82 protein-coding genes, 1 rRNA gene, 1 other RNA gene and 2 pseudogenes are annotated in these 100,911 nt (G+C 73.0%); 35 read left to right on the forward strand and 51 right to left on the reverse strand.

The genetic code is table 11. From position 1 onward, the window contains the following. From ABZ945_RS22290 to ABZ945_RS22315, 6 genes are all read right to left on the reverse strand, one after another. Nucleotides 1-693 (reverse strand): zf-HC2 domain-containing protein (locus tag ABZ945_RS22290; protein WP_361272204.1); only part of this gene is annotated, 693 nt, incomplete at its 3' end. Further along, nucleotides 690-1,283: a sigma-70 family RNA polymerase sigma factor gene (locus ABZ945_RS22295; protein ID WP_361272207.1), complete on the reverse strand. Its 594-nt coding sequence runs from the start codon at nucleotides 1,281-1,283 to the stop codon at nucleotides 690-692. The genes ABZ945_RS22295 and ABZ945_RS22290, both read right to left, overlap by 4 nt. Nucleotides 1,284-1,815: 532 nt before the next feature. Then, on the reverse strand, nucleotides 1,816-3,084 hold the full coding sequence (locus ABZ945_RS22300) for an acyltransferase (protein ID WP_361272403.1): 1,269 nt from the start codon (nucleotides 3,082-3,084) through the stop codon (nucleotides 1,816-1,818). Nucleotides 3,085-3,650: 566 nt separating this feature from the next. Beyond that, complete coding sequence (locus ABZ945_RS22305; protein ID WP_361272209.1) at nucleotides 3,651-5,834, reverse strand: glycosyltransferase; 2,184 nt, start codon at nucleotides 5,832-5,834, stop codon at nucleotides 3,651-3,653. Beyond that, nucleotides 5,835-7,001: a hypothetical protein gene (locus ABZ945_RS22310; RefSeq protein WP_361272211.1), complete on the reverse strand. Its 1,167-nt coding sequence runs from the start codon at nucleotides 6,999-7,001 to the stop codon at nucleotides 5,835-5,837. Between the two features lie 159 nt (nucleotides 7,002-7,160). Then, on the reverse strand, nucleotides 7,161-8,126 hold the full coding sequence (locus tag ABZ945_RS22315) for a LysR family transcriptional regulator (RefSeq protein WP_361272214.1): 966 nt from the start codon (nucleotides 8,124-8,126) through the stop codon (nucleotides 7,161-7,163). Between the two features lie 85 nt (nucleotides 8,127-8,211). Between ABZ945_RS22315 and ABZ945_RS22320 the strand changes: the two genes are divergently transcribed. Then, nucleotides 8,212-9,669 (forward strand): MFS transporter, encoded by a 1,458-nt coding sequence (locus ABZ945_RS22320; protein ID WP_361272216.1) that lies wholly within the window; start codon nucleotides 8,212-8,214, stop codon nucleotides 9,667-9,669. Here ABZ945_RS22320 and ABZ945_RS22325 read toward each other — a convergent pair. Together ABZ945_RS22325 and ABZ945_RS22330 are read right to left on the reverse strand one after the other, a co-directional pair. Continuing rightward, complete coding sequence (locus tag ABZ945_RS22325; protein WP_361272219.1) at nucleotides 9,608-10,111, reverse strand: VOC family protein; 504 nt, start codon at nucleotides 10,109-10,111, stop codon at nucleotides 9,608-9,610. The genes ABZ945_RS22320 and ABZ945_RS22325 overlap by 62 nt on opposite strands. A 117-nt stretch (nucleotides 10,112-10,228) precedes the next feature. Next, nucleotides 10,229-10,855, reverse strand: a complete 627-nt coding sequence (locus ABZ945_RS22330; RefSeq protein WP_361272222.1) for a hypothetical protein — start codon at nucleotides 10,853-10,855, stop codon at nucleotides 10,229-10,231. A gap of 246 nt (nucleotides 10,856-11,101) precedes the next feature. Here ABZ945_RS22330 and ABZ945_RS22335 point away from each other — a divergent pair, with 246 nt between their 5' ends. Beyond that, the gene (locus tag ABZ945_RS22335) at nucleotides 11,102-11,917 is read left to right on the forward strand and encodes an alpha/beta fold hydrolase (protein WP_361272224.1); all 816 of its coding nucleotides are present in this window, start codon (nucleotides 11,102-11,104) and stop codon (nucleotides 11,915-11,917) included. Nucleotides 11,918-12,241: 324 nt separating this feature from the next. On the opposite strand, the gene ssrA is transcribed toward ABZ945_RS22335, so the two are convergent. The 5 genes from ssrA to ftsE form a co-directional block, all read right to left on the reverse strand. Continuing rightward, nucleotides 12,242-12,611: a transfer-messenger RNA gene (ssrA, locus tag ABZ945_RS22340) on the reverse strand. 116 nt (nucleotides 12,612-12,727) lie between these two features. Next, a complete protein-coding gene (gene smpB, locus ABZ945_RS22345) occupies nucleotides 12,728-13,213 on the reverse strand; it encodes an SsrA-binding protein SmpB (RefSeq protein WP_361272227.1) in 486 nt (161 codons plus the stop codon). 18 nt (nucleotides 13,214-13,231) lie between these two features. Then, nucleotides 13,232-14,416 carry a S41 family peptidase gene (locus ABZ945_RS22350; protein ID WP_361272230.1) on the reverse strand — a complete coding sequence of 395 codons (1,185 nt, stop codon included), beginning with the start codon at nucleotides 14,414-14,416 and terminating at the stop codon, nucleotides 13,232-13,234. A 67-nt stretch (nucleotides 14,417-14,483) separates the two neighbouring features. Continuing rightward, nucleotides 14,484-15,425 carry a permease-like cell division protein FtsX gene (gene ftsX / locus ABZ945_RS22355; RefSeq protein ID WP_361272233.1) on the reverse strand — a complete coding sequence of 314 codons (942 nt, stop codon included), beginning with the start codon at nucleotides 15,423-15,425 and terminating at the stop codon, nucleotides 14,484-14,486. A gap of 21 nt (nucleotides 15,426-15,446) precedes the next feature. Beyond that, nucleotides 15,447-16,136 (reverse strand): cell division ATP-binding protein FtsE, encoded by a 690-nt coding sequence (ftsE, locus tag ABZ945_RS22360; RefSeq protein WP_105868830.1) that lies wholly within the window; start codon nucleotides 16,134-16,136, stop codon nucleotides 15,447-15,449. A gap of 302 nt (nucleotides 16,137-16,438) precedes the next feature. Between ftsE and ABZ945_RS22365 the strand changes: the two genes are divergently transcribed. Further along, nucleotides 16,439-16,630: a hypothetical protein gene (locus tag ABZ945_RS22365; RefSeq protein WP_361272237.1), complete on the forward strand. Its 192-nt coding sequence runs from the start codon at nucleotides 16,439-16,441 to the stop codon at nucleotides 16,628-16,630. 111 nt (nucleotides 16,631-16,741) lie between these two features. Here ABZ945_RS22365 and ABZ945_RS22370 read toward each other — a convergent pair whose 3' ends face one another. The 4 genes from ABZ945_RS22370 to ABZ945_RS22385 form a co-directional block, all read right to left on the reverse strand. Further along, entirely contained in the window at nucleotides 16,742-17,725 is a 984-nt protein-coding gene (locus ABZ945_RS22370) for a hypothetical protein (RefSeq protein ID WP_361272240.1), read from the reverse strand. Nucleotides 17,726-18,104: 379 nt separating this feature from the next. After that, nucleotides 18,105-19,211 carry a peptide chain release factor 2 gene (prfB, locus tag ABZ945_RS22375; RefSeq protein WP_361272243.1) on the reverse strand — a complete coding sequence of 369 codons (1,107 nt, stop codon included), beginning with the start codon at nucleotides 19,209-19,211 and terminating at the stop codon, nucleotides 18,105-18,107. A gap of 139 nt (nucleotides 19,212-19,350) precedes the next feature. Beyond that, entirely contained in the window at nucleotides 19,351-20,586 is a 1,236-nt protein-coding gene (locus ABZ945_RS22380) for a serine/threonine-protein kinase (protein WP_361272245.1), read from the reverse strand. Nucleotides 20,587-20,785: 199 nt separating this feature from the next. Continuing rightward, a complete protein-coding gene (locus ABZ945_RS22385) occupies nucleotides 20,786-22,543 on the reverse strand; it encodes a serine/threonine-protein kinase (RefSeq protein ID WP_361272247.1) in 1,758 nt (585 codons plus the stop codon). Nucleotides 22,544-23,073: 530 nt separating this feature from the next. On the opposite strand from ABZ945_RS22385, the gene ABZ945_RS22390 reads away from it, so the two are divergent. Together ABZ945_RS22390 and ABZ945_RS22395 are read left to right on the forward strand one after the other, a co-directional pair. Further along, nucleotides 23,074-26,235: an FHA domain-containing protein gene (locus ABZ945_RS22390; RefSeq protein ID WP_361272250.1), complete on the forward strand. Its 3,162-nt coding sequence runs from the start codon at nucleotides 23,074-23,076 to the stop codon at nucleotides 26,233-26,235. A 504-nt stretch (nucleotides 26,236-26,739) separates the two neighbouring features. Then, on the forward strand, nucleotides 26,740-27,609 hold the full coding sequence (locus tag ABZ945_RS22395) for an LLM class flavin-dependent oxidoreductase (protein ID WP_361272404.1): 870 nt from the start codon (nucleotides 26,740-26,742) through the stop codon (nucleotides 27,607-27,609). Nucleotides 27,610-27,623: 14 nt separating this feature from the next. Here ABZ945_RS22395 and ABZ945_RS22400 read toward each other — a convergent pair whose 3' ends face one another. Beyond that, nucleotides 27,624-28,085, reverse strand: a complete 462-nt coding sequence (locus tag ABZ945_RS22400) for a hypothetical protein (RefSeq protein ID WP_361272253.1) — start codon at nucleotides 28,083-28,085, stop codon at nucleotides 27,624-27,626. A gap of 193 nt (nucleotides 28,086-28,278) precedes the next feature. On the opposite strand from ABZ945_RS22400, the gene ABZ945_RS22405 reads away from it, so the two are divergent. From ABZ945_RS22405 to ABZ945_RS22420, 4 genes are all read left to right on the forward strand, one after another. Beyond that, nucleotides 28,279-29,673 (forward strand): ABC transporter substrate-binding protein, encoded by a 1,395-nt coding sequence (locus ABZ945_RS22405; RefSeq protein WP_361272255.1) that lies wholly within the window; start codon nucleotides 28,279-28,281, stop codon nucleotides 29,671-29,673. Nucleotides 29,674-29,677: 4 nt separating this feature from the next. Further along, nucleotides 29,678-31,132, forward strand: coding sequence for a sugar ABC transporter permease (locus ABZ945_RS22410; protein WP_361272258.1), 1,455 nt, complete (start codon nucleotides 29,678-29,680; stop codon nucleotides 31,130-31,132). Further along, nucleotides 31,129-32,040 (forward strand): carbohydrate ABC transporter permease, encoded by a 912-nt coding sequence (locus ABZ945_RS22415; RefSeq protein ID WP_361272260.1) that lies wholly within the window; start codon nucleotides 31,129-31,131, stop codon nucleotides 32,038-32,040. Before ABZ945_RS22410 ends, ABZ945_RS22415 begins: the two co-directional genes overlap by 4 nt. A 160-nt stretch (nucleotides 32,041-32,200) precedes the next feature. Next, on the forward strand, nucleotides 32,201-34,501 hold the full coding sequence (locus tag ABZ945_RS22420; protein WP_361272263.1) for a bifunctional glycosyltransferase family 2 protein/CDP-glycerol:glycerophosphate glycerophosphotransferase: 2,301 nt from the start codon (nucleotides 32,201-32,203) through the stop codon (nucleotides 34,499-34,501). A gap of 65 nt (nucleotides 34,502-34,566) precedes the next feature. Here the strand turns inward: ABZ945_RS22420 and ABZ945_RS22425 are convergent, their stop codons facing one another. From ABZ945_RS22425 to ABZ945_RS22445, 5 genes are all read right to left on the reverse strand, one after another. Next, complete coding sequence (locus ABZ945_RS22425) at nucleotides 34,567-36,243, reverse strand: glycosyltransferase family 2 protein (RefSeq protein ID WP_361272266.1); 1,677 nt, start codon at nucleotides 36,241-36,243, stop codon at nucleotides 34,567-34,569. After that, a complete protein-coding gene (locus ABZ945_RS22430) occupies nucleotides 36,240-38,495 on the reverse strand; it encodes a CDP-glycerol glycerophosphotransferase family protein (RefSeq protein ID WP_361272269.1) in 2,256 nt (751 codons plus the stop codon). The genes ABZ945_RS22425 and ABZ945_RS22430 overlap by 4 nt, the downstream gene beginning before the upstream one ends. Nucleotides 38,496-38,585: 90 nt before the next feature. Continuing rightward, nucleotides 38,586-38,960 (reverse strand): EamA family transporter, encoded by a 375-nt coding sequence (locus ABZ945_RS22435; protein WP_361272271.1) that lies wholly within the window; start codon nucleotides 38,958-38,960, stop codon nucleotides 38,586-38,588. 130 nt (nucleotides 38,961-39,090) lie between these two features. Further along, on the reverse strand, nucleotides 39,091-40,584 hold the full coding sequence (locus ABZ945_RS22440; protein ID WP_361272407.1) for a bifunctional glycosyltransferase/class I SAM-dependent methyltransferase: 1,494 nt from the start codon (nucleotides 40,582-40,584) through the stop codon (nucleotides 39,091-39,093). Between the two features lie 170 nt (nucleotides 40,585-40,754). After that, the gene (locus tag ABZ945_RS22445; protein WP_361272273.1) at nucleotides 40,755-42,110 is read right to left on the reverse strand and encodes a glycosyltransferase family 39 protein; all 1,356 of its coding nucleotides are present in this window, start codon (nucleotides 42,108-42,110) and stop codon (nucleotides 40,755-40,757) included. A gap of 193 nt (nucleotides 42,111-42,303) precedes the next feature. Here ABZ945_RS22445 and ABZ945_RS22450 point away from each other — a divergent pair, with 193 nt between their 5' ends. Genes ABZ945_RS22450 through rfbD form a run of 3 tightly spaced genes read left to right on the forward strand, consistent with a single transcriptional unit; the run spans nucleotide 42,304 to nucleotide 45,280 of the window. Continuing rightward, a complete protein-coding gene (locus tag ABZ945_RS22450; protein WP_361272276.1) occupies nucleotides 42,304-43,371 on the forward strand; it encodes a glucose-1-phosphate thymidylyltransferase in 1,068 nt (355 codons plus the stop codon). Then, entirely contained in the window at nucleotides 43,368-44,375 is a 1,008-nt protein-coding gene (gene rfbB, locus ABZ945_RS22455; protein ID WP_361272279.1) for a dTDP-glucose 4,6-dehydratase, read from the forward strand. The genes ABZ945_RS22450 and rfbB overlap by 4 nt, the downstream gene beginning before the upstream one ends. Continuing rightward, a complete protein-coding gene (gene rfbD / locus ABZ945_RS22460) occupies nucleotides 44,372-45,280 on the forward strand; it encodes a dTDP-4-dehydrorhamnose reductase (RefSeq protein WP_361272282.1) in 909 nt (302 codons plus the stop codon). The genes rfbB and rfbD overlap by 4 nt, the downstream gene beginning before the upstream one ends. Here rfbD and ABZ945_RS22465 read toward each other — a convergent pair. Further along, on the reverse strand, nucleotides 45,244-46,503 hold the full coding sequence (locus tag ABZ945_RS22465; protein ID WP_361272285.1) for an FAD-dependent monooxygenase: 1,260 nt from the start codon (nucleotides 46,501-46,503) through the stop codon (nucleotides 45,244-45,246). The two genes, rfbD and ABZ945_RS22465, sit on opposite strands and share 37 nt — an antisense overlap. 148 nt (nucleotides 46,504-46,651) lie before the next feature. Here ABZ945_RS22465 and ABZ945_RS22470 point away from each other — a divergent pair, with 148 nt between their 5' ends. Further along, complete coding sequence (locus tag ABZ945_RS22470) at nucleotides 46,652-47,146, forward strand: MarR family transcriptional regulator (protein WP_361272288.1); 495 nt, start codon at nucleotides 46,652-46,654, stop codon at nucleotides 47,144-47,146. Here ABZ945_RS22470 and ABZ945_RS22475 read toward each other — a convergent pair. Genes ABZ945_RS22475 through ABZ945_RS22485 form a run of 3 tightly spaced genes read right to left on the reverse strand, consistent with a single transcriptional unit; the run spans nucleotide 47,143 to nucleotide 48,532 of the window. Continuing rightward, nucleotides 47,143-47,439, reverse strand: coding sequence for a DUF397 domain-containing protein (locus tag ABZ945_RS22475; RefSeq protein WP_361272291.1), 297 nt, complete (start codon nucleotides 47,437-47,439; stop codon nucleotides 47,143-47,145). The two genes, ABZ945_RS22470 and ABZ945_RS22475, sit on opposite strands and share 4 nt — an antisense overlap. Then, nucleotides 47,436-47,681 carry a DUF397 domain-containing protein gene (locus tag ABZ945_RS22480; protein ID WP_361272294.1) on the reverse strand — a complete coding sequence of 82 codons (246 nt, stop codon included), beginning with the start codon at nucleotides 47,679-47,681 and terminating at the stop codon, nucleotides 47,436-47,438. The genes ABZ945_RS22475 and ABZ945_RS22480 overlap by 4 nt, the downstream gene beginning before the upstream one ends. After that, entirely contained in the window at nucleotides 47,678-48,532 is an 855-nt protein-coding gene (locus ABZ945_RS22485; RefSeq protein ID WP_361272297.1) for a Scr1 family TA system antitoxin-like transcriptional regulator, read from the reverse strand. The genes ABZ945_RS22480 and ABZ945_RS22485 overlap by 4 nt, the downstream gene beginning before the upstream one ends. Nucleotides 48,533-48,705: 173 nt before the next feature. Between ABZ945_RS22485 and ABZ945_RS22490 the strand changes: the two genes are divergently transcribed. After that, nucleotides 48,706-49,149 (forward strand): ATP-binding protein, encoded by a 444-nt coding sequence (locus ABZ945_RS22490; protein ID WP_361272300.1) that lies wholly within the window; start codon nucleotides 48,706-48,708, stop codon nucleotides 49,147-49,149. A 113-nt stretch (nucleotides 49,150-49,262) separates the two neighbouring features. Here the strand turns inward: ABZ945_RS22490 and ABZ945_RS22495 are convergent. Together ABZ945_RS22495 and ABZ945_RS22500 are read right to left on the reverse strand one after the other, a co-directional pair. Next, nucleotides 49,263-49,367 (reverse strand): annotated as a pseudogene (locus ABZ945_RS22495) (GNAT family N-acetyltransferase); the annotation flags it as partial. Between the two features lie 37 nt (nucleotides 49,368-49,404). Next, a complete protein-coding gene (locus ABZ945_RS22500; RefSeq protein WP_361272303.1) occupies nucleotides 49,405-50,751 on the reverse strand; it encodes a tetratricopeptide repeat protein in 1,347 nt (448 codons plus the stop codon). Nucleotides 50,752-50,962: 211 nt separating this feature from the next. Here ABZ945_RS22500 and ABZ945_RS22505 point away from each other — a divergent pair, with 211 nt between their 5' ends. The 4 genes from ABZ945_RS22505 (at nucleotide 50,963) to ABZ945_RS22520 (ending at nucleotide 54,061) form a co-directional block, all read left to right on the forward strand. Further along, the gene (locus tag ABZ945_RS22505; protein ID WP_361272306.1) at nucleotides 50,963-51,097 is read left to right on the forward strand and encodes an albusnodin family lasso peptide; all 135 of its coding nucleotides are present in this window, start codon (nucleotides 50,963-50,965) and stop codon (nucleotides 51,095-51,097) included. 77 nt (nucleotides 51,098-51,174) lie between these two features. Further along, complete coding sequence (locus ABZ945_RS22510; RefSeq protein WP_361272309.1) at nucleotides 51,175-52,878, forward strand: albusnodin/ikarugamycin family macrolactam cyclase; 1,704 nt, start codon at nucleotides 51,175-51,177, stop codon at nucleotides 52,876-52,878. Beyond that, nucleotides 52,875-53,498 carry a lasso peptide biosynthesis B2 protein gene (locus ABZ945_RS22515; protein WP_361272311.1) on the forward strand — a complete coding sequence of 208 codons (624 nt, stop codon included), beginning with the start codon at nucleotides 52,875-52,877 and terminating at the stop codon, nucleotides 53,496-53,498. Before ABZ945_RS22510 ends, ABZ945_RS22515 begins: the two co-directional genes overlap by 4 nt. Continuing rightward, nucleotides 53,495-54,061: a GNAT family protein gene (locus ABZ945_RS22520; protein ID WP_361272314.1), complete on the forward strand. Its 567-nt coding sequence runs from the start codon at nucleotides 53,495-53,497 to the stop codon at nucleotides 54,059-54,061. Before ABZ945_RS22515 ends, ABZ945_RS22520 begins: the two co-directional genes overlap by 4 nt. A gap of 43 nt (nucleotides 54,062-54,104) precedes the next feature. Here the strand turns inward: ABZ945_RS22520 and ABZ945_RS22525 are convergent, their stop codons facing one another. From ABZ945_RS22525 to ABZ945_RS22535, 3 genes are all read right to left on the reverse strand, one after another. Beyond that, complete coding sequence (locus tag ABZ945_RS22525; protein ID WP_361272316.1) at nucleotides 54,105-54,446, reverse strand: VOC family protein; 342 nt, start codon at nucleotides 54,444-54,446, stop codon at nucleotides 54,105-54,107. Between the two features lie 38 nt (nucleotides 54,447-54,484). Next, nucleotides 54,485-55,093, reverse strand: a complete 609-nt coding sequence (locus ABZ945_RS22530; RefSeq protein ID WP_361272319.1) for a GNAT family protein — start codon at nucleotides 55,091-55,093, stop codon at nucleotides 54,485-54,487. 79 nt (nucleotides 55,094-55,172) lie between these two features. Continuing rightward, entirely contained in the window at nucleotides 55,173-55,640 is a 468-nt protein-coding gene (locus tag ABZ945_RS22535) for a hypothetical protein (protein ID WP_361272322.1), read from the reverse strand. Between the two features lie 120 nt (nucleotides 55,641-55,760). Between ABZ945_RS22535 and ABZ945_RS22540 the strand changes: the two genes are divergently transcribed. After that, nucleotides 55,761-56,825, forward strand: a complete 1,065-nt coding sequence (locus ABZ945_RS22540) for a YihY/virulence factor BrkB family protein (protein WP_361272325.1) — start codon at nucleotides 55,761-55,763, stop codon at nucleotides 56,823-56,825. 58 nt (nucleotides 56,826-56,883) lie between these two features. Here the strand turns inward: ABZ945_RS22540 and ABZ945_RS22545 are convergent, their stop codons facing one another. Next, nucleotides 56,884-57,780 carry an NADP-dependent oxidoreductase gene (locus ABZ945_RS22545; RefSeq protein ID WP_361272410.1) on the reverse strand — a complete coding sequence of 299 codons (897 nt, stop codon included), beginning with the start codon at nucleotides 57,778-57,780 and terminating at the stop codon, nucleotides 56,884-56,886. 88 nt (nucleotides 57,781-57,868) lie between these two features. On the opposite strand from ABZ945_RS22545, the gene ABZ945_RS22550 reads away from it, so the two are divergent. Then, nucleotides 57,869-58,453, forward strand: coding sequence for a helix-turn-helix domain-containing protein (locus ABZ945_RS22550; protein ID WP_361272327.1), 585 nt, complete (start codon nucleotides 57,869-57,871; stop codon nucleotides 58,451-58,453). Nucleotides 58,454-58,745: 292 nt separating this feature from the next. On the opposite strand, the gene ABZ945_RS22555 is transcribed toward ABZ945_RS22550, so the two are convergent. The 5 genes from ABZ945_RS22555 to ABZ945_RS22575 form a co-directional block, all read right to left on the reverse strand. Beyond that, a complete protein-coding gene (locus ABZ945_RS22555; protein ID WP_361272330.1) occupies nucleotides 58,746-59,495 on the reverse strand; it encodes a hypothetical protein in 750 nt (249 codons plus the stop codon). Nucleotides 59,496-59,765: 270 nt separating this feature from the next. Next, nucleotides 59,766-60,020 (reverse strand): hypothetical protein, encoded by a 255-nt coding sequence (locus ABZ945_RS22560; RefSeq protein ID WP_361272332.1) that lies wholly within the window; start codon nucleotides 60,018-60,020, stop codon nucleotides 59,766-59,768. A 132-nt stretch (nucleotides 60,021-60,152) separates the two neighbouring features. Next, nucleotides 60,153-61,481, reverse strand: a complete 1,329-nt coding sequence (locus ABZ945_RS22565) for a PQQ-binding-like beta-propeller repeat protein (RefSeq protein WP_361272335.1) — start codon at nucleotides 61,479-61,481, stop codon at nucleotides 60,153-60,155. A gap of 204 nt (nucleotides 61,482-61,685) precedes the next feature. Continuing rightward, a complete protein-coding gene (gene rfbC / locus ABZ945_RS22570; protein ID WP_361272338.1) occupies nucleotides 61,686-62,363 on the reverse strand; it encodes a dTDP-4-dehydrorhamnose 3,5-epimerase in 678 nt (225 codons plus the stop codon). A 97-nt stretch (nucleotides 62,364-62,460) separates the two neighbouring features. Beyond that, nucleotides 62,461-63,096: a TetR/AcrR family transcriptional regulator gene (locus ABZ945_RS22575; RefSeq protein WP_361272341.1), complete on the reverse strand. Its 636-nt coding sequence runs from the start codon at nucleotides 63,094-63,096 to the stop codon at nucleotides 62,461-62,463. Nucleotides 63,097-63,254: 158 nt separating this feature from the next. Between ABZ945_RS22575 and ABZ945_RS22580 the strand changes: the two genes are divergently transcribed. From ABZ945_RS22580 to ABZ945_RS22590, 3 genes are all read left to right on the forward strand, one after another. After that, the gene (locus ABZ945_RS22580) at nucleotides 63,255-64,190 is read left to right on the forward strand and encodes an ABC transporter permease (protein WP_361272343.1); all 936 of its coding nucleotides are present in this window, start codon (nucleotides 63,255-63,257) and stop codon (nucleotides 64,188-64,190) included. Further along, complete coding sequence (locus ABZ945_RS22585; RefSeq protein ID WP_361272346.1) at nucleotides 64,183-64,986, forward strand: ABC transporter ATP-binding protein; 804 nt, start codon at nucleotides 64,183-64,185, stop codon at nucleotides 64,984-64,986. The genes ABZ945_RS22580 and ABZ945_RS22585 overlap by 8 nt, the downstream gene beginning before the upstream one ends. Before the next feature lie 76 nt (nucleotides 64,987-65,062). Further along, entirely contained in the window at nucleotides 65,063-66,505 is a 1,443-nt protein-coding gene (locus tag ABZ945_RS22590) for a glycosyltransferase 87 family protein (RefSeq protein WP_361272349.1), read from the forward strand. Between the two features lie 106 nt (nucleotides 66,506-66,611). Here ABZ945_RS22590 and ABZ945_RS22595 read toward each other — a convergent pair whose 3' ends face one another. Continuing rightward, nucleotides 66,612-71,543 (reverse strand): NAD-glutamate dehydrogenase, encoded by a 4,932-nt coding sequence (locus tag ABZ945_RS22595; protein WP_361272352.1) that lies wholly within the window; start codon nucleotides 71,541-71,543, stop codon nucleotides 66,612-66,614. Nucleotides 71,544-72,000: 457 nt separating this feature from the next. Between ABZ945_RS22595 and ABZ945_RS22600 the strand changes: the two genes are divergently transcribed. After that, nucleotides 72,001-72,582, forward strand: a complete 582-nt coding sequence (locus tag ABZ945_RS22600; RefSeq protein WP_361272354.1) for a DJ-1/PfpI family protein — start codon at nucleotides 72,001-72,003, stop codon at nucleotides 72,580-72,582. Between the two features lie 40 nt (nucleotides 72,583-72,622). Here the strand turns inward: ABZ945_RS22600 and ABZ945_RS22605 are convergent, their stop codons facing one another. Both ABZ945_RS22605 and ABZ945_RS22610 read right to left on the reverse strand, forming a co-directional pair. After that, on the reverse strand, nucleotides 72,623-73,306 hold the full coding sequence (locus tag ABZ945_RS22605; protein ID WP_361272357.1) for an HAD family hydrolase: 684 nt from the start codon (nucleotides 73,304-73,306) through the stop codon (nucleotides 72,623-72,625). A gap of 58 nt (nucleotides 73,307-73,364) precedes the next feature. Beyond that, nucleotides 73,365-73,877, reverse strand: a complete 513-nt coding sequence (locus ABZ945_RS22610) for a hypothetical protein (protein ID WP_361272359.1) — start codon at nucleotides 73,875-73,877, stop codon at nucleotides 73,365-73,367. A 274-nt stretch (nucleotides 73,878-74,151) separates the two neighbouring features. Between ABZ945_RS22610 and ABZ945_RS22615 the strand changes: the two genes are divergently transcribed. After that, nucleotides 74,152-74,619: an Rv3235 family protein gene (locus tag ABZ945_RS22615; protein ID WP_361272362.1), complete on the forward strand. Its 468-nt coding sequence runs from the start codon at nucleotides 74,152-74,154 to the stop codon at nucleotides 74,617-74,619. 807 nt (nucleotides 74,620-75,426) lie between these two features. Continuing rightward, the gene (locus ABZ945_RS22620; protein ID WP_361272364.1) at nucleotides 75,427-76,410 is read left to right on the forward strand and encodes a LysR family transcriptional regulator; all 984 of its coding nucleotides are present in this window, start codon (nucleotides 75,427-75,429) and stop codon (nucleotides 76,408-76,410) included. 33 nt (nucleotides 76,411-76,443) lie between these two features. Here ABZ945_RS22620 and ABZ945_RS22625 read toward each other — a convergent pair whose 3' ends face one another. Then, on the reverse strand, nucleotides 76,444-77,448 hold the full coding sequence (locus ABZ945_RS22625; RefSeq protein WP_361272367.1) for a LysR family transcriptional regulator: 1,005 nt from the start codon (nucleotides 77,446-77,448) through the stop codon (nucleotides 76,444-76,446). Nucleotides 77,449-77,572: 124 nt separating this feature from the next. Here ABZ945_RS22625 and ABZ945_RS22630 point away from each other — a divergent pair, with 124 nt between their 5' ends. Next, complete coding sequence (locus ABZ945_RS22630) at nucleotides 77,573-78,373, forward strand: serine protease (RefSeq protein WP_361272369.1); 801 nt, start codon at nucleotides 77,573-77,575, stop codon at nucleotides 78,371-78,373. 512 nt (nucleotides 78,374-78,885) lie between these two features. Next, nucleotides 78,886-79,635, forward strand: a complete 750-nt coding sequence (locus tag ABZ945_RS22635; protein ID WP_361272412.1) for a dienelactone hydrolase family protein — start codon at nucleotides 78,886-78,888, stop codon at nucleotides 79,633-79,635. 148 nt (nucleotides 79,636-79,783) lie between these two features. On the opposite strand, the gene secA is transcribed toward ABZ945_RS22635, so the two are convergent. After that, on the reverse strand, nucleotides 79,784-82,606 hold the full coding sequence (gene secA / locus ABZ945_RS22640) for a preprotein translocase subunit SecA (RefSeq protein WP_361272373.1): 2,823 nt from the start codon (nucleotides 82,604-82,606) through the stop codon (nucleotides 79,784-79,786). 1,076 nt (nucleotides 82,607-83,682) lie between these two features. Here secA and ABZ945_RS22645 point away from each other — a divergent pair. Continuing rightward, the gene (locus ABZ945_RS22645; RefSeq protein ID WP_361272376.1) at nucleotides 83,683-84,282 is read left to right on the forward strand and encodes a GNAT family protein; all 600 of its coding nucleotides are present in this window, start codon (nucleotides 83,683-83,685) and stop codon (nucleotides 84,280-84,282) included. Between the two features lie 95 nt (nucleotides 84,283-84,377). Beyond that, a complete protein-coding gene (locus ABZ945_RS22650) occupies nucleotides 84,378-85,547 on the forward strand; it encodes a crosslink repair DNA glycosylase YcaQ family protein (RefSeq protein WP_361272378.1) in 1,170 nt (389 codons plus the stop codon). A 72-nt stretch (nucleotides 85,548-85,619) separates the two neighbouring features. Here ABZ945_RS22650 and ABZ945_RS22655 read toward each other — a convergent pair. From ABZ945_RS22655 to mtnA, 7 genes and pseudogenes are all read right to left on the reverse strand, one after another. Continuing rightward, a pseudogene (locus tag ABZ945_RS22655) lies at nucleotides 85,620-86,288 on the reverse strand (response regulator transcription factor); the annotation flags it as partial. A gap of 407 nt (nucleotides 86,289-86,695) precedes the next feature. After that, complete coding sequence (raiA, locus tag ABZ945_RS22660) at nucleotides 86,696-87,385, reverse strand: ribosome-associated translation inhibitor RaiA (RefSeq protein ID WP_361272381.1); 690 nt, start codon at nucleotides 87,383-87,385, stop codon at nucleotides 86,696-86,698. A gap of 296 nt (nucleotides 87,386-87,681) precedes the next feature. Next, entirely contained in the window at nucleotides 87,682-88,575 is an 894-nt protein-coding gene (locus ABZ945_RS22665) for a ComF family protein (protein WP_361272383.1), read from the reverse strand. A gap of 81 nt (nucleotides 88,576-88,656) precedes the next feature. Continuing rightward, a complete protein-coding gene (locus ABZ945_RS22670) occupies nucleotides 88,657-90,435 on the reverse strand; it encodes an LpqB family beta-propeller domain-containing protein (RefSeq protein ID WP_361272415.1) in 1,779 nt (592 codons plus the stop codon). Nucleotides 90,436-90,571: 136 nt separating this feature from the next. After that, on the reverse strand, nucleotides 90,572-92,617 hold the full coding sequence (gene mtrB, locus ABZ945_RS22675; protein WP_361272385.1) for an MtrAB system histidine kinase MtrB: 2,046 nt from the start codon (nucleotides 92,615-92,617) through the stop codon (nucleotides 90,572-90,574). Nucleotides 92,618-93,068: 451 nt separating this feature from the next. Continuing rightward, nucleotides 93,069-93,758 carry a two-component system response regulator MtrA gene (gene mtrA, locus ABZ945_RS22680; RefSeq protein ID WP_219852863.1) on the reverse strand — a complete coding sequence of 230 codons (690 nt, stop codon included), beginning with the start codon at nucleotides 93,756-93,758 and terminating at the stop codon, nucleotides 93,069-93,071. A gap of 4 nt (nucleotides 93,759-93,762) precedes the next feature. Continuing rightward, nucleotides 93,763-94,914: an S-methyl-5-thioribose-1-phosphate isomerase gene (gene mtnA / locus ABZ945_RS22685; protein WP_361272388.1), complete on the reverse strand. Its 1,152-nt coding sequence runs from the start codon at nucleotides 94,912-94,914 to the stop codon at nucleotides 93,763-93,765. A 611-nt stretch (nucleotides 94,915-95,525) separates the two neighbouring features. On the opposite strand from mtnA, the gene ABZ945_RS22690 reads away from it, so the two are divergent. The 5 genes from ABZ945_RS22690 to ABZ945_RS22710 are packed head-to-tail and all read left to right on the forward strand — an operon-like array spanning nucleotide 95,526 to nucleotide 100,683. After that, a complete protein-coding gene (locus ABZ945_RS22690) occupies nucleotides 95,526-96,497 on the forward strand; it encodes a hypothetical protein (protein WP_361272391.1) in 972 nt (323 codons plus the stop codon). 4 nt (nucleotides 96,498-96,501) lie between these two features. Then, nucleotides 96,502-97,194 carry a DUF4129 domain-containing protein gene (locus tag ABZ945_RS22695; RefSeq protein ID WP_361272393.1) on the forward strand — a complete coding sequence of 231 codons (693 nt, stop codon included), beginning with the start codon at nucleotides 96,502-96,504 and terminating at the stop codon, nucleotides 97,192-97,194. Next, entirely contained in the window at nucleotides 97,191-98,384 is a 1,194-nt protein-coding gene (locus ABZ945_RS22700; protein WP_361272396.1) for a DUF4350 domain-containing protein, read from the forward strand. The genes ABZ945_RS22695 and ABZ945_RS22700 overlap by 4 nt, the downstream gene beginning before the upstream one ends. Beyond that, nucleotides 98,381-99,364, forward strand: coding sequence for a MoxR family ATPase (locus tag ABZ945_RS22705; RefSeq protein ID WP_361272398.1), 984 nt, complete (start codon nucleotides 98,381-98,383; stop codon nucleotides 99,362-99,364). The genes ABZ945_RS22700 and ABZ945_RS22705 overlap by 4 nt, the downstream gene beginning before the upstream one ends. Nucleotides 99,365-99,372: 8 nt before the next feature. Next, entirely contained in the window at nucleotides 99,373-100,683 is a 1,311-nt protein-coding gene (locus ABZ945_RS22710; protein ID WP_361272401.1) for a DUF58 domain-containing protein, read from the forward strand. Nucleotides 100,684-100,816: 133 nt separating this feature from the next. On the opposite strand, the gene rrf is transcribed toward ABZ945_RS22710, so the two are convergent. Beyond that, nucleotides 100,817-100,911, reverse strand: a 5S ribosomal RNA gene (gene rrf / locus ABZ945_RS22715); the annotation flags it as partial.

Here is a 100,911-nt window from a genome sequence, read left to right on the forward strand (position 1 = left end):
CACGGTGGCGGCGACCTTGCTGCCCGGGTCGGTGCCGGTCAGCTTCTCCTCCATATGGTGGAAGAAGGCGTCCTCGGCGGGGCTGGTGGGGTGCGGGTCGGCCGCCTGCGTGGTGCGGGCGTCCTGGCCCGCGTCACCGCCGTCGGTGGCGGCGATGGCGGCGACCGGGCCGCCGATGATCAGCGCGGCGGCGGCCGCGACCAGCAGCCGGGTACGGCGACGGCGCTGGGCGCGCTTGCGGGACACCTCGTCCACCAGCCGGCCCAGCATCGGCCCGTCCGCCTCCCCTGGCGCGCCGGAGCGCGGCCCGGGCACCGGGGCGCCCCGCCGGGCGTGTCCGGGCCCGGACAGCGCGGAGGGCCCGTGGTGCGACGGGCCCGGAAAGGCGAGCGGCGGTTCCCCCCGCCGGGGTACGGAGTCCCCATACGGGGAGTCCCCGTACGCGATGTCCGGCGGGTCGCTCCACAGCGGACCGCCGGTCCCGGGCGGGGCCAGCGGCCGGTCGGCCGGGCCGGGTGGTTCGGCGAGCAGCGCGAGCATGGGCGCCAGCCCGGAGAACTCCTCCAGGTGCGCGGCGCACACCGGGCAGCCGGCGAGGTGCGCCTCGAAGGCGGTGGCCTCGGCATCGTCGAGAATGCCGAGCGCGTAGGCGCCGACGGCGTCGTGCACCGACTCGTTCTCGTACGTCGTCATGCCGAGATCCCCCTCTCCTCCAGTGCGAGCTTCATGGAGCGCAGCGCGTAGAACACGCGGGACCGCACGGTCCCGCTGGGTATGCCGAGTTTCTCGGCCGCCTCGTTGACCGTACGCCCCTTGAAATACGTCTCGACCAAGACTTCCCGATGGGCCGGGGTCAAATCGTCGAGCGCGTCAGAGAGCGTCATCAGCCACAACGCCTTGTCGATCTCGTCCTCCGCGGGCATGACCTCAAGCGGCGACGGATCGACCTCCTGCGGCCGGGCCTGCCGGCTGCGGTGGCCGTCGATGACGATGCGCCGGGCGACCGTCACCAGCCAGGGTCGGACAGAGCCGGTCGCTTGGTTCAGCGAACCGGCGTTCTTCCAGGCACGGATGAGCGTCTCCTGCACCACGTCCTCGGCCCGCTGGCGGTCGCCGGCGACGAGGCGGAGTACATAGGCGAGCAGGGGGCCGGCGTGTTCACGGTAGAGCGCCCGCATCAACTCCTCGTCCGGGACTTCGGGTTTGGTGCGTGGCGCCGCCGCGCGGTGCCGGGCCCGATGCGTCCCCCGACGGTCATCGGCCACGGCGGCATCCTTGCGCACCTGGAACCTCCCGGTCGAGACCCTGATCTGAGTCGTTGTCCTCCATCACTACGCGGCCCCGGGCCCGGTCCACTCAACGCCGACAGGATTTTTCTCGGAAACTTTCACAAGTGCCCGTATGTGCACGGTCGGTGACGGGAGTGACGGGTGATTCGCCTGCGCTTGCCGCCAGTTGACCCCTTGGAGCCATACGCGGGGTAACGGCCGTAGGGGCGGAGATGGGCCCGTACGGGCCCTACGGCGGCCCGACACGGGGCCCGGGGCGGGCCGAGAGGGGCGGAGGCGGCGGTCCGCCGGGAACCGCACGCCCCCTTCGCGCCCGCGCCCGCACCCGCACCTCGCGCCGTCCAGAATGCGTGCATGGCGACTTCGGCGTATCCCCTGCCGCGTCGAGGTGGTCGGCTGGGCGCCGGGCGCTACGGGTACGCACCGAGGGGGCCTCCCGGCATCTGCCGGGAGGCCCCCTCGGGCGGTGGGCGCGATGGCCCTCGGTGGTGCGTGAGCGAGCCTTGGCGGCGGGCCGGCGCGGGTGCTAGCCGGTCATGGCGGCGGGCTTCTTCTTGGCGCCGTTGGGCCACAGCCGCGGTTTGCGCTTGGCGGCGACGTCCTCCAGCCAGCCCACCGAGACGATCGCGGCGGCGAGCAGCGGGAAGACCAGCAGCAGCATCAGCACCGGGTACGCGGCGGAGATCTGCGCTTCGTAGGCCTCGATGCCGGGGATGTCCCAGACCACGTCGATGATCGGGACGGTCAGCATGATCAGCAGGTTGTGCCAGAGGTAGATGGTCACGGCCCGGTTGTTGGCGAGGGTGACCAGGCTGTCCCAGCCCGCCAGCTTCCCCGGCAGGGTCTGCCAGGACGGCGAGTACTGGAGCAGGATCACGCAGAAGCCGAACGACCAAGCGGCCTGGGCCATCGGGATGTCGTTGAGGTCCCAGCCGTCCGGGCCGAGGTGCCCGGACGCCCACCACAGCCCGAAGGCCATGATCAGCGCCGACACCGAGACCGTGACGTACTTCGGCACCTTCGCGAACAGCCCCTCGTGGTGGGCGAAGCCCAGCACCCAGCAGGAGCCGTAGACGGCGAAGTCGGTGAGGGCCAGCCCGGTCTCACCGGGGATCTTCACCAGTCCGGTGCCGATGACCGCGGTCAGCGCGAGCGGGGCGAAGAGCGTGGCCCACGGCAGCCGGCGGAACGCCCACAGCAGCAGCGGGGAGGCGATCACGAACCACAGATAGGCCCGGATGTACCAGAGCGGTCCGGCGGCCTGCGCGGCCCAGCTCTGCTCCAGCATCCCGGACTGGCTGCCGCTCTGCCACGGGTAGGGCGGGGCGCCGATCGGGAAGAGGTAGGAGGTCAGCCTGAGGAACCACCAGATCCCCTCCTCCTTCACCGGCTTCCAGCCCAGGTAGAACATCACCGGCAGCACCGCCGCGCCGAACGCCCACATGGGCGGCAGCAGTCGGCGGATACGCCCCCGGATGACCTCCCAGGCCGGCCGGGACAGCGAACGCGCCATCAGCGAGCCGGCGAGCGCGAACATCACGCCCATGGACGGGAAGAGGATGGTCAGCCAGGCCCAGCCGAAGATGTGGTAGACGATCACGCGCAGCAGCGCGACGGCCCGCAGCACATCGAGGTAGCGGTCCCGGCCCGGCTTCTTCCTCGCCGCCGGCTCGGGCTCGGGCGCGGGCACGGGCTCCGGCCCGGACGCGGCCGCGGAGGGGGCCGGTTCGTCCCGGGTGTCCGCCGGGGATCCGGCGCCGACCGGGACGGTGGGCAGCGCGGCGGTGGCGCCCATGGCGTGGTCCGCCGCCGGCGCCTCCAGCCCGCTCGCCGAGCGCTGCGCGGGCACCGGTACGGGTACGGGCACGGGCCCCTGGCCGCGTACCGGGGGCTGGGCCGGGGCGTAGGGGTCCGCGGGGCGGGCGGGCTCCACCGACCGCCGGGACCCGAACGCGTCGAAGGCGTCGAAGGACGCGCCGGGGTTCCCGTACGACTCGGGGCGGCCGCCTACCGGTCCGGGCGCCGGGTGGCCCTGCCCGTACCCGCCCCCGTAACCGTCGTTCGCGTATCCGCTGCCGTGGCCCTCGTTCCCGTAACCGTCGTTCCCGTAGCCGTGACCGCCCGGCCCAGCCTGTCCGGGAACGGCCCCAGGCTGTCCGGTGCCGCTCCCGGCCTGCGGCCGCCCACCCGCGAACGGGTCGTAGGAGACCGACGGGTCATAGGAAGCCGACGGGTCATAGGAAGCCGACGGGTCATAGGAGGCCGACGGCTCGTAGGAGGCCTGCGGCTCGAAGGGGGCCGCGGGCTCGAAGGGGTCGCGGGGGCGGGCGGGGCCGGGGCCCTCCGGCGGGGTGGGGTAGCTCATGCCACCGGCCTCCGGTCCTCGCCCGAGCGGCGCTGGCTCGGGATGGAGCCGGGCGCCTCCACCACACCGGTGCGGCGCAGCTTCTGCCAGCGCAGCCGACCGCCGGTGAGGGCGGTGATCCAGGACTGGAGCAGCACCACGTACATCAGCTGCCGGTACAGCAGCTGCTGGAGCGGCAGGGATATCAGATGGGTCATGCGTTCCTTGTCGAGCCGGAAGGCGTACGCCGCGCAGACCGCCTGGATGGCGAGCACGCCCAGCCAGGCGACCACGGTCTGCCCGGTCGGGCCGAAGACCAGCCCGTACAGCAGGAAGACGTCGATCAGCGGGGCGAGCAGCGGGAACAGCACCATGAACAGCGAGACCAGCGGCAGGCCGACCCGGCCGAAGCGGCCGGAGGGGCCGCGCTCGACCAGCGCCCGCCGGTGCTTCCAGATCGCCTGCATGGTGCCGTACGACCAGCGGTAGCGCTGCGACCAGAGCTGCTGGACGCTCTCCGGCGCCTCGGTCCAGGCGCGGGCGCGCTCGGCGTAGACCACGCGCCAGCCGTCGCGGTGCATGGCCATGGTGATGTCGGTGTCCTCGGCGAGGGTGTCCTCGCTCATGCCGCCGACCCGCTCCAGCGCCTCGCGGCGGAACGCGCCGACCGCGCCGGGGATGGTCGGCATGCAGCCGAGCACGTCGTACATCCGGCGGTCCAGGTTGAAGCCCATCACGTACTCGATGTGCTGCCAGGCGCCGATCAGCGAGTCGCGGTTGCCGACCTTGGCGTTGCCGGCCACGGCGCCGACCCGCGGGTCGCCGAAGGGCTGGACCAGCTCGCGGACGGTGGACGGCTCGAAGACCGTGTCGCCGTCCATCATCACGATGATGTCGTGGCGGGCGTTGCGGATGCCGTTGTTCAGCGCCTCCGGCTTGCCGGAGTTGACCTGGCGCACCACCCGCACGTTCGGCAGCCACATCGACTCCACGATGTCGGCGGTGCCGTCGGAGGAGCCGTCGTCGATGACGACGACCTCGATCGGGTGGTCGCTGGCCATCAGCGAGCGCACCGTGTTCTCGATGCACTCCTTCTCGTTGTACGCCGGGACCAGCACGGTGACCGGTTCGGTGACCGGGGCGCCCCAGTGGAAGCCCCTGCGGCGGACCTTGCGGGCGTGCGCGAAGGAGAGCAGCAGCATCAGGCCGAAGCGGACGAAGACCAGCACGCCGATGATGGCGAGGCCGCCGACCAGGACGGTGGTGACGTTCTCGGAGACGGCGACCGCCCCGGTCCACGCCTTGCCCTTCCACAGCTCCGGTCCGGTGACCGGGGTGTGGGCGCTGGGCGCGCCGAGGGCGTCGGTGAGGGTGGTGAACTCGTAGCCGCGCTTCTGCATGTCCGGCAGGAACCGGTCGAGCGCGGCGACGGTCTGCGAGCGGTCACCGCCGGAGTCGTGCATCAGCACGATGGAGCCCTCGGTGCCCTGGGGCGTGGCGCGCTTGATGATCGCCTCGACGCCGGGGCGCTTCCAGTCCTCGGAGTCGGTGTTGTTGAAGGCGGTGATGTAGCCGCGGCTGCCGATGTACTGGGTGACCGGCCAGGCCTCGTTGTCGAGGGCGTCGGAGAACGAGGAGTACGGCGGGCGGAACAGCGAGGTGCGCACCCCGGCCGCGCCGGTGATGGCGAGCTGGTTCTGCGACAGCTCCCAGTCGATGCGGTCCTTGGACTGGAAGGAGAGGTCGGGGTGGTTGAAGGTGTGCAGGCCCAGCTCGTGGCCCTCGTCCACCATCCGCTTGACCAGGTCCGGGTAGCGCGAGGCCATGGTCCCGGTGACGAAGAAGACGCCGTGGGCGTCGTACTCCTTGAGCTTGTCCAGCACCCGGGGCGTCCAGACCGGGTCGGGTCCGTCGTCGAAGGTGATGACCAGCTTCTGGTCGGGGACGCTCAGCGCCTTGGGCTCCGCGCCGCGGGCGTCGATGACCGGGCCGCCCTCCAGGATGTGCTGGGGCACCTTGTCGGTGGGCGCGGGGGTGCGCACCCGGTGGTCGGCGAGGATCTCGCTGTGCACATAGCCGCGCAGCATGAGCATCGCCATGAGCGCCACCAGGAACAGGGAGGGAAGCAGATAGCGCATGGGCAGCCTGCGCCGGCGGACACGCCGCTGTTTCTGGGCGCGCCGCCTGCCGGAGGATGTCATTTACGGTGTGCCTTCCGCGGCCATCTGCTGGCCGCCGCTCTCTTCGACCGGCGGGTCGGCGGGGTCTTCGGTGGGTGGGGTGACGGTGGGCTCGTCCGTCGGCTCGGTGGTCGGCGGCTCCTCGGTGACCGAGGGCTTGCCCGTGGAGGGCTTGGAGGGGACGGTGCCACCGCCGGAGGGCCGCTCGTCGGAGGGCCGGGTGTCGGGCCGGTCGGGCCGCTGCGGCCGGGTCTCGTCCTCGCGGCCGGGGGTGGTGGTCCCGGCGTCGGCGGAGGTGCCGGGCCGCGGATCGGCGGGGGTGCCGCCCTGCACGTCCGCGCTGCCGGAGGGGCTGGGGTTCGCCGCGCCCCCGGGGTCGGCGGAGGTGGTGGCGCCGGGTTCGGCGTCGACGGCCTCGGTGACGGGTGCGCTGCCGCTGGGCGCGGGCTCGACCTTGGAGGTCTCGTTCTTCTTCTCGGCGGCCGGGCCGGGGATGAGCAGCCAGGGGGCGGCCGAGTTGCCGCCGATGACGGAGACGACGAGCGTCACGGCGTAGACGGCGCAGGCCGCGGCCAGCACCCAGCCGAGGCGGCGGAACTTCTTGCTGCGGCGCCCGCTCTCGTCCACGAAGACGGGGCCGTCGGGGGCGGCGTCGGAGTCGGCGCCGGGTATGTCCACCGGGTCGGGTATGGCGGATATGCCCGCTCCGCCGGATATCGGATCACCCACGGCACCGACCGGCGGCAGCACCGTGGTCACCTCGGCGAGGTCCTCGCCGTCCACCGCGGCACCGACCGCCGGCAGCACCGTCGTCTGCCCGCCCGCACCGCCGACCGGCGGCAGCACGGTCGTCTGGTCCGCCGCGCCGTACGGGGCTTCCGCCCACTGGCCGTGACCGTGGCCATGGTCGGCGTACCCGGCGGCACCGGGGCCGTACGCGTCGCCGCCCTGATATCCGGAGTAGGCGAAGTCGTCCAGCTGCTGGGGCAGGGTGCCCTGGTGTACGGAGTGATCGAACGGGTAGGAGGCGTCCGGGCCCGGGTAGCCGTAGCCGCCCGCCGTGCCGGTGGCCGAAAGCCCACCGTGCTGTGCGGCGCCTTGGTATGTACCATCTGACGAGGTCTCACCGTACGTCTCGTACGACTCACCCGTGTGCCCGTTCCAGGCAGGTTCTTGCCACTTGTCCACTGTGTACGCACATCCCCCATTGAGCCGGAGCTGGGCGCACATGGACTGGCTGGAATCGTGGCGCCGGACCGGTCCCCACCCGTCCCTACGCCACCACTGTTTCTGCTGCACCCGAGACCTATGAATGTAGCGCACGACTACCAAGGACATGGGTTTGGTTCAGTCTTTGCCAGTCATGTGCCAAAGGTCACTCTCCGGCAGCCAGGTCCCCTCCGCCCTGCGCAACCACCCTCCCTCGGCCGCCAACTCGGCGGCCGCCGCCCGCAATGCGTCCAGCGCGGGATGGCGCAGACCCCGGCGCCACACCAGCGAGACCGGTGACAGCGGCACCGGCCGCACCAGCGGGCGGAGCACACACCCTTCCATGGCCGGAAAGTCGACCACGGCCAGTACCGGGCGGCGGCTCTTGGCCATGATCCGCCGGAACTCCTCCGCGCCCACCGCCACCGGGGCGGGCGGCGCCACCGCGATCGAGCGCCCGGCGAACAGCCGCGCCGCCAGATCGGTCCACTCCAGGGTCGCCGGGTTGCCCGCCCCCGCGTAGACCGTCTCCCCCGCCAGCGCGTCCAGCTCCACCTCGTCCCGCGCGGCCAGCGGATGGTCCGCGGGCAGCAGCACCGCCATCGGCTCGTACCGCACCGGCTGCGCCCGGAGCCCGGCCCGCGCCCGCTCCGGCAGCCCGGCGAACCGCCCGAAGGCCGCGTCGATCCGCCCGGCCGCCAGTTGGGCCGCCGCGCCGGTCAGCCCGCTGCCGTAGCGGGCCATCAGCTCGCAGCCCGGGGCCAGTTCGCGGGCCCGGGCCAGCACCCGGCCGGAGACCAGCCCATCGGTGTTGACGTCCACCAGCAGCGGCCGGGCGGCGTCGGTGAAGGCCGCGTCCAGCCCCTCGTACGCGGCGAGCACCGCCCGCGCGTGCGGCAGCAGCCGCTCCCCGTCGGCGGTCAGCGCCACCTGGCGGGTGGAGCGGCTGAACAGCTCCGCCCCCAGCTCCCGCTCCAGCCGGCGGATGTCCCGGCTCAGCGCCTGCTGCGCGGTGAACAGCCGGGCGGCGGCGCGGGTGAAGTGCAGCTCCTCCGCCACGGCGAGGAACCCGCGCAGCAGTCGAGGCGGCAGATCGGCGACCATGGCCCCAGAACTTACAACACAGACGCGTCAATCACCTTCGACAAGGTGTTGGACCCCCACCACCCTCCCCGCCGAAGCTCACCCCATGCCCTCCCCCTCTCCTTCCCCCTCCCCCTCTGGTTCCCCCTCCCCCACCCCCTTCCATCTCGCCCTCTCCCCCGAGTCCCCGTTCCTGGGCCCGCGCCGCCCTGCCTCCCCCGTCGTGACCCCGCGCACCGGCCCCCCGCCCCACCGCGCCCCCCGCTCCCCTTCTCCGCGCAGCTCCTCCTACCGGCGGCTCTTCGACACCCCCGGGGCACGGGCCTTCACCCTGGCCAACCTCCCCGCCCGGCTGACCGCCGGGATGTTCAGCGTCAGCGCGGTGATCATGATCGCCGGGGCCTACGGCTCCTACGCCCTGGCCGGGGCGGTCACCGCCACCGGGCTGACCGCCACCGCGCTGGTGGCCCCCTTCACCGCCCGGCTCGCCGACCGCTACGGCCAGAGCCGGGTCGCCGTCCCCGCCACCGCCCTCGCCGTCCTCGGCTCCCTCACCCTGCTGCTCTGCGTCCACTTCCGAGCGCCCGCCTGGACCCTGTTCGCCGCGTACGCCGCGACCGCCACCGTGCCCAATCTGGGCGGGATGGCCCGGGCTCGCTGGGCCCATCTGTACCGGGACGACCCGGCGGCCCGGCACACCGCCAACGCCTTCGAGCAGGCCGTGGACGAGCTGTGCTTCATGCTCGGCCCGGTGGCCGCCGCCTTCCTCTGCGCGGCCCTCTTCCCCGAGGCCGGCACCCTCACCGGCGCCGCGCTGCTGCTCACCGGCACCCTGCTGTTCGCCGCCCAGCGCACCACCGAGCCCCCGGCGACCCGCCCGGCCACCCACTCCCACACCCCCCTCCGATCCCCCGGCATGCCCGCCCTCCTCACCGTCTTCCTCGCCACCGGCGCGGTCTTCGGTTCCCTGGAGGTGGTCACCCTGGCGTACGCCGAGGGCCCGGCGGGCGGCGTGGTGCTGGCGCTCCAGGCGGCCGGCTCCTGCCTGGCGGGGCTGGTCTACGGCCGGTCCCGGCGCGGCGGCGGTCTCACCGGCTGCCTCGCCGCGATGACCGCCCTGATGTGCCTGCCTGCGCTCACCGTGCTGGCAACCGGCTCACTGCCGGTGCTGGCCGCCGCCCTGCTGGTGGCGGGCGCGGCCACCGCGCCGACCATGGTGACCGGGATGACCCTGGTCCAGAAGCGGACCCCGTCCGGGCAGCTCAACGAGGGTATGACCCTCGCGGTGACCGCCCTGCTCGGCGGCATCGCGGCGGGCGCGGCCGGCGGCGGCTGGCTGGTCGAGCACCTGGGCGCCACCACCGCTTACGCCACCCCGGCCGGTGCCGCCGCCCTGGCCCTGCTCCTCTCCCTCCGCACCCAAGGTGTCCGGCGGCCCGGAGGCGGACCCGTCCGGCCCGGGAGCGGGCCCGGCAGGCCCAGAGGAGCGGCCCTCCAGCCCCTCACCCCTCCGCGGCCAGCCTCCCGCCCAGCTCCTCGTCCGCCACATCCTCCTGGTGTGTGAGGAACACCCACTGATGGCCCGAGGGGTCGCGCAGGATGACGGTCCGGTCGCCGTGGAAGGTGTCCGTCGGCGGCTGGAGGATCTCCGCCCCGGCCTCCTCGGCCCGCGCCGCCAGCGCGTCCACATCGTCCACGAAGACATGCAGCGCCACCGAAGTCCCACCCAGCGCCGAAGGCGCCCGGAACGCCCCACCCCCGCCCTCTCCCCCGTCTCCCCCGTCCTCCCCATCGGAATCACCCAGCATCAGCACCGAGGGCCCGATGCTGATCTCGGCGTGCAGCACCCCGCCGCCCGGGGCGTCCACCCGTACGTCCTCCCGAGCGCCGAACGCCCGCTGGTAGAAGTCGATCGCCGCCGCGGCGTCCGCCACCCGGATGTTCGGCACCACCGCGTACCGGTACCGGTCCGGGGTCTCGCCGCCCTTCTCCGCACCCTCACTCATCCCAGGCCTCCCCTCGTCAGGCGCCGGGGCGGACCCCCCGCGCTCCACCACCCAACGTAGGAGCCCGCCCCCACCCGAGGTCAAGGGCGCCTGGAGCCACCGGCATTGGGGCGCCCGCTACCGCAGCGCCGCCGACCGCGCCTGACCTCGGACGTACTCCGGGTACCACTTGGTGAACTTGATGGCGAGGACCAGCAGGATGATCGGGATGACCCAGTTGAACCAGTCGCCCAGGCCACTCGTATGCAGGGCGATCAGTCCCAGGACGGCGGTGACCAGGAAGACGGCCGCCCACACGGCGGTCAGCACCTGGTTGGTGCGGTGGAAGGCCGGGGTGTTCCACAGCTCCCGGGGCACCGACTCGCGCGCGTACTGCTCGGTGAAGGGCATGGTGGCCAGCGAGGCGAAGGCGACCACCGCCAGCACGCCGTTGGACAGCACCTGGGCGTAGGTCTCCAGCCAGATCAGGTCCTGGCGGTCCAGGACGAACCCGAGGATCCAGATCACTCCGAAGAAGAGGATGGCGGCCACGTTGAGCAGCTTGGCCGTCCCGTGCCGGAGGTCGGGCAGGCTGAGCACCACCGAGGCGACCAGCGCGGTGAAGGCGGCCAGCTTCCAGGTGCTGGGCCCGGCGATCACATCGAAGATGATCCAGGGCGCGAAGCTGAGGATGACCCCGCCGCCGTGCAGGGGCGAGGGCCGCGTACCCGTTTCGCTGCCGGTCCGTTCATGGAGATGAGCCATCGATACCTCCGCGGAAGGGGCGCCCCGTACGACACCACTCCGTACTCATCGTGCGAGCCCCACCCCCCGCCCGCATCTCGAACGGCCCCAGGCAACCGCCCCGGGCACGCCTGTGCGGGTCGCTCTGACGGAGACGGGCGCACCATCGGCCGACAAGCGCGGCGCCGGCAGATCCCAGCCCAGCATGTCCGAAGCCCATTGACGCATCTTGTTGGGACGCATTTCCGCTCACTACGCTTGGTCAACATGGCGACTGACAGCGTGACGGTACGGACCCTCGACGGGCTGCGCCTGGCGGGCACCCTCGAACGTCCCCAGGTGCGGACCCAGCGCGCCGTGCTCCTGGTGCACGGCGGCGGCGTCACCCGCGAAGAGGGCGGCTTCTTCACGCGGCTCGCCGCCGGTCTTGCCAAGGCGGACATTGCCAGTCTGCGCTTTGACCTCCGGGGCCACGGCGAGAGCGAAGGCCGGCAGGAGGAACTGACGCTCTCCATGATCCTCAACGATATCCGCGTCATGCTGGCGTGCCTGCGGCAGGAAACGGGAGCCCAGCAGCTCACCCTCCTCGGAGCGAGCTTCGGCGGCGGCGTCTGCGCCTACTACGCGGCCAGGCAGCCGGAAGAGATCTCGCGGCTGGTGCTGTTCAATCCGCAGCTCGACTACAAGCGCCGGACCATCGACAACCGGCCGTACTGGGAGAACGACCACCTCTCCGATGAGGCCGCCGCCGAGCTGACCGCCCAGGGCTACTTGCGGCACACGCCCACCCTCAAGCACGGGCGCGCCATCTACAACGAGGTCTTCTGGCTCCGGCCGCACGAAGCACTCAGCGAAGTGAAGGCACCCACCCTCATCGTCCACGGCACCGCTGACACGCTGGTGCCGTTCGATTCGTCCACTGAGGCTGTGCCACGCTTCACCGCTCCGGTACGACTCGTCCCCGTCGACGGCTCGCAGCACGGTTTTGCCGTCCACGACGATCCGCAGTACCAAGACCCCAAAACCCAGGAGTACCAAGCGTTCGTCATCCGCGCCACCGCGGACTGGCTCACCGAACGCTAAGCCCGCAAGGCGTCGCGCAGCTCACGCGGACCGGGGCGGGTGGCCCATCCGCCGTGAAGGCCCGCGTCGGCGAGTGACCTCGCCCCCGAGGACGCCCCAGGCCCCACAACGACGAACGCCCACCCCGACGAACCCCCGGCTCAAAACCACGAACGCCCACCCCGAAGAACCCCCGGGACCGCCAACCACGAACGCCCACCCCGACGAGCCCCCGGGGGGGTGCGGGTGGGGCGAAGCCCCCCCGCCAAGCGCGGACGAAGTCCGCGCACAACGCGACGAGGCGACCCGGCCCGCGCTGTTCGCGGGCACAGATCGCCTGTCGCCGAGTGGAGATGGCGGGAATCGAACCCGCGTCCAACGGTGCGGAATCAGGGCTTCTCCGTGTGCAGTCCGCTTCGATTTTCTCAGCCCCGGAGATCACGCGGACAAGTCTCCGACGGGCTCAGTCACTGTTTGTTTTTCCGCTACACCCCGTGACCGGGTCTAGCGGTGGAGTTCCCTAGTCGATGCCAGGATCCGGGTCGGGAACATCCCCGGGCTGACACTTCGCAAGTCGCTACTTAGGCAGCGAGGGCGAAGGAATCGCGCTTGGTGTTGGCGATTATTGGTTTCGGCGCGTGGTTTACGAGATCATTGCCGCTTCCTCGACACGCTTCCCCTGCTTCGACATCCGCTGTCGAAACCGATCATCCCCATGTTGATTTTTCAATCCGTGCCCCTGCTGTGAGGGGCAGGAGCCATCGTACGTGACCAACGGGTGATGGTGCCAGCGCATTCCCGACCGGCGCGGGCGCCGGTGCCGGCGGGTGCTCAGGCGCGCTGGCGGCGGCGGGCGGCGGAGACGGCGCGGTCGGTCTCGCGGCGGTCCTGCTTCTCGCGCAGGGTCTGCCGCTTGTCGAACTCCTTCTTGCCCTTGGCCAGCGCGATCTCGACCTTGGCCCGGCCGTCCTTGAAGTACAGGGCCAGCGGGACGATGGTGTGGCCGGTCTCCTGGGACTTGGACTCCAGCTTGTCGATCTCCGCGCGGTGCATCAGCAGCTTGCGCTTGCGGCGGGCGCTGTGGTTGGTCCAGGTGCCCTGGGCGTACTCGGGGACGTGCACGTTGTGCAGCCAGGCCTCGTTGCCGTCGATCTGGACGAAGCCGTCCGCCAGCGAGGCCCGCCCCTGACGGAGCGACTTCACCTCCGTGCCGGTGAGCACGAGGCCGCACTCGTAGGTGTCCAGGATGTGGTAGTCGTGCCGCGCCTTCTTGTTCTGCGCGACCAGCTTGCGTCCGGTGTCCTTCGCCTTTGCCATAGTGCCGTCATTTTCGCACTACGACCCGGTGCCCAGGCCACTCAATACCTGGCGGGCCCGCTCCTCCGCGCCGCTCCCGTCCGCCGCCAGGTCGGGGGTGATGCCCCGGCCGTCCACGGCGGCCCCGGACGGGGTGCGGTAGTGGCCGACGGTGGTCTCGGCGACCGAGCCGTCCGGCAGGGCGCTCGGCATCTGCACCGAGCCCTTGCCGTACGTACGGCTGCCCACGGTGACCGCCCGGCCGCGGTCCTTCAGGGCCCCGGCCAGCAGCTCGGCCGCGCTCATCGTGCCGCCGTCGAGCAGGACCGCCAGCGGGCGGGCGGTGTCACCGCCGGGTTGGGCGGTGAGGCTGCGCTGGGTGCCCTCCACGTCGTACGTGGCGACCAGTCCGCCGTCCAGGAAGGCGGAGGCCGCGGTGACCGCCTCGGCGACCAGTCCCCCGCCGTTGCCCCGCAGGTCCAGCAGCACCCCGGCGCCGGGCGGGGCGGCCCGGACCGCCTCGCGCACCCGCTCGCCGCTGCCCTTGGTGAACGCCGCCACCCTGATCCGTACCGTCCCGTCGGCGGGCCGGCGGACGGTGACGTCCTCCGCCGCCAGGGTGGTGCGGCGCAGGGCCTGGGTCCAGGCGCGGGCGCCGCGCTGGACGGCGAGGCTGACCTCCGTACCGGGCCGGTCCCCCTCGCCTCGCAGCAGGGCCACCGCCTCGGCGGCCGGCCGGTCCTCCACGGGCCGGCCGTCCACCGCGCGCAGCCGGTCGCCGGGGCGCAGTCCGGCGCGGTCGGCGGGGCCGCCCGCGCGGACCTTGGCCACCTCGATCCGGCCGTCGGCGGCGCGCCGCACGGAGAGCCCGACTCCGGTGTACCGGCCGTCCAGGGCGCGGGCGAACTCGGCGTACTCGCCCCGGTCGTAGACCGCGCCCCAGCGGTCACCGCTGCGGCTGACGACCTCCTCGGCGGCCTGGGCGCCGGACTTGCCCTCGGCGACCGCCTCGGCGGCCGCCCGGGCCAGCTCGGCGCGGTCCACCCGGGCGGGGGCGGCCCCGTGGCCATGGGCCGCGGGGGTGGGACGGTGCAGGCCCTCGTCCTGCTGCGGCAGGCAGTCGATGGCCGCCGCGGTGGCGACCACGGTGGCGAACAGCACGGTCAGAGCCGCCCCGCGGCTGCGAGGACCGCGGGGCCGCAGACAGAACTCGGGGCCCGGCATGGCGCCCACTCTAGGACAAGCCCATGGCGGAGGGCGGCCGTTGGCGAGGAGGCGCCAGGGGCGCTCGTCACACCTTCAGGTACTTGCGCAACGCGATGAGCGCCGCCAGGGACGGCATCAGCAGGCCGATGACCAGCACCAGCGGCAGCACCGCGACGACCGCGTCCCAGCCGATGAAGTTGACCACCGGCATCGTCTCGGCGAGTCGCAGCCCGCCGTCGATCAGAAAGTACCGCCCCATCAGCAGCAGTCCGCAGGCCACCACACCGCCCAGCAGACCGGCGACGGCGGCCTCCATGATGAACGGCATCTGGATGTAGAAGCTGGACGCGCCGACCAGCCGCATGATCCCGGTCTCCCGGCGGCGGCTGAACGCCGACACCCGCACGGTGTTGACGATCAGCAGCAGCGCGATCACCAGCATCAGCGCCATCACGCAGAGCGCCGCCACGTTCATCCCGCGCATCATCTGGAAGAGCGTCTCCAGCTCCTCGCGCTGGTCCTGCACCGAGTGCACCCCGGCCCGGCCCGCGAAGGCGGTCGAGATCACCTGGTACTTCTCCGGGTCCTTCAGCTTGATGCGGTAGGACTCCTGCATCTGGTCCGGGGTGATGATGCTGGCGATCGCGCTGTCCCCGTACAGCTCCTTGTAGTGCTTGTACGCCTCGTCCGAGGTCTCGAAGTAGACCTTGTCGACGATGGCCGTCAGCTCGTCGAGGTCGGACTTGATCTCCTTCTTCTGCGCCGCGGTGACCGCGCCCTTGGCACAGGCGGGGGTCGCCGGGGCGCCCGCCGCCCCGCCCCCCGCGTCGTTCTTGTTGCAGAGGTAGACGGTGACGTTGACCTTGTCGTACCAGAAGTCCTTCATCGCGCTGACCTGCTGGCGCATCAGCAGCGCACCGCCGAACAGGGCGAGCGAGAGGGCCACGGAGACGATGACGGCGAAGGTCATCGTGAGGTTGCGACGGAGGCCGACACCGATCTCCGACAGTACGAACTGGGCGCGCATCGCGTGCGTTTCAGCCTTTCCTCAGTGCTGGTAGCCGTAGACGCCGCGTGCCTGGTCGCGGACGAGGCGGCCCTTCTCCAGCTCGATGACGCGCTTGCGCATCTGGTCGACGATGTTCTGGTCGTGGGTGGCCATCACCACGGTGGTGCCGGTGCGGTTGATCCGGTCCAGCAGCTTCATGATGCCGACCGAGGTCTGCGGGTCGAGGTTGCCGGTCGGCTCGTCCGCGATCAGCAGCATCGGCCGGTTGACGAACGCCCGGGCGATGGCGACGCGCTGCTGCTCACCACCGGACAGCTCGCCGGGCATCCGGTCCTCCTTGCCGCCGAGCCCGACCAGGTCCAGCACCTGCGGGACGGCCTTGCGGATCTCGCCGCGCGGCTTGCCGATGACCTCCTGGGCGAACGCCACGTTCTGCGCCACGGTCTTGTTGGGCAGCAGGCGGAAGTCCTGGAAGACGGTGCCGAGCTGGCGCCGCATCTGCGGCACCTTCCAGTTGGAGAGCCGGGCGAGGTCCTTGCCGAGGACGTGCACCATGCCGTGGCTGGCGCGCTCCTCCCGCAGGATCAGCCGGAGGAAGGTGGACTTGCCGGAGCCCGAGGAGCCCACCAGGAAGACGAACTCGCCCTTCTCGATCTCCAGGGAGACATCCCGGAGTGCGGGGCGGTTCTGCTTCGGGTAGCTCTTGGAGACGTTGTCGAATCGGATCACGAATGCACCACGGTCGGCAGGGAGTAGGTGAGCGTGACCATACGCGAACCCGGCCCGGCCGCGCAGTCGCCGTCCTGGCTTGCCCTTTATGTCCGTACGGGGTAGGGCGGCGAGGCCTTGTGGAGCCCTGTTCGGCCTCGGGCGGGATTTCCGGGGGCCCGCGCCTAATTCCGGCGGACCTGGCACAGTGGAAGGGGGAACGGTCCCGTCCCCCCGAGCGTTGTACGCCGGAGAACTGTGTGCAGTCCGCGTCGGTGCACGGTCCGCTTCCGCGGTGCCGCCGCGCGGGAGGAGGAGAGCGCATGACCTTTGACCGACTGGTGTGCGCCAACTGCGCGGCCCCCGTCAGTGAGGGCCGCTGCCCGGTGTGCCGGGCCAACCGGGAGCGCCTCCAGCAGGACGGCCCGTTCGGCGGAATCAGCCCGGCGGCGCTGCTGGCGGTACTGATCGTGCTGGTGGCGGCGGTCGCCCTGCTCGCCCACCAGGCGGCGTAGCCCGGAGGCCGCCGAGCCGCGACGAGGCCTGAGGACATGGCAGAGGGCCTGAGCGGGCCGTAGGAGCCCGCTCAGGCCCTCTGTGCTGCCGGTGGGTGCCGTCCGACCAGGTCAGGCGGCGGTGCGGCCGCCGGCGACCAGTCGCGGCAGCATCCGGAAGCCGATGCCGCCGACGATCATCGTCGCGGCGCCGATCAGCAGGAACGAGGTCTCGGCGGCGCCGGTCTCGGCGAGCTCGCCCTGAGCCGTGGGCGCGCCCACGGCCTTGGCGTCGCCACCGATCTCGGCAAGCTCCTCCTTGGCCTCACCCTGCTGCACCGGCTGCGAGCCGACGGAGTCGGTGTCGGTGCCGCCGCCGGTGGTGCCGGACCCGCCGGTGGTGCCGGACCCACCAGTGGTGCCGGACCCGCCGTCGGTGCCGGACCCGCCGTCGGTGCCGGTGGAGCCCGTGGTGCCGGTCGAGCCGCTCTGACCACCGTCGGAGCCGGTGGAACCGGTGGAACCGGTGGAGCCCGTGGTGCCGGTCGAGCCGCTCTGACCGCCGTCGGAGCCGGTGGAGCCCGTGCTGCCGGTGGAACCGGTCGAGCCCGTGCTGCCCGTGGTCCCCGTCGTACCCGTGGTCCCGGTCGTACCGGTGGTCCCCGTGGTGCCGGTGGTGCCGGTCGTACCCGTGGTCCCGGTCGTACCGGTAGTGCCCGTGGTCCCGGTCGTGGACGGGTCACCGGTGGTGCTCGTACCGGTGGTGCCGGTGGTGCCCGTGGTGCCGGTCGTGGCAGGGTCGCCGGTGGTCCCGGTCGTACCCGTGGTACCCGTCGTGGCGGGGTCACCGGTGGTGCTCGTACCGGTCGTGCCGGGGTCGCCCGTGGTGGTGGTACCGGCGTCCGCACCGTCGACGGTGTTGCCGCCGGCACCCGTGGTGGTCGGGCCGCCGTCCAGCTCGCCGCCGACGCCGAGGCCGGCCTCGCCCTGGACGCTGATGCCCGCGACCTCGATCCCGGCGGCGGAGGCCACACCGGCCGCCGTCAGGGACGCACCGGCCGCGATCACCGCGCCCGCGGCGATCCGCGCGACGCGGACGCGCGTCTTCTTCGTCATCTGCTGCTACCCCCAGTAGCCGAGTCATCGATGGAGCAGCGCGCCGGAGCCGGCGGACACTGGGGGTGTGGTGCTGTCGCCCCCGATCACAGCCACTCAGCATGCGCATGCCGCGCGTCAGCCTTCCCAGTTTTCCCGGGCGCGTCAAGGCGGTTAAGGGGCGAATGCCGGGAATGAGGGCCGTTGTCGGGGTGCAACGGTGCGATTGTGACGCAGGACGCCGAGCACCCCGCCACTGCGGCTCATTTCCTTGTCGACAAAGCGAGAACCCGCACGTCGGACCGCTTGCTCCCGCGAATCGCACGGACGGCGTCCCGGATACGCGGGAGGCGGGGCGGCCGGTCGATCCGGCCGCCCCGCCCGGGGCAGAGCTCCCGCCCTACTTCTCCTGCTGCTTGCGCCAGCGGATCCCGGCCTCCAGGAAGCCGTCGATCTCGCCGTCCAGCACCGACTGCGGGTTGCCGACCTCGAACTCCGTCCGCAGGTCCTTGACCATCTGGTACGGGTGGAGGACATACGAACGCATCTGGTTGCCCCAGGAGTTGCCGCCGTCGCCCTTGAGGGCGTCCATCTTGGCCTGCTCCTCCTGGCGACGCCGCTCCAGCAGCTTGGCCTGGAGCACGTTCATCGCACTGGCCTTGTTCTGGATCTGGGACCGCTCGTTCTGGCAGGAGACCACGATGCCGGTGGGGATGTGGGTGATCCGCACCGCCGAGTCGGTGGTGTTGACGCCCTGGCCGCCGGGGCCGGAGGCGCGGTAGACGTCCACCCGCAGCTCGGTCTCGTCGATCTCGACGTGGTCGGACTGCTCGACCACCGGGAGCACCTCGACGCCCGCGAAGGAGGTCTGGCGGCGGCCCTGGTTGTCGAAGGGCGAGATGCGCACCAGGCGGTGGGTGCCCTGCTCGACGGAGAGCGTGCCATAGGCGTAGGGGGCCTTGACCACGAAGGTGGTCGACTTGATGCCGGCCTCCTCCGCGAACGAGGTCTCGTAGATCTCGGTGCCGTAGTTGTGCCGCTCGGCCCAGCGCAGGTACATCCGCTGGAGCTGCTCGGCGAAGTCGGCGGCGTCCACGCCACCCGCCTCGGCGCGGATGTTGACCAGCGCCTCGCGCTCGTCGTACTCGCCGGACAGGAGGGTGCGCACCTCCATCTCGTCCAGCGCCTTGCGTACGGCCGTCAGCTCCGCCTCGGCCTCGGCGCGCGTGTCGGCGTCGTCCTCGGCCTCGGCGAGCTCGAAGAGCACCGCGAGGTCGTCGATGCGCCCGCGCAGCGCCTCCGTCTTGCGGACCTCGGCCTGGAGGTGCGAGAGCCGGCTGGTGATCTTCTGCGCCGCATCCGGGTCGTCCCACAGGGACGGGGCCGCGGCCTGCTCCTCCAGCACGGCGATGTCGGCCCTCAGCCTGTCGAGGTCCAGGACGGCCTCGATCGACCCCATGGTCGAGGAGAGGGACTTCAGCTCTTCGGATACATCGACGACTGCCACGGGACCAGCGTAACGGCTCGCGCCGACACCCCGACCGCCCCGGCCGGTCCCGCCCCTTCCGGACCCCCTGGCGGCACGGCCCGCCCCGGCCCCGATCCCGGCTGCCCCGGGGCCGCAGCCGGAGCCGGTACCGGAGGGCTCAGGGCTGGGAGGGCGCGGACTGCTTGTTGTCCGAGGGTGGGGCGCCGGGCTCGTCCCCGCCGGCGGCGAGGAAGCCGCCCACCCCGGCGGCCGCGGCCAGCGCGAGGGCGGCGATGCCGAGGGTGATCCGGCGCTTGCGGACGGCACCGGCCCGGTTGCGGGCGGAGCCGGGGCGGCGGGCGCCGGAGGGGCGGGGGGCACGGGCCGTGCCGTGCGGGCCGCCGGACAGCTCGTCCGGGGCAGGCACCCGCATCGAGGTGTGGGTGTCGCGGCCCGAGTCGATGGACGACCCGGGCACCAGCGGCACCGCGGCCCGCCGGGGCGCGTTCGGCAGGGTGGCGTACGGCTCCTCCGGGTACCCCTCCTCGGCCGGCTCGGCGTCCGGCTCGTCCACGTCCAGCGGCGGGATGCCGGCCACCAGCGGGGCCAGCTCGCGCAGCCGGGCGGCCAGCTCGGAGGCGCGCAGCCGGGAGGCGGGCGCCTTGGCGAGGCACTGCACCAGGAGCTGCCACAGCTCCTCGGGGATGCCGGGCAGCGGGACGACCGTCTCGGTGACATGGCGGCGCAGCACCGCGCCGGGGTGGCCGCCGCCGAACGGGGTGAACCCGGCGAGCAGCTCGTACAGCACGGTGGCCAGCGCGTAGATGTCCACCGCGGCGCGCGCGGGCAGTCCCTCGACGATCTCGGGGGCCAGGTAGTCCGGGGTGCCGATGATCTTGCTGGACTTGGTGCGGCCCGGGGTGTCGATCAGCTTGGCCACGCCGAAGTCGGTGAGCAGCGCGGGGTGCGCGCCGCCGGGGCCGATCGGGCCTTCCATGTCGAGCAGGATGTTCTCCGGCTTGACGTCCCGGTGGACCACTCCGGCGGCGTGCGCGGCGGCCAGGCCCTCGGCGACGTCCGCGGCGATGGCGACGGCGGCCTCGGGCGCGAGCCGGCGTTCGCGGTCCAGCCGGGTGCGCAGGTCGGTGCCGCGGACCAGGTCCATGGCGAGGGCGAGGTCGTTTCCGTCCACGATCAGGTCGCGGACGGTGACCACATGGGGGTGGTCCAGTCCGAGCAGGGCGGTGCGCTCCTGGACGAACCGCCCGACGAGCTCCTGGTCGGAGGCGAGGTCCTCGCGCAGGATTTTGATGGCGACGGGCCCCTCGGGCCCCTCGCCGAGCCATACCGTCCCCGCGCTGCCGCGGCCCAGGATCTGGTGGGCGGTGTACCGGCTGCCGATCTTCCGTGCCAAGACTGCTCCCTCAGCGGCTGGCGTTCTGCACCAAGTTACGCGGCTGGGAGCGCGATCACGCACCTCCGAGGCGAAAACACGCCCGGGAAGTCGACAAAGCGACGAAGTCGCCCATACGGCGGCACGGAACCGCGGGAAGCACGACGGCGGCCGCCGGCCCCGGTGGGGGCGGGCGGCCGCCGTCGCGAACGGGCCGGCGCTACTGCGGGCTGGACCCGCCACCCAGGCTGGAGATCCAGTCGGTGACGGTGGAGACCCCGTCGCTGATGGCCTGCCAGTAGCTCTTGCCCTGGGCGACCCAGTCCTGGAGCGGGGTGAGCTCCCAGACCAGCCAGCCGGCCACGAACAGCAGGACCAGGGTGAAGAGGCACCCCTTGAGGCAGCCCAGGCCGGGGATCCGCATCGGGTTGGCGCTGCGGCGGCGCGGCTCCCTGGGCTCCCTCGGCGGGCGGGGCTCCCGGGCCGGCGGCGCGGGCCGCTGCGGCGCCGGTGCGGGGCGCTGCTGGGGCTGCTGCTGGTACGGCTGGGGGTGCTGCGGTTGCTGCTGGTACGGCTGAGGGTGCTGCGGCTGCTGGTACTGCTGGGGCGGCGGCGGGGCGTACCGCTGCTGCGGGCGCTGAGGCTGCTGGTACTGCTGCTGCGGGCGCTGGGGCTGGGGCTGGGGCTGCTGGTAGTGCTGGGGCGGCTGCGGCGGGGCCTGCCGCTGGGGGCGGCGGCGCAGCGGGTCCTGGCTGGGGTCGAGGTACTGGACCTGGGTCTGGTCGTTGCGGTCGCGGGCCGCGCGGAGCTGGGACTGCCAGGGGTGCGGGTCCTCGGAGCCGGGTCCCGGCGGGCCGTCCGGCCGGGGCGGTACGGGGGGCATGACCGTGGTCGGGTCGGCGCCGCCGCCCTGCCCCGGGCCGCCGGACGGGCCGCTGGTGGGCAGCACGCTGGTGGCGGCGGCCGGGTCGTACGAGCCGGGGTGGCCGCCCTGGGGTCCGGCGGCGCCGCTGGGCAGCACCTGGGTGGGGTCGGCGGCGCCGGGCGTCTCGGGGACGGGCGCCGGGTCCGGGTCGGGGGCCAGCAGCGCGCCGACCCCCTCGGCGGCCTCGATCTGGGCGGGCGTGGCGTGCACCCCGATGCCGGCCGCGGCGGTACGCAGACCGCGGGCCAGGTTCTCGGCGCTGGGCCGGCGGTCGGGGTCCTTGCTGAGGCAGCGCTCGATGATCGTCCACAGCGGGCCGGGCACCGTGGAGGGGCGGCGCGGCTCCTCGCTGAGGTGGCGGTGGAGCACCTCCAGGGCGGTGCCTCCGGCGAACGGCGGACGGCCGGTGAGCAGCTCGTACAGCAGGATGCCGGCGCCGTAGATGTCCACCGCGGAGGTCTGCGGGCGGCCCTCGGCGGACTCGGGCGCCACATAGGCCGGGGTGCCGACGAACTCATGGGTGCGGGTGAGGCCCGGGGAGTCGGCGAGCCGGGCGATGCCGAAGTCGGTCAGCATCGGATGCATCTGACCGCCGCGCTCGTCGAGCAGGACGTTGGCGGGCTTGAGGTCCCGGTGGACCACCCCGTCGGCGTGGCTGGCGGCGAGCGCGTCGGCGATCTGCGCGGTGAGCAGCGCGGCGGCGACCGGGGTGAGCGGGCCGTTGTCGCGCAGATAGCGGTGCAGGTCGGGGCCGTCGACCAGGTCCATGACGAGGGCGAGCAGATCGCCCTCCACCACCAGGTCGCGGGTGCGGACGATATTGGGGTGGGTGAGCCTGAGCAGGACGGAGCGCTCCCGCAGGAAGCGCATCACCACGTCCGCGTCGTTGGCCAGCTCCTCCTTGAGGACCTTGATCGCGACGGTCTCGCCGGGCTGCCCGGGGACGGCCGCCTCGGCGCCCGCCGTCTGGTTCTGGCGGGCGCGCCAGACGGTGCCTGTGGCACCCCGCCCGAGCGGCTCCTCCAGGAGGTACTTGCTGCCTACCGGCCGCACGTCATGCGCTCCCTGCGATCGTGGTCCCTGCCTGTCCGGGTGCCCGTGGGGCCCGCCCGGGTGTCCGACCCACTGTAAGGCCGAGGGCCCGTGGGCGGTCGCTCGTCCTGCCGGGCGGACTGCCGAGCGGACAGCCGGGTGGACTGCCCCCGCGGCTCCCGGCCCCGGTTCCCGCCCGGCGGCCGTTCGAGGGGGCAGACGCGTACCGAAGGGGTGGCGGTTGCCTCCCGGCCGCGACCGCACCTCACCGCCGCCGCCCCCTCGTCGCCCACCGGGGAGCGGCGGCGAACGGACGGTCTCCGACCGCATTCCGCCAGTGACCGATCATTCAAGATCATTTTTGACCGGGTCCCGGGCGTGTTGTCAGTGGCAGGTGCGAGGATGCCCCCAGCACGCGCGCCCAGGGTCGGGAGCCCGGCCGTGTGCCGACGTGACCGGGACGACGTGTCCACGGCAGGAGGGGGACGGGGCCGCACCCCGGCCTCCCCTCCGGCGGTGGGTGCGCCGCGCAGAAGGGACCGCTGACGGCGATGCAGATCCGGCTGACCGTCCTCGCCTCGCCCCCCGGCGGCCAGGCCGCGCCGCGCGCCTGTGACGTGCTCGTCACCGCCCCGGCCGGGACCGCGCTGGCCGCCGTCGCCTCGGGGCTGGCCTCCGCCGTCTCGGGCGCCGACGCCTCGGCCGGTGTGGTGCTGTACGCCGGGGGCGAGCGGCTCGACGTCCAGCGCCGGGTGCTGGGGGAACCGCCCCTGGTGGACGGCGCGGTACTGACCCTCCAGGTCCCCGGCGAGGACCATGCCCCGCCGGACGGCGCCCCCGCCCGCCTCCATGTGGTGGCCGGGCCGGACGCGGGCGGGGTCCATCTGCTGCACGGCGGCGAGATCAGGATCGGCCGCTCCGCCGACGCGGACGTACCGCTGGACGACCCGGACGTCTCCCGGCTGCACTGCGCGGTCACCGTCGCCGAGGACGGCCGGGTCGCGGTCGCGGACCTCGGGTCCACCAACGGCACCACCCTGGACGGCGCCCCGGTCGGCCCCCGCCCGGTGCGGCTGGCGCCCGGCGCCCTGCTCCGGCTCGGCGAGTCCTCGCTGCGGCTGGCCACCGGCCCGTCCCCGGACGGTCCCCCGCTGCCCACCACCCCGGACGGCGAGGGCCGGCTCCGGGTCCACCTCCCCTCCGTACCGGAGCCGGAGCAGCCCGTACGGAGCGAAGCGGCCGGGCAGGATCCCGGCCGGCCCGGCGAGGCGGCACGGCGGCCCACCGGCCTGCCGCCGGGAGCCCCCCGTACCGGCGTCGTTCCCATCGCCGCCGGCGCGGAGCCGGTGGTACGGGTCCGAGTGCCCCACCAGTCCGGCCCCCGCCCCGACGGGGCACCCATCGCGCCGCCCGTGGATCCGCGATCCGCCATGACCCGCACCACCCCCCTGGCCCCGGTGGAGCACCCCGTGAGCGGCACCCACCGGGTGGACCCCGGCCCGGACGCCGCCCCTGCCCCCGGCACCGAGGGGGCGGAGCCCCGCAGGCGCGGGATAGGGGCCTGGGCGCGGCGGCTGGCGGGCGGCCGGGAGGAGGCGGCGGCCGGACCGGGCACCGCCCCCGAGCAGGGCACCGACCCCGGGGCCGTACCGCATCCGGCGGGCGGGCCCGGCGCGGACACCTGGCCGGACCCCGCCGCCGTACTGCTCACCGCGCTCGGCCCCGGCCCGAGGCTCTGGGAGCGGGGCCCCGGGCATCCGGAGGAGCTAGTGGTCCGGCTCGGCACGTCCGACCGCGCGGAGCTGGCCGCCGTACCCGTCACCGTGGGGCTGCGGGAGGCCGGTTCGCTCGGGCTCGCCGGGCCCCGGCCGCGGCTGCTCGGGCTGGCCCGCTCGGTGGTTGCCCAGCTCACCGCACTGCACGCGCCCGGCGGGCTGGAGCTGGTACTGGTCGCCGGGGCGGCCCGCGGCCGGGACTGGTCCTGGCTCGGCTGGTTGCCGCAGCTGCGGCCCACCCAGGGCCAGGACTGCCGGCTGCTGCTGGCGTACGACCGGGAGCAGGCGGCCGCCCGTACCGGCGAGCTGGTCCGGCGGCTGGACGACGGACCGCTCGGCCCCGGCTGGGCGAGCGCCGACCGCGCGGCCGTCGCCGAGGCCGCCGCCCGGTACGAGGGGCCGCGCACGGTCCTGGTCGTGGACGGCGATCCGGGAAGCGCGGCGCTGCGGGAGACGACCGCCCGGCTGGCCGCGGCCGGAGCGGCGGCCGGTATCCATCTGATCTGCCTGGCCGAGACCCCGGCGGCCTCCCCGGCCTCCCCGGTGGGCGCGACCTATGAGACGGCGTGCGCGGCCTCGCTGCCGTTCCGCGAGTGCGGGGCGGCGGCGCTGCTCTCCGGTGATGTGGCGACCGCGCTGCGGCTGCTGCGTACGGCCGGGGGCAGGCCCGCCGGGCATGGCGCCGTCGGCACGGTGGACGCGGTGTCGGCGGCCTGGGCGGAGCGGTTCGCCCGGGCGCTGGCGCCGCTGGGCAGCGACGAGCCGGACGGCGGCACCGGGCTGCCCGGTGGGCGGCGGGCGGCGGCCGTGGCGCTGCCCCCGTCGGCCCGGCTGCTGGACGAGCTGGGTCTGGCCCGGGCCACCCCGGCCTCGCTGATGGCCCGTTGGGCGTCCGCCCCGGACGGCACCGCGGTGCTGGGCGCCGGGCCGCGCGGGCCGGTCACCGTGGACCTCACGGTGGAGGGCCCGCATCTGCTGGTGGAGGGCCCGGCGGGCAGCGGCCGCACCGAGCTGCTGCGCGCGGTGGCGGCCTCGCTGGCGGCGGCCTCCCGCCCGGACCGGCTGGGGCTGCTGCTGGTGGACGGGGCGGGTGCCGGGCGCGGCGAGGGCCTGGCCCCCTGCACCGAGCTGCCCCATGCCACCCAGCATCTGGTCGCCTCCGACCCGGTGCGGATGCGGGAGTTCGCCCAGGCGCTGGGCGGGGAGCTGAAGCGGCGGGCGGAGCTGCTGGGCCGCCAGGAGTTCGCCGAGTGGCACCAGCAGCGGGAGCTGGCGGAGCGGATGGTGGGCCAGCGCCGCCCGGGCGGCCAGGGCGGCGGGGACCTGGACGCCCCGCCGACCGGCACCCTGCGGCTGCGCCCGGCCGCGCGCGGCGCCGAGCGGGACGTGCCGCCGCCGCTGCCCCGGCTGGTGGTGCTGGTGGACGACTACGACGCCCTGGTGGCGCCCGCGTTGGGGGCGCCCGGCCGCCCGGCCGCCGGTTCGGTGGTACGGGCGCTGGAGGCCGTGGCCCGGGACGGCCACCGCCTGGGGGTGCACCTGGTGGCGGCCTCCGCCCGCCCGGACCGGACCGCCGACACCGAGCTGGTGCGCGGGGCGCGGCTGCGGGTGGTGCTGGACGCCCCCTCGGGCAGCCCCGGCCCTGACAGCCCGGCCCCGGGGCGCGGCCGGCTGGGCCACCCGGACGGCCGGGTCACCCCGTTCCAGGGCGGCCGGGTCACCGGGCGCATCCCCCGTACGGCCACCCAGCGCCCCACCGTGGTGCCGCTGGACTGGGCCCGCATGGGCGACCCGCCCACCCGCCGCCCGGTCCGCGAACTGGGCAACGGCCCCACCGACCTGGCCCTCCTCGCCAGCGCCCTGGACCGCGCCGCCCGCTCGGTGGACGCCGCTCCTCTGCCGCCCCTGGTGCCGACCGCCCCCAGCGGCCGGGCCTGAGCACCCGCGAACGCCGACGCCGCGTCGCCGAGTGGCGAGGAGCGCTCGCCCGGGAGCGCGATGGCGCCGGCAGACCACGTCGTCGGCCGCGGGCCGGCGCCATCGCCGCCGCCAGAGGTCCGGGCGGGACGGCGCCGACCCGCCGTTCGAGCCCCCGCTCGGCACGTCGTCGACCGGCCCGTGGGCACCGCGAACGGCTACGCCCGCACCTACGGCGTGCAGCCGCTGGCCACCCTCGCCACCTGACGCCCTCCCCCCGGCCGGTCCGACCGCCCCGGTGGGGAAAGGCGTTGCCGGGCCGGGCGCGGCCGCGTTAGCCTCGCCCCACTTCGCACGCAGACGCTCTCCGGAACCACAGCCGCAGCACGGGAGCAGGGCCACGCCATCGCGCGGGACCACGGAGGGGCGGCGCCCATTCGGCATGCCCTCCCGAGGAGTCCTCCCATGAGTCCCGCGAATTCCACGAGTTCCCCGCGTCCCGCCCGTCTCCCGCACCCGCACCCCGTGAAGGTCGGCCTCGGCCTGCCCGTCGGCGACCCCGCGGCCCTGTTCGGCTGGGCGCGGCGCGCCGACGACGGGCCGTTCAGCACCCTGGGGCTGCTGGACCGGCTGGTCTTCGACAACCCGGAGCCGCTGGTCACCCTGGCCGCCCTCGCCGCCGCGACCCGCCGGGTCCGGGTGCAGACCGAGGTGCTGCTCGCCCCGCACCACACCACCGCGCTGCTCGCCAAGCAGACCGCGACGATCGACCGGCTGTCCGGCGGCCGCTTCACCCTCGGGGTGGGTGTCGGGGGCCGGGCCGACGACTGCCTGGCCGCCGGGATCGACATCCGCCGCCGGGGCCGCCGCCTGGACGAGCAGCTGACCGCGCTGCGCCGGACCTGGTCCGGTGAGCCGTACGGCGAGGGCGTCGGCCCCATCGGCCCGGCGCCGGTGACCCCCGGCGGCCCGGAGGTGCTGGTCGGCGGCTTCGCCCCGGCCGCCCTGGACTGGGTCGGCCGGTTCGCGGACGGCTTCCTCGGTGCCGCGCTGCCGCCGCGGTACCTGGACGGCCTGTTCCGCGCGGCCGAGGCGGCCTGGCAGCGGTACGGCAGGCCTGGCCGCCCCCGTCTGGTCGCCCAGGCCAATGTGGTCCTCGGTCCGGAGCGGACCGTGCGGGACGCCCGGCAGCGGCTCCGCTCCTACTACGCCTTCACCGACCGGGTCGACCACATGGTGGACGGCCTGCTCACCACGGCCCGGGCGATCCGGGAGGCGGTGGACGGCTTCGCCGCGATCGGCGCCGACGAGGTGATGCTCTACTGCTGGTCCTCGGACGCCGACCAGGTCGGGCGACTGGCCGACGCCCTCTTCCCGGCCCCACCCCGCGCCTGAGCCACGGCGAAGGGCTACCGCTCGACGCCCGCCAGCGCCGCCGCGTAGCCCTTCGCCACCTCCTGCCCGGACCGCTGCCGGATCAGCCCCTCCTTGGCCACCGCCCGCAGCCGCACCACCGTCACCCGCCGCTCCCCCACGGGCCGTACCACCACCGCCGTCAGCACCACCGGGTTCATCCCGGCGCAGCCGCCGCGGGTGACGATCCGTACCACCCACTCCTCCGCCAGGGGCATGCCCTCCATCGAGGCAACGGGCTCCAGCCGCCGCCCGGCGCCGCCGACGATCCGCTCCACCCGCCACACCGCCCGCTCCCACTCCAGCGGAAGCTCGACCTCGGTCTCATGGATGTCGTCGGGCATCAACCGGGCCACCCGGCGCGTCAGCCAGGCGCCCGCGCGGCCGCCACTGAGCGCCGCGACGGCGCCCAACTCGGCGGCCAGCAGCTCGCCCTCGTCCTCGTACGCCCGACCCATCCGGCTACCCCCGTCCCGCCCCGCCCATCCGTCCCGCCACGGTAAATCACGCCACTGACAAGGGACTTGTACGTCCGACGTCACGACCGGATCACGATGCGCCGGTTCCGGGCGGAGGCGGTATTGCGAGGCCGTTACGCCGGGCGTACACCTGGGCAACACGCAGACGGGTCCGGCAGGGACGGGGGCACCGATGGTTGCAACTCACCACATCCGCACGGCTGTTCGCTCGCGCAGGGGCGCGGTGGCGCTCGCGGTGGCCGGGGCGCTGGCCCTGGCGGGCTGCGGGGACGGCGGCGGGGGCGACGGCGGCAAGGACGGTACGGGGCCGGGGCAGAGCCCGAGCGCCCAGCGGCCGGGCGTCGAACTGCCCAAGCTGAACGGCACGTCGGTGCAGGTGGTCGCCGTGTGGACCGGGCCCGAGCAGGAGGCGTTCGGCAAGGTGCTGGCCGAGTTCGAGAAGCGGACCGGCGCCAAGGTGAGCTACGTCCCGACCCAGGACGCCATGCTCAACTACCTCGGCACCAAGATCGCGGGCGGTTCGCCGCCGGATGTGGCGATGCTCCAGCAGGTCGGCGCCCTGAAGCAGGCGGTGGAGCGCAAGTGGGCCAAGCCCGCGGGCGCCGAGGCCACGGCCCAGCTGGAGAAGAACTACGGCGAGGGCTGGCGGGAGCTGGGCGCGGTGGACGGCACCCAGTACGGGGTGTACTTCAAGGCCGCCAACAAGTCGCTGGTCTGGTACAACACCGCCGTCTTCGAGGCGGCCGGGGTATCGGAGCCGAAGACCTGGAAGGAACTGCTGTCCACGGCCGAGACGGTCTCCGCGTCCGGGGTGACCCCGGTGTCGGTGGGCGGCGCGGACGGCTGGACGCTCACCGACTGGTTCGAGAACGTCTACCTCTCCCAGGCCGGGCCGGAGAAGTACGACCAGCTGGCCGAGCACGAGATCCCCTGGACCGACCCGTCGGTGGCGAAGGCGCTCACCACGCTGGCCGAGCTGTTCGGGCGGCAGGAGCTGATCGCGGGCGGCGCGTCCGGGGCGCTCCAGACCGAGTTTCCGGCCTCGGTGACCCAGACCTTCACCGGCGGGGACACCCCCAAGGCGGCGATGGTCTTCGAGGGCGACTTCGTGGCCAGCAACATCGCCGAGACCGAGGCGAAGATCGGCGAGGACGCCAAGGCCTTCCCGTTCCCGGCGGTGGGCGCGGACGCCCCGGTGGTGACCGGCGGCGATGTGGCGGTGGCGCTGACCGCCAACCCGGCCGCACAGGCGCTGCTGACCTTCCTGGCCTCCCCGGACGCGGCCCGGATCTGGGCCTCCGAGGGCGGCTTCGTCTCCCCCAACAAGTCCCTGGACCCGGCCGCGTACCCCAACGAGGTGCAGCGGGAGATCGGCAAGGCGCTGATCGACGCGGGTGACGACTTCCGCTTCGACATGTCGGACCAGATGCCGCAGTCCTTCGGCGGGACGCCCGGCAAGGGCGAGTGGAAGGCGCTCCAGGACTTCCTGAAAAACCCCAAGGACGTCAAGGGCACCCAGGCCCGTCTGGAGGCCGACGCGGCCAAGGCGTACGGGAAGAAGGACTGACGCCATGGCGGGGTCAGACGCCCCGGCGGGGCCTGGCGGCGCGACCGGCACCGACGGGAGCACGCCCGGCACCGACGGGAGCACGCCCGGCACCAGCGGGAACGCAACCGGCACCGGCGGGAACGCCACCGGCAGCCGCCGGAGCACGACCGGCACTCGCCGAAGGGCAACCGGCAGCCGCACCGGCGTCGCCGCCGCGTTCCTGCTCCCCGCGCTGGTGCTGCTGGGCGCGCTGGTGGTGTATCCGATCGCGTTCTCCGTCTACCGGTCCTTCTTCGACGCCTCCGGCGACTCGCTCGCCGGGAGCGGCGGTTTCGGCAACTACGTGGAGATCTTCACCGACGACTCCATTCTGACCGCGGTGAAGAACAACATGATCTGGGTGGTGCTGGCCCCCACCGTGGCCACCGCGCTCGGTCTGATCTTCGCGGTGCTCACCGAACGGGTGCGCTGGGGCACCGCGTTCAAGCTGGTGGTCTTCATGCCGATGGCGATCTCCATGCTGGCCGCCGGGATCATCTTCCGGCTGGTGTACGAGCAGGACCCGGAGCGCGGGGTCGCCAACGCCGTCTGGGTCGGGGTGCACGACACCTTCAACGAGTCGGCCGGCTACCCGAAGGCCCGCCCGCTGCCGGTCCACCCGCTGAAGGCGTCCGGCGGCGGGGCGTTCACCACCAAGGAGCCGGTACAGGCCGGTACGCCGGTGAAGCTGCCGCTGGTCGGGGTGGCCCCCGCCGATATGCCGTCCGACGCCCGGCCCGCCAAGACCCCGGACGCCTCCCCGGACCGGATCACCGGCACCGCCTGGCTGGACTTCACCCGGGGCGGCGGCGGCAAGCCCAACACCGTGGACACCCAGGAGCGCGGGCTGCCCGGACTGACCGTGGAGGCGGTCAAGGACGGGAAGGTCGTGGCCACCGCCACGGCGGGCGGCGACGGGGTGTTCACCCTGCCCGCCTCCGCCGACGGGGCGCTGCTGCGGCTGCCCGCCGCCAACTTCCGCGAGCCCTACAACGGGGTGGACTGGCTCGGCCCGTCCTTCGTCACCCCCGCGATCATCGGATCGTATGTGTGGATGTGGGCCGGGTTCGCCATGGTGCTGATCGCCGCCGGACTGGCCGCGCTCCCCCGCGAACTGCTGGAGGCGGCCCGGGTGGACGGGGCGAACGAGTGGCAGGTGTTCCGCCGGGTGACCGTGCCGCTGCTGGCGCCGGTGCTCGCGGTCGTCCTGGTCACCCTGATGATCAACGTACTGAAGATCTTCGACCTGGTCTTCATCATCGCGCCGGGCTCGGTCCAGGACGACGCCAACGTCCTCGCCCTCCAGCTGTACCAGTCCTCCTTCGGCGCGGACGCCGACCTCGGGGTGGGCAGCGCCATCTCCGTCCTGCTGCTCCTGCTGGTCATCCCGGTGATGGTGGTCAACATCCGCCGTATCCGGAAGGAGGCCCGGCGATGAGCGACGCACTCGCGTCCACTCCCACCAGCGCGCAACCGAAGGCGGCGGCCAAGGCCCGTCCCTCGCTCGCCGCCCGGGTGGCGGCCGCCGCGGGAGGCGGCGCCCTACGCGTCTTCCTCCTCCTGGTGGCGCTGTTCTGGCTGATGCCGACCGTCGGACTGCTGCTGTCCTCGCTCCGCGACCCGGCCGACATCGCGGCCGGCGGCTGGTGGACGGTGTTCACCGAACCGGCCCAGATCACCGCCGGGAACTACTCCGCGCTGCTCTCCAACGACACCGTCACCGGCTCCCTCCTCTCCACCGTCCTGATCACCGTCCCCTCGACCGTGCTGGTGGTCGTGGTCGGCGCGCTGGCCGGGTACGCCTTCGCCTGGATCGACTTCCCCGGCCGCGACTGGTGGTTCCTGCTGGTGGTCGGCCTGCTGGTGGTCCCGGTGCAGGTGGCCCTGGTCCCGGTCTCGGAACTCTTCGGCGCGGTGGGGCTGTTCGAGACCACCGCGGGGGTGGTGCTGTTCCACGTCGCCTTCGGACTGCCGTTCGCGATCTTCCTGCTCCGCAACTTCTTCGCGGAGATACCGCGCGAGCTGCTGGAGGCCGCCCGGCTGGACGGCGCCGGGGAGATCCGGCTGTTCGCCCGGGTGGTGCTGCCGCTCGGCGGCCCGGCGATCGCCTCGCTCGGTATCTTCCAGTTCCTGTGGGTCTGGAACGACATGCTGATCGCGCTGATCTTCGCCGACTCCGACTCGCCCCCGATCACCGTGGCGCTCCAGCAGCAAGTGCGCCAGTTCGGCAACAACGTGGACGTCCTCGCTCCCGGTGCGTTCGTCTCCATGGTGATCCCGCTGGCGGTGTTCTTCGCCTTCCAGCGCCACTTCGTCAACGGGGTGATGGCGGGGGCGGTGAAGTAACCCCCGGCGCCGCCGGTAGGAGGAACGGCGGCGGTACGGGTACGGGGCCGGGCCACCCCGTACCCGTACCGCCACGCCCCGCTCCCCCGGATGCCGCATCACCGTCCCCCGGTTGCCGCCGTCGGCGTAACCGGCCCCGCCCGACGGGCGTTCCCGGTCCATGCCCCGGTTCAGCGTGATCGTTCCCGCGTACGAGGTCCAGGCCTATCTGCCCGAGTGCCTGGAGTCGGTGCTCAGCCAGTCGTTCGACGACCTGGAGCTGATCGCCGTCGACGACTGCTCCCCCGACGGCTGCGGCACCGTCATCGACGAGTACGCGGCCCGGGACCGCCGGGTCGTCGCCGTCCACCTCCCCGAGAACGCCGGCCTGGGCCCCGCCCGCAACGCCGGACTGGCCCGGGCCACCGGCGATTACGTCCTCTTCCTCGACGGCGACGACACCTTCGTCCCCGGGGCGCTGCGGGCCGTCGCCGAGCGGCTGGAGCAGACCGGCGACCCGGAGCTGCTGGTCTTCGACTACGCCCGGGTGTACTGGTCCGGGGAGACCGTCCGCCACGAGTTCCGGACCTACCTCCACCAGGACGGGCCCGCCCCCTTCCCGCTCACCGACCGCCCCGGGCTGCTGCGGGTGCTGATGGTGGTCTGGAACAAGGCGTACCGCCGCGACTTCCTCAGCCGCGAGGGCTTCACCTTCCCGCCGGGCTTCTACGAGGACACCCCCTGGACCTATCCGGCGCTGATGGCCGCCGGGACCATCGCCACCCTGGACCGGGTCTGCGTCCACTACCGGCAGCGCCGCACCGGCTCCATCCTGCGCACCACCAGTGTCCGCCACTTCGAGCTGTTCGACCAGTACGACCGGGTCTTCGCCTTCCTGGACTCCCGGCCCGAGCTGGCCCGTTGGCGGCCGGTGCTCTTCCGGCGGATGGCCGACCACTTCACCTCCGTCTTCACCGCCCCCGGCCGGCTGCCGCGCGGCTCCCGGGCCCGGTTCTTCCGCCGCGCCCGCGCCCACTACCGCCGCTACCGCACCCCCGGCGCCACGCCGGGCGCCACCACCCGGCTGCGGCACGCCCTGGTCCGCCTGGGCAGCCGGCGGGCCTTCACCGCCCTGGTCGCCGCCCGCACCCTGCTCAAGGCCGCCCTCCGCCACACCGCCGTCCTCGCCCACCTCACCCGTGGCGCCCTGCTCCAACTCCACTACCGCACCCAGCTGCTCCTCCCCGTCCGCCCCGACCGGGCCGTCTTCGCCGCCTCCTGGCACCGGGGGTACGCCTGCTCCCCCGCCGCCATCGAGGAACGGGTGCGCGAACTCGCCCCGCATATCCGCACCAGCTGGATCTGCGACCCGGCGCACGCCCACACCGTGCCGCCCGGCACCCGGCGGATCACCCCCGGCACCGCCGCCTACTGGACGGCACTCGCCCGCTCCCGCTACTTGATCAACAACGTCAACTTCGACCGCCGGCTGGTCAAACGGCGCGGCCAACTGCTGCTCCAGACCCAGCACGGCACCCCGCTCAAGCACATGGGCCTGGACCTGATGCACCGCCCCGCCGCCGCCCGCACCATGGACTTCACCCGGCTGCTGGCCTCGGTGGACGGCTGGGACCATCTGCTCTCCGCCAACCGGCACTCCAGCCTGGTCTGGCAGCGGGTCTACCCGGCCGCGTACCGGCTGCTGGAGTACGGCAGCCCCCGCGCCGACCTCTTCCACCGCGCCACCGCCACCGAGGTGGCGCTGCTCCGCGAGTCCCTGGGCATCCCCGAGGGCCACACCGCACTCCTCTACGCGCCCACCCACCGCGACTACGTCCACCCCCAGCCCCAGCTGCTGGACCTGGACCGGCTGCTCGCCGCGCTCGGCCCCGGCCACACCGTGCTGGCCCGCCCCCACCCCACCCACGGCACCCCGCTGACCTGGTCCGACCCCCGGATCATCGACGTCTCCGCCCACCCCTCCGTCGAACGCCTCTGCCTCGCCTCCGACGCCCTCCTCACCGACTACTCCTCGCTGATGTTCGACTACGCCGCCCTGGACCGGCCGATCGTGCTGCACCTCCCCGACGACCAGGCCTACCGGGCGGCCCGCGGCACCTACCTCGACATCACCGCCTGCCCACCCGGCGCGGTCGCGCACGACGAGGACGAGCTGATCGCCCTCCTCACCTCCGACCGCTGGCGGGACACCCGCGCGGCACGCCTCCGCGCCGCCTTCCGGGCCCGCTTCTGCCCCCACGACGACGGCCGGGCCGCCGAACGGGTGGTCCGCCACCTCTTCCTCGGCGAACCCGCCGAGGCCCTGGCCCCCGTCACCCCCCTGGACGCCCGCCACCCCGCCCCGGCCCTGGGCGGCGCCGGAAAGCCCCTCGGGACGGAGCCGGCCGAAGTCCCGGTAGGCGGCCCGGGCCCGACCGACCCCCCAGCCGCCCCCGTCTTCCCGGCCCCCCGCCCGGACTGACCGGCCTCACCCCGTACGGCCGACCTCAGCCGCGTACGGCCATCCTCACCCCCGTACGGCCGACCTCAGCCGCGTACGAGAAGGCGGGCCGCCCGCCGTACCGGGTCCGGGCGCAGTACGGGGGTGAGCAGCCGGCCCACCGCCCCAGCCGGGCGCCAGCGCAGTTGGAGGCGGCCGGCGCCCCGGCCCTCGGGCTCGACCAGGACCCGGTGGCGGGCGGCGCCGGGCAGCTCGAAGGGGGCGAAGTCCAGCGGGGCGAGCAGCACCCCGGTGTTGCCGCGCCGCCCGGGACCGCTGCCCCGCAGCAGCTCCAGCACCGGGTGGCGTACGCCCCGGAAGCCGTACGCGGGGAGGGCGGCGTCGGCCGGGCGGAGCCGTACCGTCCCGGCGAAGACCCCCCGCCCGGCCGGGTCCATCCGAAGCGGCACGGTGAACCACCGCCCGGCCGGGGCCAGATGGAGGCAGGCGGCAAGTGGGGCCAGCGGCAGCCGCAGCCCCGGGTCGTATGTCCGGATCACCAACTCCACCGCCCCGCCCGCCCGGTCCGGCTCCACGGTCGTGATCTCGTGCCGGAACCGCGCCGCCGCGAACGGACAGCCCGCCACATCCCATTCCGTCACGTCCAGATCGGCGCGGGCCGCCGCCGAGCCGGGGACCCGGTCGCCCCAGTAGACCCGCCCGTCCGGGCCGGTGGCCGTCTCGCGCGGACCGACCTCATGGGTGAGGCCGCGCGCCGCCTGCCGGGCCTCCTCGTACCGCCCCTCCCGCAGCAGCCCCAGCACCGCCCGGTCCACCCGCCCCAGCCGCTCGAACGCGTCCGCCGACAGCGGCTCCACACACGGCAGCACCTCGGCGGCGAACTGGGCCACCCACTCCGTCTCCCGGTACGGCAGGTCTCCCGCGTACAACCGCAGATCGTGCGAGAGGAACTTGAAGTCCCGCTCTCGGCGCACCGCGAGTGAGACGCCCTGCTCGGCGAGGAAGGCGTCGATCCGGCGGGCGATGGCCACCCGGTCGCGGACGTTGGCCATCAGATGGCGGCGGTTGGAGATGGTCGCCGCCCCCGGGCGGGCCGTGGAGTCCACATACCAGCGGTAGACCGGCTCGGTGATGATCCGCAGCGCCCGGGCCAGGGTGTAGGCCTGCGCGCTGAAGAGCTGGTCCTCGTAGTGCAGGCCCTCGGGGAAGCGCAGCCCGTGCCGGTCCAGGAACTCCCGGCGGTACATCTTGTTGGTGGAGAGCGGCTCGAACAGCAGCCCCGGCTCGTCCTCGATCCCGCGCACCGTGCGCCGCTGCCGGAACAGCGCGGGCATCCACCGCGAGACCGCCCCGCCGCCCGGCCGCACCCGCTCCACGGCCCCCATGGTGAAATCGGCGTATTCCTCCTCGCCCCCATGGGCTCCGAGCAGCAACTCCACGGCTTTGATCGGCAGTTCGTCATCGCTGTCCAGGAACATCACGAACGGGGTGCGGGCCTCGGCGAGCCCCCGGTTGCGGGGGACACTGCACCCGCCGCTGTTCCGCTCCAGCCGCAGCACCCGGATCCGGGGGTCCCGCGCCGCCAGCTCGGCGGCCACCTGCGGGGTGGCGTCCGTGGAGTGGTCGTCCACCACCAGGATGTCCAGGGCCCGGTGCGTCTGCGCCCGCACCGAGGCGATCGCCCGGGGCAGCCGCTCGGCGTCGTCGTACACGATGACGATGACGGTCACCTCGGGGACGGTCATGCCGGGGGCGGTGGTCATCGGGAGGCCTCCTGGTGCGGCACGGGTGCCGTCTCGCGTGCGGCCTGCTCGGGGGTGGGGGCCGGGGTGCGGCGGGCCAGCGGGAGCACCGGGGGCAGGCTCTCCTCGCCCTCGCCGAGGAAGACCCGGCGCACCACCCGCTCGGCGGCCCGCCCGTCGTCGTAGGCGCAGAAGCGGAGCCGGAAGTCGTGCCGCAGCTTGGCGGCGGCCTCGTCGCACCAGCTGCCGTCCGTCAGCACGGCCGTCAGCTCGTCCTGGCCGCGGGCGACCGGCCCGGGCGGATCGGCGGTGATGTCGAAGTAGACCCCGCGCACGGCCCGGTAGGTCTCCCAGTCGTCGGCGAGCAGCACGAGGGGCCGATCCAGGTTGGCGTAGTCGAACATGATCGACGAGTAGTCGGTGACCAGCGCGTCGGCGGCGAGCGCCAGATCCTCCACCGGGTCCCACCCGGTCACGTCCAGCACCCGGGGGTGGGCACGTTTCAGCCCGGCGGGCCAGGGGTCGGGGGCGTGGAAGTAGTGGCCGCGCACCAGGAGCACGGTGTCCTCGCCCAGCTCCTCGGCCAGGCGGTGGAGGTCCAGGCGGGGCACGGGGCGGGCCTCGTGGTCGCGGTGGGTGGGCGCGTAGAGCAGGGCGCGGGTGCCGGGGGCGAGGCCCAGGCGGGCGCGGGCGGCGCGGACGTCGGCGGCGGTGGCCCGGTAGTAGACGTCGTTGCGCGGATAGCCGTAGTCCAGCGAGCGGTAGCCGGAGGGGTAGGCGCGCTGCCAGACCTCGGTGGAGTGCGGGTTGGCGGAGAGGCTGAAGTCCCAGCGGTCCACGCGCTCCAGCAGTTTGTCGAAGTCCAGGCCCTGGGCGGCGGCGGGGTGATCGTGCAGGTCGACGCCCATGTGCTTGAGCGGGGTGCCGTGGTGGGTCTGGAGGTGCACGCTGCCGGGCCGTTTGCGCACCCCGTCGGGGAAGTTGACGTTGTTGACCAGGTACTTGGCGCGGGCCAGCACCTCGGCGTGGCGGCGGCTACCGGGCACCACATGGTCGGTGCCGGGCGGCAGCAGCTCGGCGTGTTCGGGCTCCACCACCCACACCCGGCGGATGTCGGGCGCGAGTTCGGCGAGTTCGGCGGCGATGACGGCCGGGTTGCAGGCCACCCCGCGCCCCCAGTACGCGGAGAAGACGGCCAGGTCGGCATCGAGGGGGCGGGCGAGGGCGATCCGGCGCCGGAGGGCGGTACGGGCGGCGGCGGTGCGCCCGGCCGCCGCTCCGGCGAGGGAACGGGCGCCGCGGCGGCGGTCGTTGGCGGCGCGGAGCAGGCGGTAGCCGAGGTGGGAGCGGTGGGCCAGCAGCAGGTGCCGTACGCCGTCGAGCCCGGCGGGGCGGGGGTGCCCGGCGGGGCGGTACTCGGCGGTGTGCCGGGCGGCGCGGCCGAAGAACTCCCCGACCAGCGCGGGCGGCAGCTCCTCGCGGCGGGCCAGGGTGGTCAGGTAGTCGGCGGTCATCCGGTCGTAGAGGCGGGCCCGGACGGCGGCGGGTGCGTCGGCCGCCACCGCGAGCTGGTGCAGCGCCTCGTACTGGCCGAAGACGGCGAGGGGGGTCCCGGTCCCGCTGTCGCGCTGGGTGGGTCGGTCGCGGTGGCGGACCAGGGCGACGGTGCCGCAGCGGGCGGCCGTCCGGGCCAGCAGCAGGACCGCGTACGACAGATAGAGCGCGTCATGCCCGTCGGTGCCCAGCAGCCCGCGGTGCGCGGTGAGCAGCCCCCGGCGGATCACCCGGTCGCCGAGGAGCGGGGGCACGTCCAGCAGTTCGGGGTGGTCGGCCAGGGTGGTGGTGGCCGGGGCCGAGGTGAGCAGGTCGGTGGCGGCGCTGGGGACGGCGGGGTCCCACCAGTGGGCGGTGAGGTGGTCGCAGAGCAGGACATCGGGGAGGGAGATCGAGAACCGCTCGGCGAGCGCGCCCGCCGCCCCGGGTGGGAGGCGGTCGGTGGCCGGGTCGAGGAACTGCACGTACTCCCCGCGCGCCGACCGGAAGGCGGTGGCGCGGGCGGCGGCCGCGGTGGTCCCGGCGGGGACGGTGAGGACGGTCAGCCGGGGGTCGGCCAGCTCGCGGCGGGCGGCGAGGGCGAGCGCGGCCGGGTCGTCCTCGGGGACGGCCACCACGAGGTCCAGTTCGTCGGAGTGCTGGGTGGTGAGGCTGTCCAGACAGGCCCGGAACCGCCCCAGGGGCGCCGGGCCGGACACGATGACGCTGAGGGTGGGCATGGCGGCGGGCCGCCTCCTTCGCGAGTCGAGTCGGGTCGGTCGAGTTGGGTCGGATCGGGTCGGATCGGTGGGGCCCTGGTCGGCCAGGGGCTAGCTCCGCTGGCCGTAGAAGACGGTGACCAGGCCGGCCACCACGAGCAGCGAGCCGGCCCAGGTCCAGGGCGAGGTGCGCTCGCCGAGCAGGCCGACGGCGGCGAGGACCACCACGAGGTAGCCGAGGGCGTTGAAGGGATAGGCGATCGACAGCGGCACCCGGGCCAGGGTGGACATCCAGGCGACGGCGGAGGCCGCGAAGACGGTCAGGCCAACGATCACCCACGGGGTGGTGGCGGCCCGTGCGGCGAGGGAGCCGCCGACCGTCGCGGCGCTGGCGGCGGCGGTCTTCATCCCGTGCTTGAGCATGATCTGCCCGGCCGCCGAGGAGAACACGGCGAAGAGCAGGAGCAGCAGGCTGGACAGGTTCAAGGCGGTCCGCCTTCCGGGCGCGGGGGCGGGGGGAGGGGTGAGGGGCACGGAGGGTGTACGGGGGCGGGGCGCCGCCAGTGGGGCGGGCCCCGCGCCGGCCCCGTCGGCCCCCGTACCGGCACCGGCTCCGTCAGACCCGGGCGGAAGAGCGGGGGCGGTCGTCGGGGACGTACTGGCGGTTGAGGACGTCCTGGACATCGATGTGCTCCCCAGCGATGAGCGTGCGGGCCGCATGCGGGGTGAGCAGTGCGACGTACTGGTAGCCGAAGAGGGTCGGCCGGAGGCGGGTCAGCAGTTTGGACGCGCCGCTCAGCGCGGTGGCCGCGGGGCCGCCGCCGAGCACGGACCAGAAGGGCGCGCCGGTGGCGCCGAGCGAGAGCACGTCGTATCCGGCGGAGCGGACGGTGCGGCGCAGGCTGGCGCGGCTGAAGAAGCGCAGATGGGTCTCGTCCAGGATGCCGCGCCGGTCGTAGTCGAACGCGCCGAGGGCGACCCGCAGCCGCGAGTACCAGTGGCCGAAGTTGGGGACGGAGAGCAGCACCCGCCCGTCGGGGCGCAGTACGCCGCGCAGTTCGGCGAGGAGGCGTTCGGGGCGGGAGACGTGTTCCACGACGTCCCCGGCGACCACGTAGTCGTAGCCGCCGCCGACCGCCGCCGGGAGTCCGTCCTCCAGGTCGGCCAGGTGGAAGCCGCCGGAGCAGCGGGCCTGCACGCCCTCGATCTCCACGCAGTCGACGCCGGTGACGGTGTGGCCGAGGGCTTCGAGGCGTTCGGCGAAGAGCCCGCCGGAGCAGCCGACGTCCAGCACCCGGCCGGGCGGGAGGCGCCGCAGGGCGGCGAGGATGACGGCGTGCGAGGAGCCGTCGCCCTCCTTGAAGGCGTACGCGGCGGGCTTGGGGATCCAGTCGCAGGTGCCGAAGCCCTTCTTCGCGAGCCGGTACTCCACCACGTCCTTGACGACGTCCTTGGCGTACCGCATGCCGTTGACGTAGCAGATCTCGTCGCCGTAGTAGGTGGGGATGGGGATCTCGCGGATGCGCATCCCGGCGTCGGCGAGCTGGACGATGATCTGGGTGTCGAAGTCGAAGTCGTCGGTGTTGCGCTCGATGGGCAGGCGGCGCAGGGCGTCGACCCGGTAGGCGCGGTAGCCGGAGTGGAACTCGGTGAGTTCGGAGCCGAGCAGGCCGTTCTCCAGCCGGGTGAGCACCCGGTTGCCGAGCCATTTGTAGAGCGGCATCCCGCCGCGCAGGGCGTCGCCGGGGCGCATCATCCGGGAGCCGAAGACGGCCTCGCATTCGCCGCGGACCAGGGGTTCGACCATCTGCGGCAGCATCTCGGGGGCGTACTGGCCGTCGCCGTGGAGCAGCACGACGATGTCGAGTCCGCGTTCGGCGGCGAGCCGGTAGCCGGCCTTCTGGTTGCCGCCGTAGCCGAGGTTCTTGGTGTGCCGCATGACCACGGTGGGCGGCATGCCGTCCAGTTGGGACCAGCGGGTGCCGGCGGTGAAGGTGGCGTCGTGGCTGGCGTCGTCGAGGATGAGGATCTCGGCGATGCGGGGGCGGAAGTCGGCGGGGATGCGGTCGAGGGTGCGTTCGAGGGTGGTCTCGGCGTTGTACGCGACCACCAGGATGCCGATGCGCGGCTCGGCCGTGCCCGGGGCGGCGGGCCCACCGGGGTCCTGGGGTGCTGTCTCGGTGGCGGCTTCGGTGCTGCTGCGGCTGCCCGGGACGTGGCCCTCGGTGGGCGTGGCCCCGGTTCCGCCGACTCCGGCGTGGACTTCGGTCACGGTCTTCCTCACTCTCCGGTGGGGCTGGTACGGGTCAGGGGGTGGTCGTGAGCACGGGCGTGCGGCGGCGCGGGGACGCGGGCGTGCGAGCCGGGGGTGTGGGGCTCGTACGGGGAGCCGGGGAGGTGGGGCTCGTACGGGGCCCAGGCCGTGCCGCCGCGCCGCCGGGCGCGTACGGCGTCCCGCAGGGCGTCGCAGAAGACATCCCGTAGTCCGGCCGCCGCTGCCGCGCGTACCGCCACCGGGAGCAGGGCGGAGGCGACACAGGCCGCCAGCACCGCCCACCCGAGCGCCCCGAAGGCCATCTCGGTGGTGGTCCAGTGGACGGGGCGCTGCCCGGAGTAGACGGAGGCGGTGACCGCGCCGACGACGATGCCGTACGCCAGGCCCTGCCAGAGCCCGATGACGAAGAGTCCGGCGGCGGGCCAGGCGAGGTACTGGACGCCGGAGGCGGTGGAGAGCAGCAGGAGCAGGGCGAGGGTGACGGCGACGGCGTACGGGGTGTCGGCGGGGCGCCGCCAGGCGAGCCAGACCCCGACGGCCATGATCGCGGCGACGATCAGCCAGTGGCCCTCGCCGCGCAGCAGTTGGACGTACGGTTCGGGCACCCCGCCCCAGCGGGCGAATCTGACGATGCCCCAGAAGCTGAAGTTCCCGCCCGCGTATTCGAGGACGTTGGCCTTCAGTCCGCCGGGGACCAGGAGCAGCGGCGGGCCCCAGATCAGCGCGAACAGCGCCCCGGAGCCGACGGTGAACCGGGCCAGGGTCCGGCGTCCGCCGATGCGCCAGGCGGCGGCGAAGAGCAGCGGCACGGCGACGACCGGAATGAGTTTGACGCTGATACAGAGGGTGGCGGCGAGCCCGGCGGCCAGCGGCATCTTCCGGTCGACCAGCAGCCAGGCGGCGGCGAAGGCGAACATCACGGCGACCGAGTCGGTGTTGCCGTGGTAGCCGCTGGTGGCGATCAGGACCGGGCAGAGGGCGGCGCCGAGGGCGCACAGCACGGCGGTACGCAGTGACGCGCGCCGCCGGACGATGGCGTACACCAGCAGCACGGTGACCAGGTCGGCGAGGCAGGCCGGGAAGCGGATCAACGGCCGCCAGGGGACGTGCAGCTGGGCCAGCTTCTCCATCACCAGCAGCATCCAGCTGGCCAGCGGCGGGTGGTTGTAGACCGGTAGCCAGGGCAGCGGCTCGGCGTAGACGCGGACCGGGTCGGTGCGGGCGATGGCCCGGGCGAACCCCCAGAAGAAGCGTACGTCGGCGGGCCCCCGGGTCTGGGCGGCGAGGGCCATCTTGGCGAGGAACGCGGCCGTCGCGACTCCGGCGACCAGGAGCCACGCCCTACGCTCAGATCCGGACATAACTGACATTCGGCCGTTCATGGTGCGAACGTAGCAATAACAACGGCATACCAACGGCACCACGCGGTGCCGCGAGCGAGCCCCCACGAAGGGCCGATCACCACACTTAACACATAAACACACATAACGGATCTCCACACCCAACGCCGATCACGCGACGGCCCACCCGGTGGCCAGGGCAGGCAGGTAAGCAGTGAAAGCACTCGTACTCTCCGGCGGCGCGGGCACCCGGCTGCGCCCCATCACCCACACCTCGGCCAAGCAGCTCGTCCCGGTCGCCAACAAGCCGGTGCTCTTCTACGGCCTGGAGGCGATCGCCGCCGCCGGGATCCGGGAGGTCGGGATCATCGTCGGGGACACCGCCGAGGAGATCCGGGCCGCCGTCGGCGACGGCTCCCGCTTCGGACTGGAGGTCACCTACCTCCCGCAGGCCGCCCCGCTGGGCCTGGCCCACGCGGTGCTGATCGCCCGGGACTTCCTCGGCGAGGACGACTTCGCGATGTACCTCGGGGACAACTTCGTGGTCGGCGGGATCACCGACCTGGTGCGGGAGTTCCGCGCCACCCGCCCGGACGCCCGGATCCTGCTCACCAAGGTCCCCGACCCGCGCGCCTTCGGCGTCGCCGAACTGGACCTGGAGGGGCGGGTGGTGAGGCTGGAGGAGAAGCCCGCCGCCCCGCGCAGCGACCTCGCCCTCGTCGGGGTCTACCTCTTCAGCCCGGCCGTCCACCAGGCCGTACGCGCCATCTCCCCGTCCCCGCGCGGGGAGTTGGAGATCACCGATGCGCTCCAGTGGCTGATCGACCACCAGCGCACGGTGACCTCCACCATCGTCTCCGGCTACTGGAAGGACACCGGCAACGTCGCCGACATGCTGGAGGTCAACCGCAGCGTCCTGGAGCTGCTTCCCCCCTCGAACGAAGGCACGGTGGACGCCGCCACCGAGATCATCGGCCGGGTCTCGATCGGCGCCGGGGCCACCGTGCGCGGCTCGCGGATCGTCGGCCCGGTGGTCATCGGCGCGGGCTCCACCGTCGTCAACTCCTATGTCGGCCCGTCCACCTCGATTGCCGAGGACTGCCGGATCACCGACAGCGAGATCGAGTACTCCATCGTCCTCAGCGGCTCCAGTGTGCACGGCGTGGGGCGGGTCGAAGCCTCCCTCATCGGGCGTAACGTCGAAATCACCCCCGCTCCCCCCATCCCGGCCGCACACCGGCTGGTCCTGGGCGACCACAGCAAGGTGCAGATCTCCTCATGACCCTCCCTGAGAAGTCCCGATCCCGCGTTCTGGTCACCGGCGGAGCCGGCTTCATCGGCTCGCACTACGTCCGGACCCTGCTCGGCCCCACCGGCCCGGATGACGTCTCCGTCACCGTCCTGGACCGCCTCACCTACGCCGGGAACCGGGCCAACCTCGCCCCCGTAGCGGACCACCCCGCCCTCACCTTCGTCCACGGCGACATCCGCGACGCCGACCTGGTGGACCGCCTCGCCGCCGACCACGACGACCTGGTCCACTTCGCCGCCGAGTCCCACGTCGACCGCTCGATCCTGGGCGCCGCCGAGTTCGTCCGCACCAACGTCCTCGGTACGCAGACCCTCCTGGACGCCGCCCTGCGCCACCGGATGCGCACCTTCGTCCATATCTCCACCGACGAGGTGTACGGCTCCATCGACACCGGCTCCTGGACCGAGTCCGAGCCGCTGGCCCCCAACTCCCCCTACGCCGCATCCAAAGCCTCCGCCGACCTGCTCGCCCTCGCCTACCACCGCACCCACGGCCTGGACGTCCGGGTCACCCGCTGCTCCAACAACTACGGGCCGTACCAGTTCCCCGAGAAGGTCATCCCGCTCTTCACCACCCGCCTGTTGGAGGGCGGCACGGTCCCGCTCTACGGCGACGGCTCGAACGTCCGCGACTGGCTGCACGTGGACGACCATGTCCGGGCGGTGGAGGCGGTACGGGTACGGGGCCGGGCGGGCGAGGTCTACAACATCGGCGGCGGCACCGAGCTGACCAACCGCGAACTGACCACCCTGCTCGTCGGCGCCTGCGGCGCGGACTGGTCCCAGGTGGTCCACGTGGAGGACCGCAAGGGCCATGACCGCCGCTACTCGGTGGACTGGACGAAGATCCGCGAGGAGCTGGACTACCGCCCGGGCACGGACTTCGCCAAGGGCCTCGCCGAGACGGTCGCCTGGTACCGGCGAAACCGCGACTGGTGGGGCCCGCTGATGACCCGTACGGAGGCAGGCCGATGAGGTGGCTGGTCACCGGCGCCTCCGGAATGCTCGCCCGGGACGTCCTCGCCGCGCTCGGTGCCCTCGGCGAGGACGCGGTGGCCCTGGACCGCACCGCCCTCGACCTGACCGACGCGTCGGCCGTACGGGAGACCGTGGCGGCCCTCCGCCCCCACCAGGTCGTCAACTGCGCCGCCTGGACGGCCGTGGACGACGCCGAGTCCCGGGAGCCGGAGGCGCTGGCGGTGAACGGCACGGCGGTACGCCATCTGGCCACCGCCTGCGCCGAGTCCGGCGCGACCCTGGTGCACCTCTCCACCGACTACGTCTTCGCGGGCGACGCCACCGCCCCCTACCCGGAGTCCGCCGCACCCGCGCCCCGCTCGGCCTACGGCCGCACCAAGCTGGCCGGCGAACGGGCAGTGCGCGGCCTGCTCCCGGAGCGCGGCTATGTCGTCCGTACGGCCTGGCTGTATGGGGCCGGGGGCCGGAACTTCGTCCGGACCATGCTCGACCTGGAGCGGGCCCGGCCCTACGTGGACGTGGTCACCGACCAGGTGGGCCAGCCCACCTGGACCGCCGACCTGGCCGGGCAGCTGGTCGCCCTGGCCCGCTCCGGCGCCCCCGGCGGGGTCTACCACGGCACCGCCTCGGGCCAGGCGTCCTGGTACGACCTGGCCCGGGAGGTGTTCCGCCTGGCCGGTGCCGACCCGGACCGGGTCCGCCCCACCACGAGCGCCGCCTACCCGCGCCCCGCCGCCCGCCCGGCGTACAGCGTCCTCGGTCACGCCCGCTGGGCGGAAGCCGGGCTCGCGCCGCTACGGGACTGGCGGGAGGCGCTGGCGGAGGCGGTACCGGCGATGGCGGCGGCGCCCCCGGCCGAGGCCGTTCAGTCCCCCGCCACCGCCCCGATCGCCCCCGCGTAGTCGGGCAGCACCAGGCCCGAGTGTGCCGCGCGCCCCTCCTCCGCGCCCTCCGTCACCAGCCCGCTCGCGGCGAGCCCCCGTCCCCGCAACACGTCATTACGGGCATCAAGCTGCTCGCGCGTCGTCGGCGTCACCACCGTGCCCCCGCCGTCGGCCAAGGCCTGGTTGCGCTCGGCGAAGGGCCGCATCCGCTCCTCGTACGCCGCGAACGCCGCGCCATGCTCGTCGTGGGTGGCCAGCTCCCCCGCCAGGATGTACGCCCCCACCAGCGCGACGCTCGACCCCTGGCCGGAGAGGAACGAGGTCGCGTGCGCCGCGTCGCCCGCCAGCGCGACCCGGCCGCGCGACCAGGCGGGCAGATGGATCTGGCTCACCACGTCGAAGAACAGGTCGTCGGCCTCCCGCATCGCCGCCACCAGGCGCGGTACATGCCACCCCTGGTACGGGAAGCTCTCCGCCACCAGGTCGCGCTGCGCCTTCGGGTTCTGGAACGCCTCGAAGGGCGGGTCCTCGCGGGTGAAGGTGAGGAAGCCGTGCACCGGCTCGGACGGCTCATGGGCGTAGAGGACCGCGCTGCGCCCCGGCTCGTTCCAGACGCGCGCCTCATGGGCGAGCCCGAACTCGTTCGGCAGGGTGAAGCCGGCGAAGACATGCCCGAGGTAGCGGTGGAAGGGCTCCTCGGGACCGAGTACCAGCCGACGGGTGTTCGAGTGCAGTCCGTCCGCGCCGATCACCAGCTCGAAGCGGCGGTGGACCCCGCTGTCCAGCACGACGTCCACCCCCTCCCCGTCCCCCTCCTCCAGCGCCGCGATCGAGTCGCGGAACAGGAACTCCACCCGGTCCCGCAGCGGGGTGTAGAGCGCGTCCGCCAGGTCCCCGCGCCGGACTTCCAGGTCCAGCCCGACGTGCCCGCCGGTCACCTGCTCCGGTTCGAACGAGCCGATCTCCCCGCCCTCCGCGTCCACGAAGGTGATCCGCTGGGTGCCGACATGCGCCTCGCGCAGACGCGGCAGCAGCCCCATCCGGTCCACCACCTCCCGGGCGGTGCCCCGGATGTCGATGGCGTACCCGCCTCCGCGCACGGCGGCGGCCTTCTCCACGACGGTGACCTCGAAGCCATACCGGTCGAGCCAGTAGGCGAGCGCGGGCCCCGCGATGCTGGCCCCCGAGATCAGGACCCGACGGCGGGCGGTACGGGAGCTGTTTCCGGCTATGCGACCCATGATGGTGTGACCCCTTCCACCGAGCCAGGCTCGGCGCCAGATACGTACCTTAGGTATCCTTTATGCGGCCGCACCGAGCCCTCGCTCGCGCCGCCGACCCCACCACCATATAGATACCTAAGTTAGGTATGCAAGAGGAGCCTGACCGATGCCCGCACCGGAACCGGATCGCCGCGAGGACTTGCTGACGGTGCTCCCCCGGATCACCCAGCTCAGCGCCGCCATCACCAAGGGGCGACTGGTCGAGCGCGCCATGGAATCGGCCGCGCTGAGCCTGGACCGCCCCGCCGTCGGCGTACTGCTGACCCTCCGCATGGCCGACGGGGCCCTACGGGTCGGTGAGATCGCCGAGCGCATGCAGGTGGTGGGCCCGCACATCACCCGCCAGGTGCAGTCCCTGGAGAAGCACGGACTGGTACGCCGCGTCGCCGACCCGCTCGACCGCCGGGCCAGCCTCATCGAGCCGACCGAGGCCGGCACGGAGGCGGTGGACCGCTATATGACCTCGATACTGGGCTGGTTCACCGACACCCTGGCCCACTGGCCCGACCAGGACCGCGACGACCTCGCCCGCCTCCTGGGCCGCTTCGCCGACGATGTGACGGCGCGGCTCTCACGGGAGGGCGAGGGCGAGGGCGACTAGAGCGTCGCGATGAAGGCGGACCAGGCGGCGGGGGCCACGGTGAAGGGGGTGCGGTCGGTGTCCTTGGAGTCCCGGACGTGGACGGTGGCGAGGCAGGCGGCGACCTCAACGCAGTTGTCGCCGCCGTCACCGCTGTAGCTGGACTTGGCCCAAGGGAGGGCTACCTCTACGCAGTTGCCGCCACCTGCGCCGCTGTAGCTGGACTTGGTCCAGGAGAGCGCCACCTCAACACAGTTACCGCCGCCACCGCCGCTGTAACTGCTCTTGAACCAGTCGAGCTCCACGGCGCTCACCGCTCCCCCGCGAAGGCGGTGAAGGCCGCCCACGCCTCCGGACCGACCGAGAAGGGCCGCCGTGCGGTGTCCTTGGAATCGCGGACGTGGATGGAGGTGGGGCAGGCGGCGACCTCTACACAGTTGTCGCCGCCACCGCCGCTGTAGCTGGACTTAGCCCAGGAAAGGGCCACCTCGACGCAGTTGTCACCGCCGCTACCGCTGTAGCTGCTCTTGAACCAGTCGAGTTCCGTGGTGCTCATAGCGCTCCTCGCATCTGCTCCAGCAGGCTCCTGGTTGCCTGAGGGCTCAGAGCCTGTGAGCGCATCTTTCCATAGCGCATGAGCATGGCGCTGACGGTGTTCGGATCGCTGATGAGCAAGCTGGTTTCGTGGGCCTCGATGTAGCCGAGCCACTGATGTTCGGGGGTTTCAGCAAGGTAGACCTGTCCCTCGAAGCCGTGATGATCCTCGTGCCGCAACGGCATCACCTGGATCTCCACGTTGCGCAGGCGCCCTACCTCCAACATGTGGTCAAGAAGAGCTCGCTGCACGGCGGGCCCACCGAACATCCGCTCCAGCAGACCTTGCTCAACGATGAAGGAGAAGTCGGTGTTCGGCCGGTTGGAGAACAGCTCCTGCCGGGCCAGGCGCGAGGTGACTTGCAGCTCCACCTGCTCGCCACTGAGCGGAGGCAGCTGTCGATCGAAGATGGCTCGCAGGTAAGGCTCGGGCTGAAGCATGCCCGGAATGGCCCGACACTCGTAGGCGAACAGCGAGCGCGCCTCCGCCTCGATATCCGCCCATGCCAGAAACCGCGAGGCGAGTCCCGCCTTCCGAGTCAGCGCTCCGAAGGCAGCATCGAGCACCCGAGCCGGACCGGGCCCCAAGCTGTCCCTCACCCTTGGGATCAGGTCCTTCGGCGGAAAGCGCCTACCCTGCTCGATCTTGGCGATGTACGAAACGGAGTACCGCACCCGAGGCTCGAACTGTTCGCGGGTGAGGCCGGCTTCCTCCCTTAATGCCTTCAACACCCTGCCAAAGGTCCGCAGGGCCTCCGGCGGTTCCGATTCGCCCTGGGCGCGCCACGCCTCGCCGTCGTTCTCCGCCATCATGGGTGGGCCCGCCTTTCCGCACAGGAGGAGGCGCGGCCTACCGATCACTCCAGCCGCGCCGCCCCATGCTCACGCACCGTCACGCACACAGTCCATAGGGTCAGCAGACACAAACGGATCTGTGTCTCCGCCGTCCCTCCCGACCAGCACATCCGCCCCATCACGCTGACCGCATGGCACACACTGAGACCCAACCCCCGGTCACCGTACGTACGTTCGCCCAGCGATTCTCCTCCACCCGCCGGGGCGCCCGCCTCGCCCGACTGCTGACCGCGCACCAACTCACCGAGTGGGGCGTGCCGCGCGGGGCGTACGGGTTCGACGGCGTGACGCTCGTCGTGGCGGAGCTGGCGTCCAACGCCGTGCTGCACGGGCGTGTCCCCGGGCGGGACTTCGCGCTGCGGCTGGTCTACGAGGAGCCGTCGGCCCGGCTCCGTATCGAGGTGGCGGACACCCACGAGGGCCGCCCGGCACCCCGTACCGACCCGGAGGAAGTCCACGGCCACGGGCTGGCGTTGGTCGCGGCGCTCAGCGAGCGGTGGGGCGTGGACGAGCGGCAGGGACCCGGCAAGACGGTGTGGGCCGAGTGCTCGCTGCGACGGCGGGATCCCTCCTGAGCTCAGGTCAGGATGCGCCCTGGTCCAAGGACCGCACGCCACATCACTGCTCGGCGTCCGGGCGGATGTGGCCCCGGCGCTCCGCACCGCGCCGGTCGAGCGTGACCAGGCCGATCAATGAACGCCGCGCGATCCCGGGCCTGGGGCTCGCGGAGTACGAGCCGTTCGGTCCGAAGCGGAGCAGGAGGCGGCCAGGCGAGGAAGCCCAGTGCGGTCATGGCGGGCAACCTGTCGGCCGCCCGGCCACGGCATTCGTCACACCGGGATCAGCTCGGGATGAACGACCGTGCGGGCTCGCTCATACAGCGCCTGCGCCTCATGGTTGCGGATGTGCGGCCGAATCAGGTGGAACATGTCCGTCATGCGCTGGTCGATGCGGCCCGAGTTGACGAGGGGGTAGTCGTCCAGAGCGAGGGCCCACGTCTGACAGGCGGCTTCAAGGTGCCCTATGGACAGCTGCCGCTCGGCGAGGATCGCCCGTTCTTTGACGCGCGTCCGTCGATAGACGCTGTACCGAAGCCGGTCCGACATCTGCATGGCCGCAACCGCCCCCTGCACATCCCCCATTTCGAAGCGCACTTGACTGGTGTGGTAACTGAGCGACGCGGGGTCGTACGAGCCGAAGACCTTTCCGCGGGACTCTGCTTTGTCCATGGCCACTTCGGCTTCCCGCAGGTACATGAGGGCGGACCGCCGGTCCCCGATCTGCGCGGCTGCGTGTGCTTGCTGACCGGCGAGGAAGGCGCGCATCCGCGGGCCGGCCTGCGGGGAGGATGCTGCCGCAGCATCGGCGAGCCGTTGGGCCATCGGACCTTGACCAAGGTCCACAGCTTGCACGCTCATGCCCCGGAGCGTGGTGCAGTACGTCAGGTGATCTTCCGATGCTCCCGCGAGTTCCAGCGCTTTCAGGTAGTAGCGCTGCGCCAGGCCGTGCAAACCCTCGTCAACAGCCATGTACCCCGTCAGGTAGCAGAGGTCGGAAGCTGCGGACATCATGGCTTTCCGCACGTCCTCAGGGCCGTCTGTACAGAGGAGCGGGGCGACCGTATTCACCAGGAAGCTTGCGGCGAGAGGCCGAGCGGTACGGCCACCGAACTGGTCGTCCATGGACGAGAGCTGTTCCGTCATGGCAGAGACCGTGTGCACATCGGACATGCCGATACGGGTCCGCGTGCCTTTCTGGACAGCTTCCATCCTCCCCACCACGTCCGGCCACTCGGGGATGGTCAACGCCACGGAGAACAAAGCGACGCTGAGCACGCCACGACGGGATGGGTCCATGTCCAGCCTTCCGAGATCAATGATCCCGTCAACCATGCTGGAGGATGTCTTCTGCGTCCTACTGTCAGGGACCGGTAAGCCAACATCCACGTAGGTGACGGGTCGCCCAAGCCGTCGGGCGAATGCCTCCAAGATCAGCGAACGGGCATCCTCGCGCGGGTGACTCCCGCTCAACCATTGGTGAACGGACGGGGCACGGTACTGCTTCGGGGTGCCTCGCTCGGTTCCGATCCGGTTGATCGCTTGCGCACACTGCCGCAGCGTCCACCCGGTCTCGCGGAGCAGACCTTGTAATGCCGTGTTCGGCTCGCTGGTGCCCATGGCCGTTCAACTCCCCATGTACGGCCGCGTTAAGCACTTAACGGTCTTAATCCCTGCGCCCTTCCCGACAGTACCGCCAGGCGTGATCACACGATTGTCTGGGACCGAGGGCGGAAGGTCTGTCCTGGCTTCCTCCGGCGGTCAGAGTGGGTGCCCCCACTCGGCGGAGGGAGAAGCGCCCCATCGCGCTTGGAGAGGAGGGAGAGCACGCATGGACCAGGAGTTCACCACGGACACAGCCGACGAGTCGGAAGTTCCGGCAGTCATCGTTCTGGGTGACGCTGCCGCGCTGACGCGTGGCGGCGCAGACTCGGGAGTCGAGTCGAAGCAGACCCCGTACGACTGATCGAGCGCAGGGCGGCCCCCCGGCGGGAGCAAACCTCACGGGGGCCGCTCGTTTCCGGTAGCGGGAGAGGTGGCGAGATGGAGGAACACAAGGCGCGGTGGTACGGCGGCAGCTCACCAGGCAACCGTCCAGCCGCCACGCCCATGGGGGCACGTCTGCTCTGGCGTGACCCTGCGCTGTGGGTCTGCGGAGAGTGGCATCCCGAGCACTTACGGACCATGGAATTGGGCATCGCACGAATAGCTGTACTCGGCCCGTGCTCGGCCACCCGACACGACTTGACCCGTGCCCTGATGGCCACCGACCTTGCGGCGGTCGCGCGGACGTGGTCGGGCTCCCACACTGTTGTTCGGCTGGCTGAGTGGGGGCGTGTGGAAGTTCTTGCGGACGCCGGGGCAGCCTCGCCCCTCTATACCGTCAACACCCCACACGGAACGGTGTGGGGGTCCAGCTCCCTCGCGCTGTCCCCGCTCGCCGGTGGACGCGTCGATACCTGGTGGCTCGCCGCGTTCCTCCGTGACAGGCACAATTCCGCAAGGGGACTTAGCGCGTGGGCGGGGGTCGCGCCGGTTCCCGCCGGGCACCTGCTGACGCTTGACACCGAGGGCGGAACGTCGCTGTCCATGTGGTGGAGGCCGACACGGCGTCCGCCGCATGAGGCGTCGGCAGCACTTCGGCGGGCGCTCGGCGAGGGTGTCCGGGTGCGGGTGGAAGGGGTGCCCGCGACCAGCGACCTTGCGGGCATGGACTCGACCACGGTGACGCTGCTCGCCGCGCAGCACGGGCCGATTACGGGCGTCACCGCGCATCCGGCGAACGTCACCAGTGGCGGAGACATGCAGTACGCCCAAGCCCTGACCGTCCCGAACCTGACCCGAGCACCGTTCCCGCTCGGCATACGGCATCTGCCGTTCACGGCGACCGACGTGCCATTGCCGGCAACGGACGAGCCTGCTCCGTCAACGGCGGTGTGGTCGATGTTCTCGGACCAGCTCGGCACCTTCGCCGCCGCGGGCTTCCTCTGCCACTTGACCGGCGATGGCGGAGACAACTTGTTCTTACGCCCGCCTGCACACCTGGCGGGCCTCGCGCGTGACGGGCACTGGGTCCGGATGTTCGGGGATGCCCGGGACTGGGCTCGGCTGCGTCGTCGAAGTCCCCTCCCATTGATCGGTGCCGCGTTGCGAGGCGACGCTTCCCGCATCGGCCGACCGGATCTCGGGGGACCGAAGTGGCTCACCGCGCCCGTGCCGCGAGTGGACGCCCCCACCGGACCCCACGCGGACCAGGTACTGGTGGCCGAGCTGCGCACCGTGGCACGGTCGGCGTATGCGGAGATCCAGCTTGCGGACGCGGTCGGTGTGGCTCTGCACAACCCTTACTTCGACGGGGCGGTCTTGGACGCGGTGGTCTCGGCCCCTGTCGAACAGCGGTACTCGGCTCGACGGTACAAGCCGATGCTTGCGGACACGTTCGCCGATCTGCTGCCCGACGCACACCGCCGAAGAGCGGCCAAGGGTTTGATGGTCGGCGACTTCCACTTGGGGCTACGGGCCAACCGCCGTCGTGTACTCGGCCTCGCGGATGGTCGGTTGGCGGCCCTCGGGCTCGTCACCCCGCCGCCACTGCGGGCGACGGTTCACGCGGCCGCTCTCGGTGCGGCGACGACATGGCCCCCGCTGCTATCCGCCCTCGCTGCGGAGGCATGGCTGGAGGCAGTCGAGCGCACGCCCGGAACCGAGTGGACGCAGACCACTCCGACCCCGCCGGGAGCGCTGTGAGCCGCACCAACACCGTGGTCGCCCGTGCCTCTCACGCGTCAGTCGTGATCGATTACGACACGGGCATGACCGAGCTACGTCCCACATCGGACGCGGTAACCGCTCTGGGTGCGAGCGTCGTTGACCTTCCGGACGCCGTGATGACGTGGGGGACGGTCGAACAGTCGGCGGACCTGCCGGCCCCGGCCCCGGTGCCGATGCGGTGGCGGGTCATTGCCGTGCCGGTTGTTCTGGCCACCGCCACCACGTGGGCGGTCGGGCGTCGCCGAAACCGGTTCGCTCGGCTCGTCCGCCTCGCGTGCTCGGGGCGCGATTTGCCTCCGGCCACGACGTCTCAGGCTCGCTACGCTGTGCGCGCCGTTCGCTGGGCCGCACAGCTCTTGCCGATGCGCTGGGCATGCCTGGAGGACTCCACGGCTGCCGCCTTGATGCTGACGGTCGCTCGACGCCGCGCCGAGTGGCGGCACGGGGTGGCTCTCGACCCCGTGCGGCTGCACGCCTGGATAGCCGACGCGGACGGAACCCCGGTCGAGGAACCGGCGGACACCACGCTGTATCACCCCACCTACACCCCGGACGGGCCCGGACCGGCACGGACCACCAGGAAGGTACGACCATGAGTGACCCGCACATCCTGCTGAACGGTGAAACGCTCGCCCTCGCGATGCCCCGCCAGGACATGCTGCCGATGTATCACGCCTGGGAGAACGACCCGCGGACGATCCTCGGATACGGAAACCAGTGGCCGCAGTCCTGGGAAGTACGCGCCGCGGGGTACGAGCGCCAGCGAGGAAACGAGCGCTATCAGCAGTTCGAGGTCGTGCGACTGGACGACGGTGTGCCCGTGGGACTGACGATCCTGGAAGTCAACACCTACAGCCGTACGGCCGAGTTCGTGATCGTCCTCGCCCCTGAGGAGCGCGGGAAGGGGCACGCCACGGAAGCGGCTCGCCTGACGCTGGACTGGGCGTTTCACCTGGCCCACCTGCGCATGGTCTGGCTCAAGGTGCTTGAGCCCAACGCGGCCGGAGTCAGCGCGTACGAGAAGGCGGGGTTCCGCCCGTCCGGACGGCTCCGCCAATCGGGATTCTGGCTCGGCAAGCCCGTGGACGAACTGATCATGGACGCGCTGGCCGAGGAGTTCCCCGGCCCGTCCGCCGTGAGCGCCGCCGTCGAGCGCTGACCGTCCGGCGTCCGGCCGCCTGGTGATCGATGGTGCCCGGCGGCTACTCGCCCGCCACGCAGAACTCGTTGCCCTCGATGTCCTGAAGGATGTTCCAGGTCAGCGGGCCGGCAGAGTGTTCGCCGACCAGGGTGGCGCCGAGGGCGACCAGGCGGGCGACCTCGGCGTGGCGGTCCTCGGTGTGGAAGTCGACATGGACCCGGTTCTTGGACTGCCGGGGCTCGGACACGTGCTGGAAGCCGAGGACCAGGGGCTGGGCGCCGAGGATGACGAACTCGCCGCCGAAGTCCTGGGCGATCTCCGCGTCCAGGGCCTTGGCCCACCAGGCGGCGAGGCGGCGGGGCTCGTCGCAGTCGATCGTGATCATCTTCGCGTCCAGGGTCATGGGGCCGACCCTAGCCGCGGTCGTGCGGGGGCGCCCGGTCAGGCCTCGGTTTCCCAGGCGCGGGGGCGGTCCAGCTTCTCCCATTCGGGACGGAGGAGGGAGAGGACGGCGACATCGTGGCGACGGCCGCGGTGGAGGCAGGCGGAGCGGCGGACGCCCTCCTGGACGAAGCCGGACGCGGCGAGGACGGCCAGGGCGGGGGCGTTGGCGGTGTGGGTGGCCGCGAAGAGGCGGTACATCGGCAGTTCGCCGAACGCCAGGTCGACGAGGGCGTTGAGGGCGGGGACAGCGTGGCCCTCGCCGCGGTGCTCGGGGGCGAGCAGGAGCAGGACCTCGGCGGTGCCGTCGACGATGTTCTGGTCGGTGAGGGCGGTGTAGCCGATGGGTGTGCCGTCGGGGAGGAGGACGAGGAAGTCGTCGCGATCGTTGTCCTCGCTGTCGCGCTCGATGCGCTCGCGGGTCGCGGTGAGGGAGCGGGGCCAGACCCCGATCTCGTACGCGGCCACCGGGTCGGACCGCCAGGTGTGCACCAGCTCGGCGTCGTCGGTGTCCAGGGCGGCGAGGTGCACCGCTCCGGCGCGCCAGGCGGGTATCCGTTCCGCCTCCTCGTCCTGCTCGGTGCCGGTGCCGTCCTGGTCTTCGTTCATGGACGGATGGTAAGAGGGCACGCACCCCTGGGAACAGCGGTTTTCACTGTCAGGGCAGGTCAGGGGTAAAGAGGGCTGATCAGAGCTTGAAGACGCCGCGCCAGGTCCAGCCGGCGCCCAGTACGGCGTTCCGTAGCGCGTCCGTCATCTCGCGGGTGTCGAAGCGGAGCGTCTCGACGCGGCGCCTCTTGCCGTCCGGCCCCCGTTCGACCTTCCACTGGCGGTACACCTTGAACGCGGGGCCTTTGCCGTACTGGCGGCTCGTGGAGCCGGACGTGCGCTCCTTCTCCCACCACTCGTGCAGCGCCAGCACCTCGTGCTTCGCCGGGACCAGACGCATGCTGACCTTGATGCGCGTACCCACCTCCGGCAACTGGCACTCCACCACCACAGTGCCCTTCTCACCGGCCGTGGGGTAGCGCACGCGGTAGCGCAGGTCGGGTGCGTTGAGGGAGAAGAGCAGGTTGCGCACCTCCCAGTGGGAGGACGGGGGGACACCGTCGTCGGGGTGCCGGGTGCCCATGTACCTGTCCCATAGACGCCCCATGGTCTCCGGCTCCTCCCCCGTGTCTTTCGGTTCTCCCCGAGTCGCCAGGTTAGACGGCCCGTCCGGGGTACCACCGGCCCGGCCCCGTTTCCGGGCGGGCGGTCGGGATACTCGCGGGCCATGGCTGGTATGCACACCCCGGGAAGCGGGGACGGACGCGGGGACGAGGCGGGGCGGACCGGAAGCGGGCCGTCGGACGGGGCCGGCGGGGTCGGGCCCGGGCCCGCGGTGGAGGCGAACGCGCCGGACAAGCCGACGGAGCTGCCGAAGCGGTCCTGGGGCGCGCTGCTGAAGCGGACCTTCGCGGAGTTCCAGGACGACGAGCTGACCGACAAGGCGGCGGCGCTCACCTACTACTCGGTGCTCTCGCTCTTCCCGGCACTGCTGGCGATGGTGTCGATCCTCGGCCTGGCGGGCGAGTCGGCGGTGGACAGCGTGCTGGAGAACCTGCGCAAGCTGGCGCCCGGCCCGGCGCGGGACATCATCACCCAGGCGGTGGAGCAGCTGCGGGGCGGGGGCGGTCTCGGGTCCCTGATGGCGGTCGTCGGTCTGGTGCTGGCGATCTGGTCGGCGTCGGGGTACATCGCGGCCTTCATCCGCGCCTCGAACGCGGTCTACGACCTGCCGGAGGGCCGTCCGGCGACCAAGGTGCTGCCGCTGCGGCTGGTGCTGACGGTGGTGCTGATGCTGCTGGCGGTGGCGAGCGCGCTGATCGTGGTGTTCACCGGGGGGCTGGCCCGGCGGGCGGGCGACGCACTGGGGCTGGGCGAGACGGCCGTCACGGTGTGGTCGATCGCCAAGTGGCCGGTGCTGGTCATCCTGGTCACGATGATGATCGCGATCCTGTACTGGGCGGCGCCCAACGCCCGGGGGCGCGGCTTCCGCTGGGTGACGCCGGGCAGTGTGCTGGCCCTGCTGCTGTGGATGGTCGCCTCGGGCGGCTTCGCGGTGTACGTGGCCAACTTCGCCTCGTACAACAAGACCTACGGGACGCTCGCGGGTGTGATCGTCTTCCTGGTGTGGCTGTGGATCACCAATCTGGTCATCCTGCTGGGGCTGGAGTTCGACGCGGAGCTGGCCCGGCAGCGCGCCATCGAGGGCGGGCACCCGGTCGATGCCGAGCCGTATGTGGAGCCGCGGGACACCACCAAGTGGACGGAGGAGGACCGGCGGAGGATGGGCTGATTACCCACCGGGGTCACCGGGGCCGTCGGGTGAAGGCGCCCGGCGGCCCCGGTGGCGGTCAGATGACGATGACCCGGCGGCCGCGGGTGTGGCCCGCCTGGCTGTCGTTGTGCGCCGCCGCGGCCTCGGCGAGCGGGTAGGACTTCTCGACCGGGATGTGCAGCTTCCCCCGGGCGATGAGGTCGGCGGCCTCGGCGAGCGCAGCCGGGACGCTCCCGGCCATGCCGGAGAACCGCACCCCGTGCTCGGGGGCGGTGAGGTCGGCGATGGAGACCACCGTGCGCGGGTCCCCGGTCAGCTCGACCAGTTCGCGGAGGACGCCCGACCCGGCCAGGTCGAGCGCCGCGTCGACGGGGCCGAGCCGCCGCACCCGCTCGACCCAGCCCCCGCCGTAGGTCGTGGCGCGGGCGCCGAGGCCGCGCAGATAGTCCTGGTTTCCGGCCCCCGCCAGGCCGATCACGGTGATGCCGCGCTCGCGGGCGATCTGCAGCACCGCCGACCCGACTCCCCCGGACGCGCCGCTGACCAGCAGTGTCTGCCCGGGCCGCACCCCCACCTCGTGGATGACCCGCAGCGCGGTCTCCACCACGGAGGGGTACCCGGCCGCCTCTTCGAACGTCAGCCCCTCGGGCATCCGGGCCCAGGCCGACAGCACGGCGAACTCGGCGTAGGTGGCGGCGCCTTCGCCGAACACATGGTCGCCGACCCCGACCCCTTCCACGCCCTCCCCGACCTCGTCCACCACTCCGGCGGCGTCCAGCCCGACTCCGGCGGGCAGGGTGATCGGGTGGGCCCCGAGGACCTGCCCCTCGCGGAGCCGCCAGTCGACGGGGTTCACACCCGCCGCGCGCACGGCGATACGTATCCGCCCGGGGCCCGCGTGCGGCCGCTCGGCGTCCTCCTCCAGGCGCAGCACGTCCGGACCGCCGAACTCGGCGAAGCTCACTCTCTTCATCTGGGTCGCAGCACTCATGCCAGGGAACGTAGCACTAACGGTTAGTCTTTCGGAACGGTTGCGTTTTCGCAGCTGGTAGCGTACGAGTATGACCGTGCCGACCGGACGACGTGAGCGCAAGAAGGCCGCGACCCGCCAGAAGATCGCCGACACCGCGCTGCGGCTCTTCCTGGACCGGGGGTACGAGGCGGTGGGCATCCGCGAGGTGGCCGCCGAGGCCGATGTGGCCGTCACCACGGTCTTTGCCCACTTCGCCGCCAAGGAGGCCCTGGTCTTCGAGCGGGACGGCGACTTCGAGCAGCGCCTCACCGAGGCGGTCACCGGGTCGGCGGGGCGGGCGGGGCTCGTTCCCGCGCTGAGGGCTGAGATCCTGGCCCAGGTGCGGCACTGCACGGCGGAGAGCGCCGCGCCGGTCTGGCAGATGATCGACGGCTCACCGGCGCTGCGGGAGTACGAGGCGTCGATGAGGCAGCGGCACGCGGAGTCGCTGGCCGCGGCCATCGCCGCCGGTCCCGGCCGGGCCCGTTCCGCGACGGCCGGGCGGACCCTCGCGCGGTTCGCGGTCGAGGCCTTCGCACTGGCCCGTGAGGCGGCGGATCCGGAGGCCGCGGTGGACGAGGTCTTCCGGATGATCGAGGCGGCCTGGGAGGCCACCGGCCCCTCCGAGTCCTGAACGGACCTGGGCCGAGGGGCCGGTCACCTTCCGCGGGCAGTGCGGTCCCGCTGGCTCAGTCCTGGTGCACCCGGTGGGTGCGCATACGGAAGGGCCCTTCGGGATGACGGTGCGCCGGCATGCTTGCGGTCAACCCGTGAGATGGCCGAGCCTGACGGCGCCGTTGCGCCTGCGCCGGTGAACAGCGGCGGACGAAACGGCGAACGGGGGCGGGGGGTGCGTACAGCAGGGAGGGCCGCACCTCCCCAGGAGAGGTACGGCCCCTGTCGGCCCGTCAGTCGGCGGGTGTGCGTCAGCCGTTCGCGGCGACGGTCTTGGGGTCGACCACCTCGCCGGCCGGGGGCTGCTCGACCTGGACCTTGGCGTTGTAGTCGCTGAAGGTCGCCTCACCGGGCTGCTTGCCGCCCTCGGTGACGGACTTGAGGATGTACGGCTCGCCCTCGGTGGCGACGTACATGGTCAGCTTCTCGCCACCGCTCTTCTCCTTGGTGAGGACCAGCGCCTCCTTGCCGTCCACCTTGGTGGTCTCGCCGCGCTTCATGCCCTTGCGCGCGGACTTGTCGCTGTCCATCGCGGCGATGACGGACTGCTTGTCGCACATTCCCTGGGTGGAGCTCTCGCCCGGCTGGCTCTTCACCCACTTGTCCTGGAGCTTTCCGATGACCTTGTCGGTACCGGGCTGCCCCTGGAGCGCGGTCTGCCAGAACTTCTCATTGCCCTTGATGTACAAGGCCTGACCGGACTGCCGGACATCGGCCTTCGCCTGCTGCATGGACATCGTGCCCGTACAGTTGTCCTTCTCGTCCACCTGGAAATCCGAGGTGATGGTCTGCGGCGCGCCCTGCGGCTTCGCGGTGCCCGCGATACGGACCGAGTTCGCGTCCCTTGTCGCCTTCACGGCCTTGGCCGCGATGTCGTCCGCGCTCTGCCCGGCGAACGGCTCGTCCGACCCCTTGTCACCGCAGCCGGCGAGCCCGGTGACCCCCACGCAGACCAGGGCGGCGGTAAGGACGGCGTTCCTCTTCAGCGAATTCACGGCCATGACATTCCCTCCCCGACGGAATTCTCGATTCCGCTCAGAATGATTCCCCGACTTCACACGAATGACTTCTACGAACGGCTTCACGGATGACTTCTACGGCGTCCGAATACCCGGGTTCTCGGGAAGGGAACGGAAAAGATCCGGTCACGGAGAAGCATGGGAGATCCGGACATGGGTGACGGCGGCCGCCGTCATGGCGACCGCCGTCGGAAGGAAAGGGAAGGGAAGGGAAGGGAAGGGAAGGGAAGCGTTCGGGAAAGGCCGGTTCCGTCAGATGCGGCGGCGGGCCCGGTCGCGCAGGGCGGAGGCGCGGACGACCACCGCGATGAAGAGCAGCGCGGAGGCCGCCGCCGCGTACACCCAGGAGTTGGCGAAGCCCATCGCCGCGCCCACCGCGCCGAGCAGGGCCCAGGCGCCGAGGATCACGAACACCCCGGTCCAGGCGATGTCCGAGACCCGGCTGCGCAGTTGACCCCGCTGCACCGTCCCGCGCTCCAGGGGATCCATCGTCCCGTCAGCATGCATGGGTACCACCCTCCAGTCCTGGACGCTCGACGTGCTCGGGCGTACTCGGGGCGTGCTCGGCGGGGTGCCGCCCCGGCCAACCACCGCCACTCGCCCGCCCCTTGGGTCTCCGTATATCCCCTACGACCCTTGCTACGCCTTGCCGAAGGCGATCAGGGTGCCGTCGGCGGCCGGAGCGAAGAGCCGGCCCTGTGCCGTGGCGAGACCGGGGACGGTCCAGCCGGTCATATCCGACTCACGCGGGATGTTCTCCATCGGATGCGGCTCGGGGTACAGCCGGTGGGTCCAGACCGCCGCGCCGGTGCGCTCGTCGAGGACCACCAGCCGGCCGCCGCCGTCCTGGACGTAGACGAAGCCGTTGGCGACCAGCCGGACCGTGGCCACCTGGCGGGGGCTGGTGTAGCTCCAGGACGGGCGGTACGCCGCCGTGGTGTCGAGCGCCCGGACGGTCCCGGCGTGGGTGACGAAGGCGTGCCGGGTGCCGAAGGCCACCGTGGCGTCGGCGGGGAAGGAGCGCAGGACGGCGCCGGTGCGCTGGTCGTACGCGGTCACCTCGTCCTTCGCGGAGCCGCCGGAGCTGTCGCGGAGCCAGAGCGCCCCGGCGCCGAGCACCACCGGGTTGCTGGGGCCCGCGGTGCGGTCGGGGCGGTCGAAGCGGCGCAGTTCGCGGCCGGTGGCGCGGTCGAGCAGGTGGTACGAGACGTTGTCGAAGCCGATCCACACCCCGGCCTCGTTCACCACGATGTTGCCCGGGGCGTGGTCGACGAGCGGCGCCGTCCACAGCCGGCGGCCGTCGGAGGCCCGGAAGGCGTACGCGGTGCCCCGGCCGTCCTGGCCGTAGAGCACCCCGTCGTACCAGGTCGGCGGGGAGGAGCAGATACAGCCCGGGATCGTCGCGGTCCACGTGCGCCGACCGGTGGCCGGGTCCCAGGCGGCGAGGCCGCCGTCGCCGGTCAGGGTGTGGACGAGCCCACCGCCGTAGGTGAGGTTGGCGCCCGGGGTGGAGGTGAGGAACCGCTGCGGCCACAACTCCTTGCCGGTCGCCGCGTCCAGGCCCACCAGCTGCATCCGGGGGCCGCCCTCATCGCCCCGGTCGGCGTTGACCACGGCGAACACCGTGCCGCCGACGGCGACCGGGGCGGACACCGCCTGGCCGAAGTCCCGGGACCAGAGCTTCTTGTACGGCGGGGCCGCGGTGGCTCCGGCGACCGCGCTGTCCCCGCGCGGGTTGGCACGGTAGCCGAGGGTGGCGTCCCGGGCCTCGGCCGGGTTGACCGTCGGCTTGGCCACGCTCTTGGCCGTCCGCCCACCGGGGGCGGGGGACATCAGCGGTGCTCCCACCACCGGAGCCGCCGCCCCGGCGTCCACCGCCAGCAGCGCCGCCGCCAGGGCGAGCGCGCACCCGGCCCCGCGTCGAGCGCGCCCCGCCCCGGCGGCTCTTCCGGCCGTCGTCCCGCTCATCGAATCCCCCTCAGGATGACCGCCGCGGCGGTCCCATCGGCCGCCGGGCGTCGGTGGGCGCCGGGGGCACCGTGCCCGCCCGTCCGCACACCACTGATCGCACTGCCCGGGATGCGGGGACGCAGACGGCCCGGAACAGGCCAGTCCGGCCCGGCGCCGCCCTGACGAATGGCTGAAAACATTCGGTGCGGGTGAGGCGGCGCGTTAGGCGACGGGGGTCTGGGCCGGGTTCCTGGGTGCCACCACGTTGTCCGGCGCGGCGGCGTCCGCCGGGGCCGCCGCCACCGACCCGGCCCGCAGCCTGTCGTACCAGGCCGTGCAGGCCTCGTACGAGGGGAGCAGCCCGGCCGCCTCCGCCTCGGCCAGGGTCGGCGCGGCGGCGTCCTTGTCGGAGAGGAGCGGCGGCAGGTCGGTGGGCCAGTCGATGCCGAGGTCCGGGTCGAGCGGGTGGACGCCGTGCTCGCGGGCCGGGGCGTAGCCGCGGGAGCAGAGGTAGACCACGGTGGCGTCGTCGGTGAGGGCCAGGAAGCCGTGGCCCAGGCCCTCGGCGAGGTGGACCGCGCGGTGGTCGCGGTCGTCCAGGCGGACCGCCTCCCAGGCGCGGTAGGTGGGTGAGCCGGTGCGCAGGTCCACGATGACGTCGAGCACGGCCCCGCGTACACAGGTCACGTACTTGGCCTGGCCGGGCGGGACGTCGGCGAAGTGGATACCGCGCAGGGTGCCCCGGGCGGAGACCGAGCAGTTGGCCTGGGCGAGGTCGAGTCCGTGTCCGGCCGCCTCGCGCAGTTCGGGGGCGCGGAACCACTCGTGGAAGCTGCCGCGCGGGTCGGTGAAGACCCGGGGCTCCATGATCCACGCGCCCTTGATGCCCAGTTCCCGCATGATGCGTCCACCGCCCTTTCCGCTGTGCTCCGGTCGGTGGGCACAACCGGGGAGCGGGCGGGGCGTCACCCGGGGTGCGGCCGATCGGGTGGCGGGGTTACGCCGTGAGGGCGGCGACCGCCGAGCGGGCCAGGTCGTCCAGATAGCCGGCCGAGGTCGGGGTGCGGACCACCACCAGCCGCCAGTACAGCGGGCCGAGGACCAGGTCCAGCACCCGGTCCGGGTCGGTGTCCGCCGGGAGTTCGCCGCGCTCGACCGCGGCGCGCACGATCCGGGCGGCCACGCCCTGGCGGCCGTCCAGCAGGACCGCCCGGACGGTGTCGGCGATCTCGGGGTGGCGGGCGGCCTCCACCAGCAGGTCCGGCACCACCTGGGAGACCAGCGGGTGGCGCAGGGCGTGCGCGGCGACCTCCAGGACGGCACGGACGTCCCCGTGGAGCGAACCGGTGTCCGGGACCGGCATGCCCTCGGCGGCGACGGCGGTGATCAGATCCAGGACGAGCGCCAGCTTGGACTTCCAACGCCGGTAGACGGCGGTCTTGCCGACGCCCGCGCGGCGGGCGATGCCCTCGATGGACATCCGGGCGAAGCCCACGGCGGCCAGTTCCTCGAAGACGGCCGCGCGGATCGCCTCGGTCACGTCCTCCCGGAGCACCGCCGCCCCGGCGGGGGCCCGGCGGGGGGAGGGGCGGTCACCAGGGGCCGAAGGGGCCGGGGCGGGGTCGGTGCTCATGGCGGCGATCCTACGCGGCGAGGGCCGAGCGCGCCCGTGGCGACGAAACGGTTCCGTTGCGACGCGGGACGGGATCGGCGTACAGTCCGATGCGTGACGACGAGACGGTACCGTCCCGTCGCCCACCCCCACCTCCCGCCCGAGAGAGGACGGCCGCCGTGTCCGCACCGGCCCTGGCTCCCCCATCCCCACCCGTCGCCATCCCGCCGCCGCCCGCCGAGCCCGCGGCAGACCTGAAGGCCCTCGCACTGCGCCATGGGCTGACCGTCAGCGGCGCCCGGCCGCCCCTCCCCCGCTACCTCCGGCAGCTGTGGGCGCGGCGCCACTTCATCACCGCCTTCGCCACCGCCAAGCTCACCGCGCAGTACAGCCAGGCCCGGCTCGGGCAGCTCTGGCAGCTGGCCACCCCGCTGCTCAACGCGGCCGTCTACTACCTGATCTTCGGGGTGCTGATGAACACCCGGCACGGGGTCGCCGACTTCGTGCCCTTCCTGGTCACCGGCGTCTTCGTCTGGTCGTTCACCGCCGGGACGATTACCGCCGGGACCCGGGCGATCAGCGGCAACCTGGGACTGGTCCGGGCGCTGCACTTCCCCCGGGCGAGCCTGCCGCTGGCCGTCGCCCTCCAGCAGCTCCAGCAGCTGGGGTTCTCGCTGGCCGCCCTGGCGGTGATCCTGCTGGGCTGCGGGACCACCCCGGGGCCGTCCTGGCTGCTGGCGGTGCCCGCGCTCGCGCTCCAGGCGCTGTTCAGTACGGGGGTGGCGATGGCGATGGCCCGGCTGGCCGCCCGTACCCCCGATCTGGCGCAGCTGGTGCCGTTCGCGCTGCGGACCTGGATGTACGCCTCGGGGGTGATGTGGAGCGTGAAGCACGTGGTGGCCGAGGGGCACATCCCGCGCCTGGCCGGGCTGGCCCTGGAGCTGAACCCGGCGGCCGTCTATATCGGCCTGGTCCGCTTCGCGCTCATCGACAGCTTCACCGCCGCCCAGCTGCCGCCGCATGTCTGGGCGGTGGCGGCCGGGTGGGCGGTGCTGGCGGCGGTGGGCGGCTTCGTCTGGTTCTGGCGCGCGGAGGAGGTGTACGGCCGTGGCTGATGCCCGATCCGGCGAATCCGGCGAGCGGGTCCCGACCGTGGTGGTGGACGGGGTCCATGTCCACTACACCGTGCACGGCGGTGCCACCGCCCGGCGCGGTGCCGGGGCCGCGGCCACCCTCGCCCGGATGGTGCCGCGAGGGCGCGGGGCCGCCGCGCCCCGCTCCCGTACCGTGCACGCCGTCAAGGGGGTGAGCTTCGCCGCGTACGAGGGCGAGGCCATCGGGCTCGTCGGCAGCAACGGCTCCGGGAAGTCCACCCTGCTCCGGGCCATCGCCGGGCTCCAGCCGCCCACCGAGGGCCGGGTCTACACCCACGGCCAGCCGGCCCTCCTCGGGGTGAACGCCGCCCTGATGGGCGACCTCACCGGCGAGCGGAACGTGATCCTCGGCGGGCTGGCGATGGGCATGTCCCGGCAAGAGATCCGCGAGCGGTACGCCGGGATCGTGGAGTTCTCCGGCATCGACGAGAAGGGTGACTTCGCCTCACTGCCGATGCGCACCTACTCCTCCGGCATGGGCGCCCGGCTGCGCTTCTCCATCGCCGCCGCCAAGTCGCACGAGGTGCTGCTCATCGACGAGGCGCTGGCCACCGGTGACGCCCGTTTCCAGCGGCGCAGCCAGCAGCGGATCGCCGAGCTGCGCGCCGAGGCCGGGACGGTCTTCCTGGTCAGCCATGGCAACGCCGCCATCCGGCGCAGCTGCGACCGGGTGCTCTGGCTGGAGGCGGGGCGGTTGCTGATGGACGGGCCGGTGGACGAGGTGATGGACGCCTACGAGGCGCACACCGGCGCCTGAGGCGTCTACCGCCGATGGGGCCGAACGGAGGTGCACAAAGGGCGCAAAAAGGTCAGATCGGGTTAGCTTTCGGCTGATGGCTACCAACAGTGCAGAACAGGACCCCGAGCGCACGGACGTCGGGCCCACCGACATCGGGCCCGTGGACCCCGGGCCGACGGATATCTGGCGCACGGACGGCGAGGCGCCTCCTCCGGAGCTCCAGCCGGGCGCGGCCGGGACGCGCGCCTTCCGCCGGACCCGCCGGACCCGCCGCCGCGACGCCGACGACCGGCCGGTGGCCGAGCACACCGACCGCGGCAAGCGGGTGCCGCCGCGCCGGGCGCCGCTGTTCAGCGACCGCACATCGGTACTGCCGCTGGCCGTGGTCTGGCTGCTCACCCGCGGGCTGATGGTCGTGCTGCTGCTCCGGGACAACCTGGGCATCGGCGGGGTGTCCCGCGAGGTCTACGCGCTCTACCAGCACTGGTACCAGCTGCTGGCCGACCGGACCTTCCCGCCGGGGGACGTCACCTGGCAGTACCCGCCGGGCGCCGGGCTGGTGATCCTGGCCCCGGGCGCGGCGCCGCAGCTGCTCACCTACTTCCAGGTGTTCGTCGCCCTCACCCTGCTGGCCGACGCCGCCATCGCGTTCGCCCTGGTGCGGCGGGGCGGCGGCGGGGCGTGGCTCTGGGTGGGTGGCCTGCCGCTGCTGCTGCATCTGCCGCTGGCCCGCTACGACCTGTTCCCCGCCGCGCTGGCGGTCTTCGGGCTGCTGGCACTGCTGGCGGGGCGGCACCGGCTCGGCGGGGCGCTGGCCGGTCTGGGCGCGATGGTGAAGCTGTGGCCGCTGCTGATCCTGGCCGGGCTGCCGCGCGGCCGCCCCTCGCGGCGCGGCTGGGCCTCGGCGCTGCTGGCGGCGGGCGCGCTGCTCGCCGTACTGGTCTGGGGCTACGCGCATGTGGGCGACTTCGCCGAGCAGCAGGGCGGCCGGGGGCTGCAGATCGAGTCGCTGGGCGGCAGCGCGCTGGCGCTGGCGGGGCTGGCGGGCTGGTGGCACGGGGAGGTCCGCTACCGCTATGGCGCGTTCGAGTTGGCCGGCCCGTACACCGGCAGCGCGGCGCAGCTGGCGCTGGCCCTCTCGGTGGTGGCGCTGGGCTGGCTGCTGCTGTGGCGGTGGCGGTCCTGGGCGTGGAGCCCGGCGACCCCGGCGGACGCGGCGCTGACCGCGGTGCTGCTGTTCACGGTGACCAGCCGGGTGATCAGCCCGCAGTACCTGGTGTGGCTGCTGGCGCTGGCGGCGGTCTGCCTGACCTGCCGGGACAGTGTGATGCGGCGGCCCGCGCTGCTGATGGTGCCGGCGGCGGCGCTCACCTCGCTGGGGTATCCGATCCTCTACGAGGACGTGATCGCGCTCGGCCCGCTGGGCACCGTGGCGGTGGCGCTGCGCAACGCGGTGCTGCTGGCGGCGGCGCTGCTGGCCTGCCGCCGGCTCTGGCTCCAGACCGTGCCGGGCCCGCCCTCCCTCAAGGGGCTGTAGACCCGCGTACGCATAGCCCGCGTACGCATATCGCCTGTATATCGCCTATACGAGGAGGGCGCCCCCGGCCATCAGGGGGCGCCCTCCTCTTTCTCTTCTCAGGCCGTCAGACGTGGGTCCGCAGCAGGGTGCGCATGGTGCGCATGGCCACCGAGAGGTTCGCCAGGTCGAAGGTGTCCGAGCCCTGGATCTCCTCCAGGGTGGAGCGGGCGCGGCCCAGGATGGCGGCGTTCTTCTTCTCCCAGGCGTCGAACCGCTCCTCCGGGGTGGAGGTGCCGTTTCCGGCGGCCAGCACCTCGGCGGTGAGGGCCGCGTGGGCGGCGTAGAGGTCCTCGCGGATGGAGGCGCGGGCCATGGACTGCCAGCGGTCGGAGCGGGGCAGCTCGATGATCCGGTCCATCAGCTGGGTGATGGAGAGCCGGTCGGCGAGGTCGTAGTAGACCTCGGCGACGGCCATCGGGTCCTTGCCCGTGCGGTCGGCGATGGCCACGATGTCCAGCGTCGGGAACGCGGAGGAGAATCCGGCCACCCGCAGCGCCAGCTCCTCGGGGACGCCCGCGCCGGTCAGCTCGGCCACGATCCCCTCGTACCAGTCCAGATCGGCGCCGCGCAGCAGCTGCGGGAGCTTGGACCACACCTGCTCGACGCGCTCGGCGAAGAAGGAGATGGTCTCGGCGAGCTGGAGCGGCTGCGGGCGGTTGCCGAGCAGCCAGCGGGTGCCGCGCTCGATGAGCCGGCGCGAGTGCAGCCGGATCCGGGTCTGGCCCTCGGCGTCGACCCGGTTGTCCAGGCCCTCGACGGCGTCCCAGACCTCGCCCAGGCCGAAGATCACCCGGGCGGCGGTGTGGGCGCGGACGATCTCCTCGATGGAGGCGCCGGTCTCCTCGCGCAGCCGGTGCAGGAAGGTCGAGCCGCCGGTGTTGACGGTGTCGTTGACCAGCACCGTGGTGATGATCTCCCGGCGCAGCGCGTGGGCGTCGATCTGGTCGGCGAACTCCTCGCGCAGCTTGGTCGGGAAGTACGCGTGGAGCAGCTGCGTCAGATACGGGTCGTCGGGCAGCCCGGTGTGGATCAGCTCCTCGGCGACGGTGATCTTGGTGTACGCGAGGAGGACGGCCAGCTCGGGCTGGCTCAGGCCCTTGCCGCCGTTGAGGAGTTCGCGGATCTGCCGGTCGTTGGGCAGGAACTCCAGGGCCCGGTCGAGCCTGCCCTCGCGGCCCAGTCGGCGCATGAACCGCTGGTGGGCGTGGAGCAGGGAGGCGGACTGGGCGACGCCGTTGGCGAGCGCGGTGTTCTGCGCGTAGTTGTTGCGCAGGACGAGCGAGCCGACCTCGTCGGTCATCTCGGCGAGGATCTTGTTGCGCTGCTTGACGGTCATGTCGCCGTCCGCGACCAGCGCGTTGAGCAGGATCTTGATGTTCACCTCGTGGTCGGAGGTGTCCACGCCGGCGCTGTTGTCGATGGCGTCGGTGTTGACCCGGCCGCCGGTGCGGGCGAACTCGATCCGGCCGAGCTGGGTGAGGCCCAGGTTGCCGCCCTCGCCGACGACCTTGACCCGCAGCTCCTCGCCGTCGACCCGGATGGCGTCGTTGGCCTTGTCGCCGACGTCGGCGTGCGACTCGCTCGCGGCCTTGACGTACGTACCGATGCCGCCGTTCCACAGCAGGTCCACCGGAGCGGAGAGGATGGCCCGCATCAGGTCGGCCGGGGTCATCTTGGTGACGCCGTCCGCGATGCCGAGGGCCTCGCGGATGTGGGCGTTGACCGGGATGGACTTGGCGGTACGGGGGTGGATGCCGCCGCCCGGGGAGAGCAGCCCGGCGTCGTAGTCGGCCCAGGAGCTGCGGGGCAGCTCGAACAGCCGGCGCCGCTCGGCGTAGGAGGTGGCGGCGTCGGGGGTGGGGTCGATGAAGATGTGCCGGTGGTCGAAGGCGGCGACCAGGCGGATGTGCTCGCTGAGCAGCATGCCGTTGCCGAAGACGTCGCCGGACATGTCGCCGACGCCGACGACGGTGAAGTCCTCGCTCTGGGTGTCGTGGCCCAGCTCGCGGAAGTGCCGCTTGACCGACTCCCAGGCGCCGCGGGCGGTGATGCCCATGCCCTTGTGGTCGTAGCCGGCCGAGCCGCCGGAGGCGAAGGCGTCGCCCAGCCAGAAGCCGTAGGCGGTGGCGACCTCGTTGGCGATGTCGGAGAAGGTGGCGGTGCCCTTGTCGGCGGCGACGACCAGGTAGGTGTCGTCCTCGTCGTGGCGGACCACGTCGGCCGGGGGCACGACCTCGCCGGCCACCAGGTTGTCGGTGATGTCCAGCAGCGCCGAGATGAAGGTCTTGTAGCTGGCGATGCCCTCGGCCAGCCAGGCGTCCCGGTCGGCGGCCGGGTCGGGCAGCTGCTTGGCGACGAAGCCGCCCTTGGCGCCGACCGGCACGATGACGGTGTTCTTCACCATCTGCGCCTTGACCAGGCCCAGGATCTCGGTACGGAAGTCCTCACGCCGGTCGGACCAGCGCAGACCGCCGCGGGCGACCTTGCCGAAGCGCAGGTGGACGCCCTCGACGCGCGGGGAGTACACCCAGATCTCGAACGCCGGGCGGGGCGCCGGGAGGTCGGGGATGGCCTGCGGGTCGAACTTCATCGAGACGTAGGCGTGCGGCCGGCCGTCCTGCGCCTTCTGGAAGAAGTTGGTGCGCAGGGTGGCCTTGATGACGGTGAGGAAGGAGCGCAGGATGCGGTCCTCGTCGAGCGAGGCGACCTGGTCCAGGGCCCCGTCCAGCTCCTCCAGGAGGCCGTCGGTCAGCTCGGTGCCGGCGCTCTGCCGGCCCGGGGACATCCGGGCCTCGAAGAGGGAGACCAGCAGCCGGGTGGTGTGGACGTTGTGGCGGAGGGTGTCCTCCATGTAGTCCTGGCTGAAGGTGGAGCCGGCCTGCCGCAGGTACTTGGCGTAGGCGCGCAGCACCATGGCCTGCCGCCAGTTCAGCCCGGCGGCCAGCACCAGCTGGTTGAAGCCGTCGTTCTCGGCGCGGCCGGTCCAGGTGGCGGCGAAGGCCTCCTGGAACCGCTCGCGGGCGTCGTCGGCGAGGTAGTCGCCGTTGCCGACGGCGCCCTCGGGGAGCTTCAGCCCGAAGTCGTAGACCCATGCGTGGGTGCGGTCGGGGCAGCGCAGCTCGTAGGGGCGCTCGTCCACGACCTCCACGCCGAGCCGGTTGAGCACCGGGAGCACCGCGGACAGCGAGATCTGCGGACCGGTCTTGTAGATCTTGAAGCGGCGCTCGCCGGGGGCGGAGCCGACCGCCTCGTAGAGCGAGAGCGCGAACTCCTTCTCCCCGTCGACCAGCTGCTCCAGATGGCCGAGGTCGGAGACGGCGGAGCGCGGGGAGTGGTCGGCCTTGTAGCCCTCGGGGAAGGCCCCGCCGTAGCGGCGCATCAGCTCGGCGGCGCGCTCCTCGCCGAACTCGGCGTTCAGCGCCTCGCCGAAGCCGTCGGACCAGGAGCGGGCGGCCTCCACCAGCCGGCCCTCGATCCGCTCGGCGTCGGCGTCGGTGAGGGCGGCCAGCTCGGTCCCCTGCGGGACGCGGACCACGAAATGGATACGGGAGAGGATCGACTCGGTGTTCCAGGCGGTGAAGTCGACGCTGGTGCCGCCGAGCTCCTCCTTGAGGATGTCGATGATCCGCAGCCGGACACCGGTGGTGTAGCGGTCGCGCGGCAGGTAGACGAGGGCCGAGTAGTAGCGGCCGTACTCGTCCTGGCGCAGGTAGAGCCGCAGCCGGCGGCGCTCCTGGAGGTACAGGACGCTGGTGACGATCTCGCGGAGCTTGTCGGCGGGCGTCTGGAACAGCTCGTCGCGCGGGTAGGTCTCCAGGATCTGGAGCAGGTCGCGGCCGTCGTGGCTGTTGGGCGAGAAGCCGGCCGCGTCGAGCACCTCGGCGACCTTGCGGCGGATGACCGGGACCCGGCGCACCGACTCGGTGTACGCGGCGGAGGAGAACAGCCCGAGGAAGCGGCGCTCGCCCACCACGTTGCCCTCGGCGTCGAACTTCTTCACGCCGACGTAGTCGAGGTAGGACGGGCGGTGGACGGTGGAGCGGCTGTTGGCCTTGGTGAGGACCAGCAGGCGGTGCTCGCGGGCCTTGGCCCGGGCGTCGGCCGGGAGCCGGCTGAAGGAGGGGGAGACCGGGTGCGCCTCGTCCTCGTCGTGCTGGGGGTCGGAGCGCAGGATGCCGAGGCCGGTGCCGGGTACGGCGGTCAGCGCGTCGTCGCCGGTCAGGTCGTACTCGCGGTAGCCGAGGAAGGTGAAGTGGTCGGCGGCCAGCCAGCGCAGCAGCTCGCGGGCCTCCTCCACCTCGGTGTCGGAGACCTCCGGGGCGGCCGGTTCCTTCGGCAGCTCGTCGGCGATGCGCAGCGCGGACTCGCGCATCTTGTCCCAGTCCTCGACGGTCTCGCGGACGTCGGACAGGACGCGCAGCAGATCGCCGGTGATCTGCTTGAGGTCGGCCCGGTCGGTCTCGCGGTCGATCTCGACGTGGATCCAGGACTCGGTGAGCGCGTCGTGGTGCTCCTTGGCCGCGACGCGGTCGGCGAGCACCTCGATGAGCTTGCCGGTGAGGTCGCGGCGGACGTAGACCAGCGGATGCACGACGACGTGGATGCCGCGGCCCTGGCGGGAGAGCTCGTTGGTGACCGAGTCCACCAGGAAGGGCATGTCGTCGGTGACGACCTCCACCACGGAGTGGCTGCAGGTCCAGCCGTTCTCCTCCACGGTGGGGGTGTGGACGCGGACGTTGGCCGTGCCCTGGGGCCGGTTCTCGGCCAGCCGGAAGTGGGAGAGCGCCGCGCCGAAGACGTCGACCGGGTCGCGGTCGGCGAGGTCCTCCGGAGCCGTGTGCAGGTAGTAGCGCCTGAGGTACGCGAGAACGGTGTCCCGGTCGGGTCGCTCGTTCTCGGCCCCAGTCCGGAGTTGCCCCCCGACCGGGCTGTTCTCAGCTACCCGGGCCGCCCGTTCGAGCAGCTCGGCCTTGGCTTCGTCCAGCTTGGTCTGCATGTCCTCTGGCTCCTGTCGCGCGCCGTTGCGTGACGTAGGTGAATGAGAAGGAGACACGACGCCACGACGACACGGGGTTACCGGTCTGGGGTGACGCTATGCCGCCATGAGAGATGTCCCGGCCGTTCTCGGCCATTTTCCCCGCCCTGGCCGAATGACGCGGTGAACGCGAGGACCGCGGCGAGCGCGGTGGACGCGAGGACCGCGGCGAGCGCGGTGGACGCGGTCGACGCGCGGGATGAGGCGCACCGGTGCGGCGGGACGTTTCAGCGCTCGCCCGGGTGCGGTGGCACTCCGGGCGCGGGCCGCGGGCTCCGCTGCCCGCGAGACGTATCGCGCTGATCACGGGTCCAGGCTATCGTCCCGGCCCCCCGACTCGTCAGTCGCCGGATTCGTACAAATCCCAGCCGAAAACTTCGCCAGTCTGGACAGACCCTGCACGCCGAGGTGACCCCTGATGACCGAACGAATCCTCATTGTGACCGGAGACGCGGCGGAGTCCCTGGAGGTGCTCTACCCCTACCAGCGGCTCCTGGAGGAGGGGTACGAGGTACACATCGCCGCGCCCACCCGCAAGCGGCTGCGCTTCGTGGTGCACGACACCGAGCCCGGCCACGACACCTACACCGAGAAACCCGGCTACACCTGGCCCGCGGACCTCGCCTTCTGCGAGGTGGAGCCCAGCCGCTACGCCGCCGTGGTCATCCCCGGCGGCCGCGCCCCCGAGTACCTGCGCAACGACCCGGAGCTGCGCAAGATCGTGAAGTCCTTCTTCGACGCCGACAAACCGGTGGCCCAGATCTGCCACGGCCCCCTGCTCACCGCCGCCGTCGGCGCCCTCGACGGCCGCCGCGTCACCGCCTACCCGGCCCTCGAACCCGACATGCAGTCCGCGGGCGCCACCTACCGCGACGTCCCCACCGTGGTGGACGGCCCCCTAGTCTCCGCCCGCGGCTGGCCGGACCACCCCATGTGGATGCGGGAGTTCCTGGGGGTGCTGCGGGGAGTGCGTGAGGCGGCGGGGGGTGAGGTCTCCTGAGGTCGGGCGGGGAGGTCCCCTGTAGGTACCGTGCGTCCCCTCAGGCGGCTATCTCCTCCGCCACCCGGACGGCCTCCTCCAGGGTGTCCACCACCGGCACGCCGACCCGCTCCAGGCTGGCGCGGCTGTGCGAGCCGCCGGTGTAGAGCACCGCCCGCGCGCCGACATGGGCGGCCGCCACCGCGTCGTCCGCCGCGTCCCCGATGACCACGATCCGCTCGGGCGCCACGCCCTCCAGGGCGGCGAGGTGGCGCACCATGTGCTCGGCCTTGCCGCCCAGCGCCGCGCCGACCCGGCCGTCCACCCGCAGGAAGTGCTCCTCGATGCCGTGCCGCCGCACCACGGGTATCAGCTGCTCGTGCGGGGCGAGCGAGAGCAGCGACTGGGTGAGGCCGGAGGACCGCCGGGCCGCCAGCAGCTCCGCCGCGCCCACGGTGAGCGCGCAGGCGTCCGCGCCCGGCCAGTAGTGGCGGTGGAAGGCCGCGTCCATCAGCTCCCACTCCTCACCCGACGGCAGCCGCCCCAGCAGCCGCTCGTAGAACGCCGTCACCGGTACGCAGTACAGCTCGCGGTAGCGCTCCAGGGTGAGCGGCGGCAGGCCCATCTCCGCGAAGGCGGCGTTGGTCGCCGACATCACCGCGGCCATGTCGTCGAACAGCGTGCCGTTCCAGTCCCACACCAGGTGGGCGTGGTGCTTCCCCGACGTCCCCGTGCGCTTCACCATGCCGAAAACGGTACCGGCCACCTCTGACAACGCCCCGGCCCGGTGTCCCCGGCAGCTCTCACCCGGCCGCGATCAGCCCCGGAATCTCCTGCACCCCGAACCACAGCAGCTCGTGGTCCTCCGCGCCGTCCACCACGAACTGCGCGTCGTCGTCTCCGTGGTCCGCCGCGCCCAGCGCGTCCGCCGCGGCGGAGACATCCGCCTCGGCGTCGTCCGCGTCCACATGCACCGCGGCCGCCTTGGCCAGCGGCACCGCGGTCGCGAGCCGCACCTCGCCGACCGAGGAGTGCTCCAGCAGCCCGTCCGGGTCGGCCACTGCGTCCCCGTCCGGCACGTCCACGGCCACCACCACCCGGCGCCGCGGGAGGTCCGGGGCGGCGGCGAGCATCCGCAGCGAGGCGGCGGCGGCCCGGCTGAGCGCCGCGTACTCCAGCTCCTCGATGTCGTCGGAGACGTACCACTCACGCAGCCCGGGCGTCACCCCGTACGCCGTCAGCGGGCCGGGGCCGAGCTCGCCCGCCGTGTGCGCCTGTGCGAGACCGGCGAGGGTCAGGGGGACGTACACGCGCATGGAAGGTCGCTTTCGTCGTCGTCAGTCGACCTCAGGATACGTGCGGCGTCCCTCGTGGGAGTGGGTGGTGGGGGTCCGTCGGCGTCAACCCGGTGCCCCGCGCCGCTGCTCGGCCCCCTCTCCCATGGCCCCCCGCTCACCCCAACCGGTGACGACCTGAGTAGATCACCCTAGGTAATCACCCCATTGCCCAAAGTCGCGTTCTCCCGTAAAAGATGCTCACCGAAAGTTACCGCCCGGTAGGCGCCGGGCCTCAGCGAACGGGGCCATCAGCATGAGCACCACCGCGACGAGGACGACCAGCGGACCGGCGGGCCGCCGCGACCGGAGGGCGGCCGCCACCCGCCCCCGCACCGCCCGCCCGGCCGCCGGGACCGGCCCGGCCCGGGGTACATCCCTCCTGCGGACGCCCCCGCGTCCGCTCCCTCCCCACCACCTCTTCGCCGAGCGCCTGCTCGCCGTGCTCAGCGGCGAGCGCCCGGTGCACTGGATGCTGGGCCAGACCGTCGGCAAGGCGTACGACCAGCTGATCCGGCTCGCCCCGACCACCCCGCTGCGCGGCCGCGGCACCCGCCCCGTCGTCCGCCGCTGCGGCGGCCACCGGCTGGGCACCGATGTGGTCGAGGCGTTCGCCAGCATCGCGGCCGGCGAGCAGGTACGCGCCATGGCCTTCCGCCTCGAACGCGGCCCCGACCACCGCTGGCGCTGCGCCGCCGTGGAGCTGGGCACCGCGCATGGATGAGGCGGGCGCGGTCGGCCTCCGGGGGCAGCTCGGGGAAGCTCGGGAAGGGTGGCGGGCCGCGCCCTGCGGCTGGCCCTCGGGGGGGCCGGGTCCGCGGCGAGCGCCTGGGGCCCAGCAGCCTGCCGGTGGGGCCGGGGTCTCGGCCCGGGCTTCCGGATCCGGCCCGGCTCCGGCTCGGGGTCCGGGGCCGGAAGTCGGCTCCCGGGGCCAAGGCGGAGCGCCGGGCAGCCAGTCGCTGGGGCCCGGGACCAGGTCGGCCGGGTCGGCTACTGGCCTCCCGGCTCCGGCCTGGCTCCGGCTCGGGGTTCGGGGACGGGGAAGCCCGCTCACGGGGCCAAGAGCCAAGCACCCCGGGGGCCGGGGCGGCCGGCGCTCCGGCTTCCGCGGCCAGGGCACGCGGCTCCCTGGGGCCGGGGCCGGAGGCCGGGTTGGCTGGCTTCCCGGCTCGCGCGGCCAAGCACCCGGGCCGGGGACGCGAGCCGGTGGCTTCGGCGTACGGCTTGTGCGGGTACGGCAGGCCCGCCAGCCGTGGGGGCACCCACGACCGCCCACCGGCCCCGTCGCGCCCGGACCTCGCGCCGTTCGGCGTGCACAACCCGGCCCGGCTCCCCGCGGCCGGGGCAGGCGGCTCTCCGGTGGCCGGGGGCGGGTCGGCTGGCTTACCAGGGACCGGGGGCCGATTCCTGGGGCTCAGGACCCGAGCCAGACGGTCGGGCGCGGTCTGCCCCCGGGGGACCCGGGCGGGCCCCCGGTCCCCGTCCTCGCCTGACCCTGGTCCGCGACCGGCGCCGCGCCCATACTCACCGCATGGACCTGGAGGCGCGGCATCTTCGGTGCCTGGAGGCGGTGGCGGCGGCCGGGAGCCTCAACAAGGCGGCGCATCTGATGGGGCTGTCCCAACCGGCGCTCAGCGCGCAACTGCGGCGGATCGAGGCCGTGGTGGGCGGGTCGGTCTTCGAACGTGGCCCGCGTGGCGCGCGGGTCACGCCGCTGGGCGAGGTCCTGCTGCCGTACGCGCGCGAGGTGCTGCGCGGCCTGGACGAGCTGGCCCGCGCGGTCGAGGGGCACCACGCGGCGGCGGGCGGGCGCCCGCTGCGGCTCGGGGTGCGGACGACACCGCTGGCCCTGCTGCTGTACGAGGTGGCGACCCGCCTCTTCCCCGGCGACGTCGCCGAGTTGACCGTGCTCGACCGCTCGGCCGAGGCGCTCGCCGCCCTGATGCGCGGCGATGTCGACCTGGTGCTGCATACCGACTTCCCCGGCCGGCCGATCGTGCCGCCCGCCGAGGTGCAGATGGCCGAACTGGGCACGGAGCCCCTCTTCGTCGGACTGCCGGACGGCCATCCGCTCACCGCCCGCACCGAGATCGATCTGGCGGAACTGGCCGGAACCACCTGGCTGGCGGCGGTCAACGGCGACGACGAGTTCGACCGGCACCTGATGGAGCAGTGCCGCCTCGCCGGCCACCCGACCATGGTGGCCCGCACCGTCGAGCCGTTGCTGCTGGTGCAGTTGATGCGCCGCGGCGGCCCCGTGGTCACGGTCATGAACGCGCTGAGCAGCGGGCTGACGATCCCCGGAGTGGTCCGGGAGCTGCGGGGCAGCCCGGTCCGTACCCGGCACGTACTGATGTGGCGCCCGGACGGCGGGCTGGTCGACGAGGAGTTCGCCGGCCGGCTGCGTACGGGCCTGCTGGACGCCTACCGCGCGGCCCTCCCGCACAGCGGGCGCGTACCGGGGTGGTGGGAGCGCAACCCGGGCTGGCTGGGCTCCGCCCCGCCCGGCGGCTGAGGGGCCGGCTGTAAGGGCGGCTGAACGGCCTCCTCAGCCGCGCGGCCGGTGGTCGGCGGCCGGGCCCGGGGGCGTGGTGCGCCAGTCCGGGTGGCCGGCCAGCCAGGCGCGATACGCGGGCGCCGCCTCGATGATCTCCCGCTGGGCGCGCACCAGATGCTTCCACAGGCTCCGTATCCACTCCTCCGGCAGCGGCCCGCCCGGCCGCCAGTAGAGCACCGTGGCCATGGTGAGCGGTTCACCGCGCAGCGGCAGCAGCACCAGCCCGGGCGCCGGCCGGCTGCCCGGCATCATCGGCAGGACCGCGCGGTCCTCCTGCACGAGCGCCAGCGCCTCCGCGTACTCGGCACCGCACACCGCCACCGGATGACCGGCCCGCCGGCAGGCCTCCGTCAGTTGCGCGCCCAGGCCCTCGTCGGACCCGGGCGGCAGACACCAGCGCTCGCCGGCCAGTTCGGCGAGGTCGGCCTCCGACCGGGCGGCGAGGCGGTGTCCGGCACAGACGCCCGCGAAGAGCGGCTCCACGGCGACGACCGCCCCGCACAGCTCCCCCTCCGCCAGGTCCACCGGATCCGCCGCCCCGGGTACGGGAAAGTGGGTGACCAGGGCGGCATCGGTACGCCCGGCGGCCAGCGCCGCCAGATGGCCGGCGGAACCGGCCCCGGTGGTGATCTGCACATCGCTGCCCGCCACCAGCGGCACGGCCACCGACAGATGGGCCACCAGCAGACCCGGCGCACAGCCGATCCGTACCGCCGCCGGCCAGTCGTCCTCCCGGTGCCGGGCCACCGCGGCGGTCATCCGCTCCACCGAGTCCAGCACGGAGCGCGCGTGCGCGACGACCACCTCACCCAGCGGAGTGGGCAGCGACCCCCTCGACCCGCGCCGGAACAGCGGTCCCCCCGCGGCCCGTTCGGCCTGGGCCAGCGCCTGGGACACCGACGGCTGGGCCATGCCGAGCCGCTGCGCCGCGAGCGTCAGGCTGCCCTCGTCGGCGATCGCCTTGACCACCCGTAGCTGCCGCAACTCCAGGCTCATAGGCGGACCTTAGAACGGGTTGGGATTACCGGGGAAGCCGCGGGATTTCCATAGTGGGTTCACCCGACGGGAACCGGAACCGAACATCCCGGTCCCTCCCCCCACTCCTTCACGGAGGACTCCTGTGTCTCCCCGCTCCCTGATACGCGGTGTGCTGGGCACGCTGATGCTCGCCGCCGCCGCGTTGTCCGCACCCGCCGCGGCACAGGCCGCCCCGGCCCCCATCGTCGGCGGCAGCCAGGCCACCGAGACGTACTCCTTCATGGCCTCCCTCCAGCAGCAGGGCCGCCACGGCTGCGGCGGCTCCCTGATCTCCTCCCAGTGGGTCGTCACCGCCGCCCACTGCGTCACCAGCCGGCAGGGCGGCCAGACCCCGGCGCAGCAGATCCAGCTGCGCATCGGCTCGAACGACAACACCCAGGGCACCTCCGCCGCCGTCCAGCGCGTCATCCGCCACCCCCGCTACAGCGGCAGCGTCAACGGCGGCAACGACATCGCCCTGCTCCAGCTGCGCACCCAGGTGCAGAACCAGCCGGTCTCCATCGCCTCCGGCTCGCCGGGCGAAGGCTCCTCGACCCGGCTGCTCGGCTGGGGCCAGACCTGTCCCCAGCAGGGGTGCCAGCAGCAGCTCCCGCGCAACCTGAAGCAGCTGGACACCCGGATCAACCCCGACCGGATGTGCGCCTCGGGCTTCAACGGCTCCAATGAGCTGTGCGTGTACGGCTCCCCGCAGGCCACCGCCTGCTACGGGGACTCCGGCGGCCCCGCCCTGGTCGGGGGCTCCGGCCGCTGGGAGCTGGTCGGCGCCACCAGCCGGGCCGGGCAGAACGGCAACACCTGCGGCACCGGCAACGCCACCATCTACACCGATGTCACCGCCCACCGCCAGTGGATCAGCCAGAACACCGGCGGAGCCATCAGCTAGTCCCGACCGGATCCCGACCGGATCCTGACCCGGTCTGAACCATCCCGCGTCGGCGGCTCCTGGGTGGCGGCCCTCCGCCGGGACCAGTCGGCGCGGGCACCTCGGGTGCCGGGGGTGCAGGTCCCGGCACCCGGGCCCGTACCGCGAGCGCGGGGGACGCCGCGAAGAGGAGGTACGGCGGTCCCGACAGCCGCACCGCGTCCGGTACGAAGGCGGCGGAGCGGGTGGATCGGCGGCGCCCCTGGGGAGGGCCGCCCCGACCACCCGCCCGCCGCGCACCATGTCACCCCCTCCCCCCTCCCCCACACCACCGCACAGACCCACCGGGCAGGACCTGCCCGTGCCGACGCCCGTGGGGCCGGCGCAGCGCCACGAGGCTGCGTCGGCCCCACGGGTCATTCCACCCGCCGCCCTCGGCGGCGAACCGCCCGAGGGCGGCTTGACCACGCAGTCCCCGGCCGGTGATCGTTGACCAGCCCCGACCTGATCATCAGCCGAGAGGAAGATCCGCCATCCCCACCACCACGACGCTCCACATCCCCACCCCGGACGGCCGTGCCGACGCCTTCGCCGCCTTCCCCGACCACGGTGAGCGGAGCCCGGGGGTACTGCTCTACCCGGACGCCTTCGGACTGCGGCCCGTGCTGGAGAAGATGGCCTGCGAACTGGCCGGGCACGGGTACGCCGTACTCGTCCCGAACATCTACTACCGGCACGGCCCGGCACCGGTGATCGACCTGCCCCCGCACATCGGGGAGGACATCCGGCCCGCGGTCTTCGACCGGCTGATGCCGCTGTACGAGGCGCACACCACCGAGCGCGTCCTGCGCGACGCCGACGCCTGTCTGCGGTTCCTCGCCGGCCGGCCCGAGGTCCGCCCGGGGCCGGTCGGCGCGATCGGCTACTGCCTGGGGGCCGTGCTGGCGATGCGCACCGCGGCGGCCCACCCCGACCGGGTGGCCGCCGTCGCCGGGTTCCACCCCGGCGCGCTGGTCACCGACGCGCCCGACAGTCCCCACCGGCTCGTCCCCAAGGTCAGCGCCGAGGTGCACCTCGGCCTCGCCGAGAACGACATGACGCCCGAGGTCCGAAGCGAGTTCCACCGGGCCCTGGACGCCGCGGGGGTCCGCTACACCACCGAGGTCTACCCCGGCACCGTCCACGGCTTCACCATGGCCGACACCGACGCCTTCCAGCCGGCCGGGCTCCAGCGCCACTGGGACCGGCTGCTCCCCCTCCTCGCCCGCACCCTGACCGACTGACCCGCCTTTCCGCGCCCCGACAGCCACCAGGCCGCCTGTCACGACCACGGGGCCGGGCCCGGAGCCACCGGCATCGACGCCCGGCCCCGCACCCGGCCCCGCAGGCCGTACACCTCTCCGGCCGGGGGAGCCCCCCGGCCGGACCAGGTCACTTCTTGCGGCGGCGCCCGCCGCCCTTCGCGGCCTTGCGGCGCTCCGCCCGCGTCAGACCGTCCGAGCCGGCGGTGGCGCCGGTCGGGTCGGTGTCGAAGTCGCCCTCGACGACCCCGCCCTCGCCGTCCACCGTGGGGGCGGAGAAGTGCAGTCGGTCCGGGCGCTGCGGGGCCTCCAGGCCCTTCGCGCGGATCTCGGGCCGCGCGCCGCCGCCCGCCGGCACCGCGTCCTCCTTGGTGAGCGAGGGACGGGCCGCGGCGTCCTCCACCGGGACCTCCTCGACCTGCTGCTCGACCTGGACCTCCAGGTTGAACAGGTAGCCGACGGACTCCTCCTTGATGCCCTCCATCATCGCGGTGAACATGTCGAAGCCCTCGCGCTGGTACTCGACCAGCGGGTCCTTCTGCGCCATGGCGCGCAGGCCGATGCCCTCCTGGAGGTAGTCCATCTCGTAGAGGTGCTCACGCCACTTGCGGTCCAGCACGGAGAGCACCACACGCCGCTCCAGCTCGCGCATGATGTCCGAGCCGAGCTGCTTCTCGCGGGCCTCGTACTGCTCGCGGACGTCGTCCTTGATGGACTCGGCGATGAACTCGGAGGTGATCCCGGCCCGGTCGCCGGCCGCGTCCTCCAGCTCCTCGATGGTCACCTTGACCGGGTAGAGCTGCCGGAAGGCGCCCCACAGCCGGTCCAGGTCCCAGTCCTCGGCGAAGCCCTCGACCGTCTCGGCCTGGATGTACGCGTCGATGGTGTCGTTCATGAAGTGCTGGACCTGCTCGTGCAGGTCCTCGCCCTCCAGGACGCGGCGGCGCTCGCCGTAGATGACCTCGCGCTGCCGGTTGAGCACCTCGTCGTACTTCAGGACGTTCTTACGGGTCTCGAAGTTCTGCTGCTCGACCTGGGACTGCGCGGAGGCGATGGCCCGGGTGACCATCTTGTTCTCGATCGGCACATCGTCCGGGACGTTGGCCATGGCCATCACGCGCTCGACCATCTGGGCCTTGAACAGCCGCATCAGGTCGTCGCCGAGGGAGAGGTAGAAGCGGGACTCGCCCGGGTCGCCCTGGCGGCCGGAGCGGCCGCGCAGCTGGTTGTCGATACGGCGCGACTCATGGCGCTCGGTGCCCAGCACGTACAGCCCGCCGAGGTCGCGGACCTCGTCCGACTCGGCCTTGACCGCCAGCTCGGCCTTCTCCAGAGCGGTGGGCAGCGCGGCGACCCACTCCTCCTGGTGCTCGACCGGGTCCAGGCCGCGCTGGCGCAGCTCGGCCTCGGCGAGGTCGTCCGGGTTGCCGCCGAGCTTGATGTCGGTGCCGCGGCCGGCCATGTTGGTGGCGACGGTGACGGCGCCGCGGCGGCCGGCCTGGGCGACGATGGTCGCCTCCCGGTCGTGCTGCTTGGCGTTGAGCACCTCGTGCGCCACACCGCGCTTGCTGAGCTGCTGCGAGAGGTACTCGGACTTCTCGACCGAGGTGGTGCCGACCAGGATCGGCTGGCCCTTCTCGTGCTTCTCCGCGATGTCGTCCACGACCGCGGCGAACTTGGCCACCTCGGTGCGGTAGATCAGGTCCGACTGGTCCTTGCGGACCATGGGGCGGTTGGTCGGGATGGGGACCACGCCGAGCTTGTAGATCTGGTGGAACTCGGCGGCCTCGGTCATCGCCGTACCGGTCATACCGGAGAGCTTGTCGTAGAGGCGGAAGAAGTTCTGCAGGGTGATCGTGGCGAGGGTCTGGTTCTCGTCCTTGATGTCCACCCCCTCCTTCGCCTCGATCGCCTGGTGCATGCCCTCGTTGTAGCGGCGGCCGGCGAGGATACGGCCGGTGTGCTCGTCGACGATCATGACCTCGCCGTCGATGACGACGTAGTCCTTGTCCTTCTTGAACAGTTCCTTCGCCTTGATGGCGTTGTTCAGATAACCGACGAGCGGGGTGTTGACCGACTCGTAGAGGTTGTCGATGCCGAGCCAGTCCTCGACCTTGGCGACGCCGGACTCGTGGATGGCCACGGTCCGCTTCTTCTCGTCGACCTCGTAGTCGCCGGTCTCCTCGATGCCCTTGAGGTGGTTGCCGGGCTCACCGCGGGTGAGGCGGGTGACCAGCTTGGCGAAGTCGCCGTACCACTTGGTGGCCTGGTCGGCGGGGCCGGAGATGATCAGCGGCGTACGGGCCTCGTCCACCAGGATCGAGTCGACCTCGTCCACGCAGGCGTAGTTGTGGCCGCGCTGGACCAGCTCCTCCTGCGACCACGCCATGTTGTCGCGCAGGTAGTCGAAGCCGAACTCGTTGTTGGTGCCATAGGTGATGTCGCAGGCGTACTGCTCACGGCGCTGCGCGGGCGACATGTTCGCCAGGATGCAGCCGACCTCCAGGCCCAGGAACTTGTGGACCCGGCCCATCATCTCGGAGTCGCGCTGGGCGAGGTAGTCGTTGACCGTGATCAGGTGCACGCCCTTGCCGGAGAGCGCGTTGAGGTACGCGGGCAGGGTGCCGACGAGGGTCTTGCCCTCACCGGTCTTCATCTCGGCGACATAGCCGAGGTGCAGCGCGGCGCCGCCCATGATCTGGACGTCGTAGTGGCGCTGGCCGAGCACCCGCTTGGCCCCCTCGCGGACCGTGGCGAACGCCTCGGGCAGCAGGTCGTCCAGGCTCTCGCCGTCGGCGAACCGCTGCTTGTACTCGTCGGTCAGGGCGCGCAACTCGGCGTCGGAGAGGGCGGCGAAGTCCTCTTCGATGGAGTTGACCTGGTCCGCGATGCGGTGCAGTTTGCGCAGGATCTTGCCTTCGCCTGCACGCATGAGCTTGTTGAAGACGGACACTGAGGCTGGTCTCCTTGCCGGTCGGGCCTGGCACTGGGTCTGGGTCCACACGGTCCGGTCCTGGACCGCCGTGGACGCTGGCACGGGCACGGCAGGTGGGCCCCACCGCATCGGCCATCGTAAGCGAGGACGCCGCCGCGCCGGGAGGTGCGCACCCCGCCGCGTACCACAGCCGCCCGCCGCCACGGCACACCGCCCTGCCAGGAGAACGCACAGAAGGCCCGGAAGGTGCCGCCCGATCCGAAACCGGCCCCCGGGACCTCCCCCGCCGGGACCTCCCCGCCGGGGCCCGCCCGCTCGGCCGGAGGCGGGCCGGGGAGACAGGCCGGGGAGGGGGCCAGGGAGGCGGGCCGGGGGCCGATCGCCGAGCCCCAGCCCCGCGCCCCGCGGCCAGGGCCCTCGCGCCTCTGCCGGGGGGACAGGCAGGAGGCCTGTGAGCGGACCGACGCGGGCGGGCGGAGAGCGCGCTCGCCCGGGCGTACGGGGCCGCCCACCGCGGCCCGCGTCGCCCACCGCGGTGGCACCGACCCCGGGGCCGTACCCCGCAGCGTGGTGTCGCCGTGACGCTGAGCGTCCGTCGGGGAGCACCCGGCACCCGCTCCTCCGCCAGGACGCCCTACCGGGCCCACGGACGCGGGGCGCCCTGCTCCGGGGCCCGGACCCGCTGGGCCAGGCGGCGTCCCCACCCGGGCCGCGCGAGGCTCATCCCTGCCCGGGTGTACGGGCCGCCCCGCGCGACCCGCCCCGCCCGCCGAGTGGCGCCGCCGGGACGCTCGACCAGGCCAGGCCAGGCCACGGACGCAGGCATGCTTCCCCACGGGCCCGCCCGCCGCAGGCAGCCGCGCGCCACCCCAGGCGTACGTCCCCCACCGACCCCACCGGCCCCACAGCCCTCCGGCACGCCCCGGTCCCGTCAACCCGCCAAGGGGCTCGCGCAACGCGCGGAGGCCGCACACACAGCCCGCCGACGACCCGCCCCCGCCGGAGCCACCCGCAGCGGCCCGGCCGCCCCCTCCCTGCCTCCCCACCGACGTAAAGCGCTCGCCAGAGCGCCCCGCCGCGACCAGAATCCCGTCATGGAACCCGTCACGCTGACGACACCGCGCCTGCTGCTGGACACCTTCACGCCGGAGGACGTCGACGCCGTCTTCGAGGCCTGCCAGGACGCGGCGGTGCAGCGCTGGACGACGGTCCCGGTGCCGTACGGGCGTGAGCACGCCGAGTCCTTCGTGCTGCGGATGGCCCCGGACGGCTGGCACCACGAGACGGAGTTCACCTTCGCGGTACGCGGACCCGGCGGTGGTACGCCGATGGGCGCGGCCTCCGTCCGCCACCCGCGTCCCGGGTACTGGGAGGTCGGGTACTGGATGGGCGCCCGCCACCGCGGCGCCGGCTACACGGCCGAGACCGTTTCCGCGCTGGCCCGCTGGGCCTTCACCGAGCTGGGCTGCCACCGGCTGGACTGGCTGGCCGAGGTGGGCAACACCGCATCCCTGGGTACGGCGCGGCGCGCGGGCTTCACCCTGGAGGGCGTCCAGCGCGCCGCCCTGAGCAACAACGGCACCCTGCGCGACTGCTGGCGCGCCTCGCTGCTCCCCTCCGACCTCGGCCTGCCCACCCCCGTGCCGTACCTCCCCGCCCCGCGCGTCACCGCGTCGCCGGACCCCGCCGCCTGACCGAAACCGCTGGAGCCGGCGGAACCGGCGAGTCCGGGCGGGCGCCCGGCAGGCGGCGCGCCGGGGTGTCAGTGGCGCGGTCTATCGTGCCCCTCATGACGACCGCGCCGCCCCCTCTCGCCGAACTCTCCGCCGACGAGGCCCGTCGGATCGCGCTGCGTGCCCAGGGCCTGCTGGGCGCCCCGGACCGCCGGGCCGGTGTGCGCGGGGTGCTGCGGCACCTGGGTGCCGTACAGCTGGACACCATCTCGGTGCTGGCCCGCTCGCACGAGCTGGTGCCGTACGCGCGGCTGGGCGCCGTGGGCCGCCCGGTGGTCGACGCCGCGTACTGGACCGGGGCGCACGCCTTCGAGTACTGGTCGCACGCGGCCTGCATCCTGCCCATCGAGGAGTGGCCGCACTTCGCCTTCCGCCGCCGGGCCTTCCGCGCGCGCCCGCAGTGGTCGCACGACCTGCCCGAGGGTGCCTACGAGACGGTGGTCAAGCAGTTGCGCGCCGAGGGGCCGCTCACCGCCACCGAGCTCGGCGGCGCGAAGAACGGCGGGGAGTGGTGGGACTGGTCGGCGTCCAAGGTCGCCGTGGAGCGCGCGCTGATGTACGGGGAGGTGGTGTGCGTCGAGCGGCGGGGCTGGAAGCGGGTGTACGACCTGGCCGAGCGGGCCGTCCCGGCGGAGCTGCTCCACGACGAGCTGGACGACACCGAGTGCCTGCGGCGCCTGGTGCGGCTGGCCGGGGAGGCCCTGGGGGTGGGCACCCGCGCCGACATCGCGGACTACCACCGGCTCAAGGGCGAGCAGTTCGACGCCGTGGTCGCCGACTCGGGACTGGTCCCGGTGCGCGTCCAGGGCTGGGAGAAGCCCGCCTGGGCGGACCCGGCCGCGCTGGAGACGGCACCGCGCGGGCGGCACCGCACCACACTGCTCTCCCCGTTCGACTCACTGATCTGGGAGCGCGCCCGCACCGAGCGGATCTTCGGGTTCACGCACCGGCTGGAGGCCTATGTGCCCCGGCAGAAGCGCATACACGGCTACTTCGCGATGCCGCTGCTGGCCGGCGGCCGGCTGCTGGGCCGGGTCGACCCGGCGCGGGAGGGGCGCACCCTGATCGCCCGCCAGGTGTCGCTGGACTCCGCCAAGGCGGTGGAGCCGATGGCCCGGGCCCTGCGGGAGGCGGCGGAGTGGGTGGGCTGCGACGCGGTACGCGTGGAGCGCGTGGACCGTACGGAGTTGGCGGCCCCGCTGACGGCCACCCTGGCCGCCCTCTAGCCGCCCCCGGGCCACCGGCCTCCAGACCACCGAACGACCGTCCCCGCCCCGCCCCACCTCGCCCCACCCCCACTATCGAATCTCCAGGATCTTCTCCCGCATCGCGTAGACCACCGCCTCCATCCGGGAGTGCAGTTGCAGCTTCTCCAGGATGTTGCGGACATGGTTCTTCACGGTGTTCTCGGAGATGAACAACTCCTTGGCGATGTCCCGGTTGTTCATCCCGGTGGCGACCAGTTTCAGCACCTCCAGCTCCCGGTCCGTCAGCCGGGGTGCGGGGACCAGCCGCCGCTCGTCGGTGCGCTGGATCATCGACTTGAACTCGGTGAGCAGCTTGGAGGCCATCGACGGGCTGATCTGCGACTGGCCGTCGGCCACCGCGCGGATGGCGGTGGCCACCTCGTCGGTGGAGATCTCCTTGAGCAGGTACCCGGTGGCGCCCGCCTTGATGGCCTCGTAGAGGTCCGCCTCCTCGTCGCTGATCGTCAGCATGATGATCTTCGCGCTGGGGGCGACCTCCTTGATGGAGGTGCACGCCTCGATACCGCCGCGCCGGGGCATCCGCACATCCATCAGCACGATGTCGGGCAGCAGGTCGGCGGCCTTGTCGACGGCCTCCGCGCCGTCCCCCGCCTCGCCGACCACCTCGATGTCCTCCTCGTGGGCGAGGACGATCTCCAGCCCCCGGCGGAAGAGGGCGTGGTCGTCGACGACGAGGACCCGGATCGGTTCGGACCGCGCCGGCACACCCTCCCCACGACCACCACCCGGTCCATCGGCATCACGGTCGTGGTCATTCCGATCCCGAGCATCACGGCCGTCGGCATCGCGCGCGGCGCCGGTTCCGCTCATCGGGGCGCCGGAGCCTCCCCGGTAGTGCACCGGGCCGAAGCTGTCCGCCATCGTTCCTCCCCTGCAGGCATCGCCTGACGCTTGCGCTTCCTTCCGCCAACCTCGTTCATCGGGGCAATGGTTGGCGCGTGCGGACATGATTCCACGTCCAGGGGGCGGCGCGGGGTACCAGCGGTGGCGGGTGTGAACCCGTGGTGGCACGGTGGTGCCCCTGGGGCGCACAAGGGGCGCTCCAGGGGCACGTCGAGGCACCGTATGAAGGCGGACGGGCTGCCGTCAGCCGCTGTCAGTCACGCTCAGCCGCCGAGCGCACCGCCGGCGCCGCCGGGTTCGGCACCGGCCAGCGGGTCGCTCTCCAGGTGGATGACGCCGTAGTCGTAGGCGTGCCGCCGGTAGACCACACTGGGCTGCTTCGTCTCGGAGTCGACGAACAGGTAGAAGTCGTGCCCGACCAGCTCCATCTCGTAGAGAGCCTGGTCGAGCGTCATCGGCGCGGCCGTGTGGGTCTTCTCGCGGACCACCAGGGGCCCTTCCCCCTGCACCTCCAGGGAGCCGATCCGGGTCGTCGGAACGGCGTCCTCGGCTTCGGTGGGGATGACGGTGCCGTCAGCACTCAGTTGGGCCACACCCGGCACGGTGTCGGCGACCTCCGCGGCCGACAGCCGGCCCGTGCCCCGGCGGTTGTGGCGCTTGTCGTGCTGCTTGCGCAGCCGCGCCTCCAACTTGCCGGTGGCGAGGTCCAGCGCGGCGTAGGGGTCGGCCGCCGATGCTTCCGCCCGGATCACCGGGCCGCGGGAGTGGAGTGTGATTTCCACGCGGTCCGACCGGTCGGCCTGCCGCGGGTTGTGTTCCTTGGACACCTCGACGTCGAGGCTGATCACCTTGCCGTCGAGCTTCTGGATCTTCTCCAGCTTCAGCTTCTCGGCCACGTGCTTGCGGAACCGCTCGGGTACCTCGGTCTTGCGGCCCTTGACGACGATGTCCACGCAGAACTCCGTTCCCGGATAGCTTGGCCGGCCCACCGGCCGGCGAGCATTTCCTTTTACACCCAGACCCCGGTGAGCGCCGGAGTCCCGGACTTGGCGACTCGACCTCCTCCTCCCCCGTCGGCAAGCCTCCAACCCCACCAGTCATCGATGCTCTGACCTGCCCCGGAACACATCCCGGCGCAGCACCCAGCGCATTCGGTGAAGCGCGGCTTTCGCCATTCCTCACACCGAACATAGCTCGCAGGAGCGGGTATCGGCACCCGCTGTCCGTACCTGTCTACGATCAGGTGCTTTCAGCTCTCACCACCTGCAACGATGCAAGTTCCCCGTCCGTTCCGGTTTAATTCGAACGACATCGCCGGAGCGCAGACGACCGCCGCGGGAATCCCCCGGCGACCGGCGGGAAGGGCCGTGGCGAGGGCGCGAGCGGCCTCCGCCAGGGAGGCCCCGGTGGTCATCAGATCGTCCACCAGCACCGGCCGCCCGCCCTCGCGCGGCCATCCGTCGCGCAGCCATCCGTCGAGGAGCCGCCCACCGCCGGGGACCAGCTCCAGCGCCCCGGCCATGTTGTCCAGCCGCTCCGCGGCCGTCAGCGCCGCCTGGTCGGCCACCCGTCCGCGCTGGCGCAGCACCGGCAGCACCCGTGCGGGTGTTCCGGTGCGTCGCAGCTCGGCGGCCGCGGCGGTGGCGATCCGGCGCCCCGGGTCATGGCCCCGCGCCCGTACCGCGCGCCGTGCCGACGGCACCGGCACCAGCAGCAGCGGCCCACCGCCACCACCCCGTGCGGTGGTACCGGCCGCGCGGACGACGGATGCCGGGCGGACGACGGATGCCGGGCGGACGACGGATGCCGGGTGGACGACGGATGCCGGGCGGACGACGGATGCCGGGCGGAACGCGGCGGCCGCCCGTACCGCCTCCGCCAGGGCCGCGCCCAGCGGCCGCGCCGACGGCAGGGCGCCCCGCTCCTTGTGGCCCAGCAGCACCGCACGGGGGCCGTTCGCGTACGGGGCGGCCGCGAACACCGGGGGCAGCCCCGGCGGCTCCGGCACCGGCCGCACCCGCTGCGCCCCGCTCCCGTACAGCGCCTGCGCGCAGCCCTCACACAGCCGCGTACGGGGCCGGCCGCACCCCGCGCAGTCGACGGGCAGCACCAGCCCGGCGATCTCCTCCCACCACTGTCGCACCACTCCACGGTGGCAGCGCCCGCCCACCCCGGCCACCCCTGTGGACAACCGTCTCCCAAGCCGGCGGGTACGAGACGGGGGCTATCCCGGATACACCGGGGCGCTGCCCTTCTTCACCATCGGCTGCCAGTTGGCACCGGCCTGGAGCCGGACGATCCCGTCGTCGGCGGCGGCCACCAGCGGGGCCCGCTCGTCGTCCGCCGCGGCGATCGCCTGCACCTGGTTCAGCCCCGGCACCGCCGCGCCCGAGGTGGAACCGTCCGTCTGGAGGTAACGCACCTGCTCCACGCCGCCGGCGGGCTTCCCCAGCACCACCAGCCGGCTCGGACCCGCCCAGGACACCGACCGCACCGAGTCCATCCGGGGCGCCACCGCCTGGAGGTCGACCACCTCCACGGTCTGCTCCTGGCCGCTGCCGTGCCGCTCCACCCGGCCCATGTACAGGCTGGTGGTCTCGCCCTTGCGCAGCAGCAGCGCGATCCGCACCCCGTCCGCCGAGGCCTTGACCTCCTCGATCCGTACCCCGTCGGTCAGCCACGGTGTGGTGGCCTCCAGCGGCCTGCCGATGTCGTCCGGCACCATCAGCAGCCTGGGGTCGGCCGGATTCCGGTCGGCGACCCAGAGTCCGTCCCGGCCGTCCCAGCTCGGTGTGGACAGCCGGTCCTCGGGCCGGACGCCGCGGCTGTCCACCAGGACACCGGGCAGTTCGACGTCCGAGACCACGGACGCCACCCGCAGATGGCTGCCCCCGTCGGAGATCACGGCCGCACGCCGCTCGTCACGGGCCACGGCCGCCTGGCCGACCCGGACCGTACCGTTGCCGAACGGGCCCTCCACCGGAACCGGCAGGCCGACGTCCTCGGTACCGACCTCCAGCCGGGCGAGCCGGCCGGAGGCGTCCACGAAGTAGGGGTTGGCGCGCATCCCCCCGGAGGGGTCGGTGCGGTACTCGTCCTGGTCGCTCTCGTCCAGTACGCACGCCTGACGCCCGTCCGGACGCTGGAGCTCCACCTGCTCGATGCGGGTGGCACCGATGCTGCCGACGGTCAGCAGCAGCTGCGCGGCCATCCGCCGGCACCGCTCCTGGCCGACGTCGGCCGCCTTCCCGTCCAGCGGCACCTTGAGCCGGTTCTGGTCGTCGGGGGCCAGCGCGGTGACGCCCTCGCGCAGTGCCGCGCCGGTGGGGAAACTGGACTCCACGACCGGCGCCAGCCAGCTGGTGGGGCCGTCCAGCAGGGCCCGTACGGTCTGCGCCACCGGGTCCATCCGGGTCACCGGGTCCTGCCGCTGCCGGATGTACACCGGGTCGGCGACCATGGTGCGCTGCTGCCCGGAGGCGAAGTAGTAGGTGTTCACCGAGCGGTAGTTGCGCTGGAAGTCGGACTCGCTCAGCAGCAGGCCCTGGGGCAGGCTGTCGATGCGCCACTCGCGGCTGCGGCCGTCGGCGCCGGGCACCTGCACCAGATGCAGCGCACCGGTGTAGCGGGCCGCGCGGACCGGCTGGTAGGCGTGGCTGCTGTCCACTGCGGCGATCTGCCGTCCGGACAGCCGGTACAGCAGCCCGGCGGCGGCCTCCTCGCGGCCCGTCGGGCGGTCCGCCGGGCGCTCCGGCTGGCCGCTGGCGGGCGCCGAGGTCAGCACCGTGGTGCGCTCCTCCGGCTTCCAGCCGCTCGCCGCCCGCTTGGTCAGATACTTGCGCGCGATCGCGAACCCGGGGTCGTCACCGGTCATCGCCTCCAGGAAGCCGTCCACGATCTCCCCGGGCTCGGCCTCCTCGCGCGGCGGCACCGGATACACCCGCACCTGCGAGTCGCCCGGGTTGGAGGCCTTCACCTGCGATACGTCACCGCCGTCCGGCATGGACGCGCAACCGGCCAGCAGCGCCCCCACCGCCACCAGCACCAGCGCCCGTACCGGCCGGGGACCCCGCCTCCGCCCGGGACGCCTCCCCCGCCCGCCGGGCACTCCCACCGCACCACGACGGGCCCGCCGCCGGTCACCGCTCACGTCTCGACCCCTCCCGCCGACCGTCCCGCGCCCGCGGGCCTTCCTCGCTGCTCCCGCTCCCGCTGCCGGGTGCACGCCGCCCCTCGACCGACCCGTCCGCGCTCTCCCCCTGCTCCCCCTGCTCCCCCTTCGGCCGCTCCCCGCCCGACCGCTCCGCGCCCGGCGAGGCGCCACTCGTCGCGACATTCCCCGGTGAGGCTCCGCCCGGCGAGACGTCACCATCGTCCCGGTCCCCGCGCGGCACCACCCGGGCGCCGTTGCCCGGCAGCGCGGTGGGGTCGGCGGCGGGTTGCTGGGGCGGGCGGCCCGGCAGGGCGACACCGGGAGGCATCGGCAGCCCCCCGCAGTCCAGGCCGGCCGGCCGGGACACCGCCCGTCCGGGCTCCTGTCCCGTCGGGGCGGCCGCGGCGGCCTGCTCGCGGTTGCGCCGGGAGTCCTCCGGCTCCAGCGGGATGGGCGAGCCGCGCAGCGGTTCGTCGGCGGTACGCGGCAGTGTCAGCCGGAACTGGGAGCCACCGCCCGGCTCGCCCCAGGCCTGGAGCCAGCCGCCGTGCAGCCGGGCGTCCTCGACGGCGATCGACAGGCCAAGACCCGTACCGCCGGTGGTACGGGCGCGGGCCGGGTCGGCCCGCCAGAACCGGTTGAACACCCGTGTGGCCTCGCCGGGCTTCAACCCGACCCCGTGGTCGCGCACCGCGACGGCGACCGCGCCGCCCGCGGCGGCGAGCCGCACCACGACGTTCCGGCCCTCGCCGTGCTCGACCGCGTTGACCACCAGGTTGCGCAGCACGCGCTCCACGCGGCGCGCGTCGGCCTCGGCGATGACCGGCTGCTCGTCGCCGAGGACGACGATCCGGCCGCCTTTCCGCTCGACCAGCGGCGCGGCACCGCCGATGACCCGGTGCACGACATTGCGCAGGTCTATCGGCTCGGCCTCCAGCGCGGCGGCGCCCGCGTCGAAGCGGCTGATCTCCAGCAGGTCCGCGAGCAGCGACTCGAACCGGTCGAGCTGGTCGCCGAGGAGCTCGGCGGAGCGCGCGGTGACCGGGTCGAAGTCCTGCCGGGCCTCATGGATGACATCGGCCGCCATCCGCACGGTGGTGAGCGGGGTGCGCAGCTCGTGCGAGACGTCGGAGACGAACCGGCGCTGCATCCGGGACAGCTCCTCCAGCTGCTGGATCTTCAGCTGGAGGTTCTGCGCCATCTTGTTGAAGGCCTCGCCGAGCCGGGCGATGTCGTCCTCGCCGGTGACCTTCATCCGCTCCTGGAGGCGTCCGGCGGAGAGCCGCTCGGCGATGCCGGCGGCCATCCGCACGGGGGTGACGACCTGGCGCACCACCAGCCAGGCGATCGCGCCGAGCAGCACGACCACGAAGAGTCCGGCCGTCGCCAGGGTCGTCTTCACCAGTGACAGCGAGTCCTCCTCCTGGGTGAGCGGGAAGAGGTAGTACAGCTCGTAGGAGTTGCCGTCGACGTCGTTGAGGCGCTTGCCGATGACCAGGGCGGCCTCGGAGCGCTTGCCGTCGGTGTAGTGCACCCGGGTGTACGTCTGGAAGGTGCCGGTGCCCGAGGCCACCGAGTCCCGCAGCCCCGCGGGGATGCTGGTCGCCGGGTCGACCCCGCCGGAGGCGCGGGCGCCCCGGCTGGCGGCGCCCTCGTTGGCGGAGCTGAGCGCCACGACGTTGAAGGCGCCCTGTCCGCCGGAGGCGAGCTGCACCACCAGGTCGGAGCGCCAGTTCAGCGAGGTCCGGGCGGTGTCGTCGTTGCCGGCGCCGCCGTCCTGGCCGGGCCCGGTGAACCGGGCCGGGTCCTGGGCGGCGGAGAATCCGCCGGAGGCCTGGCTCTGCGCGGCCCGCTCCTTGGCGTCGAGCAGGCCGTTGCGCATCTGCCCGATGACGACGAAGCCGAGCAGCAGCACCACGCCCAGGGACATCAGCAGGGTGCCGGCGACCACCCGCAACTGGATGTTGCGCCGCCACAACCGGACCGCGGGGAGCAGCGGACGCCGCACCCAGCGGACCAGCAGCCGCAGCACCCGCCCACCCGGCGCGCCACCGCGGAGCAGCCGGCGCCCGACCGGCAGCCGCCTGCCGCCCCTGCCCTTCCCGGCCCCACCGGCCCCGGCCCCACTCGACCGGGCCCCGCCCGCCCCGGACCCGGTCGACCCGAATCCAGTCGACCCAGACCCGCTCGTCCCGGACGCGTACGTCCCAGACCGGTTCATCCCGGACCCGTTCGCCTTCACCCCGGCCCTACCCGACCCAGCCGTTTCCGACCGGACCGTTTCCGACCCAGCCATACCCGACCCAGCCGTTTCCGACCCAGCCATACCCGACCCAGCCGTTTCCGACCGGGCCGTTTCCGATCCGGCCATACCCGACCCGGGCGTCCCGGACCCGTCCGTCCCCCGTCCGGCAGCCCGCCCCGCACGGACTCCCGGGTTCCCGTTCCTCCCGGGCTTCGGAGCAGCACTGCCGCGGAACATGTCAGCTCGGCCCGGCCTTGTAGCCGACGCCGCGGACGGTGACCACGATCTCGGGGCGCTCCGGGTCCTTCTCGACCTTGGAGCGCAACCGCTGGACGTGCACGTTCACCAGCCGGGTGTCGGCGGCATGGCGGTAGCCCCAGACCTGCTCCAGCAGCACCTCGCGGGTGAAGACCTGCCAGGGCTTGCGGGCGAGCGCGACCAGCAGGTCGAACTCCAGCGGGGTGAGGGCGATGGACTGCCCGTCCCGCTTCACCGAGTGGCCCGCCACGTCGATGACCAGGTCACCGATGGTGAGCTGCTCCGGTGCCGGCTCCTCCGAGCGGCGGAGCCGGGCCCGGATACGGGCGACCAGCTCCTTCGGCTTGAACGGCTTGACGATGTAGTCGTCGGCCCCGGATTCCAGGCCGACCACCACGTCGACGGTGTCGCTCTTGGCGGTGAGCATCACGATCGGCACCCCGGACTCGGCGCGGATGAGCCGGCACACCTCGATGCCGTCCCGTCCGGGCAGCATCAGGTCCAGCAGCACCAGGTCAGGCTTGGCCTCCCGGAAGGCTGCCAGTGCCTTGTCGCCGTCCGCTACGAACGACGGTTCGAAACCCTCACCACGCAGCACGATCCCGAGCATCTCGGCCAGTGCGGTGTCGTCGTCGACGACGAGGACGCGTCCTTTCATATTCGACATCATCCCATCAGCTCATCGGGGCCTGGCGTGACCTCGCGCACAGCTCGGCTATCGCGGGCCCGGTCACCGGCGAAACGGCCCCCAGTTCGGTGACGATCGCCGTCACCAGCTCCGGTGGCGTCACATCGAACGCCGGGTTGTACGCCTGAGTGCCCAGTGGCGCCACGGGCAGTCCACTGACCGCTCCCGGGGCACCGGTGGCTATCTGCGGGGGTGCGGTGAGTTCGGTCACCTCCTGTCCGGGACGCTGCTCGATCTCGATGGACGCGCCGTCCGGGGTGTCGGGGTCGATGGTGCTCACGGGCGCCACCACGATGAACGGCACATGGTGGTAGCGGGCCAGGACCGCCAGCGGGTAGCTGCCGACCTTGTTCGCCACCGAGCCGTCCGCCGCGATCCGGTCGGCGCCGACGAGCACCGCGTCCACCTCGCCCGCCGCGAACAGCGAACCGGCCGCGTTGTCGGTCAGCAGGGTGTACGCCATGCCGTTGCGGGCCGCCTCGTAGGTGGTGAGCCGGGCACCCTGGAGCAGCGGACGGGTCTCGTCCACCCACAGCCGCCGCAGCCTGCCCTTGCGGTGCGCCGCCAGCGCCACCGCGAACGCGGTGCCCTCACCGCCGGAGACCAGCGCCCCGGTGTTGCAGTGGGTGAGGACCCGGTGGCCGCCGCCGGGCAGCAGCTCGTCCAGGAGCGCCAGCCCATGGCCGGCCATCGCCGCGCTGGCCTCGGCGTCCTCCCGGTGCAGGGCCCGCGCCTCGGCCAGCGCGGCCGCCGCCGCATCACTCCGGCCCGCGCCCTTCTCCGCGGCCGCCCGGTGCGCGGCCGCCGCCCGCCGCACCCCGTACCCGAGGTTCACCGCGGTGGGCCGCGCACCGGCGAGCAGCGCGGACGCCTCCGGTACGTCGTAACCGCGGGCCGCCGCCAGGGCCACCCCGTAGGCGCCGGCGACGCCCAGCAGCGGCGCCCCGCGCACCGCGAGCCGCTGTATCGCCTCGACGAGGGCGGGCACGTCCGTGCACACCAGCTCGACCTCCTCGGCGGGGAGCCGGGTCTGATCGAGGAGGACCACCACGGGGCCCTCCGGCGGCTCGTCCCAACGCAGCGCGGGCAGCGCGGGGGGTCGGGTCTCCAGGACAGTCTGTGCCTGCTGATCAGCCATCCGCCCAGTCTGCCCGCTGAGCCACCGACAATGAAGGTGGCCATGGCCCCCGGGCCCCGGTCCGGCGGCTGGTGGCGCGTGGCACCATGGCTGCCAGCCTGCCGCCCAGACGAGCGGCCCGGCACGGTGTTCCCGCCGGTTCGACGGACCGGCTCCGCGACCGACTGTTGAGGTGGACGAGCGTGAACGACACTCCGGGCTGGACCTCGCCGGGGTCTTCCCCTTCCGACGATCCGGGGGCCTCCGGCGCCTCGGACGGCCGGAGTGCCGACGCTCCCGGGCAGACCGGCCCGGCAGATCACCCCACCGGCACGGCTCCCGGCGGTACGGGTCCCAGCAGTACGAGTCCCAGCGGTGCAGGCCCCAGCGGTACCGGTCCTGGCAGCACGGGCCCCGGCAGCACCGAGCCCGGCAGCACGGGCCCCGGCAGCACGGCTCCCGGCAGCACGGGCCCCCAGTGGTCCAAGGAGCAGCCGCCCGCCGGCCAGTGGTCCCCACCGGCCACCCCCGGAGCGTCCGGTCCGGTCCCTCCGCCCGGCTGGGGCGGCCCGCCTCAGGGCGGCGGGTGGGGTGCCGGAGGCTGGGGCCGCCCGCCGGCCGCCAAGCCCGGTGTGATCCCGCTGCGCCCGCTCGGTATGGGCGAGATCCTCGACGGCGCGGTCTCCACGCTGCGGGCCCACTGGCGCACCGTGCTGGGCATCACGGTCACCGTCTCCGTGATCATGGAGATCGGTTCCCTTCTCATCGAGCGGTACCTGATACCGCAGCCTCCCGAGCTGAGCCCCAACGCCACCACCGAAGAGGCCATGGACGCGGCGATGGAGTCGCTGAAGTCCACCTTCGCGGCGCTCGGCCCGGCCGTGCTCCTGGGTCTGGTGGCCTCGATCTTCACCACGGCGCTGCTGACCAATGTGATCAGCCGCTCGGTACTCGGCCGCCAGGTCGAGTTCGCCGACGTCTGGCGCGAGTCGCGCCCCCGGCTGCCCCATCTGCTCGGCCTGACCGTGCTGCTGCCCGCCATGAACATCGCGATCGCCGCCGTCGCGCTGCTCCCCGGCCTGTTGCTGCTCTCCACTCCCGAGGCGGGGATCCCGCTGGTCGCCCTGGGCAGCCTCGGCGGGATCGTCGTGATGGTCTGGCTGAACATCCGCTTCGCCCTGGCCTCCGCGGCCCTGATGCTGGAGCGCCAGGGTGTCATCGGCTCGCTCAAGCGCTCGGCCAAGCTGGTGCGCGGCGCCTGGTGGCGCACCTTCGGCATCATGGCGCTCACCATTCTGCTGACCCTGCTGATCTCCATGATCATCTCGATCCCGTTCGGGATCATCGCCCTCATCGTCGACGGCGACGGTTTCACCGGAATCATGAGCGGCACCGGCACGGACTTCGGCTGGTCGTTCCTGATCATCACCGGTATCGGCTCGGTCGTCTCCTCCGCGATCACCTATCCGATCGCCTCCGGGGTGCCGGTACTCCTCTACATCGACCAGCGCATCCGCCGCGAGGCCCTGGACCTGGAGCTGGCCCGCGCGGCCGGTGTCCCCGGCTACGGCCCTCCGCCCAGCGACTCCGCCCCCAGGGGCTGATGCGGTGCCGGTCACGGGGGGCGTGGCGGCCCGGGCACTGATCCACGCGCACGGCGACGCCGACGACGTACCGCTGGACATCCCGCGCGTCCCGGCCCGGGAGGCGGCCGAGCGGGAACTGTCCGACCCGATGTACCACGAGAACGACCCGAACCCCCTCCAGCAGGCCCTGGAAACCTTCTGGGAGTGGGTCGGCGGACTGTTCGACACCGCCTCCCGAGCCACCCCCGGCGGAGTGCTCGGGCTGGTGGTCGTCATCCTCTTCGCCCTGGCCGTCGTCGGGGCGCTGTGGTGGCGCCTCGGCACCCCCGACCGCACCCGGCTGCCCTCCGAAACCCTCTTCGGCGAGGGACCCCGCACCGCCGCCGAGCACCGGCGCACCGCCGAGGCCCACGCCGCCGCCGGCCGCTGGAACCAGGCCGTCCAGGAACGCATGCGCGCCCTGGTCCGCTCCCTGGAGGAGCGCGCCCTCCTGGACCCGCGCCCCGGCCGCACCGCCGACGAGGCAGCCGGCGAGGCCGGCCGCGTCCTGCCCGACCACGCCGAGCCCCTGCGCTCCGCGGCCCGCGCCTTCGACGACGTCGCATACGGCGGCCGCGCCGCGGACCAGGCGGCATACCAGCGCCTCGCCCACCTGGACACGGCGGTCGGCCAAGCCTGGCCCCAGCTGACCGACGCGGCCAACGGAGCACCATGACCACCGCCCCCGCCGCCACTTCGACCGCCCGCACCGCCCGCCAGGTGTGGACCCGCGCCCGCGGCATACTGCTGGCCGCCGCCCTGGTGCTGCTGGCCGCCGCGGTGATGGCGCTGCTGCGCGCCGACTCCCAGTACGGCAGCCTCGACCCCCGCTCCGCCGACCCCGACGGCAGCCGCGCCACCGCCGAACTGCTCAAGCAGCGCGGGGTGACGGTCCGCGTCGCCACCACACTCGACCAGGCCCTCGCCGACAGCGGACCCGGCAGCTCCCTGCTCGTCACCACCCCCGACCTCCTCACCGACCGGCAGCAGCGCCGCCTCCGGGCCGAACTGGACTCCACCGGCGGCCGGCTGCTCCTCCTCTCCGCGGGGCCCTCCGCCACCGGCACCCTGGCCCCCGGTGTCCGCACGGACGCGACCGCCCCCGTCACCACGCTCCGGCCCTCCTGCGCCCTCCCGGCGGCGAAGCGCGCCGGCGCCGTCGACCTCGGCGGCCGCCTCTACACCACCGAAGCCACCGACAGCCATCTCTGCTACCCCAGCGACGGATCCGCCTCCCTCGCCCGCGTCGGCAGCCCCGCCGGCGGCGAGACGGTCCTGCTCGGCTCCGGCGACCTGCTGCGCAACGAGCACCTGGACGAACAGGGCAACGCCTCGCTGGTCCTTCAACTCCTCGGCTCCCGCACCCATCTGACCTGGTACCTCCCCTCTCTGGACGATCCCACCGCCGTCGGCGAACGTGCCGACGACGGCTCGGACTCCTTCCTGGAACTCATCCCCTCCGGCTGGCTCTGGGGGACACTGCAACTCGCCCTGGCCGGCGCACTCGCCGCTCTCTGGCGGGCCCGCCGCCTGGGCCCGCTCGTCACCGAGCGACTGCCCGCCGTGGTGCACGCCTCCGAGACCACCGAGGGCCTCGCCCGCCTCTACCGCAAGACGGACGCCCGCGACCGGGCCGCGACCGTACTGCGCGAAGCCTCCCGTGTCCGCCTCGCCCCGCTGGTCGGGGTGGCCCCCCGCCAGGCACACGACCCCGGCGTCCTCCTCCCCGCGGTCTCCGAACGCCTCCCTTCCACCCGGCTCGAACCCGCTGCCCTGCTCTTCGGACCCACCCCCGCCGACGACACGGCACTCATCCTTCTCGCCGACCAACTCGACGCCCTCGAAAGAGAGGTACGCACCTCATGAGCGCCCCGACCCCCGAGACCTCCGAGAGCTCGGACCGCGCCCGCTCCGCCCTGGAAGCGCTGCGCTCCGAGATCGCCAAGGCCGTGGTCGGACAGGACCCCGCAGTCACCGGTCTCGTCGTCGCCCTGCTCTGCCGCGGACACGTCCTGCTGGAAGGCGTCCCCGGCGTCGCCAAGACCCTGCTCGTCCGCGCTCTGGCCGCCACCCTCGAACTGGATTCCAAGCGCGTCCAGTTCACCCCCGACCTGATGCCCGGCGACATCACCGGCTCCCTGGTCTACGACTCCCGCACCGCCGAGTTCTCCTTCCAGCCCGGCCCGGTCTTCACCAACCTCCTCCTGGCCGACGAGATCAACCGCACCCCGCCCAAGACGCAGTCCTCACTGCTGGAGGCGATGGAGGAACGTCAGGTCACTGTCGACGGCACTCCCCGCGCCCTGCCCGACCCCTTCCTGGTCGCCGCCACCCAGAACCCGGTCGAGTACGAGGGCACTTACCCCCTGCCCGAAGCCCAACTGGACCGGTTCCTTCTCAAGCTGACCGTCCCCCTTCCCGCTCGTGACCACGAGATCGACGTCCTCACCCGCCATGCCGAGGGCTTCGATCCCCGCGACCTCCACGCCGCCGGCGTCCGTCCCGTCGCGGGCCCGGCCGACCTTGAGGCCGCCCGCGCCGCCGTCGCCAAGACCTCCGTATCCCCGGAGGTCACCGGCTACATCGTCGATATCTGCCGTGCCACCCGTGAGTCCCCCTCGCTCTCTCTGGGTGTCTCCCCTCGGGGAGCCACCGCCCTGCTCTCCACCGCCCGCGCCTGGGCCTGGCTCACCGGTCGCGACTATGTGACCCCGGACGACGTGAAGGCCCTCGCTCTTCCCACTCTTCGCCACCGCATCCAACTGCGCCCCGAGGCCGAGATGGAGGGAGTCACCCCGGACTCCGTCATCACGACCATCCTCGCCCACGTCCCCGTGCCCCGCTGAGGCGAACGATGGCCCTCACCGGACGCACCGCGCTCCTCGCCGCGATCGGCTCGCTGCCCGTCGGCTTCCTGGCCCCCAGCTGGACCGGGATGCTCGCCGTCAACGCGCCTCTCTCACTCGCAATACTGTGCGACTACGTCCTCGCAGCGCCAGTGAAATCCCTCCGTTTCACCCGATCTGGTGACACAAGCGTTCGACTGGGTGACGCAGCCGAGGTGCACCTCACCGTCACCAACCCCTCCACCAAGCCCCTTCGCGCCCGCTTCCGCGACGCCTGGCCGCCCAGCGCCTGGCACCCCGGCACCGAACAGGCCGCGTCCCGCCACGCCTTGACCGTTCCCGCCGGCGAGCGCCGCCGTGTCACCACCCTGCTGCGCCCCACCCGCCGCGGTGACCACCAGGCCGACCGCATCACCGTCAGGTCCTACGGCCCGCTGGGCCTCGCCGCACGCCAGGGCAGCCACCGGGTGCCGTGGACCGTTCGCGCGCTCCCGCCCTTCCACAGCCGCAAACACCTGCCGGCCCGCCTGGCCCGGCTGCGTGAGCTCGACGGCCGCACCAGCGTCCTCACCCGAGGCGAGGGCACCGAGTTCGACAGCCTCCGCGAGTACGTCCCCGGCGACGACACCCGCTCCATCGACTGGCGTGCCAGCGCGCGGCAGACCACCCTCGCCGTACGGACCTGGCGCCCGGAACGCGACCGGCACCTCCTCGTCGTGCTCGACACCGGTCGCACCTCCGCCGGCCGCGTCGGCGACATCCCGCGCCTGGACGCCTCCATGGACGCGGCCCTGCTGCTGATCGCCCTTGCCACCCGCGCGGGTGACCGCGTGGACCTCCTCGCCTACGACCGCCGGCTGCGCGCCCAGGTACGGGGCCGATCGGCCAAGGACGTCCTGCCCGCCGCCGTCGACGCCTTGGCGACCCTCGAACCCGAGCTGGTCGAGACAGACACCCGCGGCCTCAGCTCCGCCGCTCTGGCCCACGCCCCTCGGCGCTCCCTCATCGTCCTGCTCACCGGCCTGGATGCCGCACCGGTCGAGGAGGGCCTCCTACCGGTCCTCCCCCAGCTCACCAAGCGCCACAACGTCCTGGTCGCGTCCGTCTCCGACCCCCGCGTCCAGGCGATGACCTCGGCGCGCGGAACAGTGGACGCCGTCTACGAGGCAGCCGCCGGCGCCAAGGCGACCGCCCTCCGTGCCCGCACCGCCGAGCGGCTGCGGGGCCACGGCGTCACCGTCGTCGATGCCACCCCGGAGAACCTCGCCCCCGCCCTGGCCGACGCGTATCTGGCGCTCAAGGCAGCGGGCCGTCTGTAGACACGGCCGATACGAGAACGGGCCGGACCCCATAAACCAGGATCCGGCCCGCATACGCCTACGCCCTACATAGGGCTCCAAACGCAGAAAAGCCCCGTACCGATACCCGGTACGGGGCTTTCCCACAACAATTGTTCGGCGGTGTCCTACTCTCCCACAGGGTCCCCCCTGCAGTACCATCGGCGCTGAAAGGCTTAGCTTCCGGGTTCGAAATGTAACCGGGCGTTT

It is taken from the genome of Streptomyces sp. NPDC046887, from assembly GCF_040644755.1.
GTDB lineage: Bacteria > Actinomycetota > Actinomycetes > Streptomycetales > Streptomycetaceae > Streptomyces > Streptomyces lichenis.

Excerpts from the sequence above, each read along its gene's own strand:
- ABZ945_RS22300 (WP_361272403.1), bottom strand. The coding sequence starts at position 3,084 with ATGGGCGCCACCGCCGCGCTGCCCACCGTCCCGGTCGGCGCCGGATCC.
- ABZ945_RS22305 (WP_361272209.1), bottom strand. The coding sequence starts at position 5,834 with ATGACATCCTCCGGCAGGCGGCGCGCCCAGAAACAGCGGCGTGTCCGC.
- ABZ945_RS22315 (WP_361272214.1), bottom strand. The coding sequence starts at position 8,126 with ATGGTCGCCGATCTGCCGCCTCGACTGCTGCGCGGGTTCCTCGCCGTG.
- ABZ945_RS22320 (WP_361272216.1), top strand. The coding sequence starts at position 8,212 with ATGCCCTCCCCCTCTCCTTCCCCCTCCCCCTCTGGTTCCCCCTCCCCC.
- ABZ945_RS22325 (WP_361272219.1), bottom strand. The coding sequence starts at position 10,111 with ATGAGTGAGGGTGCGGAGAAGGGCGGCGAGACCCCGGACCGGTACCGG.
- ABZ945_RS22330 (WP_361272222.1), bottom strand. The coding sequence starts at position 10,855 with ATGGCTCATCTCCATGAACGGACCGGCAGCGAAACGGGTACGCGGCCC.
- ABZ945_RS22335 (WP_361272224.1), top strand. The coding sequence starts at position 11,102 with ATGGCGACTGACAGCGTGACGGTACGGACCCTCGACGGGCTGCGCCTG.
- smpB (WP_361272227.1), bottom strand. The coding sequence starts at position 13,213 with ATGGCAAAGGCGAAGGACACCGGACGCAAGCTGGTCGCGCAGAACAAG.
- ABZ945_RS22350 (WP_361272230.1), bottom strand. The coding sequence starts at position 14,416 with ATGCCGGGCCCCGAGTTCTGTCTGCGGCCCCGCGGTCCTCGCAGCCGC.
- ftsX (WP_361272233.1), bottom strand. The coding sequence starts at position 15,425 with ATGCGCGCCCAGTTCGTACTGTCGGAGATCGGTGTCGGCCTCCGTCGC.
- ABZ945_RS22365 (WP_361272237.1), top strand. The coding sequence starts at position 16,439 with ATGACCTTTGACCGACTGGTGTGCGCCAACTGCGCGGCCCCCGTCAGT.
- ABZ945_RS22370 (WP_361272240.1), bottom strand. The coding sequence starts at position 17,725 with ATGACGAAGAAGACGCGCGTCCGCGTCGCGCGGATCGCCGCGGGCGCG.
- ABZ945_RS22390 (WP_361272250.1), top strand. The coding sequence starts at position 23,074 with ATGCAGATCCGGCTGACCGTCCTCGCCTCGCCCCCCGGCGGCCAGGCC.
- ABZ945_RS22400 (WP_361272253.1), bottom strand. The coding sequence starts at position 28,085 with ATGGGTCGGGCGTACGAGGACGAGGGCGAGCTGCTGGCCGCCGAGTTG.
- ABZ945_RS22405 (WP_361272255.1), top strand. The coding sequence starts at position 28,279 with ATGGTTGCAACTCACCACATCCGCACGGCTGTTCGCTCGCGCAGGGGC.
- ABZ945_RS22410 (WP_361272258.1), top strand. The coding sequence starts at position 29,678 with ATGGCGGGGTCAGACGCCCCGGCGGGGCCTGGCGGCGCGACCGGCACC.
- ABZ945_RS22415 (WP_361272260.1), top strand. The coding sequence starts at position 31,129 with ATGAGCGACGCACTCGCGTCCACTCCCACCAGCGCGCAACCGAAGGCG.
- ABZ945_RS22420 (WP_361272263.1), top strand. The coding sequence starts at position 32,201 with ATGCCCCGGTTCAGCGTGATCGTTCCCGCGTACGAGGTCCAGGCCTAT.
- ABZ945_RS22425 (WP_361272266.1), bottom strand. The coding sequence starts at position 36,243 with ATGACCACCGCCCCCGGCATGACCGTCCCCGAGGTGACCGTCATCGTC.
- ABZ945_RS22430 (WP_361272269.1), bottom strand. The coding sequence starts at position 38,495 with ATGCCCACCCTCAGCGTCATCGTGTCCGGCCCGGCGCCCCTGGGGCGG.
- ABZ945_RS22445 (WP_361272273.1), bottom strand. The coding sequence starts at position 42,110 with ATGTCCGGATCTGAGCGTAGGGCGTGGCTCCTGGTCGCCGGAGTCGCG.
- rfbB (WP_361272279.1), top strand. The coding sequence starts at position 43,368 with ATGACCCTCCCTGAGAAGTCCCGATCCCGCGTTCTGGTCACCGGCGGA.
- rfbD (WP_361272282.1), top strand. The coding sequence starts at position 44,372 with ATGAGGTGGCTGGTCACCGGCGCCTCCGGAATGCTCGCCCGGGACGTC.
- ABZ945_RS22465 (WP_361272285.1), bottom strand. The coding sequence starts at position 46,503 with ATGGGTCGCATAGCCGGAAACAGCTCCCGTACCGCCCGCCGTCGGGTC.
- ABZ945_RS22470 (WP_361272288.1), top strand. The coding sequence starts at position 46,652 with ATGCCCGCACCGGAACCGGATCGCCGCGAGGACTTGCTGACGGTGCTC.
- ABZ945_RS22480 (WP_361272294.1), bottom strand. The coding sequence starts at position 47,681 with ATGAGCACCACGGAACTCGACTGGTTCAAGAGCAGCTACAGCGGTAGC.
- ABZ945_RS22485 (WP_361272297.1), bottom strand. The coding sequence starts at position 48,532 with ATGATGGCGGAGAACGACGGCGAGGCGTGGCGCGCCCAGGGCGAATCG.
- ABZ945_RS22490 (WP_361272300.1), top strand. The coding sequence starts at position 48,706 with ATGGCACACACTGAGACCCAACCCCCGGTCACCGTACGTACGTTCGCC.
- ABZ945_RS22500 (WP_361272303.1), bottom strand. The coding sequence starts at position 50,751 with ATGGGCACCAGCGAGCCGAACACGGCATTACAAGGTCTGCTCCGCGAG.
- ABZ945_RS22505 (WP_361272306.1), top strand. The coding sequence starts at position 50,963 with ATGGACCAGGAGTTCACCACGGACACAGCCGACGAGTCGGAAGTTCCG.
- ABZ945_RS22510 (WP_361272309.1), top strand. The coding sequence starts at position 51,175 with ATGGAGGAACACAAGGCGCGGTGGTACGGCGGCAGCTCACCAGGCAAC.
- ABZ945_RS22520 (WP_361272314.1), top strand. The coding sequence starts at position 53,495 with ATGAGTGACCCGCACATCCTGCTGAACGGTGAAACGCTCGCCCTCGCG.
- ABZ945_RS22525 (WP_361272316.1), bottom strand. The coding sequence starts at position 54,446 with ATGACCCTGGACGCGAAGATGATCACGATCGACTGCGACGAGCCCCGC.
- ABZ945_RS22530 (WP_361272319.1), bottom strand. The coding sequence starts at position 55,093 with ATGAACGAAGACCAGGACGGCACCGGCACCGAGCAGGACGAGGAGGCG.
- ABZ945_RS22535 (WP_361272322.1), bottom strand. The coding sequence starts at position 55,640 with ATGGGGCGTCTATGGGACAGGTACATGGGCACCCGGCACCCCGACGAC.
- ABZ945_RS22540 (WP_361272325.1), top strand. The coding sequence starts at position 55,761 with ATGGCTGGTATGCACACCCCGGGAAGCGGGGACGGACGCGGGGACGAG.
- ABZ945_RS22545 (WP_361272410.1), bottom strand. The coding sequence starts at position 57,780 with ATGAAGAGAGTGAGCTTCGCCGAGTTCGGCGGTCCGGACGTGCTGCGC.
- ABZ945_RS22550 (WP_361272327.1), top strand. The coding sequence starts at position 57,869 with ATGACCGTGCCGACCGGACGACGTGAGCGCAAGAAGGCCGCGACCCGC.
- ABZ945_RS22555 (WP_361272330.1), bottom strand. The coding sequence starts at position 59,495 with ATGGCCGTGAATTCGCTGAAGAGGAACGCCGTCCTTACCGCCGCCCTG.
- ABZ945_RS22560 (WP_361272332.1), bottom strand. The coding sequence starts at position 60,020 with ATGCATGCTGACGGGACGATGGATCCCCTGGAGCGCGGGACGGTGCAG.
- ABZ945_RS22565 (WP_361272335.1), bottom strand. The coding sequence starts at position 61,481 with ATGAGCGGGACGACGGCCGGAAGAGCCGCCGGGGCGGGGCGCGCTCGA.
- rfbC (WP_361272338.1), bottom strand. The coding sequence starts at position 62,363 with ATGCGGGAACTGGGCATCAAGGGCGCGTGGATCATGGAGCCCCGGGTC.
- ABZ945_RS22575 (WP_361272341.1), bottom strand. The coding sequence starts at position 63,096 with ATGAGCACCGACCCCGCCCCGGCCCCTTCGGCCCCTGGTGACCGCCCC.
- ABZ945_RS22590 (WP_361272349.1), top strand. The coding sequence starts at position 65,063 with ATGGCTACCAACAGTGCAGAACAGGACCCCGAGCGCACGGACGTCGGG.
- ABZ945_RS22595 (WP_361272352.1), bottom strand. The coding sequence starts at position 71,543 with ATGCAGACCAAGCTGGACGAAGCCAAGGCCGAGCTGCTCGAACGGGCG.
- ABZ945_RS22600 (WP_361272354.1), top strand. The coding sequence starts at position 72,001 with ATGACCGAACGAATCCTCATTGTGACCGGAGACGCGGCGGAGTCCCTG.
- ABZ945_RS22605 (WP_361272357.1), bottom strand. The coding sequence starts at position 73,306 with ATGGTGAAGCGCACGGGGACGTCGGGGAAGCACCACGCCCACCTGGTG.
- ABZ945_RS22610 (WP_361272359.1), bottom strand. The coding sequence starts at position 73,877 with ATGCGCGTGTACGTCCCCCTGACCCTCGCCGGTCTCGCACAGGCGCAC.
- ABZ945_RS22615 (WP_361272362.1), top strand. The coding sequence starts at position 74,152 with ATGAGCACCACCGCGACGAGGACGACCAGCGGACCGGCGGGCCGCCGC.
- ABZ945_RS22620 (WP_361272364.1), top strand. The coding sequence starts at position 75,427 with ATGGACCTGGAGGCGCGGCATCTTCGGTGCCTGGAGGCGGTGGCGGCG.
- ABZ945_RS22625 (WP_361272367.1), bottom strand. The coding sequence starts at position 77,448 with ATGAGCCTGGAGTTGCGGCAGCTACGGGTGGTCAAGGCGATCGCCGAC.
- ABZ945_RS22645 (WP_361272376.1), top strand. The coding sequence starts at position 83,683 with ATGGAACCCGTCACGCTGACGACACCGCGCCTGCTGCTGGACACCTTC.
- ABZ945_RS22650 (WP_361272378.1), top strand. The coding sequence starts at position 84,378 with ATGACGACCGCGCCGCCCCCTCTCGCCGAACTCTCCGCCGACGAGGCC.
- ABZ945_RS22670 (WP_361272415.1), bottom strand. The coding sequence starts at position 90,435 with ATGCCGGACGGCGGTGACGTATCGCAGGTGAAGGCCTCCAACCCGGGC.
- mtrA (WP_219852863.1), bottom strand. The coding sequence starts at position 93,758 with ATGATGTCGAATATGAAAGGACGCGTCCTCGTCGTCGACGACGACACC.
- mtnA (WP_361272388.1), bottom strand. The coding sequence starts at position 94,914 with ATGGCTGATCAGCAGGCACAGACTGTCCTGGAGACCCGACCCCCCGCG.
- ABZ945_RS22700 (WP_361272396.1), top strand. The coding sequence starts at position 97,191 with ATGACCACCGCCCCCGCCGCCACTTCGACCGCCCGCACCGCCCGCCAG.
- ABZ945_RS22705 (WP_361272398.1), top strand. The coding sequence starts at position 98,381 with ATGAGCGCCCCGACCCCCGAGACCTCCGAGAGCTCGGACCGCGCCCGC.
- ABZ945_RS22710 (WP_361272401.1), top strand. The coding sequence starts at position 99,373 with ATGGCCCTCACCGGACGCACCGCGCTCCTCGCCGCGATCGGCTCGCTG.